101 protein-coding genes, 4 tRNA genes and 1 pseudogene (1 of these 106 running past the window's edge) are annotated in these 113,738 nt (G+C 61.0%); 53 read left to right on the top strand and 53 right to left on the bottom strand.

Going from position 1 to position 113,738, the window contains the following annotated elements:
- Together pap and F8N96_RS22935 are read left to right on the top strand one after the other, a co-directional pair.
- Positions 1-1,349, top strand: the 3' portion of a protein-coding gene (gene pap / locus F8N96_RS22940; protein ID WP_150799753.1) for a polyphosphate:AMP phosphotransferase. The gene continues 166 nt to the left of window position 1, outside the view; 1,349 of the gene's 1,515 nt are visible here — the last part of the coding sequence; its start codon lies off the left edge, out of view; it ends in the stop codon at positions 1,347-1,349.
- 102 nt (positions 1,350-1,451) lie between these two features.
- A complete protein-coding gene (locus F8N96_RS22935; protein WP_150799752.1) occupies positions 1,452-2,636 on the top strand; it encodes a thiolase family protein in 1,185 nt (394 codons plus the stop codon).
- A gap of 219 nt (positions 2,637-2,855) precedes the next feature.
- Here F8N96_RS22935 and F8N96_RS22930 read toward each other — a convergent pair whose 3' ends face one another.
- Complete coding sequence (locus F8N96_RS22930; RefSeq protein WP_150799751.1) at positions 2,856-3,050, bottom strand: DUF6316 family protein; 195 nt, start codon at positions 3,048-3,050, stop codon at positions 2,856-2,858.
- A 199-nt stretch (positions 3,051-3,249) separates the two neighbouring features.
- Between F8N96_RS22930 and F8N96_RS22925 the strand changes: the two genes are divergently transcribed.
- Positions 3,250-4,209, top strand: coding sequence for a DMT family transporter (locus F8N96_RS22925; protein ID WP_150799750.1), 960 nt, complete (start codon positions 3,250-3,252; stop codon positions 4,207-4,209).
- 123 nt (positions 4,210-4,332) lie between these two features.
- On the opposite strand, the gene F8N96_RS22920 is transcribed toward F8N96_RS22925, so the two are convergent.
- Entirely contained in the window at positions 4,333-5,727 is a 1,395-nt protein-coding gene (locus F8N96_RS22920; RefSeq protein WP_150799749.1) for a class II fumarate hydratase, read from the bottom strand.
- A gap of 192 nt (positions 5,728-5,919) precedes the next feature.
- Here F8N96_RS22920 and F8N96_RS22915 point away from each other — a divergent pair, with 192 nt between their 5' ends.
- The 8 genes from F8N96_RS22915 (at position 5,920) to F8N96_RS22880 (ending at position 13,840) form a co-directional block, all read left to right on the top strand.
- Entirely contained in the window at positions 5,920-6,441 is a 522-nt protein-coding gene (locus F8N96_RS22915; RefSeq protein WP_064676461.1) for a DUF2059 domain-containing protein, read from the top strand.
- 12 nt (positions 6,442-6,453) lie between these two features.
- On the top strand, positions 6,454-6,753 hold the full coding sequence (locus F8N96_RS22910; RefSeq protein ID WP_150799748.1) for a BolA family protein: 300 nt from the start codon (positions 6,454-6,456) through the stop codon (positions 6,751-6,753).
- 25 nt (positions 6,754-6,778) lie between these two features.
- Positions 6,779-6,964: a hypothetical protein gene (locus F8N96_RS35110; RefSeq protein WP_191630737.1), complete on the top strand. Its 186-nt coding sequence runs from the start codon at positions 6,779-6,781 to the stop codon at positions 6,962-6,964.
- The gene (locus tag F8N96_RS22900; RefSeq protein ID WP_150799747.1) at positions 6,961-7,902 is read left to right on the top strand and encodes a rhodanese-related sulfurtransferase; all 942 of its coding nucleotides are present in this window, start codon (positions 6,961-6,963) and stop codon (positions 7,900-7,902) included. The genes F8N96_RS35110 and F8N96_RS22900 overlap by 4 nt, the downstream gene beginning before the upstream one ends.
- A gap of 3 nt (positions 7,903-7,905) precedes the next feature.
- Positions 7,906-8,544 (top strand): DsbA family protein, encoded by a 639-nt coding sequence (locus F8N96_RS22895; protein ID WP_150799746.1) that lies wholly within the window; start codon positions 7,906-7,908, stop codon positions 8,542-8,544.
- The gene (locus F8N96_RS22890; RefSeq protein ID WP_150799745.1) at positions 8,537-10,354 is read left to right on the top strand and encodes an ABC transporter ATP-binding protein; all 1,818 of its coding nucleotides are present in this window, start codon (positions 8,537-8,539) and stop codon (positions 10,352-10,354) included. The genes F8N96_RS22895 and F8N96_RS22890 overlap by 8 nt, the downstream gene beginning before the upstream one ends.
- A 187-nt stretch (positions 10,355-10,541) precedes the next feature.
- Positions 10,542-13,001 (top strand): EAL domain-containing protein, encoded by a 2,460-nt coding sequence (locus tag F8N96_RS22885; protein WP_150799744.1) that lies wholly within the window; start codon positions 10,542-10,544, stop codon positions 12,999-13,001.
- A 77-nt stretch (positions 13,002-13,078) separates the two neighbouring features.
- Positions 13,079-13,840, top strand: coding sequence for a TenA family transcriptional regulator (locus F8N96_RS22880; RefSeq protein WP_412071822.1), 762 nt, complete (start codon positions 13,079-13,081; stop codon positions 13,838-13,840).
- Positions 13,841-13,923: 83 nt separating this feature from the next.
- Here the strand turns inward: F8N96_RS22880 and sugE are convergent, their stop codons facing one another.
- The 3 genes from sugE to rdgC form a co-directional block, all read right to left on the bottom strand.
- A complete protein-coding gene (gene sugE / locus F8N96_RS22875; protein WP_027922462.1) occupies positions 13,924-14,238 on the bottom strand; it encodes a quaternary ammonium compound efflux SMR transporter SugE in 315 nt (104 codons plus the stop codon).
- Positions 14,239-14,358: 120 nt separating this feature from the next.
- Positions 14,359-15,324, bottom strand: a complete 966-nt coding sequence (locus F8N96_RS22870) for a bile acid:sodium symporter family protein (protein ID WP_150799742.1) — start codon at positions 15,322-15,324, stop codon at positions 14,359-14,361.
- Between the two features lie 133 nt (positions 15,325-15,457).
- Positions 15,458-16,378, bottom strand: coding sequence for a recombination-associated protein RdgC (gene rdgC, locus F8N96_RS22865; RefSeq protein WP_150799741.1), 921 nt, complete (start codon positions 16,376-16,378; stop codon positions 15,458-15,460).
- A 161-nt stretch (positions 16,379-16,539) separates the two neighbouring features.
- Here rdgC and F8N96_RS22860 point away from each other — a divergent pair.
- From F8N96_RS22860 to F8N96_RS22820, 9 genes are all read left to right on the top strand, one after another.
- Positions 16,540-16,615, top strand: a tRNA-Val gene (locus tag F8N96_RS22860).
- 19 nt (positions 16,616-16,634) lie between these two features.
- A tRNA-Asp gene (locus F8N96_RS22855) sits at positions 16,635-16,711 on the top strand.
- A gap of 188 nt (positions 16,712-16,899) precedes the next feature.
- A tRNA-Val gene (locus F8N96_RS22850) sits at positions 16,900-16,975 on the top strand.
- 15 nt (positions 16,976-16,990) lie between these two features.
- A tRNA-Asp gene (locus F8N96_RS22845) sits at positions 16,991-17,067 on the top strand.
- A 359-nt stretch (positions 17,068-17,426) separates the two neighbouring features.
- On the top strand, positions 17,427-18,143 hold the full coding sequence (locus F8N96_RS22840; protein WP_150799740.1) for an FKBP-type peptidyl-prolyl cis-trans isomerase: 717 nt from the start codon (positions 17,427-17,429) through the stop codon (positions 18,141-18,143).
- A 293-nt stretch (positions 18,144-18,436) separates the two neighbouring features.
- Positions 18,437-18,892 carry a YkvA family protein gene (locus F8N96_RS22835; RefSeq protein ID WP_064676472.1) on the top strand — a complete coding sequence of 152 codons (456 nt, stop codon included), beginning with the start codon at positions 18,437-18,439 and terminating at the stop codon, positions 18,890-18,892.
- A 113-nt stretch (positions 18,893-19,005) separates the two neighbouring features.
- Positions 19,006-19,347 (top strand): helix-turn-helix domain-containing protein, encoded by a 342-nt coding sequence (locus F8N96_RS22830; RefSeq protein WP_150799739.1) that lies wholly within the window; start codon positions 19,006-19,008, stop codon positions 19,345-19,347.
- The gene (locus F8N96_RS22825) at positions 19,344-19,715 is read left to right on the top strand and encodes a hypothetical protein (protein ID WP_007945207.1); all 372 of its coding nucleotides are present in this window, start codon (positions 19,344-19,346) and stop codon (positions 19,713-19,715) included. The genes F8N96_RS22830 and F8N96_RS22825 overlap by 4 nt, the downstream gene beginning before the upstream one ends.
- Positions 19,716-20,123, top strand: a complete 408-nt coding sequence (locus tag F8N96_RS22820; RefSeq protein ID WP_150799738.1) for a sel1 repeat family protein — start codon at positions 19,716-19,718, stop codon at positions 20,121-20,123.
- 151 nt (positions 20,124-20,274) lie between these two features.
- Here F8N96_RS22820 and F8N96_RS22815 read toward each other — a convergent pair whose 3' ends face one another.
- Positions 20,275-22,356, bottom strand: coding sequence for a carboxy terminal-processing peptidase (locus F8N96_RS22815; RefSeq protein WP_191635382.1), 2,082 nt, complete (start codon positions 22,354-22,356; stop codon positions 20,275-20,277).
- Between the two features lie 138 nt (positions 22,357-22,494).
- On the opposite strand from F8N96_RS22815, the gene F8N96_RS22810 reads away from it, so the two are divergent.
- Entirely contained in the window at positions 22,495-23,457 is a 963-nt protein-coding gene (locus F8N96_RS22810) for a zinc-binding dehydrogenase (protein ID WP_150799736.1), read from the top strand.
- 131 nt (positions 23,458-23,588) lie between these two features.
- On the opposite strand, the gene F8N96_RS22805 is transcribed toward F8N96_RS22810, so the two are convergent.
- The 6 genes from F8N96_RS22805 to F8N96_RS22780 form a co-directional block, all read right to left on the bottom strand.
- A complete protein-coding gene (locus F8N96_RS22805; protein WP_150799735.1) occupies positions 23,589-24,242 on the bottom strand; it encodes an HAD family hydrolase in 654 nt (217 codons plus the stop codon).
- A gap of 34 nt (positions 24,243-24,276) precedes the next feature.
- Complete coding sequence (locus F8N96_RS22800; RefSeq protein ID WP_150799734.1) at positions 24,277-25,266, bottom strand: ABC transporter ATP-binding protein; 990 nt, start codon at positions 25,264-25,266, stop codon at positions 24,277-24,279.
- Positions 25,263-26,063, bottom strand: a complete 801-nt coding sequence (locus tag F8N96_RS22795; protein ID WP_150799733.1) for an ABC transporter permease — start codon at positions 26,061-26,063, stop codon at positions 25,263-25,265. The genes F8N96_RS22800 and F8N96_RS22795 overlap by 4 nt, the downstream gene beginning before the upstream one ends.
- Positions 26,050-26,886: an ABC transporter permease gene (locus F8N96_RS22790; protein WP_191635384.1), complete on the bottom strand. Its 837-nt coding sequence runs from the start codon at positions 26,884-26,886 to the stop codon at positions 26,050-26,052. Before F8N96_RS22790 ends, F8N96_RS22795 begins: the two co-directional genes overlap by 14 nt.
- A gap of 5 nt (positions 26,887-26,891) precedes the next feature.
- The gene (locus tag F8N96_RS22785) at positions 26,892-27,698 is read right to left on the bottom strand and encodes an alkaline phosphatase family protein (protein WP_150799731.1); all 807 of its coding nucleotides are present in this window, start codon (positions 27,696-27,698) and stop codon (positions 26,892-26,894) included.
- A gap of 128 nt (positions 27,699-27,826) precedes the next feature.
- Positions 27,827-28,894 carry an ABC transporter substrate-binding protein gene (locus F8N96_RS22780; protein WP_150799730.1) on the bottom strand — a complete coding sequence of 356 codons (1,068 nt, stop codon included), beginning with the start codon at positions 28,892-28,894 and terminating at the stop codon, positions 27,827-27,829.
- 361 nt (positions 28,895-29,255) lie between these two features.
- Here F8N96_RS22780 and F8N96_RS22775 point away from each other — a divergent pair, with 361 nt between their 5' ends.
- Positions 29,256-29,969: a UTRA domain-containing protein gene (locus F8N96_RS22775; protein ID WP_150799729.1), complete on the top strand. Its 714-nt coding sequence runs from the start codon at positions 29,256-29,258 to the stop codon at positions 29,967-29,969.
- A 32-nt stretch (positions 29,970-30,001) separates the two neighbouring features.
- Here F8N96_RS22775 and F8N96_RS22770 read toward each other — a convergent pair whose 3' ends face one another.
- Entirely contained in the window at positions 30,002-30,769 is a 768-nt protein-coding gene (locus F8N96_RS22770) for a DODA-type extradiol aromatic ring-opening family dioxygenase (RefSeq protein WP_150799728.1), read from the bottom strand.
- Positions 30,770-30,872: 103 nt separating this feature from the next.
- Here F8N96_RS22770 and F8N96_RS22765 point away from each other — a divergent pair, with 103 nt between their 5' ends.
- A complete protein-coding gene (locus F8N96_RS22765; RefSeq protein ID WP_150799727.1) occupies positions 30,873-31,529 on the top strand; it encodes a thiopurine S-methyltransferase in 657 nt (218 codons plus the stop codon).
- Positions 31,530-31,630: 101 nt separating this feature from the next.
- On the opposite strand, the gene htpX is transcribed toward F8N96_RS22765, so the two are convergent.
- Positions 31,631-32,518 (bottom strand): protease HtpX, encoded by an 888-nt coding sequence (gene htpX, locus F8N96_RS22760; RefSeq protein WP_064676487.1) that lies wholly within the window; start codon positions 32,516-32,518, stop codon positions 31,631-31,633.
- A gap of 317 nt (positions 32,519-32,835) precedes the next feature.
- A complete protein-coding gene (locus F8N96_RS22755; RefSeq protein ID WP_008030363.1) occupies positions 32,836-34,047 on the bottom strand; it encodes a pyridoxal phosphate-dependent aminotransferase in 1,212 nt (403 codons plus the stop codon).
- 226 nt (positions 34,048-34,273) lie between these two features.
- On the opposite strand from F8N96_RS22755, the gene msrB reads away from it, so the two are divergent.
- From msrB to F8N96_RS22740, 3 genes are all read left to right on the top strand, one after another.
- Positions 34,274-34,669 carry a peptide-methionine (R)-S-oxide reductase MsrB gene (msrB, locus tag F8N96_RS22750; RefSeq protein ID WP_150799726.1) on the top strand — a complete coding sequence of 132 codons (396 nt, stop codon included), beginning with the start codon at positions 34,274-34,276 and terminating at the stop codon, positions 34,667-34,669.
- A gap of 225 nt (positions 34,670-34,894) precedes the next feature.
- On the top strand, positions 34,895-35,380 hold the full coding sequence (locus F8N96_RS22745) for a glutathione peroxidase (protein ID WP_150799725.1): 486 nt from the start codon (positions 34,895-34,897) through the stop codon (positions 35,378-35,380).
- On the top strand, positions 35,377-35,838 hold the full coding sequence (locus F8N96_RS22740) for a MarR family winged helix-turn-helix transcriptional regulator (protein WP_150799724.1): 462 nt from the start codon (positions 35,377-35,379) through the stop codon (positions 35,836-35,838). The genes F8N96_RS22745 and F8N96_RS22740 overlap by 4 nt, the downstream gene beginning before the upstream one ends.
- Here the strand turns inward: F8N96_RS22740 and F8N96_RS22735 are convergent.
- On the bottom strand, positions 35,822-38,143 hold the full coding sequence (locus F8N96_RS22735; protein WP_150799723.1) for a response regulator: 2,322 nt from the start codon (positions 38,141-38,143) through the stop codon (positions 35,822-35,824). The two genes, F8N96_RS22740 and F8N96_RS22735, sit on opposite strands and share 17 nt — an antisense overlap.
- Positions 38,144-38,308: 165 nt before the next feature.
- Between F8N96_RS22735 and F8N96_RS22730 the strand changes: the two genes are divergently transcribed.
- Together F8N96_RS22730 and F8N96_RS22725 are read left to right on the top strand one after the other, a co-directional pair.
- The gene (locus F8N96_RS22730) at positions 38,309-39,199 is read left to right on the top strand and encodes an ATP-binding protein (RefSeq protein ID WP_150799722.1); all 891 of its coding nucleotides are present in this window, start codon (positions 38,309-38,311) and stop codon (positions 39,197-39,199) included.
- On the top strand, positions 39,196-39,678 hold the full coding sequence (locus F8N96_RS22725; protein WP_150799721.1) for a GAF domain-containing protein: 483 nt from the start codon (positions 39,196-39,198) through the stop codon (positions 39,676-39,678). The genes F8N96_RS22730 and F8N96_RS22725 overlap by 4 nt, the downstream gene beginning before the upstream one ends.
- Here the strand turns inward: F8N96_RS22725 and F8N96_RS22720 are convergent, their stop codons facing one another.
- The 8 genes from F8N96_RS22720 to F8N96_RS22685 all read right to left on the bottom strand — a co-directional run bounded on the left by F8N96_RS22720 (position 39,679) and on the right by F8N96_RS22685 (position 50,369).
- Positions 39,679-42,627, bottom strand: a complete 2,949-nt coding sequence (locus F8N96_RS22720; protein WP_150799720.1) for an HD domain-containing phosphohydrolase — start codon at positions 42,625-42,627, stop codon at positions 39,679-39,681.
- A 49-nt stretch (positions 42,628-42,676) separates the two neighbouring features.
- Positions 42,677-46,324, bottom strand: coding sequence for a transporter substrate-binding domain-containing protein (locus F8N96_RS22715; RefSeq protein WP_150799719.1), 3,648 nt, complete (start codon positions 46,322-46,324; stop codon positions 42,677-42,679).
- Between the two features lie 8 nt (positions 46,325-46,332).
- Complete coding sequence (locus tag F8N96_RS22710; RefSeq protein ID WP_150799718.1) at positions 46,333-46,959, bottom strand: response regulator transcription factor; 627 nt, start codon at positions 46,957-46,959, stop codon at positions 46,333-46,335.
- 230 nt (positions 46,960-47,189) lie between these two features.
- A complete protein-coding gene (locus F8N96_RS22705; RefSeq protein WP_150799717.1) occupies positions 47,190-47,606 on the bottom strand; it encodes a response regulator in 417 nt (138 codons plus the stop codon).
- 184 nt (positions 47,607-47,790) lie between these two features.
- Complete coding sequence (locus F8N96_RS22700; RefSeq protein ID WP_150799716.1) at positions 47,791-49,119, bottom strand: deoxyguanosinetriphosphate triphosphohydrolase; 1,329 nt, start codon at positions 49,117-49,119, stop codon at positions 47,791-47,793.
- A 202-nt stretch (positions 49,120-49,321) separates the two neighbouring features.
- Complete coding sequence (locus F8N96_RS22695) at positions 49,322-49,666, bottom strand: hypothetical protein (RefSeq protein WP_150799715.1); 345 nt, start codon at positions 49,664-49,666, stop codon at positions 49,322-49,324.
- On the bottom strand, positions 49,663-50,052 hold the full coding sequence (locus F8N96_RS22690; protein ID WP_150799714.1) for a phage holin family protein: 390 nt from the start codon (positions 50,050-50,052) through the stop codon (positions 49,663-49,665). Before F8N96_RS22690 ends, F8N96_RS22695 begins: the two co-directional genes overlap by 4 nt.
- A 2-nt stretch (positions 50,053-50,054) precedes the next feature.
- Entirely contained in the window at positions 50,055-50,369 is a 315-nt protein-coding gene (locus F8N96_RS22685) for a DUF883 family protein (protein WP_128871571.1), read from the bottom strand.
- A gap of 304 nt (positions 50,370-50,673) precedes the next feature.
- Between F8N96_RS22685 and F8N96_RS22680 the strand changes: the two genes are divergently transcribed.
- Positions 50,674-51,882, top strand: coding sequence for an ammonium transporter (locus F8N96_RS22680; protein WP_150799713.1), 1,209 nt, complete (start codon positions 50,674-50,676; stop codon positions 51,880-51,882).
- A gap of 1 nt (position 51,883) precedes the next feature.
- On the opposite strand, the gene F8N96_RS22675 is transcribed toward F8N96_RS22680, so the two are convergent.
- On the bottom strand, positions 51,884-53,596 hold the full coding sequence (locus tag F8N96_RS22675) for a cation:proton antiporter (protein WP_150799712.1): 1,713 nt from the start codon (positions 53,594-53,596) through the stop codon (positions 51,884-51,886).
- A gap of 209 nt (positions 53,597-53,805) precedes the next feature.
- Between F8N96_RS22675 and F8N96_RS22670 the strand changes: the two genes are divergently transcribed.
- The 3 genes from F8N96_RS22670 to F8N96_RS22660 all read left to right on the top strand — a co-directional run bounded on the left by F8N96_RS22670 (position 53,806) and on the right by F8N96_RS22660 (position 55,481).
- Complete coding sequence (locus F8N96_RS22670; RefSeq protein ID WP_150799711.1) at positions 53,806-54,042, top strand: glutaredoxin family protein; 237 nt, start codon at positions 53,806-53,808, stop codon at positions 54,040-54,042.
- A gap of 161 nt (positions 54,043-54,203) precedes the next feature.
- Positions 54,204-54,524, top strand: a complete 321-nt coding sequence (locus tag F8N96_RS22665) for a transcriptional regulator (protein WP_150767277.1) — start codon at positions 54,204-54,206, stop codon at positions 54,522-54,524.
- Between the two features lie 66 nt (positions 54,525-54,590).
- Positions 54,591-55,481, top strand: coding sequence for a pseudouridine synthase (locus F8N96_RS22660; RefSeq protein WP_150799710.1), 891 nt, complete (start codon positions 54,591-54,593; stop codon positions 55,479-55,481).
- Positions 55,482-55,564: 83 nt separating this feature from the next.
- Here F8N96_RS22660 and F8N96_RS22655 read toward each other — a convergent pair whose 3' ends face one another.
- Together F8N96_RS22655 and mobA are read right to left on the bottom strand one after the other, a co-directional pair.
- Positions 55,565-55,786 carry a YgdI/YgdR family lipoprotein gene (locus F8N96_RS22655; RefSeq protein ID WP_128871566.1) on the bottom strand — a complete coding sequence of 74 codons (222 nt, stop codon included), beginning with the start codon at positions 55,784-55,786 and terminating at the stop codon, positions 55,565-55,567.
- 78 nt (positions 55,787-55,864) lie between these two features.
- Complete coding sequence (gene mobA, locus F8N96_RS22650) at positions 55,865-56,467, bottom strand: molybdenum cofactor guanylyltransferase MobA (protein ID WP_150799709.1); 603 nt, start codon at positions 56,465-56,467, stop codon at positions 55,865-55,867.
- Positions 56,468-56,548: 81 nt separating this feature from the next.
- On the opposite strand from mobA, the gene moaB reads away from it, so the two are divergent.
- Both moaB and glp read left to right on the top strand, forming a co-directional pair.
- Positions 56,549-57,088, top strand: coding sequence for a molybdenum cofactor biosynthesis protein B (gene moaB / locus F8N96_RS22645; protein WP_150799708.1), 540 nt, complete (start codon positions 56,549-56,551; stop codon positions 57,086-57,088).
- Positions 57,072-58,298: a gephyrin-like molybdotransferase Glp gene (gene glp, locus F8N96_RS22640; protein ID WP_150799707.1), complete on the top strand. Its 1,227-nt coding sequence runs from the start codon at positions 57,072-57,074 to the stop codon at positions 58,296-58,298. Before moaB ends, glp begins: the two co-directional genes overlap by 17 nt.
- A gap of 108 nt (positions 58,299-58,406) precedes the next feature.
- Here glp and F8N96_RS22635 read toward each other — a convergent pair whose 3' ends face one another.
- Entirely contained in the window at positions 58,407-58,718 is a 312-nt protein-coding gene (locus tag F8N96_RS22635; protein ID WP_150799706.1) for a hypothetical protein, read from the bottom strand.
- Between the two features lie 226 nt (positions 58,719-58,944).
- Between F8N96_RS22635 and yegS the strand changes: the two genes are divergently transcribed.
- The 3 genes and pseudogenes from yegS to F8N96_RS22620 all read left to right on the top strand — a co-directional run bounded on the left by yegS (position 58,945) and on the right by F8N96_RS22620 (position 61,034).
- Positions 58,945-59,859 carry a lipid kinase YegS gene (gene yegS, locus F8N96_RS22630; protein ID WP_150799705.1) on the top strand — a complete coding sequence of 305 codons (915 nt, stop codon included), beginning with the start codon at positions 58,945-58,947 and terminating at the stop codon, positions 59,857-59,859.
- A 17-nt stretch (positions 59,860-59,876) separates the two neighbouring features.
- A pseudogene (locus F8N96_RS22625) lies at positions 59,877-60,062 on the top strand (chemotaxis protein CheV); the annotation flags it as partial.
- A 165-nt stretch (positions 60,063-60,227) separates the two neighbouring features.
- Positions 60,228-61,034 carry an MOSC domain-containing protein gene (locus tag F8N96_RS22620; RefSeq protein ID WP_150799704.1) on the top strand — a complete coding sequence of 269 codons (807 nt, stop codon included), beginning with the start codon at positions 60,228-60,230 and terminating at the stop codon, positions 61,032-61,034.
- Positions 61,035-61,103: 69 nt separating this feature from the next.
- Here F8N96_RS22620 and F8N96_RS22615 read toward each other — a convergent pair whose 3' ends face one another.
- The 7 genes from F8N96_RS22615 to F8N96_RS22580 all read right to left on the bottom strand — a co-directional run bounded on the left by F8N96_RS22615 (position 61,104) and on the right by F8N96_RS22580 (position 69,805).
- Positions 61,104-61,388, bottom strand: coding sequence for a pyrimidine/purine nucleoside phosphorylase (locus F8N96_RS22615; protein WP_150799703.1), 285 nt, complete (start codon positions 61,386-61,388; stop codon positions 61,104-61,106).
- Positions 61,389-61,449: 61 nt separating this feature from the next.
- Complete coding sequence (locus tag F8N96_RS22610; protein WP_150799702.1) at positions 61,450-61,998, bottom strand: exonuclease domain-containing protein; 549 nt, start codon at positions 61,996-61,998, stop codon at positions 61,450-61,452.
- Positions 61,999-62,069: 71 nt separating this feature from the next.
- The gene (locus F8N96_RS22605) at positions 62,070-64,031 is read right to left on the bottom strand and encodes an acetyl/propionyl/methylcrotonyl-CoA carboxylase subunit alpha (protein ID WP_150799701.1); all 1,962 of its coding nucleotides are present in this window, start codon (positions 64,029-64,031) and stop codon (positions 62,070-62,072) included.
- 117 nt (positions 64,032-64,148) lie between these two features.
- Entirely contained in the window at positions 64,149-64,949 is an 801-nt protein-coding gene (locus F8N96_RS22600; RefSeq protein ID WP_150799700.1) for an enoyl-CoA hydratase-related protein, read from the bottom strand.
- Complete coding sequence (gene atuD / locus F8N96_RS22595) at positions 64,946-66,103, bottom strand: citronellyl-CoA dehydrogenase (protein WP_150799699.1); 1,158 nt, start codon at positions 66,101-66,103, stop codon at positions 64,946-64,948. Before atuD ends, F8N96_RS22600 begins: the two co-directional genes overlap by 4 nt.
- A 160-nt stretch (positions 66,104-66,263) precedes the next feature.
- The gene (atuC, locus tag F8N96_RS22585) at positions 66,264-67,880 is read right to left on the bottom strand and encodes a geranyl-CoA carboxylase subunit beta (RefSeq protein ID WP_150799697.1); all 1,617 of its coding nucleotides are present in this window, start codon (positions 67,878-67,880) and stop codon (positions 66,264-66,266) included.
- 122 nt (positions 67,881-68,002) lie between these two features.
- Complete coding sequence (locus tag F8N96_RS22580) at positions 68,003-69,805, bottom strand: acyclic terpene utilization AtuA family protein (protein WP_150799696.1); 1,803 nt, start codon at positions 69,803-69,805, stop codon at positions 68,003-68,005.
- A 196-nt stretch (positions 69,806-70,001) separates the two neighbouring features.
- Between F8N96_RS22580 and F8N96_RS22575 the strand changes: the two genes are divergently transcribed.
- The 4 genes from F8N96_RS22575 to F8N96_RS22560 all read left to right on the top strand — a co-directional run bounded on the left by F8N96_RS22575 (position 70,002) and on the right by F8N96_RS22560 (position 73,630).
- Positions 70,002-70,628, top strand: coding sequence for a TetR/AcrR family transcriptional regulator (locus tag F8N96_RS22575; protein WP_150799695.1), 627 nt, complete (start codon positions 70,002-70,004; stop codon positions 70,626-70,628).
- Between the two features lie 91 nt (positions 70,629-70,719).
- Positions 70,720-71,514 (top strand): substrate-binding periplasmic protein, encoded by a 795-nt coding sequence (locus F8N96_RS22570; protein WP_191630735.1) that lies wholly within the window; start codon positions 70,720-70,722, stop codon positions 71,512-71,514.
- Between the two features lie 176 nt (positions 71,515-71,690).
- Complete coding sequence (locus F8N96_RS22565; RefSeq protein WP_150799693.1) at positions 71,691-72,533, top strand: sugar-binding protein; 843 nt, start codon at positions 71,691-71,693, stop codon at positions 72,531-72,533.
- 83 nt (positions 72,534-72,616) lie between these two features.
- A complete protein-coding gene (locus F8N96_RS22560; RefSeq protein WP_150799692.1) occupies positions 72,617-73,630 on the top strand; it encodes a GNAT family N-acetyltransferase in 1,014 nt (337 codons plus the stop codon).
- Positions 73,631-73,823: 193 nt separating this feature from the next.
- On the opposite strand, the gene F8N96_RS22555 is transcribed toward F8N96_RS22560, so the two are convergent.
- Positions 73,824-74,372 carry an RNA polymerase factor sigma-70 gene (locus tag F8N96_RS22555; RefSeq protein WP_010461205.1) on the bottom strand — a complete coding sequence of 183 codons (549 nt, stop codon included), beginning with the start codon at positions 74,370-74,372 and terminating at the stop codon, positions 73,824-73,826.
- A gap of 372 nt (positions 74,373-74,744) precedes the next feature.
- Here F8N96_RS22555 and F8N96_RS22550 point away from each other — a divergent pair, with 372 nt between their 5' ends.
- Positions 74,745-87,728, top strand: a complete 12,984-nt coding sequence (locus F8N96_RS22550; RefSeq protein ID WP_150799691.1) for a non-ribosomal peptide synthetase — start codon at positions 74,745-74,747, stop codon at positions 87,726-87,728.
- A 211-nt stretch (positions 87,729-87,939) separates the two neighbouring features.
- Positions 87,940-88,764, top strand: coding sequence for an alpha/beta fold hydrolase (locus F8N96_RS22545; protein WP_150799690.1), 825 nt, complete (start codon positions 87,940-87,942; stop codon positions 88,762-88,764).
- A gap of 113 nt (positions 88,765-88,877) precedes the next feature.
- Here the strand turns inward: F8N96_RS22545 and dsbG are convergent, their stop codons facing one another.
- The 3 genes from dsbG to dsbD are packed head-to-tail and all read right to left on the bottom strand — an operon-like array spanning position 88,878 to position 92,226.
- Positions 88,878-89,648: a thiol:disulfide interchange protein DsbG gene (gene dsbG, locus F8N96_RS22540; RefSeq protein WP_150799689.1), complete on the bottom strand. Its 771-nt coding sequence runs from the start codon at positions 89,646-89,648 to the stop codon at positions 88,878-88,880.
- A complete protein-coding gene (locus F8N96_RS22535; protein WP_150799688.1) occupies positions 89,624-90,490 on the bottom strand; it encodes a TlpA disulfide reductase family protein in 867 nt (288 codons plus the stop codon). Before F8N96_RS22535 ends, dsbG begins: the two co-directional genes overlap by 25 nt.
- Positions 90,490-92,226, bottom strand: a complete 1,737-nt coding sequence (gene dsbD / locus F8N96_RS22530; protein WP_150799687.1) for a protein-disulfide reductase DsbD — start codon at positions 92,224-92,226, stop codon at positions 90,490-90,492. Before dsbD ends, F8N96_RS22535 begins: the two co-directional genes overlap by 1 nt.
- Before the next feature lie 153 nt (positions 92,227-92,379).
- Here dsbD and F8N96_RS22525 point away from each other — a divergent pair, with 153 nt between their 5' ends.
- The 5 genes from F8N96_RS22525 (at position 92,380) to F8N96_RS22505 (ending at position 96,990) form a co-directional block, all read left to right on the top strand.
- Positions 92,380-93,060 carry a response regulator gene (locus F8N96_RS22525; RefSeq protein WP_150799686.1) on the top strand — a complete coding sequence of 227 codons (681 nt, stop codon included), beginning with the start codon at positions 92,380-92,382 and terminating at the stop codon, positions 93,058-93,060.
- On the top strand, positions 93,057-94,382 hold the full coding sequence (locus tag F8N96_RS22520) for an ATP-binding protein (RefSeq protein ID WP_150799685.1): 1,326 nt from the start codon (positions 93,057-93,059) through the stop codon (positions 94,380-94,382). Before F8N96_RS22525 ends, F8N96_RS22520 begins: the two co-directional genes overlap by 4 nt.
- A gap of 322 nt (positions 94,383-94,704) precedes the next feature.
- On the top strand, positions 94,705-95,226 hold the full coding sequence (locus F8N96_RS22515; RefSeq protein ID WP_150799684.1) for a GNAT family N-acetyltransferase: 522 nt from the start codon (positions 94,705-94,707) through the stop codon (positions 95,224-95,226).
- A 41-nt stretch (positions 95,227-95,267) separates the two neighbouring features.
- Entirely contained in the window at positions 95,268-96,680 is a 1,413-nt protein-coding gene (locus F8N96_RS22510; RefSeq protein WP_150799683.1) for an aspartate aminotransferase family protein, read from the top strand.
- Positions 96,681-96,762: 82 nt separating this feature from the next.
- Positions 96,763-96,990, top strand: coding sequence for an MbtH family protein (locus F8N96_RS22505; protein WP_150767258.1), 228 nt, complete (start codon positions 96,763-96,765; stop codon positions 96,988-96,990).
- Positions 96,991-97,204: 214 nt separating this feature from the next.
- On the opposite strand, the gene F8N96_RS22500 is transcribed toward F8N96_RS22505, so the two are convergent.
- The 10 genes from F8N96_RS22500 to F8N96_RS22455 all read right to left on the bottom strand — a co-directional run bounded on the left by F8N96_RS22500 (position 97,205) and on the right by F8N96_RS22455 (position 105,278).
- Positions 97,205-98,119 carry a metal ABC transporter substrate-binding protein gene (locus tag F8N96_RS22500; protein WP_150799682.1) on the bottom strand — a complete coding sequence of 305 codons (915 nt, stop codon included), beginning with the start codon at positions 98,117-98,119 and terminating at the stop codon, positions 97,205-97,207.
- Complete coding sequence (locus tag F8N96_RS22495) at positions 98,120-99,019, bottom strand: metal ABC transporter permease (RefSeq protein WP_064598224.1); 900 nt, start codon at positions 99,017-99,019, stop codon at positions 98,120-98,122. It abuts the gene before it with no gap.
- Positions 99,019-99,855 carry a metal ABC transporter ATP-binding protein gene (locus tag F8N96_RS22490; protein ID WP_150799681.1) on the bottom strand — a complete coding sequence of 279 codons (837 nt, stop codon included), beginning with the start codon at positions 99,853-99,855 and terminating at the stop codon, positions 99,019-99,021. The genes F8N96_RS22495 and F8N96_RS22490 overlap by 1 nt, the downstream gene beginning before the upstream one ends.
- Positions 99,852-100,778: a metal ABC transporter substrate-binding protein gene (locus tag F8N96_RS22485; RefSeq protein ID WP_150799680.1), complete on the bottom strand. Its 927-nt coding sequence runs from the start codon at positions 100,776-100,778 to the stop codon at positions 99,852-99,854. The genes F8N96_RS22490 and F8N96_RS22485 overlap by 4 nt, the downstream gene beginning before the upstream one ends.
- A gap of 35 nt (positions 100,779-100,813) precedes the next feature.
- On the bottom strand, positions 100,814-101,386 hold the full coding sequence (locus F8N96_RS22480) for a DUF6162 family protein (RefSeq protein ID WP_150799679.1): 573 nt from the start codon (positions 101,384-101,386) through the stop codon (positions 100,814-100,816).
- Positions 101,383-101,706, bottom strand: a complete 324-nt coding sequence (locus F8N96_RS22475) for a hypothetical protein (protein ID WP_150799678.1) — start codon at positions 101,704-101,706, stop codon at positions 101,383-101,385. Before F8N96_RS22475 ends, F8N96_RS22480 begins: the two co-directional genes overlap by 4 nt.
- Positions 101,703-102,245 (bottom strand): thiamine pyrophosphate-binding protein, encoded by a 543-nt coding sequence (locus F8N96_RS22470; protein ID WP_150767263.1) that lies wholly within the window; start codon positions 102,243-102,245, stop codon positions 101,703-101,705. The genes F8N96_RS22475 and F8N96_RS22470 overlap by 4 nt, the downstream gene beginning before the upstream one ends.
- Entirely contained in the window at positions 102,242-103,441 is a 1,200-nt protein-coding gene (locus tag F8N96_RS22465) for a PepSY-associated TM helix domain-containing protein (RefSeq protein WP_150799677.1), read from the bottom strand. Before F8N96_RS22465 ends, F8N96_RS22470 begins: the two co-directional genes overlap by 4 nt.
- Positions 103,442-103,700: 259 nt before the next feature.
- Complete coding sequence (locus F8N96_RS22460) at positions 103,701-104,576, bottom strand: alpha/beta fold hydrolase (protein ID WP_150799676.1); 876 nt, start codon at positions 104,574-104,576, stop codon at positions 103,701-103,703.
- A gap of 243 nt (positions 104,577-104,819) precedes the next feature.
- A complete protein-coding gene (locus F8N96_RS22455; protein ID WP_150799675.1) occupies positions 104,820-105,278 on the bottom strand; it encodes a VOC family protein in 459 nt (152 codons plus the stop codon).
- 282 nt (positions 105,279-105,560) lie between these two features.
- Between F8N96_RS22455 and F8N96_RS22450 the strand changes: the two genes are divergently transcribed.
- The 4 genes from F8N96_RS22450 (at position 105,561) to F8N96_RS22435 (ending at position 109,779) form a co-directional block, all read left to right on the top strand.
- Positions 105,561-105,830, top strand: a complete 270-nt coding sequence (locus F8N96_RS22450) for a DUF547 domain-containing protein (protein WP_150799674.1) — start codon at positions 105,561-105,563, stop codon at positions 105,828-105,830.
- 98 nt (positions 105,831-105,928) lie between these two features.
- Positions 105,929-106,543 (top strand): LysE family translocator, encoded by a 615-nt coding sequence (locus F8N96_RS22445; RefSeq protein ID WP_150767268.1) that lies wholly within the window; start codon positions 105,929-105,931, stop codon positions 106,541-106,543.
- Positions 106,544-106,746: 203 nt separating this feature from the next.
- Complete coding sequence (locus tag F8N96_RS22440) at positions 106,747-107,913, top strand: cysteine desulfurase family protein (protein ID WP_150799673.1); 1,167 nt, start codon at positions 106,747-106,749, stop codon at positions 107,911-107,913.
- A 57-nt stretch (positions 107,914-107,970) separates the two neighbouring features.
- Positions 107,971-109,779: an aminopeptidase P family protein gene (locus tag F8N96_RS22435; RefSeq protein ID WP_150799672.1), complete on the top strand. Its 1,809-nt coding sequence runs from the start codon at positions 107,971-107,973 to the stop codon at positions 109,777-109,779.
- Positions 109,780-109,824: 45 nt separating this feature from the next.
- Here F8N96_RS22435 and F8N96_RS22430 read toward each other — a convergent pair whose 3' ends face one another.
- Together F8N96_RS22430 and F8N96_RS22425 are read right to left on the bottom strand one after the other, a co-directional pair.
- Positions 109,825-110,421: a 2-hydroxychromene-2-carboxylate isomerase gene (locus F8N96_RS22430; protein WP_150799671.1), complete on the bottom strand. Its 597-nt coding sequence runs from the start codon at positions 110,419-110,421 to the stop codon at positions 109,825-109,827.
- 36 nt (positions 110,422-110,457) lie between these two features.
- Positions 110,458-111,186 carry an SDR family oxidoreductase gene (locus F8N96_RS22425; protein ID WP_150799670.1) on the bottom strand — a complete coding sequence of 243 codons (729 nt, stop codon included), beginning with the start codon at positions 111,184-111,186 and terminating at the stop codon, positions 110,458-110,460.
- A gap of 91 nt (positions 111,187-111,277) precedes the next feature.
- Between F8N96_RS22425 and F8N96_RS22420 the strand changes: the two genes are divergently transcribed.
- A complete protein-coding gene (locus tag F8N96_RS22420; protein WP_150799669.1) occupies positions 111,278-111,838 on the top strand; it encodes a TetR/AcrR family transcriptional regulator in 561 nt (186 codons plus the stop codon).
- A 9-nt stretch (positions 111,839-111,847) separates the two neighbouring features.
- On the opposite strand, the gene F8N96_RS22415 is transcribed toward F8N96_RS22420, so the two are convergent.
- Both F8N96_RS22415 and rhtA read right to left on the bottom strand, forming a co-directional pair.
- Positions 111,848-112,129 (bottom strand): hypothetical protein, encoded by a 282-nt coding sequence (locus tag F8N96_RS22415; RefSeq protein ID WP_128870961.1) that lies wholly within the window; start codon positions 112,127-112,129, stop codon positions 111,848-111,850.
- Positions 112,130-112,299: 170 nt separating this feature from the next.
- Positions 112,300-113,187 carry a threonine/homoserine exporter RhtA gene (gene rhtA / locus F8N96_RS22410; RefSeq protein WP_150799668.1) on the bottom strand — a complete coding sequence of 296 codons (888 nt, stop codon included), beginning with the start codon at positions 113,185-113,187 and terminating at the stop codon, positions 112,300-112,302.
- Positions 113,188-113,738 lie beyond the last annotated feature (551 nt).

Here is a 113,738-nt window from a genome sequence, read left to right as displayed (position 1 = left end):
AGACGGTCAAGCTGCTCAACGAATGGATGGACCCGCGCCTGATCGAGGTCCGTACCTTCGATCAACAGACCGACGAAGAGCTGGCGCGGCCACCGGCCTGGCGTTATTGGCGGATGCTCCCGGCCAAGGGCCGCATGGGGATCTTTTTCGGCAACTGGTACAGCCAGATGCTGCAAGACCGGGTCCATGGCGTGTTCAAGGATCCGCGGCTCGATCAAGGCATCAACGCCGCCGAGCGCCTGGAGAAGATGCTGTGCGACGAAGGCGCGCTGATCTTCAAGTTCTGGTTCCACCTCTCCAGGAAACAAATGCGCGCGCGGCTCAAGGCCTTGGCCGACGATCCCTTGCACAGTTGGCGCATCAGCCCGCTGGACTGGCAGCAGTCGCAGACCTACGACAAGTTCGTCAAGTACGGCGAACGCATCCTGCGGCGCACCAGCCGCGACTACGCACCATGGCATGTGATCGCCGGGATGGACCCGCGCTATCGCAGCCTGGCGGTGGGGATGATTCTGCTCGAGGGCCTGCAAGGCGCCCTGAAGCGCCCCCAAATTCACCCGGACAAAGTCAGCGCCGCGCCGTTGGTCAGCAGCGTCGACCAGATGAACCTGCTCGACAGCCTGGACTTGAGCCTGAATCTGGACAAGGACGATTACGAAGAACAGTTGATCACCGAGCAGGCGCGGCTCTCCGGGATGATGCGCGATAAACGCATGCGCCGTCACGCCTTGGTCGCCGTGTTTGAAGGCAATGACGCGGCGGGCAAGGGCGGGGCCATCCGCCGGGTCGCTGCGGCGCTGGACCCGCGCCAGTACAGCATCGTGCCGATCGCCGCGCCCACCGAAGAGGAGCGGGCGCATCCGTATATGTGGCGGTTCTGGCGTCATCTTCCGGCGCGGGGCAAGTTCACCGTGTTCGACCGCTCCTGGTATGGCCGGGTGCTGGTGGAGCGCATCGAAGGTTTTTGCAGCGCGGCGGACTGGCTGCGCGCCTACGGTGAAATCAACGACTTCGAAGAGCAGGTCGCCGATGCCGGAGTGATCGTGGTCAAGTTCTGGCTGGCCATCGACAAACAGACGCAGATGGAGCGATTCGAGGAGCGGGAACAGACGCCGTTCAAACGCTTCAAGATCACCGAAGATGACTGGCGCAATCGGGAAAAGTGGGACGACTATCGGACCGCAGTCGGCGACATGGTTGATCGCACCAGCACCGAGATCTCGCCCTGGACCCTGGTGGAGGCCAATGACAAGCGCTGGGCCCGGATCAAGGTGTTGCGCACCATCAACCAGGCACTGGAAGAAGCGTTCAGGAAATCCGACAAGAAGGCGAAAAAGAACAAGGGGTGAGTCAATGGTTGCGCATACGCAGGGTGAATGATTGTCGCGGTTGGTCATTTGGTGGGCTTATGCTCGGTCCACTCTAAACCGACAACAACAATGAGGTATGCCATGCGTGAAGTGGTGATCGTCGACAGCGTGCGGACTGGTCTGGCCAAGTCCTTTCGCGGCAAGTTCAACATGACCCGTCCGGACGATATGGCGGCGCATTGTGTCGACGCCTTATTGACTCGCACGGGTATCGACCCGGCCAGCGTCGAGGATTGCATCGTCGGTGCCGGCTCCAACGAAGGCGCCCAGGGCTACAACATCGGGCGCAATGTCGCCGTGCTCTCGGGTTTGGGCGTCGGCTGTGCCGGCATGACCCTCAACCGATTCTGCTCCTCAGGCTTGCAGGCGATCGCCATCGCCGCCAACCAGATCGCCTCGGGTTGCAGCGACATCATCGTCGCCGGCGGTGTCGAGTCCATCAGCCTGACCATGAAAAGCGTCAACACCGACCACCTGATCAACCCGCTGCTCAAGGCGCAAACGCCGGGCATCTACTTCCCCATGGGCCAGACCGCCGAAATCGTCGCCCGTCGTTACCAAGTCAGCCGCGAACACCAGGACCTGTACGCCCTGCAAAGCCAGCAACGCACCGCTCGGGCCCAGGCCGCCGGATTGTTCGACGATGAAATCGTGCCCATGGCGGTGAAGTATCGGGTTGAAGACAAGGCCACCGGTCAAGTGCAGCTTCTCGACGGCATCGTCGATCGCGACGACTGCAACCGCCCGGACACCACGCTGGAAAGCCTGGCCGGATTGAAACCGGTGTTTGCCGAAGACGGCTCGGTGACCGCCGGCAATTCTTCGCAACTGTCCGATGGCGCCTCCATGACCCTGGTGATGAGCCTGGAAAAAGCCCTGGAACTGGGACTGAAGCCGAAAGCCTTTTTCCGCGGCTTTGCCGTGGCCGGGTGTGAGCCGGATGAAATGGGCATCGGCCCGGTGTTCTCGGTGCCCAGGTTGCTCAAGGCGAAGGGCTTGCAGATAGCCGACATCGATCTGTGGGAGCTCAACGAGGCGTTCGCGTCCCAGTGCCTGCACAGCCGCAATCGGCTGGAGATCGATAACGAGAAGTACAACGTCAATGGCGGCTCGATCTCCATCGGCCACCCGTTCGGCATGACCGGTTCGCGGCAGGTGGGGCATCTGGTGCGCGAGCTGCAGCGGCGCGGTTTGCGTTACGGCATTGTCACCATGTGCGTGGGCGGGGGGATGGGGGCAACCGGGTTGTTTGAAGCGGTGCGTTAGATTCGAAAGATCCATTACCTGATCAACCGCTTTCGCGAGCAGGCTCGCTCCCACAGGGATCTGTTGTAAGCCAGAGATCCAATGGGGGATCAGGCTCTTCCATAAGGATATGAAGTGCGACCAGAGATCCAATGGGGGATCAGGCTCCCCCACAGGGATCTGGTGTGCGACAGAGATCCAATGTGGGAGCGAGCCTGCTCGCGAATGCAGGCGCCGCGGTTACTGGTTCATCCGCAACATCAGCATCCGCTCTATATAAGCCTGAATCTGTACCTCAGCCTTCTCCATGTCTTCAAACGGCCCCTCCAGGGTGTTTTTCCGGGTGCTGAAATACAACTCCCCGTTCACACGACACATCCGGTCACTGCGAAAGTGGGTGGCGGGGGCATTGTCCTCGGCGCGCATGCCGTACATGGCGATCTCCTGTAGGGGGGCGTTGGGGAGAGCTTATGCACGAACCCCTTGCCATGCCTTGCCAACCGATCGACGGCCTATCGCCCTTTGAATGTTGCGACCAGCACAGTTTCATTTGCGGCCAGTGGACAACTGTCCCTGTGTGCCGAGCGGCTCTGCGCCTAGAATGAGGTTCTCGCCAATTGGCATCGGGGTTTGCATGCACATTTCATCGGGTCGCTGGGTTTATGGTCTGTTCCTGGCCTTGTTGACCGCGTTGCTGTGGGGAATCCTGCCGATCAAGCTCAAGCAAGTGCTGCTGGTGATGGATCCGGTGACGGTGACCTGGTTTCGCCTGATGGTATCCGGCGGGTGCCTGTTCATCATCCTGGCGGCGACCCGGCGCCTGCCCAGTCGCAAAGTTCTCGGCCCGCGCGGTGGCTGGCTGGTGTTGATGGCGGTGCTCGGTCTGGTGGGCAACTACGTGTTGTACCTGATGGGGTTGAACCTGCTCAGCCCCGGCACTGCGCAACTGGTGGTGCAGATGGGCCCGATCATGTTGCTGATTGCCAGCCTGTTTGTGTTCAAGGAGCGGTTCAGCGTGGGGCAGGGGATTGGTCTGCTGGTGCTGCTGGTCGGATTCGGTCTGTTTTTCAACCAGCGGCTGGTCGAGTTGTTCACGTCCCTGACCGACTATACGGCCGGCGTCCTGTTGGTGCTGTTGGCCTCCACCGTCTGGACCTTCTATGCCCTGGGGCAGAAGCAGTTGCTGACGGTGTGGAATTCGTTCCAGGTGATGATGGTGATCTACCTGTTTTGCGGGTTGTTGCTGACGCCCTGGGTGCATCCGCTGGAGGCGCTGCAACTCAGTCCGTTGCAAGGCTGGCTGCTGCTGGCGTGTTGCATGAACACCCTGATCGCCTACGGCGCATTTGCCGAGGCGTTGGCGCATTGGGAAGCTTCGCGAGTGAGTGCCACCCTGGCGATCACGCCGTTGGTGACCTTTGCGGCGGTGGCGGTAGCGGCGTGGTTGTGGCCGGAGTATGTGCATGCCGAGACGATCAATGGTCTGGGGTATGGCGGGGCGGTGCTGGTGGTGCTGGGGTCGGCGCTGGTGGCGTTGGGGCCTTCGTTGATGGCGGGGCTAAGGGCCCGGCGGGTTCGGATGGCTGCAGGTTGATCATTCCCACGCTCTGCGTGGGAATGCAGCCCGGGACGCTCCGCGTCCCTGCCGAAGCGGACGCGGTGCGTCTATTGAAGCATTCCCACGCAGAGCGTGGGAATGATCGGGTTCGGTGGAGGCTCAGCCCTTGGCCCCGGCCTCCAGCATATTCTCCGGCCTCACCCACGCATCGAACTCTTCATCGGTCAGATACCCCAACTGCAACGCCGCTTCCCGCAAGGTCAGCCCTTCGCCGTACGCCTTCTTGGCAATCTCCGCCGATTTGTCATAACCGATATGCGGATTCAGCGCCGTCACCAGCATCAGTCCGCGTTCCAGATGTTCGGCCATTTTCGCCGCATCCGGCTCCAGGCCAGCGATGCAATGCTGCTGGAAGTTGCTGCAGCCATCCCCCAGCAGCCTGATCGATTGCAGCAGGTTGTGAATGATCACCGGTTTGAACACGTTCAGTTGCAGGTGACCCTGGCTCGCCGCAAAACCGATGGCGACGTCGTTGCCCATGACCTGGCAAGCCAGCATCGACAGCGCTTCGCACTGGGTCGGATTGACCTTGCCGGGCATGATCGAACTGCCCGGTTCATTGGCCGGCAGTTTCACCTCGGCAAAACCGGCACGCGGTCCGGAACCCAGCAGGCGCAGGTCGTTGGCGATTTTCATCAGGGAGACGGCGAGGGTTTTCAGCGCGCCCGACAGGGTAGTCAGTGGCTCATGGCCAGCCAGTGCGGCGAATTTGTTCGGTGCGGTGACGAACGGCAGGCCGGAGAGGGCGGCCAGTTCAGCGGCGATCGCTTCGCCAAATCCGTGGGGCGAGTTCAACCCTGTGCCGACGGCGGTGCCACCTTGTGCCAGTTCGCAGACGGCCGGCAGCGCGCTGCGGATCGCCCGTTCCGCGTAATCCAGTTGCGCGATGAACGCCGACAGTTCCTGGCCGAAGGTGATGGGGGTCGCGTCCATCATGTGGGTGCGGCCGGTCTTGACCAGCTTCATGTGCCGGGCGGATAACTCGGCCAACCCACCGGACAGTTCGCTGATCGCCGGCAGCAAATGCTGCTGCACGGCCTGGGCCGCGGCGATGTGCATCGCAGTGGGGAAGCAGTCGTTGGAGCTCTGTGAGCGGTTGACGTGATCGTTGGGGTGCACCGGGGTCTTGCCGCCGCGCGGGTTGCCGGCCAGTTCATTGGCACGGCCGGCGATCACTTCATTGACGTTCATGTTGCTCTGGGTGCCGCTGCCGGTCTGCCAGACCACCAGCGGGAACTGGTCGTCGTGGCTGCCGTCGAGCACTTCATCGGCGGCCTGTTCGATCAGCCGGGCGATGTCGGCGGGCAGATCACCGTTGCGGTCATTGACCCGCGCCGCGGCTTTCTTGATCAGCGCCAGCGCATGCAGCACCGCCAGCGGCATGCGTTCGTTGCCGATGGCGAAATTGATCAGCGAGCGTTGCGTCTGAGCGCCCCAGTAGGCTTCATCCGGGACTTCAACCTGGCCAAGGCTGTCGGTTTCGATACGGCTCATCATGCACACTCCTGTTGGTCTGATAGCGCAGTTTAGGCCGTGATCTATCGCTGTGGTTCCATCAGTCTGGAATTTGACCGTTCACCCCCTCTAAATCAGGCCCGACAAGGCTTGGGGTTGAGCCACACGGTTTTTTAGGCGCAGAATGGTCGCCCTTGGGGTTTTACCTCGCCTGCTAGAAAAGGAAACTCGATGACTCGTCTTCGTGCCATCTGTACCGCGGTTGCACTGGTTTGCGCCAGCGGCCCTGTTTTTGCCGATACCGCCAGCCACAACGCCAGTGCCGAGGCTTTCCTGACCCTGGCGCACGCTGACAAATTGGGCACTCCGGTGTACATGCAAGTGCAGCAAATGTTCGCTCAGCGCTTTGAACAGACCAAAGCCCCCGAGTCGAAAAAAGCCCTGCTGGAAACCTACCAGGCCAAAGCCAACGCCGCGCTGGACCAAGCCATTGGCTGGAACAAGCTGAAGCCGGACATGGTCAAGCTCTACACCACCAACTTCAGTGAATCCGAGCTCAAGGACCTGGTCGCGTTCTACAAGTCGCCACTGGGCAAGAAAGTCCTGGAAAAAATGCCGCAGCTGACCCAGCAATCGGCCCAGATGACCCAGGCCAAGCTGGAAAGCGCCGTGCCTGTGGTCAACAAGCTGCTGGCTGACATGACGGCCGAGCTGGAGCCTAAAGGCGCCGCTCCAGCCAAGAAAAAGCCGTAAGCGGAGTTGGGTATGACCATGCAACAACGCATCGAATCGACGCTGGGCCTGTTACAGCCCGAGCACCTGCAAGTGCTGGATGAAAGCCACATGCACAGCCGTGGGTTGCAGACCCACTTCAAGGCGGTGGTGGTCAGCGCGCAGTTCGAAGGGCTTAACCGCGTCAAGCGTCACCAGAAGGTCTACGGCACGCTCGGCGAGCTGATGGGCGAGTTCCATGCGTTGGCGTTGCATACCTACACGCCAGAGGAATGGGCCCGGATCGACGCGGCCCCGGCCTCGCCGACCTGTGCTGGCGGCAGCAAATCCTGATACACCCTCCCTGTAGGAGCCAGGCTTGCCGGCGAAGAACGATTATGCGGTACAGCAGTTGCACCGCAGCGCCTGGTTCGCCGGCAAGCCTGGCTCCTACAGCGATGACGTTATTTTTGCTAGAATCCGCAACGCGCCGCTCACCCGGCGCGTTTTTTTTCGCATCCGGTTCACCCCTTACGAGGGTAGCCACCTGGAGAATCACCCATGACACAACAGATTGTCGTGGCGGCACTGTATAAGTTCGTCACCCTGGAAGATTACGTCGCCCTGCGCGAGCCACTGCTGCAAGCGATGGTCGACAACGGCATCAAAGGCACGCTGCTGATCGCCGAAGAAGGCATCAACGGCACCGTGTCCGGCAGCCGCGAAGGCATTGACGGGCTGATGGCCTGGCTCAAGAACGACCCACGCATGGACGACATCGACCACAAAGAGTCGTACTGCGACGACCAGCCGTTCTATCGCACCAAAGTCAAACTCAAGAAAGAAATCGTCACCCTCGGCGTCGAAGGCGTGGACCCGAACAAAAAGGTCGGCACCTACGTCGATCCAGAGAACTGGAACGCCTTGATCAGCGATCCCGAAGTGCTGTTGATCGACACCCGCAACGACTACGAAGTCTCGATCGGCACGTTCGAAGGCGCCATCGACCCGAAGACCACCAGTTTTCGCGAATTCCCCGACTACATCAAAGCCCATTTCGACCCGGCCGTGCACAAGAAAGTCGCGATGTTCTGCACCGGCGGCATTCGTTGTGAAAAGGCTTCGAGCTATATGCTCAGCCAGGGCTTCGACGAGGTCTATCACCTCAAGGGCGGCATTCTGAAGTACCTGGAAGAGGTACCGCAGGAAGAAACCAAATGGCAGGGCGACTGCTTCGTGTTCGATAACCGCGTGACCGTACGCCATGACCTCAGCGAAGGCGACTACGATCAATGTCATGCCTGTCGCACACCGATCAGCGTCGACGACCGCGCATCCGAGCACTACGTGGCCGGCATCAGTTGCCCGCATTGCTGGGATAAGCTGAGCGAGAAGACCCGCCGCAGTGCCATCGACCGGCAAAAGCAGATCGAACTGGCCAAGGCGCGCAACCTGCCTCACCCGATCGGCTACAACTACAAGCAAACCCCTTCAGAGGCCTGAACCATGTCTGCGCAACGCCTGCTCTATGTGATGGACCCGATGTGTTCCTGGTGCTGGGGCTTTGCCCCGGTGGCCAACGCGCTGGTCGAGCAGGCGCGCGCAGCGGGGGTGGAGGTGCATCTGGTGGTCGGCGGTTTGCGCACCGGCAGTGGCTCCGCGCTGGAACCGACGACCCGGCGTTATATCCTGGAACACTGGCAGGCGGTGACTGAAGCCACCGGCCAGCCATTCAAGCAGGAAGGCGCATTGCCCGAGGGTTTTGTGTACGACACCGAGCCCGCGTGTCGGGCACTGGTGACGGCACGCAGCCTGGCGCCGGATTGCGCGTGGAAACTGCTCGGGCTGATTCAGCACGCGTTCTATGCGCAAGGGCGCGATGTCACCCATGCCAGCGTGCTGGTGGAACTGGCGGAGCAGGCCGGTCTGCCGCGCATCGAGTTTGCCGCCGCGTTCGACCGTGCGGATCAGCATGCTGCAACGGCGGCCGATTTCACCTGGGTCCAGGACCTGGGCATCGCCGGTTTCCCGACCTTGCTGGCCGAGCGTGATGGTCAGCTGGCGCTGTTGACCAACGGTTATCAGCCGCTGAGTGTGCTGTCCCCATTGCTCGGCCGCTGGCTGGAGCGCGCGGCCTGTGCATGACCTGCCCGATGACGCGCCAGTCCCCAAGCGCGTCGATCGACTGAGCTGGGCGGAAATCCGGCGGCTGGCCCTTCAGCATAAAAAGTCCCTGTGGATCGCCAACGGCGTGGCCGTGCTGGCGACCCTGTGCAGCGTGCCGATCCCCTTGCTGCTGCCGCTGCTGGTGGACGAAGTGTTGCTGGGCCATGGCGACAGCGCGCTGAAAATCATGAACCACGCGCTACCCGACGCCTGGCAGAAAGCCGCGGGCTACATAGGCTTGATGCTTTTCGTGACCTTGGGCCTGCGTTGCGCTGCACTGCTGTTCAACTTGGTGCAGGCGAAGCTGTTCGCGGCGCTGGCCAAGGACATCGTGTACCGCATTCGTGTACGCCTGATCGAACGACTCAAACGCATTTCGCTGGGTGAATACGAAAGCCTGGGCAGTGGCGCGGTGACCACGCACCTGGTCACCGACCTCGACACCCTGGATAAATTCGTCGGCGAAACCCTCAGCCGTTTCCTCGTGGCCATGCTGACCCTGGTCGGCACCGCGGGCATCCTGATGTGGATGCATTGGAAACTGGCGCTGTTGATCCTGCTGTTCAACCCGCTGGTGATCTACGCCACGGTGCAGTTGGGCAAGCGGGTCAAGCACCTGAAGAAACTCGAGAACGACAGTACCTCGCGGTTCACCCAGGCACTGACCGAAACCCTCGATTCGATCCAGGAAGTGCGCGCCGGCAACCGCCAGGGCTTTTTCCTCGGGCGCCTTGGCCAGCGGGCTCGTGAAGTGCGCGACTACGCGGTGAGCTCGCAGTGGAAAACCGATGCGTCGAACCGTGCCAGCGGCCTGTTGTTCCAGTTCGGCATCGATATTTTCCGTGCCGCCGCCATGCTCACCGTGCTGTTTTCCGACCTGTCCATCGGGCAGATGCTGACGGTGTTCAGCTACCTGTGGTTCATGATCGGCCCGGTGGAGCAACTGCTGAACCTGCAATACGCCTTTTACGCTGCCGGTGGCGCACTGTCGCGGATCAATGAGTTGCTGGCCCGGGCCGACGAGCCTGAATACCCGGGCGGTGTCGACCCGTTCAACGGTCGCGAAACGGTCGGTATCGAAGTCCAGGGATTGAGCTTCGGCTACGGTGACGAGCTGGTGCTGGATCAGATGAACCTGTCGATCGCCCCCGGCGAAAAGGTCGCGATTGTCGGCGCCAGCGGTGGCGGCAAAAGCACCCTGGTGCAGCTGTTGCTGGGCCTCTACACGCCGCTCGCCGGGACCATCCGCTTCGGCGGTTCGACCCAGCAGGAGATCGGCCTGGAAACCGTGCGGGAAAACGTCGCCGTGGTCCTGCAGCACCCGGCGCTGTTCAACGACACCGTGCGCGCCAACCTGACCATGGGCCGCGAACGCAGCGACGAGGCGTGCTGGCAGGCGCTGGACATTGCCCAGCTGCACGCCACGATTCGTGAATTGCCCAATGGCCTGGACAGTATTGTCGGCCGCTCCGGCGTGCGCTTGTCCGGCGGGCAGCGCCAACGCCTGGCGATTGCACGGATGGTGCTGGCCGAGCCCAAGGTGGTGATCCTCGACGAGGCCACCTCCGCCCTGGACGCGGCCACCGAATACAACCTGCACCAGGCAATGGCGCGGTTCCTGAGCAACCGCACCACCTTGATCATTGCGCATCGGTTGTCGGCCGTGAAGCAGGCGGACCGGGTGCTGGTGTTCGATGGCGGGCAAATTGCCGAGGACGGCGACCATCAGCAATTGATTGCCGATGGGGGGTTGTACGCCAAGCTTTATGGGCATTTGCAGCAACATTAGATCAGTGTCGCCGGACAATCAGGGCATTTTTCCCGCCGTCGTCACATCGCTCTGAAACTCGTCGCTGGAGTGCGGTTACTATGCTGCCCTTGGGTTGTGCCGCTTGCCTAGAATGAGAACCCATCCTAGTCTGGCTGTAGCGATTTCGTCCGGACGACGAACGGGCAGTGCTAATGCAAGGGACCTCATGAATCAGACACGGACTCTCGGAACGCCCCGGTTGTTGGGCATCGTCTGGCCTTTTATCGCTGTCGTGGTGTTTCAGGCGCTGCTGGGTGGCGTCAGCCTGTACATGCTTTCCGCGGTTCGCGGCTACGTTGCCGGTGAAAGCCTGTGGTCCAAGGGCCAGAAAGACGCCATCTACTACCTTAACCTCTACGCCGACAGTCGTGACGAGGCGATATTCCACAAGTACGAGAGCGCCATTGCCGTGCCTGAGGGAGGCCACGAGTTGCGTCTGGCGCTGGATCATCAGCCACCGGATATCGAAGCGGCGCGAGTGGCGATTCTCAAGGGTGGCAACCACCCGGATGACGTTTCCAGTGTGATCTGGCTGTACCTCAACTTCCGCCACTTCAGCTACCTGGAAAAAGCCATCGACCTCTGGCGAGTGGGGGACGCCTACCTGGTGCAACTCGACGACGTTGCGCAGCAGATGCACCGGCGCGTCATAGCCAATCAGGCCACGGATGCCGACATCAAGCGCTGGAAGGCGCAGATATTTGCCATCAATAATGGCGTGACGCCGGCGGCGAAAGCGTTCAGTGACGCCTTGGGCGAAGGCTCGCGGGTGATTCTGCGCCTGTTGCTGGCGATCAATCTCGCCACTGCCCTGGGCTTGATCGTCCTGGCGCTGATGCGCACCCACAAGCTGCTCAAGCAGCGCCATGCGTTCGCCGACGCACTGCAGCTGGAGAAAGACCGGGCGCAGATCACGCTGCAATCGATTGGCGATGGCGTGATCACCACGGATGTCGAAGGCGCGATCGCCTATATGAACCCGGCCGCCGAGGCGTTGACGCACTGGAAGGCCGAGCAGGCGACAGGTTTGCCCCTGGCGGCGCTGTTCAATCTGCTGGATGAGAACGCCCAGGCGGACGGTTTTACCTTGATCGAGCACATTTTGAGCGGACAGCTCAGCGGTGGCAGCGAACATTCCAAATTGATTCAACGCCTGGACGGCAGCACGGTGTCGGTCACCCTGGTCGGTGCGCCGATCCGCAATGCCGGCAAGGTCAGTGGCACCGTGCTGGTACTGCACGACATGACCCAGGAACGGCAATACATCGCCAATCTGTCCTGGCAGGCGACTCACGATGCCCTGACCGGGCTGGCCAACCGCCGCGAGTTCGAGCATCGCCTGGAGCAGGCGCTGCACAACCTGACGCGGCACTCAGGACGCCATGCGCTGATGTTCCTCGACCTGGATCAGTTCAAACTGGTGAACGATACCTGCGGTCACGCGGCCGGTGACGAGTTGCTGCGTCATATCTGTGCGTTGTTGCAGTCGGGCCTGCGCGAGGGCGATACCCTGGCCCGGTTGGGGGGCGACGAGTTTGGCATCCTGCTGGAAAACTGTGCCCCGCAAGCCGCGGAGAAAATTGCCGAGGTGTTGCGCCAGACCGTACAGAACCTGCATTTCGTCTGGAAAGGCCGGCCCTTCGTGACCACGGTGAGTATCGGCCTGGTGCATGTCACGCAGAGCCCGACCACCCTCGAAGCCTCTCTGCGCGCGGCGGACATGGCCTGCTACATGGCCAAGGAAAAGGGGCGCAATCGGGTTCAGGTCTATCATGCCGACGATTCGGAACTGTCCCTGCGCTTTGGCGAGATGGCCTGGGTGCAACGCTTGCACATGGCGCTGGAAGACAACCGCTTCTGTTTATACGCCCAGGAAATCGCGCCCCTCGGCCCTACGGATCAGGGCAGCGGGCATATCGAAATTTTGTTGCGCCTGCATGACGAAGCCGGGCGGATGATTTTGCCCGACAGTTTTATTCCGGCTGCCGAACGTTATGGGCTGATGACGTCTCTTGACCGCTGGGTCGTGGAGAACGTGTTCAAGATCATTGCCCAATGCAGGGCTGAAAAGCGCAACTGTCCATTGGCGATGTGTGCGATCAATCTGTCAGGCACCACGATCGGAGATGAGGCGTTCCTCGACTTCTTGCGTGAACAATTTGTTACGTATGCGATTCCGCCTGAAATGATTTGTTTTGAAATCACAGAGACGAGCGCCATTTCGAATCTTGGGAGTGCAATAAAATTTATCAATGAACTCAAGGGGTTAGGTTGCCACTTTTCGCTGGATGATTTTTGCGCCGGAATGTCTTCATTCGCGTATTTGAAACATTTGCCTGTAGACTTCCTGAAGATCGACGGAAGTTTCGTAAAGGATATGCTGGACGACCCGATTAACCGCGCCATGGTCGAAGTGATCAATCACATCGGTCATGTCATGGGTAAACGCACGATTGCCGAGTTTGTAGAGACACCCCAGATCGAGCAGGCATTGCTGGAGATCGGGGTGGATTACGCTCAAGGGTATGTGATTGAACGCCCGCATCCGTTTACCTGCGACAGTCTGCAACGTCGTCCTGCCCGGCCTCGGCCCTTGTTGTTCAAGGCGCCTGGCACGTTCCGCTGAAACTCTCGCTGGTCCTTACAATCACAATCAAAAGGAGCTCGACAGTGATCGACACATTCAACAGAACCGGACCACTCATGGAAGCTGCAAGTTATCCCGCCTGGGCTCAGCGCCTGATCCAGGATTGCAGCGAGAGCAAGCGCCGGGTTGTCGAACACGAACTGTACCAGCGTCTGCGTGATAACAAGCTCAGTGCAAAGACCATGCGCCACTACCTGATTGGTGGCTGGCCGGTGGTCGAACAGTTCGCTTTATACATGGCACAGAACCTGACCAAGACTCGCTTTGCCCGCCATCCAGGCGAAGACATGGCGCGTCGCTGGCTGATGCGTAATATTCGCGTGGAACTCAATCACGCTGATTACTGGGTGCACTGGAGCCGTGCCCACGGTGTCAGCCTGGAAGATCTGCAAGCGCAGCAGGTTGCCCCGGAACTGCATGCCCTGAGCCATTGGTGCTGGCATACCAGTTCCGCGGATTCACTGATCGTTGCCATTGCCGCCACCAACTACGCCATCGAAGGCGCGACCGGAGAGTGGTCGGCGCTGGTTTGTTCCAGTGGCGTTTATGCGGCATCGTTTCCCGAGGAAGATCGCAAGCGGGCCATGAAGTGGCTGAAGATGCATGCCCAGTATGACGATGCCCATCCGTGGGAAGCGCTGGAAATCATCTGCACGCTGGCGGGCATGAACCCAAGCAAGTCCCTGCAAATGGAGTTGCGTCAGGCCGTCTGCAAGAGCTACGACTACATGTTCCTGTTCCTGGAGCGCTGTATGCAGCTTGAGCATGCAGAGAGGGCCCCGGTGATGCGTGAGCGGATGGCGCTGGCGGAAAGCTGATCCGTTATTCGCTGCATTGAAAAAGCCCGCGCTCCTGTCCGTATCGGCAGGGGAGCGGGCTTTTTAGTGGCCGCTGTAAATGTCTAGGCGCTGACTTTCAGTCCCACCAGTCCGGCAATGATCAGCGCCACGCTGGCCAGCCGGAACAGCGCCATGGATTCGCCAAACAGAATGATCCCGGCGATCACGGTCCCGACGGCGCCCACGCCCGTCCAGATCGCATAGGCCGTGCCCAGCGGCAATTCCTTCATGGCAAGGCCCAGCAGCCCCAGGCTGATGGCCATGGCGGCAACGGTCAATGCGGTGGGGAGAGGGCGGCTGAAGCCGTCAGTGTACTTCAGGCCGACGGCCCAGCCGACTTCGAACAGGCCGGCGAAAAACAGAATGATCCAGGACATGAGAGACCTCCATCGATTGACGGGGTCGTCCCCAGATAAAATGACTCGATCGAGCCGCGAGGTCGTCCTCGCGTTGCGCAGAATAGTGCCCATTATTAACCTGGGGATCAAGTTTATGGATCAGTCAGTGGCTTCCTTGGCCGCTGTTGCCCTGTCTGCTTTCTCGCTCATCCGCCGGAAATACGTCGAGAGCAGCGCTCCGGAAATGTTGTGCCAGACGCTGAACAACGCGCTGGGCACTGCCGCCAGCGGGGAGAAGTGCGCGCTGGCCAGGGCGGCACCCAGTCCGGAGTTTTGCATGCCGACCTCCAGCGCCAGGGATTTACGCTGGGCCAGGGGCAACTTGAACAGCCGGCCGGTGAAGTAGCCCAGCAGGTAGCCGAAGCTGTTGTGCAGCATCACCACGGCCATGATCAACAGGCCGGACTCGGCGATTTTCGCCTGGCTGGCGGCGACCACCGCGGTGACGATGATCACGATGCTCACCACCGACACCAGCGGCAACACTTCCACCGCATGGCGAACCCGATCACCGAGCACACGCTGGGCGACCACGCCGAGCACGATCGGCAGCAGCACCACTTGCAGGATCGACCAGAACAGCTCCATGAACGACACCGGCAACCACGCCGAGGCCAACAGCCAGATCAATGCCGGGGTCAGCAGCGGCGCGAGGAGGGTGGTGACGGCGGCAATGGCGACCGACAGCGCCAGATCCCCGCGGGCCAGCCAGGTCATCACGTTCGACGAGGTACCGCTCGGGCAGCAACCGACCAGAATCACACCGACAGCGATTTCCGGCGGCAGGTGGAACACCTGGCAGAGCAACCACGCCACACCGGGCATGATCACGAAATGGGCAACCACGCCCAGGGCCACGCGCCACGGATGGCGGGCGACTTCGGCGAAGTCTTCGAGCTTCAGGGTCAGGCCCATGCCGAACATCACCAGCCCCAGCAGCGGGACGATTGCGCCTTTGAGGCCGATGAACCACGTCGGTTGCAGGAAGGCCACGACGGCGAAAATCAGTACCCAGTAAGCGAAGGTGTTGCCGACAAAACGACTCAATGCAGCCAGTGCGCGCATGGCCTGATCCTAGTTATGGGAGTTATGTTTCTGTAGGAGCTGGCTTGCCAGCGAAGGCGTCAGCATGCCTTGCGCATGACTTGAGGGCCTCTTCGCTGGCAAGCCAACTCCTACATGGGGTGCCGCGTTGTTTTTAGATCCCCTGCGGAGTCTCTTCCCCGCCCAGCGCTTCAACCAGCGCCGGCAGGAAGTCGCCGAAGGTCAGCATCATCAGGGTGAAGCTGGCATCCAGTTGGCCCAGGGCTTCTTCGCCACCGTCCTGTTCCGCCTGGTCTTGCAGCAGGTCTTCGAACTTCAGGCGCTTGACCACCATCTTGTCGTCGAGGACGAACGACAGTTTGTCTTGCCAGGCCAACGACAACTGGGTGACCACTTTGCCGGTGCTCAGGTGCAGCTGGATTTCTTCGCTGGTCAGGTCCTGGCGCTTGCAACGCACGATGCCACCGTCTTCATGGGTGTCACGCAGTTCGCACTCGTCCAGCACGAAGAAGTCGTCCGCGGCTTTCTGGGTGGTGACCCATTCCGTCATGGTCGCCGTCGGGGACATCTTCACGGTCAGTGGGCGCACCGGCAGCGTACCGATCACTTCACGCAGGGTGGACAGCAGGTCTTCGGCGCGTTTCGGGCTGGCCGAATTGACCAGGATCAGGCCCTGTTTCGGCGCGATGGCGGCGAAGGTCGACGAACGACGGATAAAGGCGCGCGGCAGGAAGGCCTGGATGATTTCATCCTTGATCTGGTCGCGTTCCTTCTTGTAGACCTTGCGCATTTGCTCGGCTTCGATTTCTTCGACCTTTTCCTTCACCGCGTCGCGCACGACGCTGCCCGGCAGAATGCGTTCTTCCTTGCGGGCGCTGATCAGCAGGAAGTCACCGCTGACGTGTACCAGCGGTGCATCTTCGCCCTTGCCGAACGGCGCGACGAAACCGTAGGTGGTCAACTCCTGGCTTGCACATGGACGCGCCAGTTTGGTGGCCAGTGCAGCTTCCAACGCCTCGGCATCAACAGGCAGATCTTGGGTCAGGCGATAGAGAAGCAGGTTTTTGAACCACATGGGGTGAGTCTCTCCTTATATACAAAGGGGGGCATTATTCTCTTCGCGGCGCCATAGGCCAACCCTTAGCTAAGCCTTTGGAAGGCCTGCAAAAATTATTTAAAAAAGTACTTGCCAGAGGTGGGGGTGCTCCGTAGAATGCGCGCCACACCGAACGTGAAGGGTGATTAGCTCAGCTGGGAGAGCGTCTGCCTTACAAGCAGAATGTCGGCGGTTCGATCCCGTCATCACCCACCATTCGCATTCAGTGTTACGCGCAGCGGTAGTTCAGTCGGTTAGAATACCGGCCTGTCACGCCGGGGGTCGCGGGTTCGAGTCCCGTCCGCTGCGCCATATTCGGTTACCTGGAACGCTGAACGCCAGGTCACCACGGAAAAGCCCGCTCACGCGGGTTTTTTTCTGTCTGAAGTTCCTGCAGGATGCATCGTTTCACGGGTTTTCAGATTTTTTTGAAAAATTTATCAATTAAATCAACACTTTATGAAAAACCGTGGCATAATGTGCCCCGCAACGAAGGTAAAGGGTGATTAGCTCAGCTGGGAGAGCGTCTGCCTTACAAGCAGAATGTCGGCGGTTCGATCCCGTCATCACCCACCACTTTCAACGCTACGCGCAGCGGTAGTTCAGTCGGTTAGAATACCGGCCTGTCACGCCGGGGGTCGCGGGTTCGAGTCCCGTCCGCTGCGCCATATTCGGTTATCTGGAATGCTGAACGCCAGATCGCCACACGGAAAGCCCGCCTAGTGCGGGCTTTTTGCTGTCTGGAGATTGGCTTTTGCCAGCGTCGCCACAAGACCCCTGTAGGAGCCGGCTTTGCCGGCGATGGCGGCCTCAAGCCATTCGCTGGCCGGATAGACGCCTTCGCCGGCAAGCCGGCTCCTACAGACGAAGATGACAGACTCTTCATCCTCCGATTCCAGAAATGCGTTGAAACACCTGAACTTATCAGCTATTTCCTGCTCTCATGCCGGTAGCCATTGGTCGTGGCCGCCTGATAAGCTCGCGGCTTTACTCGATTGCCCTTTAGGCGCATGAACAAGGAAATAGCATGAAACAGCATCGGTTGGCGGCGGCGGTGGCCCTGGTTGGCCTGGTACTAGCGGGTTGTGATTCGCAGACCAGCGTAGAGCTCAAAACCCCGGCGCAAAAAGCTTCCTACGGGATTGGCCTGAACATGGGCAAGAGCCTGGCTCAGGAAGGCATGGATGATCTGGACTCCAAAGCCGTTGCCCAGGGCATCGAAGATGCCGTTGGCAAGAAAGAACAGAAGCTGAAGGACGAAGAGCTGGTTGAAGCCTTTGCAGCACTGCAAAAGCGTGCTGAAGAACGTATGGCCAAGATGAGCGAAGAGTCGGCAGCCGCCGGCAAGAAGTTCCTCGAAGACAACGCCAAGAAAGCCGGTGTCACTACCACGGCTTCGGGCCTGCAGTACGAAGTGGTCAAGAAAGCCGATGGCGCACAGCCCAAGGCGACTGATGTAGTGACCGTTCACTACACCGGTACCCTGACCAACGGCACCGTTTTCGACAGCTCCGTCGAGCGTGGCAGCCCGATCGATCTGCCGGTCAGCGGTGTGATCCCGGGTTGGGTCGAAGGCCTGCAACTGATGCACGTTGGCGAGAAGTACAAACTGTACATTCCTAGCGAACTGGCTTACGGCGCCCAAAGCCCGAGCCCGGCGATTCCAGCCAACTCGGTGCTGGTGTTCGACCTGGAACTGCTGGCGATCAAGGATCCGGCAAAACAGGACGACGCTGCCCAGTAATCGGCGTCTGTTCCACCTGCAACGCCTCGCTCATGCGAGGCGTTGTTGCATCTGAGGTTCAGCAAGGGTAAACAATGCGAACGGATGCCGAACGCTGGAGTCATAGCCATTGAGGGCGCCGTGCTATTCGCGCCAGAGCGCCAAGTCAATGAAATCTTGGGTTTTTTTATGTGAGTAAAAAACGCCCGATCTGAGCTCAGCCCTTATGAAACGGGGCCTTCAGCCGCGAAATGCAGCTCTGTTCACAAGGTTATCCACAATTTGTGTGGATAACATTTCAGCGGGAGGAAAACATGAAAGCACCCTGGAATTTCGCTCGTTTTCTGCCACTCGCCGGACGTCTGCTCGCGCGTGGACGTTTGCCGACCTTGTTGTTCGCGGTTGCCAGCAAAGGTGCCACCCAAGGCAACCGGCTGGGCAAGCTCAAGGATGATCTGCGCTTGTTACAAGCGCTGTGCCTGGCCTATTGGCGAGGCGAGTACCGCGCCATCAGCCCGAAAGCGTTGATTTCGGTAGTCGCAGGCTTGATGTACTTCCTCAGTCCGGTGGATGCGATTCCCGACTTCATTCCAATGTTCGGCATGCTCGATGACATCGCCGTGCTGGCCTGGCTGATGAAAGTCCTCGACGACGAACTCAACGCCTTCCGCGCCTGGCGCAAACGCCAGCTGCCGGAGAAGCTCGCCATTGTCGAGCGCCTGCCCGATACCCCGGAGCAACTCAAGCTTCAGCACCCGAAAAAGCACTGAGCCCCTTCAAGACGTCCTTATATTCAAACCCCTCGCGACCTTAGCCGCTGTTAGGATTACACTTCTAGGGAAAAGTGCCGACTCGCTAAGTGTCGTTGTCCTACGGGGAAGTCATGGATATTCAGATAATCACACGCGAAGGCGAGCCCGAGTATGCGGTTCTGCCGTGGGCTCAGTATCAGGCTCTACTGAAAGCAGCAGGCATCAACCAGCAACTGCCGCAGGTCACTCCGGAGCGTCATGCGGCATCAGCCGACCCGATTCTTCCGGGTCTGGACCAACTACGCAGTTTGCGCGAAGGGAAGGGCATCGCCATTGAGGCGCTGGCCCGCACGGTAGGCATCAGCCCGTCTTATCTGGCCTTGATCGAAAGTGGCGAGCGTCAACCCGACGCTGCGATTCGCCGCAGCCTGGCCTGGGAATTGACGGTGCCAGGGTGGAGGGATGAATCGTGAGCGTACGCATCAGTCGTCACCATTGGGATGGATTACTCGGCGAGCTGGATCAGGCCCGTCGTCAGCGTCACCTTCTGACTTATCGCGCATTGCTGGAGCGTCTGCAGCTTCCGACGCCGGCCATGCAAACCCTGACAGCCGCCCTTGAACATCTGGCCGCGCTGGACGCCAAGGCCGAACAACCCCTGCGCAGTTCGCTGGTGATCAGCCAGGGTGCCAGTCGCCTGCCGCGCACCGGCTTCTTCGAATGTGTCGAACGCCTGGGGCGTTTTTCCGGGCCTTCCGATGGTGTCGCTGCTGCCTCCTGGCATGCTTCGGAAGTGGTGCGAGTGTTCGAGTACGAATACCCCGAGTCGGCGGAAGCCTGAATGTTTCTGCGACTCAAGGCGCGAGCCGGTTACTGGCTCGCCCGGCGCTTGTTTCACTGGTCATGGTTCGTCCGCCAGCCCCGTGGCTGGAGCTGGCTCGAGGGCCAGTTCGCACGCATGGCGAACCTGGGTGACGTTGGCGCCCAGAGCTTCTATGGACACATCCTGACCTTTCGCGGCGTTGGCCTTGGGGCGCGTGAGGAAGGCGTTCGCTTGTTGCGCCTGGCGGCGTTGGCGGGGGATGGCAAGGCGGCGTATCAGGTGGGCGTGATCAGCCTGGCGGGGACGGCGAGCAAGGCACCGGATCCGGTTGAAGCGGCGCGGTTCTGGGAGATGGCTGCCAAGGCGGGGCATCCGTTGGCAGAGATCAAACTCAAAGCGCTGGCGTCTCGTGGTTCTGCGGATTGATTCTACATTCGCTGCGGTAGAAGCGCTGGCACTCGGTTGTGGTGGCGATCTCTGGCAATAAAAAAAGGACCGGGTGCAAATTGCACTCGGTCCTTTCTTCACGACTTGATGAAGACGCTCCGGGGAGCGTCAGCATTAAGTTGCCATCATCTCAATGCTTGGCCACCGCCGTATTGAGTTTCAGGTAATCCAGCAGAATCCGCCCGGTCTCGCTCAGGTAGGCATCGTCTTCCGGCTTGGTCTTGTCCGGTTCGGCAGCGATCAGGTCTTCATCTTCTTTCTTCAGCTCTTTGAGCGGCTCTTCGCCCTTGGCCTTGCGACGCAGATTCTCCATCGCCAGCTGCTTGGCTTCGATATCGGCGTGCTGGGCACGACGGTCGGCTTCATTGAGGCTGACGGTTTTTTCCGCCATCAGTTTCTGCGCCAGGGCCAGCTTGTCGCGGATGAACACGAACTCGGCGTCCTTGGCCGTGCGCACGTCATGCTCGGACTGCAGCTGGGTGAGGTACGGCTTGAACGGGTCGAGCGCAGGCTTGATCGCCGGGCGGATGGTGTCCCACGGCATGGCTTCCGGCAGGGCGCTTTCGCCGATTTCCTTGGTGTCGATGATCGACGGGTAGTCGATGTCCGGCAGTACGCCCTGATGCTGGGTGCTCTGGCCGGAAACCCGGTAGAACTTGGCCAGGGTCAGTTTCAGTTCGCCATGGTTCAGCGGCTGAATGGTCTGCACGGTGCCTTTGCCGAAGGTCTGGCCGCCGATGATCAGAGCGCGGTGGTAGTCCTGCATGGCACCGGCAAAAATCTCCGAAGCCGAGGCCGACAAGCGGTTGACCAGCAGCGCCATCGGGCCTTTGTAGAACGCGCCCGGGTTTTCATCTTCAAGCACGTCGACCCGGCCATCGGCATTGCGCACGAGCACGGTCGGCCCTTTGTCGATGAACAGGCTGGTCAGCTCGGTGGCTTCCTGCAGGGAACCGCCGCCATTGTTGCGCAGGTCGATGACCACGCCGTCGACCTTGTCTTTCTGCAATTCGGTCAGCAGTTTCTTGACGTCGCGAGTGGTGCTCTTGTAGTCCGGATCACCGGCACGGAAGGCCTTGAAGTCCAGGTAGAACGCCGGGATCTCGATGACGCCGAGCTTGTAATCCTTGCCATCCTGCTTGAGGTTGAGGACCGACTTCTTCACTGCCTGGTCTTCAAGCTTCACCGCTTCGCGGGTGATCGGGACGATCTTGGTGGTCTGGTCGTTCGGTGCATTGCTGGCCGGAATCACTTCCAGGCGCACCACGGTGCCTTTCGGACCCCGGATCAGCTTGACCACTTCGTCCAGGCGCCAGCCGACCACGTCGACCATTTCCTTGTTGCCCTGGGCAACACCTATGATCTTGTCCGCCGGAGCAACCATTTTGGTCTTGTCGGCCGGGCCTGCCGGCACCAGGCGCACGACTTTCACCTGGTCGTTATCGCTCTGCAACACGGCGCCGATGCCCTCGAGGGACAGACTCATGTTGATGTCGAAGTTCTCCGCGTTATCCGGCGACAGATAGTTGGTGTGCGGGTCGTAGGACATGGCGAAGGTATTGATGTACGCCTGGAAGATGTCTTCGGCACGGGTCTGGTCCAGGCGCGCCAACTGGTTCTTGTAGCGCTTGGTCAGGGTTTCCTGGATCTGCTTGGAGTCCTTGCCGGCGATCTTCATCCGCAGGACTTCGTCCTTGACGCGTTTGCGCCACAGTTCGTCGAGGTCCGCGGTGGATTTGAGCCAAGGGGCATCCTTGCGATCGATCAGCAAGGTTTCCTTGGTGGTGAAGTCGATCTTTTCGACGCCTTTGTTCAGCTCGACAAGGGCAAAGTCCAGACGCGCCTTGACGCGGTCCAGGTAGCGCTTGTAGATGGTGAACCCGGCGTTCAGGTCGCCGCTTTTCAGGAAGTCGTCGAACTGGGTTTTCCACTTGTCGAATTCGGCAATGTCGCTGGCCATGAAATAGCTGCGCGACGGATCCAGCAGCTTGAGGTAGCTGTCGTAGATGATGACCGAGCGCGCATCATCGAGCGGCGGCTTGCTGTAGTGGTGGCGCTTGAGCAATTCGACGACGTTCAGACTGGCGATCACTTCGTCACGGTCAGGCTGAAGCTTGTCCCAGCTATTGGCTGCGAATGTATTGCTCGACATCGGCATCAGGCCGATACCAATAAACAGGGCTAGGGCGGTGCTGGGGAACAAATGCTTCATGCTGATTCGACGCGGGGACAATTGATAACGCATATTAGGCCGTCTTTGAAGTCGCCGGTTCCGTAAAGGCCGGTCGCATAATGCAAAAAGCCCGGCGCTACAGCTACGGGCTCAGTCCAGACTCACTATGGAGGCACTGTGAAAGCATTGCAAGGCGTGGAAGGTCGAGTGGAGTGGGTGGAAGAGCCCAGTCCTACGTGTGATGTAGGACAAGTCCGCATTCGTGTGGCGGCAGCGGGTCTCAATCGCGCCGATTTGTTACAGAAAGCGGGTCTTTACCCGCCACCGCCGGGAGCCAGTCAGGTACTGGGTCTTGAGTGTTCGGGGGTCATCAGCGAGGTCGGTCCGGGCTCCTCCTGGCAGGTCGGTGATCGGGTCTGCGCCTTGCTGGCCGGGGGCGGGATGGCCGAAGAGGTGGTTGTCGACGGACGGCATGTGTTGCCGGTTCCCGACGGAATGTCGCTGGCCGAGGCGGCAGCGCTACCCGAAGTGTACGCGACCGTTTGGCTGAATTTGTTTCAATTAGCTGCGCTCAAACCAGGTGAGAAAGTTCTTCTGCACGCGGGGGCAAGTGGAATCGGTTCAGCTGCCATTCAGCTGTGCAAGGCGTTTGGCAACCCATGCTGGGTCAGCGTCGGTTCCGCCGAGCGCCTGGCTTACTGCGAAGCGCTGGGCGCGCAGGGCGGCGTGGTGCGCAACGGCGATCTGCAGAGTTTGAATGATCTGGGGCCGTTCGATGTGATCCTCGATCCGGTGGGTGGCAATTACGCTGAGCTGAATCTGAAGCTGCTGGCTCGCGATGGCCGTTGGGTGCTGATCGGGTTGATGGGCGGCCGTGAGGCGAAGCTGGATCTGGCCCAGGTACTGGCCAAACGCGTGCAATTATTGGGTTCGACCCTGCGCAGTCGCGACGATCGGTTCAAGGCGGATTTGTTTAGTGACTTGAGCCAGCATGTCTGGCCGTTGTTTGCCGAAGGGCGGTTGAGTGCGCAACTGGCGAAGACGTTTGCAATCAAGGATGCCGAGGCGGCGTTTGCGGAGCTGGCGAGCAATAAGGTGGCGGGGAAGTTGGTGCTGATAATCGACGCTAGCCTCACGTGATCCTTTTGTAGGGGCGAGCTTGCTCCGGGCGGCGTTCCGACGATGGTCTCAAGGACAATGCGTTCATTCAGAAAAAACGCATTATCGTTAACGTCCATCGCGAGCAAGCTTGCTCCTACAGGGGGTGGCGGTTACTTCCAGAGATGGATCGGCCAGCCGGCTTTTTCGGCGTGTTCGAGCAACACCGGGTCCGGATTCACCACGTGTGGGAAGTCCACCTTTAGCAGCAGCGGCAAATCGTTACGTGAGTCGGAGTAGAAACTCGCTCCTTCCAGATTTTCTTCTTCCGCATCCAGCCATTCCAGCAGGCGCGTTATCTTGCCTTCGCGGTAGGTCAGCGTGCCAACGGTGTTGCCGCTATAAACGCCGTGCGTCACTTCCAGTTCGATGCCGAGAATTTCGTCGATGCCCAAGCGATCGGCGATCGGCCTGACCAGGTGCGTGCCGGAAGCGGAGATCACCAGGATTCGGTCTCCGGCCTTGCGATGAGCGGCGATGGCTTTGGTGGCATCGCTGAAGATGATCGGTTCGATGAAGTCTTCCACCCAAGGCCCGACCAGATGGTCGACTTCTTCCGGCGTGCGGCCGATCATCGGCTCGAGGCTGAAGGTCATGTACTCCTCCATCCGCAATTTGCCGTGGCTGTAGGCGTCCATCAGTTCGTTGTTGCGACGCATGAACGACTCGGGATCGACCCAGCCCAGGCGGCCCATTTGCTCGCTCCAGAGGGTGGCGCAGTCGCCGTGAATCAGGGTTTCATCCAGATCAAAAATTGCCAGGGCCATCAGTACGGTTCTCTCTTCAACATCAGCAAGGGCATCAGGCTACCTTACACAGGGCCGTCGGATCGATGGAAAGCGCCAGGCGCTGACCATCGGGATGCAGGTCGGCCGCCGAGCGATTCAGCACATCCACCACCAATTCCACGCCCCGGGCTTCGATACGGTAGCGAATCACATTGCCCAGCAGACTGTGGCTGCGGACCTGCGCGTCGAGTTCGCCATTGAGGCTCAGCTCGATGGCCTCCGGGCGAATCGCGATGCGATGGGTGATCGGCCGTTGCAGCAATTTCGAGGCGCTGTCGGCGTCCAGCAGGTTGTAGTTGCCGATAAAGCCGGCGGCAAAGACATCGACAGGCGCCGTGTAAAGCGTCTCGGCATCGCCGCTCTGTACGATCTTTCCCTGATTCATCAGGAAAATGCGGTCGGACATGGTCAGCGCTTCCTCCTGATCGTGTGTGACGAAGATCGTGGTCAGGCCGAGTTCGCGCTGGATCTGACGGATCTGTTCGCGCAGGTGCTTGCGAATTCGCGCGTCGAGCGCCGACAGCGGTTCGTCGAGCAGCAACAGGCGCGGACGGGTCACCAGGGAGCGGGCGAGGGCGACACGCTGGCATTGGCCGCCGGACAGTTGATGCGGATAACGGGCGGCAAAGTCGTTCAGCTCCACCAGTTTCAGCACTTCGGCGACGCGCTTGTGGCTGTCGTCGGCGTTGACCTTCTGCATGCGCAAACCGAAGGCGACGTTCTGTTGCACCGTCATGTTGGGGAATAGCGCGTAGCTCTGGAACACCATGCCGATCCCACGTTTCTGCGGGCTCAGCGGAACGAGGTTGTGATCGTCGAGCAGGATCTTGCCGCCGTCCACCGGCGTCAGCCCGGCGATGCAGCGCAACAGTGTGGACTTGCCGCAACCGGACGGGCCGAGGAGGGTGACGAATTCACCCTTGCTGATCTCACAGTTGATGTCGCTGAAGACCGTGGTGCCCAAATAGCTCTTTTGGAGGTGTTGGACGCTGACGTAGCTCATTCGCTTTTGTCCTTGTTCAAGATATTGGCCGCCCAGGTCAGAATCAGCACGAAGAAGAAGTAGGAAACCACCAGCGCGCTGGTGAAATGGCCGCTGCTGTTGCGCATGTTGTTGAGGTAGACCTGCAGGGTTTCGTAGCGGGTGCCGACGAGGATGTTGGCAAACACGAACTCGCCGAACAGGAACGAGAACGACAGCAGCAACGCCACCATCAAGCCCTTGCGCAGGTTTGGCAGCACCACCAGGAACGCCGCTTGAAAGGTGCTGGCCCCGAGCAGTTGGGCGGCGTCCATCAGGTCACGCAGGTTGATCGCCTGCAGGTTGTTGGTGATTGCCCGGTACATGAACGGCAGCGCCACGGTGAAGTAACAGCCAATCAGAATCCACGGCGTCCCGACCATTGCGAACGGTCCCGAACCGTAAAGCTGCAACAGGCCCACCGATGACACCACTGGCGGCACCGCGAAGGGCAGCAGTATCAGGATGTTCATCAGCGCATCGAGTTTCGGGAAGTGGTAATGCACCACAAACAGCAAGGGCAGAATCAGCACCACCGACAGCACCAGTGCACCCACGCACACCAGCAACGATTGTCCGAAGGCATGAAGAAAGCGTGGGTCGCTCCACAGTTGCACGTACCACTTGAAGGTAAAGCCGCTGGGTAAAATGGTCGCCGACCAGCTGCTGGAGATCGAGTAGATCAGCGTCCCGAGCAGGGGCAGCAATAGAATGGCGAACAGCAGGTACACCACCACCCGGTGGTAGATACCGGCAGGGCCCGGTTCAGCGCTGGACATGGTAGCTCCTCTTCAACAGCAGCTGATGCACGATGGTCACCAGGGTCATCAACGCCACCAGCACCACGGCCAGGGCACTGGCCAGGTTCGGGTCCAGGGAAATATCACCGGAGACCATCGCCGCGATGCGGATCGTCAGCACGTTGAAGTTGCCGGTGGTCAGCGCGTAGACCGTGGCATAGGCACCCAGGGCGTTGGCCAGCAGGATCACGAAAGTGCCCAGCAGCGCCGGCGTCAGCACGGGCAAGCCGATGTGCCGCCAGTACTGCCAGCCGTTGGCGCCGAGCAATTCGGCGGACTCGCGCCAGTCTTCGCGCAAGGCGTCGAACGCCGGGTAAAGCAGCAGCACGCCGAGAGGAATCTGGAAGTAGGTGTAGAGAATGATCAGCCCGGTTTTCGAGTACAGGTTGAAGTCCTGAATGATCCCGGCCTGCTTGAGCATAAGGGTGAAGCTGCCGTTGAAGCCCAGCAGGATGATGAACGCGAAGGCCAGGGGGACGCCGGAAAAGTTGCTGGTCATGTTGGCGAAGGCGTTGACGAAGTTGCGCAGTTTCGAGTCGACGCGGCGCAGGGAGTAGGCGCCAATTACGGCGATGATGATCCCGAACACGCTGGACCAGAAACTGATCTCGAGGCTGTACTGGATCGCCTGCAAATAGAACTTCGAGTTGAAGATCCTGATGAAGTTGGCCAGGCCCCAGCCGAACTCTTCCGATTCCAGGCTATTGATCATCACCCACGTCAGCGGGGCGATCTGGAACACGATGAAAAACAGCGTGAAAGGCACCAGGCACAGCGCCGCCAGCCATTTGCCGCGAGTCATGGCGTTCACTTGAGCAGCTCCCGGCACACAGGTTTGTCGTGCGTCACGCCGAGCAGTTCGCAGACGGTGCCGCAGATTTCAGTCTGTTTCGGTGCGGCATTGGCATTGAAGGTGAAGGCGTCGCCGAGAACGAACAGCGGCACTTCCCGTTCCTCGGGCAGCAGGCCGTTGTGGGAGCGATCGTTGTTCATGCCGTGGTCGGCGGTCACCAGAACCTGATATCCCGCATCGAGCCAGCCTTGCAGGTAGTCGGCGAGGATGATGTCCGCCGAGCGGGCGCTGTTGCGGTATTGCGCAGTGTCGAGGCCGTGCTTGTGCCCGGCGTCGTCGATGTTCATGGGGTGGACCAGGAGAAAATTTGGCGCATGCCGCAGGCGCAGGTTTTCTGCGTCGGCGAACAGGTGCGAGTCCGGGTAGTGATCGCTCCAGTAGAAATGGCCGTGCTGGATCGGCAGGTCCGGATCGTCGGTGTGACGATCCCGGGCCGCCACGAACGGCGAACGGTTATACAACTCGCTGACCCAGTGATAGGCCGCGGCGGCAGTGACAAGGCCGGCGTCGGTGGCGTAGTGATAGATGCTGCGCTGGCTGGACAGGCGCGAGACGTTGTTATGGACGATGCCGCTGTCGATCGGCGTGACGCCGGTCAGGATGCATTCATACAGCGGTCGGGACAGGGCCGGCAGTTCGCACTCCAGTTTATAGAGCGCCGCGCGTCCTGCGCCAACGTAAGCCTGCAGGTGCCCCATGGCGTGACGCGCGACTTCGTAATTGAGGCCGTCGAGCACGACAAGGATGACGTTGTGCTTCATAGGGGCGGAACTCCGTGGGTTCTCTCAAACCTGTAGGAGCCGGCTTGCTGGCGATTGGATCACCACGGTGCCCAGAGAGAAACCGAGGTGTCTGGATCGCCAGCAAGCCGGCTCCTACAGATCCAGCATTACTTCATTTCGACGATGACTTCTTCGTTCCACTTCTGCGGCAGGGCCTTGGAGGTTTTTTCCCACGCGTCCGCGTCCTTGATCGGCGTCACGCCTTTGTACTGCTCGTTCGGCAGCAGTTTGGCCTGAACCTCTTCCGGCAGTTTTATATGTTCGGCGCGGATCGGACGGGCATTGCCGCGCGCCAGGTTGATCTGGCCGGCATCGCTGAAGATGTATTCGCGCGCCAGCTTGGCGGCGTTCGGGTGCTTGGCGTACTTGTTGATGATGGTGGTGTAGCCGGAGATCACCGAGCCGTCGGATGGAATCAGCACGGTGTAGTCATCAGGATTGGCCATCTTGGCCTTGTAGCTCAGGCCGTTGAAGTCCCAGACCACGCCGACTTCGACTTCACCCTTCTCCATGCTGGCGATGACCGGGTCCGACATCGACAGACGACCTTGCTTGGCGATCTCGGCAAACATCAACAGGGCCGGCTGCAGGTTCTTCTCGTCGCCACCTTTGGCAATGGCCGCAGCCAGTACGCCGTTGGCGGCTTGGGCGGCAGTGCTCACGTCACCGATGGTCACCTTGTATTTGCCCTTCGTGAGGTCGGCCCATTTGGTCGGCGCCTCGGAGCCGTGCAGCAGCTTGTTATTGATGATGAAGGCAATGGTGCCGGTGTAAGCCAGCGCCCAATGGCCATCCTTATCCTTCGCCCAAGCCGGGATCTGCTCCCAGGTGCTTGGCTTGTAGGGTTGCGAAACGCCTTGCTTGACCGCGATCGGACCGAAGGCGGCACCGACGTCGCCGATGTCGGCAGTGGCATTGTCCTTTTCGGCTTTGAACTTGGCCAGTTCCTGGGCCGAGCTCATGTCGGTGTCGATATGTTTGAGGCCATAAAGCTTGGCCAGATCGTCCCAGGTGCCTTTCCAGTTCGCCCAGTTATCGGGCATGCCGACACTGTTGACTTCACCTTCCGCTTTCGCCGCGGCTTCCAGGGTTTTCAGGTCGGTGTCAGCGGCCATGGCAGCGGTGCACATGGCAATGGTCGAGCCTAACAGTGATGCCAGGAAAAGCTTTTTCATCCGAAGCTCCTTTGGGCGTTTTCAACGCTGCGATTGCGGTTGTGTTGGTCTAGGTCAGCAATACCTGAGCCAATCTAGGCGGCCGGGATGACATTTTGATGTCGAGCGCTGGCCTGCCCAGGTTTCCTGCGCTGGATACCTCAGGGTTGGAGATAAGCGTAGACCATGGCTAAAGACCTGAAATGAAAGGACTTGGCCATGTATTTGCAGGTGCAGGTGCAAATGCCTGGAGCAACCGTTCGGCAACTTTGTCATCTGTCAGTCATGTGCAGTGCCTAGGCTTGCACAGAGTTGATGGAGCCGGTTTGACGCGCGGTTCTGCCCTGAAGCAGCGCTGGTCTAGTCCAGATAGGTAACGTTGATGCGCATCGAGACAACCAAGGCGGTGACAGCGATCGGGCAGGTCCTGCAGGACCAGCTTGGCCATGGCCTGTTGGCGCCCGGGAGCAAGTTGCCGGCCGAGCGCAAGCTCAGTGAGTTGTTCGGTACCACCCGGATCACCGTGCGTGAGGCGTTGTTACAGCTGGAAGCCCAGGGTCAGATTTATCGGGAGGAGCGTCGTGGCTGGTTCGTATCGCCACCGCGCCTGGCGTACAACCTGATGCAGCGCAGTCACTTTCACGCCATGGTCAGCGCCCAGGGGCGAGTGCCGTCCACCGAGGTGATTTCGGCGCGGCTGCAGCCGGCATCGGCGGCGGTCTGTGCCTGGTTGCAACTGCCGGCGTTGTCGAGCGTGATCCAGATTTGCCGGGCGCGGCGCATTGATGAGCGGCTGGTGTTGTATGTCGAGCACTATTTGAATCCGCACTATTTTCCGGGGATTCTGCAGTTCGATTTGAATCAGTCGATGACCGAGCTGTATGCCCGGCATTACGATTTGCATTATGGGCGGGTGCGTTTCGAGATCGTGCCGACGGCGCTGTCGGTGGATGCGGCGGCGGCTCTACGGGTGTCGGTGGGCAGTCCGGGGCTGCGGATTGCCCGGGTCAATTACGATCAGCATCAACGGCTGATCGATTGTGACCTGGAGTTCTGGCGGCATGATGCAATTCATGTCGGAGTCGATGTGGTCTGAGCCTGACCGCCGCAGGTGGTGAGGTCCATGCGTCATCCGAAGCGATAAATATCCATGCCCAGGGCGCCCAGGGTGAATCCCGCGTGGCTCACGCTGAATGTGCCTCCGGCGCCGCGGGCAAAGTACAACGGCAACAAATGTTCATCACTCGGATGGTTGCGCGCGGCGTTCGGCGCTTGCCGACGATAATCGTGCAACGCGACTTCATCCTGGGCCTCGAGTTTCTCCACCATCCAGTCGCGAAATTCCCTGGCCCAGGGTTCGACGCTTTCCGGGCCGGCGTGCCAGTCCAGTTCGCGCAGGTTGTGGGTAATGCTGCCGGACCCGATCAGCAGCACGCCGTGTTCGCGTAAACCGGCCAGGGCTTGACCTACCCGGGTTTGCAGGGCCGGGCCACCGTGGGTGGGTAGCGAGACTTGCACGATAGGGATATCGGCTTGCGGATACATCAACGACAGGGGCACCCAGGCTCCATGGTCAAACGGTCGCTTGGGGTCGATGCGCGCGGGCAGGCCGGCGTTTTCCAGCCGCTCGACCACCTCTGTCGCCAGGTGCAGGTCACCGGGCGCCGGGTATTGCACCTCGAACAAGGCCTGTGGAAACCCGCCGAAGTCATGCCAGGTGTCGGGTTTTGGGTTGCCGCTGACCAGTAGTTCATTGCTTTCCCAATGCGCGGATACAATTACGATGGCCTTGGGTTTCGGCAATTCAGCGGCCAGGCGAGCCAGGGCGGGCCCGCTGGCGCCCGGTTCGAGTGCCAACATGGGCGAGCCATGGGATATGTACAGGCTGGGGAACATGAATGAGCTCCTGAGGGGTAAGATGGCATCATCTTCAGTCAGATCATTGATCTAAATCTAATATAAGTTTTAGGGTCTTTTGATCGAATTTTCGGGATTAATTATGCAGCCGGAGTTTTGGCACAAGCGATGGACGTCGAATCAGATCGGCTTTCACCTGCCGGAAGTGAATCCATATCTGCAACGGTACTGGCCGCAGCTGGGCCTGGAAGAGGGCTCGCGCGTACTGGTGCCGTTATGTGGGAAAAGCCTGGATCTGCTGTGGCTGGCAAAATGCGGTCACGAGGTGTTGGGCGTCGAATTGTCGGAAAAAGCGGTGGAAGACTTTTTCCACGAGCATCAATTTGATCCGGACGTCAGCGACCAAGGCCCCTTCACTGTCTATCGGGCGGGCTCGATCGAGATCTGGTGTGGTGATTTCTTCGCGTTGACGGCCGGCGATGTCGCTGATTGCAGTGCGTTGTACGACCGCGCTGCATTGATCGCCTTGCCGCCGACAATGCGCGAGCAGTACGCCGAGCATCTGAAGCGGATTCTTCCGAAGGATTCGCTGGGGCTGCTGATTACCCTGGACTACGACCAGGCGCAAATGGAAGGCCCGCCGTTTGCCGTGCTCGATGACGAAGTGCAGCGGTTTTTCGGGGGGGTGTGGTCGCTGAAGGTTCTGGAAGACCAGGATGTGCTGGGGGAGAGCTGGAAGTTTCTGGAGGCGGGGGTGACGCGGCTTGAGGAGCGGGTTTATCGGGTTTCCAGCCGATAGATTTGTGTTGTTTGTACCGACCCGAATGAACACTGCAAAAATCAGCAGACAAAAAAAGGCCCGCATTCACTGCGGGCCTTTTCTTTTAGTGCGAAGCCTGATCAGCCCCGACGACGCAATGCGTCAATGCGCTCTTCCAGCGGCGGATGGCTCATGAACATGCGGGCAAACCCTTGCTTGATGCCACCGTTGATGCCGAAGGCATTCAAGGTGTCCGGCATGTGCACCGGCAACCCCTGTTCCGCCCGCAGGCGTTGCAGAGCGCCGATCATTGCACTGGTGCCGGCCAGGCGTGCTCCGGCTTCGTCGGCACGAAATTCCCGTTTGCGCGAGAACCACATGACGATGGAGCTGGCCAGGATGCCCAGGACCAGTTCGGCAAAGATGGTCGCCACGTAGTAGGCGATGCCCTGGCCTTCTTCGTTCTTGAAGATCACTTTGTCGACAAAGTTGCCGATGATCCGTGCAAAGAACATCACGAAGGTGTTCACCACGCCCTGGATCAGCGCCAGGGTGACCATGTCGCCATTGGCCACGTGGCCGATTTCGTGGGCCAGCACGGCTTTGACTTCATCCGGCGAGAATCGCTCGAGCAAGCCCTGGCTGACCGCGACCAGCGCGTCGTTCTTGTTCCAGCCGGTGGCAAAGGCGTTCGCCTCGTAGGCCGGGAAAATCCCGACTTCCGGCATCTTGATCCCGGCTTCCCGGGACAGTTGCTCAACGGTTTGCAGCAGCCATTGCTCGTGACGTGTGCGCGGCTGGGTGATGATCTGGGTGCTGGTGCTCATCTTCGCCATCCACTTGGAGATGAACAGCGAGAACAGGGAACCGGCGAAACCAAAGACCGCACAGAAAATCAGCAGCTGATTGAGGTTGAGATCAACCCCGTTGGCCGCCATGAACCCGTTGAAGCCGAAAAGGCTCAGGGTGATGCTGGCAATCAGCACGACCGCCAGGTTAGTGGCCAAAAACAGCAGGATGCGCATCATGGTTGTAGAAATCTCCTCATGCTAAAGATGTAGCGTACTGCGGGGTATATAAGGTGCTGCACCGGGCTATTCAACCGGGTGACTATTTCAAACTGTGTCCTACAGCAAGAGTCTAGCTGGTTGAAGGACATTTCCGACGCTGATGGGGGGAGGTGTTTTTCAGCCAATTGACCTCGCAGGCCCCGTCGTTGTTAGGCGCGAGCAAGCAACCTGTCCTCTGTCAGCCGTGGGAGGCGTGATGGAAGACAGGGCGAAAAGATATGTTGCTGAATCAATCACCTTTCGACTTCGATACGCGCCGCAGGGTGACATCTCGCTTACTGGCGATAGGACTTGAGGAAATTGCCGATACGTCCAATGGCCATGTCCAGGTCATCCACCCGCGGCAGGGTCACGACTCGGAAATGGTCCGGCCATGGCCAGTTGAAGGCCGTGCCTTGCACCACCAGCAGTTTTTCGGAGAGCAGCAGGTCGAGCACGAATTTCTCGTCGTTGTGGATCGGGCAAACTTTCGGATCGATCCGCGGGAACGCATACAGTGCGCCCATCGGCTTGACGCAGCTCACGCCCGGAATGTCGTTGAGCAGTTCCCAGGTTCGGTTGCGCTGCTCCAGCAGACGACCTTGGGGCAGCACCAGGTCATTGATGCTCTGATACCCGCCGAGGGCGGTCTGGATCGCATGCTGGCTCGGCACGTTGGCGCACAGGCGCATGTTGGCCAGCATGTCGATGCCTTCGATGTAGCTCTGGGCGTGGTGTTTCGGGCCGGAAATGGCGATCCAGCCGGAGCGGAACCCGGCCACGCGGTAGGACTTGGACAGGCCGTTGAAGGTCAGGCACAGCAGGTCCGGCGCGAGCGAAGCGGTGCAGATGTGCACGGCATCGTCGTACAGGATCTTGTCGTAGATTTCGTCGGAGAACACCACCAGGTTGTGCTGACGGGCCAGTTCCAGCATACCCAGCAGGACTTCTTTCGAATACACGGCACCCGTCGGGTTGTTCGGGTTGATGATCACCAGCGCCTTGGTATTCGGGGTGATCTTGGCCTTGATGTCGGCCAGGTCCGGCCACCAGTTGGCCTGCTCGTCGCACAGGTAGTGCACGGGGTTGCCCCCCGACAGGCTCACCGCGGCGGTCCACAGCGGATAGTCAGGGGCCGGCACCAGCACTTCGTCGCCATTGTTGAGCAGGGCCTGCATCGACATCACGATCAGCTCGGAAACGCCGTTGCCCAGGTAGATGTCTTCGATGCCGACGCCTTCCACCTGCTTTTGCTGGTAGTACTGCATGACGGCCTTGCGTGCACTGAACAGGCCTTTGGAGTCGCTATAACCCTGGGCGGTCGGCAGGTTGCGGATCACGTCCTGGAGAATTTCATCCGGCGCTTCGAAACCAAAGGGCGCCGGGTTGCCGATGTTCAGCTTGAGGATGCGATGGCCTTCCTCTTCCAGGCGTTTGGCGTGCTTGAGCACTGGGCCGCGAATGTCGTAGCAGACGTTGGCGAGCTTGTTCGATTTGCTGACCTGCATGGCGATGTGTTCCCGAAAATGAACGATCCAGGCGGCGTGTGAACGACCGTGCTGGGAATCCTGCGTATTCACGCAGGCCTGACGCCTTGAGATGCAGCACCCATAAATCCGTTTGAATGCGCGTGGTCTGGCTGCCAGACTGGCGTTTGACGAGGCGCAATCATACGTGCCGCCCGATCCGTGGAAAAGGTACAGATCGGGCTTTTTCAGCCGCTGAGGTGTGACAATGGAAAAGTTGGAAAAAACCCTGGAAGAATGGAAGGCGATGCTCGATCCGGAGCAGTACAACGTTTGCCGCCTCAAGGGCACCGAACGTCCGTTTTCCGGCAAATACAATGACAGCAAGGTTGACGGTGTCTATCACTGCATTTGCTGCAACGAGCCGTTGTTCGACTCCAAGACCAAATTCGACTCTGGCTGTGGCTGGCCGAGTTTCTACGCGCCGATTGGCGACAGTGCCATGGTCGAGATCCGTGATGTCAGCCATGGCATGATTCGCACCGAGGTGGTTTGCGCCAAGTGCGATGCACACCTGGGGCATGTGTTCCCGGATGGTCCGCCGCCGACCGGGCTGCGGTATTGCATCAACTCGGTGTGCCTGGACCTGGTGCCGCGTACCTAACCTGGATTTTTGGTCGGTTCAGCGAGCCCTGTAGGAGCCGGCTTGCCGGCGAAGGCGTCTGCGTTGGCGATGCAAGGCTCGAGTCCGCCTTCGCTGCGGTGCGGCGATCCGACAAGCCAGCTCCTACAGTTCGTGTTGCACGGCGGAAGATCGATTTATTAAATTGCACACAATTCAATTGCTCGCTATGTTTGTCAGACCTGCCTTACCTTCAGAGTCAATATCATGAGCGACAGTCTGCTGAGCATTCCCTGCACCACCATCAAGGGCGAGCAAAAGACCCTGGCGGATTACGCCGGCAAAGCCGTATTGGTGGTCAATACCGCAAGCAAATGCGGCTTCACTCCGCAGTACAAAGGGCTGGAAGAGCTATGGCAAACCTACAAGGACCAAGGCCTGGTCGTGCTCGGCTTTCCCTGCAACCAGTTCGGCAATCAGGAACCGGGTAACGAAGGGGCAATCACCGAGTTCTGCGAATTGAACTACGGCGTCAGCTTCCCGCTGTTCGAAAAGATCGAAGTCAACGGCGCCGACGCCCATCCGCTGTTCGTGCAATTGAAAAAACGCGCACCGGGCGTACTGGGTTCCCAGGGCATCAAGTGGAACTTCACCAAGTTCCTGATCGGCAGGGACGGGCAGTTGGTCAAGCGCTTCGCGCCGGCGACCAAGCCGCAGGACCTGAGCGGCGAGATTGAAGCCCTGCTCAAATGAATACCTTGTCCGTCGATTCCCTGAAGCTCGACAGCCAGCTCTGCTTCAAGCTGTATGCCGCTTCCCGGGCGGTCATCCGCGCTTATAAGCCAATGCTCGATCAGCTCGGCCTGACCTACCCGCAATACCTGGCGATGCTGGTGTTGTGGGAGTGGCAGGAAGCGACCCCGGAGCAGCCGACGGTCAAGGCGTTGGGCGCACGCCTGGCGCTGGATTCCGGCACGTTGACGCCGCTGCTCAAGCGGCTTGAGCAGTTGCAGCTGGTGCAGCGTCAGCGTTCGGCGCGGGATGAGCGTGAAGTGCACCTGAGCCTGTCACCCGGCGGCGAGGCGTTGCGCGCCCGGGTGGGGCCGCTCAAGGCGCGTCTGTTGTGCGACAGCGGTGTCGATCTGGATCGCCTGAATGATCTGCGTGAGGGCCTCGATCATCTATTGGGCCAGATCAAGGCACTGTCGTAGTCGGCATCCACAAATCCAGCAGGGCGGCCAGCTCTTCGCGGCGGAAAGGTTTGGCCAGGTAGTCGCTCATGCCCGCTGCACGGCAGCGTTCGCGTTCTTCGGACATCGCATTGGCGGTCAGGGCGACAATGGGCAACTGTGGCCAGCGCCCGCTGCGCCGGATTTGCCGGCTGGCTTCGTAACCGTCCATCACCGGCATGTTGCAGTCCATCAGCACCAGATCGAACTCACTCTGATCGAGTTGATCCAGGGCCTCGCCACCGTGAGCGGCGACGACCACCTCGCAGCCGAGTTTGCCAAGCATGCCCTTGGCCACCAGTTGATTGACCGGATTGTCCTCCACCAGCAACACCCGTCCGCGTCGCAAGGCTGAGCGATGATCGAGCCGGGCATCGTTGATTGTGTTGAGGTCCGGCTGCAGCACCCGCCGCAGTGTCTGGTACAGCGCATTACGCGCCAGGGGGCGTGCCTGTTGCTGCAAGGGCGCCAGGGCGCTGGCTTCTTCGCTGGGCAAGAAGCTGCCATAGGCGGTCACCAGCAAAATCGGTGCAGGGCAGGTGGGCCGCAAGCCGAACAGGCATTCGGGGCAGTCGGTGATCACCACATCCGGGTCCAGTCCGATCAACGAGTCGTCGATCGACCGCTGCTGATACTCCAGGCCCCAACCCGGCAACAGGCTCTTGAGCAATTCCGCCAGACCGCTGCTGGCGGCGGTGATCGCGATAACCTTGCCCGGCAACTTTGCCGGCGTCAGGGCGCGGGTGTGGCACGGCAGCGGCAGGTCGGCGCAGAACTGGCTGCCGAAGCCGGCTTCGGAGCTGATTGTGAGGCGTCCTTGCATGGCTTCGCAGAGGTTGTAGGTCAGTGCCAGGCCCAGGCCGGTACCGCCGTATTGTCGGGTAATGCCGGAACCCGCCTGGGTGAAGGGCTGGAAGATCTTGACCTGGGCCTCCTGGGCGATACCGATGCCGGTGTCGCAGACCTCGATCCTGACGCCGTCCCCGAACGTGGACAGGCGCACATCGACCCGACCGAACCGGGTGAACTTGAGGGCGTTGGACAACAGGTTGCTGACGATCTGCCGGACCCGGGTCGGGTCACCGAGCACCAGCGCCGGAAAGTGCGGATCGATCAGGCAGGTCAGCTCGACGCTCGGTGCCGCGTTCTGCGACAGCAGGTTGGCGGTGTCTTCGATCAGCGCGCCGAGGTCGAACGGAATGTGCTCGAGTTCAAGCTGACCCGCGTCGAATTTCGACAAATCGAGAATATCGTTGAGCAATTCCACCAGCACTTTTCCCGAGTCATGGGCGATGGACAGCTGTTGCTGTTGCTCGGCATTGAGCGGGCCATCCAGTGAGAGCGCGATCATCCCCAGCAGTCCGTTGAGGGGGGTACGGATTTCGTGGCTCATGTTGGCCAGGAACGCCGAGCGCGCTTCGGCCATGTCCAGGGCGGTGCTGCGGGCGACTTCCAGTTCCTCGTTGGACTGGCTGAGCCGGGTGTTGATTGCCTTCAATTCCGCGGTCCGGGCCGAAACGATGTTTTCCAGTTGGCCGAGGTATTCGGTCAGACGGTTTTCGGCATTGCGCCGTTGCTGGATTTCGGTGGCGATGTTTTCGAATTGCTGGTTGGCAACTTTGACCAGCACGCCGATCTCATCGTGTTCATGACCGGCGGGGCACTCCAGCCACGTCGGTTCGACACTGCGCGGATTGCGGCCGCTGAGTTCACGGATCACCCGTACCAAGGGTTTGGTCAGCATCACATAGAACAGGGCAAGCAGGATGCCGGTCAGTAGCAGGCTACGGGTGAAGCCGTTGAGCAGGGTCACTTCTGCCCGACTCAGGAACCGGCTGCCGAAGGCATAGGTGTCGACGTCCAGGCGCAGGGTGCCGAGGGATTCGGACGGTAGATTATCCAGGTACAGGCGGTCTTCGAAGCGCCGGTTGGCGCCAAACAGAAAGTCGCTGATCACCCTGTAACCGCTTTGCGAGCCAGGGCGCTTGACTTTGGCCAACACCGTACCGTTGTTGTCGGTCAATTGCGCGCCGATGATGGCGGGCGAGCGCAACAGGCCCAGGGCCAGTTCCTGGGCGAGTTCGGCGTCGATGTTGTAGGCGATGCGCGAAGCGGTGTTATGGCTGATTTCCAGCAATGACAGGATTTCGCGGTTGATGGAGGCGTCTTCACTGGCATAATCGATGCTTATTTGCAGCAGGCTGAGCAGCGTGCCCAGAATGAAGCCGACCAGTACGGTCAGCCGGGCTTGCTTATAGGACAGTCGGTTAGTGAACTTGATATCCATGGGGTGTTGAACCACTTCCGTTTCCCTTCGCTGCTCAAGCATAGTCGATCATGCATGGATCCCGATGTTCCCGCGCAACCCTTGTTCAAGGGCTGAAAAGGCCATCGTACGCTGTGTTGGATCGCTGTAACGCATCATTACCGTGAACGTGCCCGAGGAGAAGACGTGGATTCCCGATTGAATGCTTTTCTTGAACGCGCCGATGCCGTGCTGGCCCGTATCGAACCGCTGTTGCCCGCACCCCGGCAAGCCATCGACTGGAGGCACTGCCTGGCTGCACGCTGGCAACGCGAAGGGCGCAGCGGGTTCCTGTTGCCGCTGCACGTCAGCCTCGACATGCGTTTGTCCGACCTGATCGGCGTCGATCGGCAAGTGGAGCAATTGGGGCGCAATACCCAACAGTTCCTCGACGGCATGCCGGCCAACCACGCCTTGCTCTGGGGCTCGCGCGGCACGGGCAAATCGTCCCTGGTGCGCGCCTTGCTGGCCGAACACGCCCAGGCGGGGCTGCGGCTGATCGAGATCGAACGCGATCACCTGGCGGACTTGCCACGCGTAGTCGAGCAGATTGGCAAATTGCCCCAGCGCTTCGTGCTGTTCTGCGATGACCTGTCGTTCGAGTCGGGTGAGGGCGATTATCGGGTACTCAAGAGCGTACTCGACGGTTCTCTCGAACAGGCGCCGGATAACGTGTTGCTCTACGCGACCTCCAATCGTCGCCACCTGGTGCCGGAAAAGGAAAGCGATAACGAAAACTGGAAAAGGGTCGACGGCGAACTGCATCCCAGCGAGGCGGTGGAAGACAAGATTGCCCTGTCGGACCGTTTTGGCCTGTGGCTGTCGTTCTATCCGTTCACCCAGGACCACTTCCTCAACGTCGTCGAGCACTGGATCGGCCAACTGGCCGACAAGGCCGGTCTCGAGTGGCAGCGTGATGCCGCACTGGACATCCTCGCCGTGCGCTGGGCCACGGGGCGGGGCAATCGCAACGGGCGATGCGCCTATCAATTCGCCCGCTATTGGGTCGGGCTCAAGCTGTTGGAGCACAAGGCATGATCGATTTGCAAAAGAGCGGCCAGGGCCTCGAAGGCTACGGCATGCTGTGGGCGCAGCTGGAGTCATTGCTGGCCGATGAACGGGATTTCATTGCCAACGCCGCGCAGTTTTCGGCGTTCCTGTACCACCAGCTCGATGATTTGAACTGGGCCGGCTTCTACCTCAATCGCGATGATGAGCTGGTGCTGGGGCCGTTTCAGGGGCAGATCGCCTGCGTGCGAATTGCCTTCGGTCGCGGCGTGTGCGGGACGGCGGCGGCGACCTTGCAAACCCAGTTGGTCGAAGACGTGCACGCGTTCCCGGGGCATATCGCCTGCGACAGCGCGTCCAATAGCGAGCTGGTCGTACCGCTGGTCAAAAACGGCCGATTGATCGGCGTACTGGACCTCGACAGCCCGAAGCTCGCGCGGTTTACCGCTGAAGATCAAGCCGGTATCGAACGACTGGCGGCGATTTTCCTGCGCCTGACCGACTGCTGATCATGGATTCAAGCCTGCCTTGACCCGCAGGCTTGAGGGATCCACCGCGTCGATCTGTCGTGGGTCGAGAAATTGCTCGGCGTATTGCAGGTAAACCCGCTCACTGATGAACAGCCCGAACAGCTCCGGATCGATGTGAGCATCGCGGCACATGGTCGCCATGATGGCCAGCGCTTCGCTCAAGGGCTTGGCCTTCTTGTAGGGGCGATCGGCGGCGGTCAGCGCTTCGAAAATATCGGCAATGGCCATCATCCGCGCCGGCAGGCTCATTTCTTCGCGCTTCAATCGTTTGGGGTAACCGGTGCCGTCCATTTTTTCGTGATGGCCGCCCGCGATCTCCGCGACGTTGCCGAGGTGCCCGGGGAAGGGCAAGTGGCTGAGCATCAGGATCGTCTGCACCATGTGATGATTGATGACGTAACGTTCCTCGCGGGTCAGGGTGCCGCGAGCAACGCTCAGGTTGTAGAGTTCGCCCCGGTTGTATTTGTAGCGGGGCACGTCAAGTTTGAAGCCCCAGGGATTGTCGTGCGGGATCAGTTCGGCTTCGGCGTGCTCGAACAGATGCTCGGGTTTGTCCGCCAGCAGCGGTTCGCTGACCGGCAGGGTTGGCGCGGGCGTTCGGGTCTGGCGCCGGTTCTCTTCCCAGGACACCCCCAGCCGGTCGTCCAGGGTTCGGGTCCAGGTGCGCCTGGCCAGCGTGCGCAGGCGCTGCAGGTCGGACTCGGCCATCGCCTCGCCGCCCAGGTTGCAGCGGGCGACGAAGGCGAAATCATCATCCAGCCCGGCCAGGGTGGCGTTGCGCAGTTCGGCCAGGTGTGGCGCGTCACCCCCCAGGGCCATGGCTTGCCAATAGTTGATCCAGGCATCGCGCTTGAGGACTTCGAAGCGAGTACGGATTTCGTGAATGCGGTCGTTCAGGGTTTCCAGTTTCGTGGCTTTATCGACCACGTACTCCGGCGTGGTGACTTTGCCGCAGTCGTGCAGCCAGGCGGCGATGTGCAGGGCTTCCCACTCGTCTTCGGTGGGTTGATAGCGGCTGAAGGCGGGTTCCTGGCTGGCCGCGGCGGCCTGGGCGAGCATCAGCGTCAGCACCGGGACTCGCTGGCAGTGCCCGCCGGTGTAGGGGCTTTTGGCATCGATGGCACCGGCCAATAGTTCAATGAACGAATTGAGCAGCTGTTTTTGTCGGGCTTGCAGGCGCTGGGTTTCGATACACACGGCGGCCGCGCCGGAAACCGCCTGGATAAACGCGATGCGGTCCGGGCGCAGGTTTTCCAGGTCGCCTGGCAGACCGCTATCGGCCAACAACAGGATCAGCAGGCCCACGGTTTCGTTTTGACGATTGTGCAGCCGGATGCCGATCAGATGAACCCGGGGACATTCCAACGCCAGCAGGACTTTCTGCAAATCGGCCGCCTGTTCGAAGACGAGGTGGGTGACGACGCTGTCGGCCTTCGACAGCTGTTGCAGCCAGGCCGGGCTCTGCTGATCCTGCAGTGCGCGGCCCTGGACATCGAATGACGCCAACGCCTGTGGCGCGCCATTGATCACCAGGCCATGGGGCTCCAGGCGATCGCCATCATTTTCCCGCAGATAAATGAGGCCGGCCTGGGCCTGGCCGATCTTCACGGTTTCAAACAGAACCCGTTCCAGCAAGGGGGTGAATCGGGTCTCGGCGCTCAGGCTGTCGGTGATCCGGAAAAAACTCGCCAGGGTGTCTTTCATGCGCGCCATCGACACGCTCAACTGGTCGATCTCGAGTACCGGCGAGCGACGGGAGGCGGGAAAGTTGAAGTCGAAACTGCGAATCGCGTCGGCCTCCTGCACCAGTGCGCGCAACGGCTTGACCAGCATTCTGGAGGTCAGCCAGCCCAGCGGCAGGCATAACAAGAGCGTGGCCAAGGTAATCAGCGCGCCTTGCCAGCGCATGCGGTAGGCATCGGCGAGCAACTCGTCTTCGGGCACCAGCAGCGCCAGTTGCAGGCCCTGGGGACCTCCCTCCTGGATGCGGCTGCGCGCAACGATCCATTGACGGCCGGCGGCCTGCAGCCGATTGCCAACGGGAGGACTGTCAAGCAGCGCCCCGAGGCTGGGGCTGAGGTCGGCGGCCTTGATGAGGCGGGCGGTCCGATCATCGATGATCAGTCGGCGGCTGTCGGGATAAGCGATGGCATTGCCCTTGGCATCGAACAGGACGATTTCGGTACCGGGGGTCACCACATGTTTGGCCAGGGTTGCCGAGAGCTCGGCCAGGGTCAGGTCGGCGCCCATGACAGCACGTTCGCCGCTGCGTCGGGCCAGGGTCGTGCCGACGTTTTGGGTGGAGAAAAAAACGTAGGGTTCGGTGGTGATCTGATCGCTGTCGCTGCGGGCGCTGGAGAACCAGGCGCGGGTTCGCGGATCGTAGGTTTCGTCGGGGTGCTCCTGACGACTGATAAGGTTCAGGTCCTGGTCGAAAAACAATGATTGGGAATGCATTTGACTGTCGCTGCCGTTGCGCTCGATGCTCCACACTTGATAAGCCGCCGTATCCGCAGCTTTCAGCCGGGTTTTCAGATCGGCGGTGCGCAGCGGACGGACCATGAAGAAATCGCCATTGTCGTAACCCAGATACAGCGAGGCCAGGTCTGGGTTGTCCTTGAGCGACTGGCTGAAGGGTTTGAGCAGCGCCAGCCGTTGCTCCAGGTCGGGCGCCGCCGCTGCCGGATTGTCCACCAGCAGGCTCAACAGATGACGAATCGGCTCATACGTGGCGTGAAGGTCAAGCCGGACGTCCTGCTCGATGCGGTTGAAGAGTTTCTCACTGCTGGAAAGAATGATCTGCGTGGTTTGCCGATAGTTGAAAATGCCCAGCACCACCCCGGTCAGCAACAGCAGGCAGGTGAACGTCACGCTGATATGGACGTGCAGGGGAAACCGGCGCGGATCCGGGCGCAGTGGGCTGGGCATTGCAGGTCTCTCCATGATGGTTGGCGCACTGCTCAGCGTCCAAGCATAGTTAAGCCTCTTTCATTCTGCTGTTGTCGTTTTGTCGAAGTTGCTGTTGCAGCGCCTGCTCCAATTCGAGCATGGCGCTCTCCATGGCTTTGCTGCATTCGGTGACTGTGGCGCGATGGAACACTTCATGGCAGGCGTTCTCCAGCGCCTCGCAGCTGTCGATCAAGCGGGTGGCCTGGACTATTCGGGCGGCGCCCTTGATTTTGTGGGCAATATCGAGAAATGACTGCCGATCCCCGGACCCGGACAACCCCAGCAACGCTTGTCGGTCCAGCTGGTTGCTGTTGAACAGTTCGGTCAACAGTCGCCGCTCCAGAACCGGGTTGCCTCCCGTCAACGGGTGCAACGCTTTCAGGCTGAAGGCCGGATCGCAAACGGTGGGCTCGATGCCTTCAACCCATTGGCTCAACGCTGTCAGCGTCAGGGGCTTGAACAGGCAGTCGTCCATGCCGGCCTGTTTGCAGCGCTGTATTTCTTCCGGCTGTGCGTTGGCGGTGAACCCCAGGACGGTGCAGGGTGGGCGTTGCGTGTGCTGTTCCTGCCGGCGAATGGCGCGGGCCAATTCGTAGCCATTCATGATCGGCATGTTGCAATCGACAATCACCAGGTCGAATGCCTGTGCTTGCCACGCCTCGAATCCTGCTGCGCCATCCGCTGCGACACTGAATCGATGCCCCAGAAACTCAAGCTGCTGGCACATCAGCAAGCGATTGGCCGGATGATCGTCGACCACCAGAACGTTCAGGGGGGACCTTGTGCAATGGATGGGCGCTTCAACAGCCTCAGGGAGCTGCTCGCATGGCAGCGTTGCCAGGCACAGCGACACCTGGACCCGGGTACCGACACCCGGCTGGCTGCTCAATTGCAGGCTGCCGCCCATCATTTCGCACAGGCTGCGACTGATCACCAGGCCCAGCCCTGCGCCACCCCTGCTTGACCGTTCACAGTGATCGGCTTGAGCGAAGGGTTCGAACAACCGTTGCCGATCCTGTTCGCTGATGCCGATGCCACTGTCCTGGACGTGCAACAACATCCGGACTCGCTCGGGTTCGTCGGTGGGTTGCAGGGTCACGCTGATTCTGACCTGACCGAGCTCTGTGAACTTGATGGCGTTGCTGACCAGGTTGGACAGCACCTGCTTGAAGCGCAACGGGTCCAATACGACATCGACCTGCGGATTGGCAGGGTGAAACTCCAATAGCAGTTCAAGATTTTTCTGACGCGCCAGCCCATCGAAAATCCGTATCACCGAGGTCACGATCTCACCGGGATTGACGCGTTCCGGGCTCAGGCTCAGGCGGCCGGACTCGATCCGCGCGATATCGAGAATGTCCCCGATCAGTTCGAGCAGGTCCTTTGCCGAGTTGTAGGCCACATCGATCGCCGGACGGTCCGGGTGCTGGTGATCGATACGCTTGAGCGTCAGTTCGAGCATGCCGATGACCGCGTTCATCGGCGTGCGAATCTCATGGCTCATGGTCGCCAGGAACGTGCTTTTGGCCCGGTTGGCCTCATCGGCCCGTTCTTTCGCACAGCGCAACTCATCGAACAGTTGCCGCCGCTCGCTGATGTCGATCCAGCCGCCAATGATGCCCCGCACCTCACCGCTGGAATCGCGGTAAGGGATAATCCAGTGGTAGATCGTCAGTCGGCGACCACCGATATGCAGCGGCCGGTCGAGAATCAGCGGTATGCCCTCGGCCACGACGCGCTGGTAGTCGGCCTGGTATTCCCGCGCTTCGAAGGCGTTGCTCATGGTGCCCTGCATGACGCTTTTGCCGATGACCTCTTCACGTTTCGCGCAGAAGGCTTCCAGGTAACTGTCGTTGCAGCTTTGCAGCAGCCCTTGGCGATCGCGCACATAGATGGGATGCGGGGTGCCGTTGACCAGCGATCGCATGAATTCGTATTGGTCGTTCAACGCACGCTCGGCCGCCTGGCGCTGCTTTATCTGTCGACGCATGTAAGCGTTCCAGGCAACGGAAATCAGCAGCAGTACGCCGGCGCCGATGACGATCTGAAAAAACAGCCGGTGATAGTTGCGCCAGGGGTTTTGCGAGGTCGCCGAATAGCCACGCCAGCGACTGTTGATGATGCCCAGTTCTTCCGGCGAGATGCTCAGCAGCGCCTTGTCGAGGATGGCGTTCAGCTCGTGGGCGTCCCGTCCGGTCGCCAGGGAAAAGGCGGCCTGCCGGGTTCCGAGGGTGCTGCTGATTCGCAGCGTGTGTTCGAAAATCCGCGATGACAGGAAGTAGTTGGCAACCACCAGTGAGCTCACCGCACCCTGTACCTTGCCTTCGGCCAGCAGTTCCGCGGCGCTGAAGGTGTCCGGGGTTTCAATCAACTTGATCTGCGGGAACTCGCGGCGCAAGTCATCCACCATGGGATTGCCTTGAGCGATCGCCAGGCGTTTGTTGTGCAATTGAGCAAGGCTGGTCGGGCTATTGGCGGATTTGCGGGTCAGCAGGACGTAGGAGTTTTGCAGATACGGGCGGGTGAAACTCAGGCTTGCTTCACGTTGGGCGCTGGGGAGCAGGGCGGCGATCAGCTCGGCTTGTCGGGTGTTGACCTGCTCGATCATCTCGCCATCGCTGCGGCTGCGCCGGATGTCGAAACGCAAGCCGGTACGCAGCCTGATCAGTTCGAGCAGGTCTGCGGTAATGCCGCGAAAGTTGCCGTCGTTGTCGAAAAACGTCAGCGGCGCAAACGCTTCATTGACTACCACCCGCACGACCGGGTGTTGCGTCAGCCAGCGTTCTTCGTTGTCACTGAGCTGCAGCTTTTGATCGGTGAGCAGAATGTCGCTACCAGCGCTCCAGCGCTTGGCAATGCTTTCTCGCGCGCCGCTGGGGACAGCCTTGAGCATCGCATTGATAATCCCCAGCAGTTCGGGGTTGTTCCGGTTCACGGCAAAGCTGAAACCCTGGGCTTCGTGTTTGCCGAAATTGGCCATGCGGATGTTGTTCAGGTAGCCCTTGTTGATCATGTAGTGGGTTGAAATGGTATCGCCGAGGAAGACGTCAGCCTGATCGAAAGCCACGGCATTGATCGCGTTCTGGTAGGACGGATAGGACGTGATGATCGCCTTGGGATAGACCGCCCTGACTTCCTCCAACGGCAAATAGTGATACAGCATGCTCAGCCGCAGACCGGCGAGACCTTCGCTCAGGGACCTGCTTTCGTCTTCGCGGGTCACCAGCACCGGCTGATCCACGGCGTAGGGTTCGGACAGCACGATGTCCAGGGCATTGTGAGCTTCAAAGCCATTGGCGGTGCCGAGCAGGTCGACCTCGCCGTTTTCGAGTGCCTCGATCGCCGCCCCCCGGGACTCGAAGCGCCGGACCTTGATGGTCAAACCGGTGGACTGGCCCAGGATGCCGGCATAGTCGGCGGTGTAGCCTTCATACTCGTGACCGCTGACAGTCAGGTCGAAGGGCGGATAATCCGGGGCCGAAGTGCCGAGAATCAGTTCACCCTTGTTCTTGATCCATTGGCGTTGGGATTGATCCAGTTGCATCTCCAGGTGCCCGGCCGATGAACGACTGAGCAGGGTGAGATTGTTGCTGGCGGTCTGTGCAGCGGGCAGCGAGGTGCTCAGGCTTAAACCAGCGGCCATGAGTATCAGGCAGTCCTTTATGCGGCTGGGCATCCTGCTTCTCACACTAACGCGTTACGTTTTGCCATCTCGATGAGTTCAACCAGGGATTTGGCCCTGAGTTTTTGCATGAGTCGTTTTTTATAGGTGCTGACCGTCTTGTTGCTCAGAAACATGCCTTTGGCAATTTCCTTGTTGCTGCGGCCTTGGGCAAAAAGTTGCAACACCATCAGTTCACGATCGTTGACGGCCTTGAACAACTCCAGGTCGGCATAATGCGCATCATCGCCACGAACAGGACTCAGGGCTTCACTTGGATAATAGTTGTAACCTGAAAATACCGCCTTGATGGCACTGACCAGTTCACTGAGCTCTTCCTGTTTGCACACATAGCCGGAGGCGCCGGATTGCATGCAGCGAATACCGAAAAGTTTCGGGCATTGTGCCGTGAGTACCAGTGTTTTTATCGGCGTACACATTTGGTTGATACGAGTAAGAACTTCCAGTCCGTCGAGTTTGGGAATGCTGATATCGAGAATGACCAGGTCAGGCATGCATTCGCGAATCATCTGCATGGCATCGACCCCATTATCCGATTCGCCGACGACTTTGAAGTCTGCATGTTCTAGCAGCATTCGGAGGGCAAGGCGGATGACAGGGTGATCGTCGACGATAAAAACGGAGTTCATAATCAAATCCCATACGAGCGCGAATAAAGCACGCACCTTAGCTCAGATAGTTGAGGTGACGCATGAACTGACGGACCTGCTGCAGCAATCTAGGAATATTCCTACGAGCGAAAAAGAATAGGACTACGTATCAACTGGATTTTTTGTGGAGAAGGTGACAGTGGTGGGTGTTTAGGCGAGATGTTTGAATGTTTGTTTCGGAAGTTTCAAATTGTGTTTTGGACCGGGTTCTAGTGTCTGGGATTAAACTTTTTTCCTGGTGAGGCCAAGGTCAACAAGTTTAGAAATTCGGATTGTTTCAACGGCTTGACCAGGCAACCCAACAGGGGCAGCTGATGTTCGTTGGCCCGTTGTTTTAATCCGTCCAGTTCAACGGCTGTCAGGCTGCTTAGCAGTATGGCTTGCCTGATCATTCCCCGATGACTGGCGTATTCGATCAACTCGAGGCCTGGAAGGTCGGGCAGGCATTGATCGCATAAAAGAATATCGAAGGGTTGCGCCGCCCTGAACATATGGAGCATCGCGCCTTCGGCACTGTCGGCGGGGGTCAATTGAGTGAAGCCGTAACTCTCGAGCAGGTACTGGGTCGCCCTGAGCTGGAAAGGGTGATCCTCTACCAGCAGGATGCGCAGATCGTCTTCGAACATGGGATTACTCACGCTTCATCTGTCGAGTACAGTGGAGTGTGATTATTGAGCGAGAAGCCCACACAGACGATCAGTGCACTTACCACGAGCTGTAGGGGGATTCAGCGAGCGTTGAATGTACTTGGCTTTTCAAGCGTTGATCGGCCATTTCAACTGTCGAAATGGCCAGATCAGCCGGTTGCTGTCAATGGTTGGAACGACCGGTCATTTCCAATGCCATGTCACTGGCATAGCTGTCGGTCATGCCCGCGATGAAATCGATCATGCGCAGGAACGAAGTGTGCAAGGGACCTTGAGGATCGGGCGCATTGTTGCCCAACAGGTCGAGGATGCGCCGGCTCTTGAAGGAGGGCGTGCGACCGTCATGCTGTTCCAGTGCCGCGCCGCAGAAGGCATTGAGCAGGATTTCCAGGGTGGTGTAGGCGCCGATTTCGTGCAAGGTCTTGCGCTTGTCCTGGAAGATCTTTTTGCGTGCCATGTCCTTCGCGTTCAACACGCATTGCTTGGCGGGGCCATGCATGTGCTCCACCAGATCGCCGGGCAGCAGACCCGCCAGCAACGCGTCCTGTTGCTCGACAAAGGCACGGGCCGCGGCATTGGTCAGGTGTTCGATGGCTTTGCCGCGCAGGATCGCCAGTTTGCGCCGGCGCGAATCCCGCGGACCGAGCTGGCGATAGGTTTCCGGCAAATCGTCACCTACCAGGTCCAGCAGCAGCGATTCGACTTCGGCATACTCCAGCAACTCCATCTCCAGGCCATCTTCCAGGTCGATGAGCGCATAGCAGATGTCATCGGCGGCCTCCATCAGGTACACCAGCGGGTGGCGCGCCCAGCGCTGGTCCTCCAGTTGCGGCAGGCCGAGCTTGTGGGCGATCTGCTCCAGCAGCGGCAGTTCACTCTGATAGCAGCCGAACTTGTGCTTCTTGTAGCCCAGTGAGTCCGCGTGTTTTGCCGTCCATGGATACTTAAGATAAGTCCCCAGGGTGGCGTAGGTCAGCCGGGTGCCGCCGTCGAACTGGTGATATTCCAGCTGCGTGAGTACCCGGAAGCCTTGGGCATTGCCTTCGAAATTGAGGAAGTCATCGCGTTCGACTTCGCTCATGGCGTCCAGCCAGCCACGGCCGGCGGCTTGCTGGAACCAGTGCCTGATGGCGTCTTCGCCGGAGTGGCCGAAGGGTGGATTGCCGATGTCGTGGGCCAGGCAGGCCGATTGCACGACCATCCCCAGGTCACTGGGTTCGCACCAGTCGGGCAGGGCACTGCGGATGGTTTCACCGACGCGCATGCCCAGCGAGCGGCCGACGCAACTGACTTCCAGCGAATGGGTCAGGCGCGTGTGGATGTGATCGTTGCTGGAGACTGGATGAACCTGCGTCTTGCGCCCGAGGCGGCGAAACGCTCCCGAAAAAATGATGCGGTCGTGGTCTTTGTGGAATGGGCTGCGGCCGAGTTCTTCCGGGCTGTGCAGTGGCTTTCCGAGGCGTTCGCGAGTAAGCAGGGTTTGCCAATCCAAGGCGGGTGCTCTCTGTCAGGTGACTGAATCCCTAGCTTCCGGGTTCGCGCGATGGCCTGCAAGGGGAAAACACGCACACACCTGCAGGCGCATGGCGTGCCGGCGATGACGGCATGTCTGGCACTGCAGCCGTCACCGGGATCACCCCTTCGATAAAGAGGCTCATCCCGGTGACATTACCAGCATGCAGCCAGTTTGTGGCCTAGTGGTGATTGCGCGAGGAGCCTTGCATGACCAGCTTGATCAACGGACCCAGCGTGGTCCCCAGCCGAACCAGGCGGGTGAGGCCACTGGCCCCGCCGCTCCTGGCGCCCTTGCCGGTCAGAAAACCCAGCAAGGTCACGGCCGCCACGCCCCATAGCGGTGCATGTTTGATGCCGAAACCATCCTGCAGGTTTTGCGTCATCCCGCGCACGCGCGCCAGGGGTTGCAGCAATTGCGCGGATTCGTGGCGGATTTCCTGGCGATGCATTTCCATCCGCAGGCGGATCAATGCCTTGCGCATTTCCGTGCGCGAGTTGTTATGAGGCAATGCAGGCAAGCTCATGGCAGCAGGCGCTCCCGATCATTGGCCAATTCTTCCAGCGTGTTGTGAAAGGGCGAGGACTCATCGAAAATCGCCGCTCTCAACCGCATGCCGCAGAAGACGCACGCGAGGGTATAAAACACGCAGAGCGCGATGATGGCCGGCAGGCGATAGGTGTCCCAGAACAGGATCAACACCATCGTCGACAAGCCGACCAGCAACAGCAAGGCAAACACCAGCGCCAGGCCGGCGAACAGCAACAGGCTGACCGTGCGGGCTTTTTGTTCCTGCAATTCAATGCCGAACAGTTCGACATGGCTGTGCAGCAGTCCAAGAAAAGCGGCACCCAGGCGCCGCGGTGAGGAGCTTGGGCCCGTCGCGGACGAGCCGGATTCGCCGATAGCCATAATCAGCGCCGAGTGGCCAGCAGGCCAATCAGGAAGCCCACGCCCGCCGCGATCCCGACCGATTGCCATGGGTTGGCCTGAACATAGTCTTCAGTCGCGGTGACGGCGGCCTTGCCGCGTTCGCGCAGGGAATCTTCGGTCAGTTTCAGGGTTTCCCGGGCACGCAGCAGGCTGTCGTGGATTTGCGAACGCAATTCATCAGCCTGATCCCCGGCCAGCGTCGCCGTGTGTTCCAGCAACCGCTCGGTGTCGCTGACCAGTGTTTGAAAGTCATTCATCAGAATTTCTTGAGCAGTCTTTGCCTTGATGCTGGCCATGGGTGGATCTCCGTAGGTGGCGTCTGTTGCGTTCGAGTATGAGCCTTGGCTGAAGGTTCAGTACAAATGACTGGTACAACTTTTGCTATGTCATGGTGCGTGCGCCTGCGCCGTTGCGCTGTTGCCGGGCATGATTCGAGCGAAACCTTATCTCAAATAACGAAACCTCGCGCAAAGGCTTCAGCCTTGTGCGCCAAAGTGGCTCATCGGATCCCCGTACCGATCCGCAAAGGTTGCAACTTGGTGCATGAATTGTCTGTGCGAACTGCTTTGGTGCTTTTTTAGCCTTCAGGTCTGCCAATCCATGGAAAATCTGCAAAGCGCTGTGGACAGTCTGATCCATAGCTCCAATACCTTGTTCATTCTCGGCGGCGCGGTCATGGTACTGGCCATGCACGCCGGTTTTGCCTTTCTGGAAGTCGGCACGGTCCGCCAGAAGAATCAGGTCAACGCCCTGTCGAAGATCCTCAGCGACTTCGCGATTTCGACCCTGGCCTATTTCTTTATAGGCTATTGGATTTCCTATGGGGTCAGCTTCATGCAACCGGCGGCGGTGATCAATGCCGATCATGGCTACGGGTTGGTGAAGTTTTTCTTTCTGCTGACGTTTGCCGCGGCGATCCCGGCGATCATTTCCGGCGGGATCGCCGAGCGAGCCCGGTTTGTCCCGCAGTTGTGCGCGACGGCCTTGATCGTGGCGTTCATTTATCCGTTTTTCGAAGGCATGATCTGGAACGGCAACTTTGGCGTGCAAGCCTGGTTGCTGGAACGCTTTGGCGCCAGCTTCCATGATTTTGCAGGTTCGGTGGTGGTCCACGCCATGGGGGGCTGGCTGGCACTGGCGGCTGTGTTGTTGCTCGGGCCACGCAATGGTCGTTATCGCGACGGCAAACTGGTCGCGTTCGCCCCCTCGAGCATTCCTTTCCTGGCGTTGGGTTCGTGGATCCTGATCGTCGGCTGGTTCGGTTTCAACGTGATGAGTGCGCAAACCCTGCAAGGTCTCAGCGGCCTGGTGGCGGTAAATTCGCTGATGGCCATGGTCGGTGGCACCGTGGCCGCGCTGATCGTCGGGCGCAATGACCCGGGCTTTCTGCATAACGGCCCGCTGGCCGGGTTGGTGGCGATCTGCGCCGGCTCCGACCTGATGCACCCGGTGGGTGCGCTGGTGACCGGTGCCGTTGCCGGTGCGCTGTTTGTCGGTTGCTTTACCGCCGCCCAAGGCAAATGGAAGATCGACGATGTCCTGGGGGTGTGGCCATTGCATGGCTTGTGCGGCGTCTGGGGCGGAATCGCCTGCGGCATCTTCGGCCAGGAGACATTGGGTGGCCTGGGCGGGGTCAGCCTGATCAGCCAATTGATCGGTACTGCGCTGGGCGTGGTGGTGGCGCTGGTCGGCGGCTTTGCCGTGTATGGCGTGATCAAGGCGTTCCATGGCCTGCGCCTGAGTCAGGAAGAAGAGTATTACGGCGCGGACTTGTCGGTGCACAAGATCGGCGCTGTCAGCCAGGACTGAGTCAATGCTCTTCATCGTCGGCGCCGGGATAAAAGCCGTGCAACAGGCGATAGCGGTCGTGCCGGATCTGGTCGGCGCGCTCCTGCACCTGATGGGCGGGTAACCCCAGCATGATCAGCGCGTGGGAGGCGAGCATCAGGCTTGACTCCAGCAGTTCCGGCACCACTTCGCTGGCGCCGGATGCCTTCAGCTCGGCCAGTTGACTGTCGTCGCGGGTGCGCACCAGGATCGGCACGGCCGCGTTGAGTCGCCGCGCTTCCTTGAGGATCAGTAAGGCGATGTCGGTCTGATCCACGGCGATCACCAGCAGCCTGGCGCGCTCCAGCCCGATCGCGACCAGCAGTTCACCGCGGCGTGAGTCGCCATAATGCACACAGGTTTCACCCACGGCGGCTTCCTGGACACGCACCGGATCAGTGTCCAGTGCGACATAGGGTTGCTGCGCATTGCTTAGCGCGCGTCCGATCGACTGGCCGACACGACCATAGCCACAGATCACCACATGGTGATGCAAGTCGGCGGTGAGTGCGCTGATTTCCTCGAGTTTCGCTTCTTCGTTGGGCTTGCGGTGCAGGTGTATTGCGATGCGGGGTGCGGCGCGCAACAGCAAGGGCGTCAACAGCATCGAGCAGAAAGTGGCGGCAAGCAGCAGGCCGCCAAAATCGGCGGGCATCAGTTTGTTTTGCTGCATCAGCGCCATCAGCGCAAAGCAGAACTCGCCACCCTGGGCCAACGCCAGGCCGCTGCGCCAGGCGGTTTCGCCATCGCTGCCACGCCATTTGACCAGGAGCGCAACGACGCTGCCCTTGAGCAGCAGCAACCCCAGGGTCAGGCCGAGAATCAGCAGGCCATGGCTGGCGAACAACCGCAAATCGATAAGCATGCCGATACTGACGAAGAACACGCCGAGCAGGATGTCGCGGAAAGGGCGAATGTCGGCTTCGATCTGGTGCCGGTAGTGGCTTTCGCCCAACAGCATGCCGGCCAGGAATGCACCCAGGGCCGGTGAGAGGCCGAGCAGGTGGGTCAACCAGGCCGTCAGCAGCACGATCACCAGCGCCAGCAGCACGAACAACTCGGCGGAGCGGGCCGCCGCTACTTCATGGAATAGCCGTGGCAGTATCCAGCGACTGGCCAGCAGCAGACCGACGAACAGCACCACGGTCTTGCCCAGCGTCAGTGGCAGCGCCCAGTACCAGGCCTGGTCACTGCTGCCGGCGAACACCGGCACCATCGTCAGCAGCAACACCGCCACCACATCCTGGAACAGCAGCACGGCGATGGCATTCTGGCCGTGGCTGCTGAAAATTTCGCCGAGACTGCCCAGCTCCTTGCTGACGATGGCGGTGGAGGACAACGACAAGCCGGCACCGAGCAACAGCGCAGGCAAGGTCGAGATGCCGAGCAGTATCAGAATGCCACCCAGCAACATCGCGGTGCCCAGCACTTGCAGGCTGCCGAGGCCAAACACCACTTGGCGCAACGCGAGCATTTTCGTCAGGGAAAACTCCAGCCCCAGGGAGAACAGCAGGAAAACCACCCCCAGTTCGGCGAGGTCCGGCAAGTCTTCGCTTTCATTGACCCAATTGAATGCGGACGGCCCGATCACCAGCCCCACGCACAGGTAGCCCAGCACCGGCGGCAAGCGCAGGCGCTGGAACAGTGCAATCACCACCAGGGAGGCGGCGAAGATGATCAACAGGTTGGCGAACACAAAACTCTCCGCATTCAGGTCTGGCTACTCAAGCGTAGAGGCAAAAAGGCCATGAGCATCGCGCAAGTTCCACCGCGCACGAATGATTTGAGTCAGCAGTTTGCCGAAATCTTCTGAAATCCACCGTTGCTCAGACGCTTGGCTCATTGCCTCGACTGCTTTTGCTCGCCGGCCTAGAATAAACGCCTACTTAGTCGGGTCTTGTCGTCATGCCTCCTGAATGTCAGCTGTTCGGCACCATAGGGTGCCATCTGTGTGAAGTGGCCGAAGCCATGCTGATGGAATTTGTCGAGCGCGGTCTGCTGGTGGAACTGGTGGATATCGCTGACGACGAAACCTGGTTCGAAGATTACAGTTTGCGTATTCCTGTATTGCGGCGCCGTGATAACGGCGCTGAACTCTTCTGGCCTTTCGATTCCGAGCAGGTCGTGGCGTTCCTGGGGTGATCGGACGCTATCGGTGGCGGCCCACCCGTCGCCGTTCTCGTTCCTCCCTTGGCGAAAAGCAGGTTAATCGGCTACTGTATGTGCATACAGCTATTCCGATTGCCTGCCATGCGTCCCTCCTGAGGGATTGGCAGGCGATCCCCGAAGTGAGAGGGATGAACTTGGTCAATGTCGAACAATTGAAGAACAGCGTGAACCGGATGTCGGCGGACGTGGTGCGCGAGGCCGTCACCGAATTGCGTCTGGATGGCCTGGTCACCGAAGGCAAAACCCCCTTCAATAAACTGCATTTCAACACCTGTTTCGCCGAAATCGAAGCCTTGTTCCAGCGCGCGGGCTATCACAGGCAGCTGGATGTCGTGGGTTATCAGGGCTTGTTGTATGCCCTGTACGATCCGGGTCGCTGGGAGGCAGTCGACGTGCTGCGCTGGCTCAAGGAGTTCACCGACGCGGCAGCGCAGACCCGGTCCATGCCGGCTTGAGGACACTAGGCTCTATCCGGCTGCTGTAGGATAATGCCGCCCTGTATCGAGGGTCAGAACGTTCGTATGTCCATTTCATCTTTTACTGCAGCACACACCCAGGCCAGCACGCTCTCCCTGCCGCCGGGGCCATGGCAGACCGTGCTTGATTGCCTGTGTGAACACTTCAGCGCCATTGGCCGTGAACAATGGCTGGACAGAATCGCCCGCGGGCGGGTCCTCGATGGGCATGGCGCCCCGATTGCCCTTGATCTGCCTTATAAGGAAGGTCTGCGGATCCACTATTTTCGAGAGGTGCCGGACGAAAAGCCGATCCCGGTGGTCGAGTCGATCCTGTACGCGGACGAGCATCTGGTGGTGGCGGACAAACCGCATTTCCTGCCGGTGACGCCGGCCGGCGAATATGTGGAGCAGACCCTGCTGCGACGGTTGATTCGCCGCCTGGATAACCCGCACCTGGTGCCCTTGCACCGCATCGACCGGCACACGGCGGGGCTGGTGCTGTTTTCAGCCAACCCGCGGAGCCGGTCGGCGTACCAGTCGTTGTTTCCTGCGCGGCAGATCGAAAAGCGCTACGAGGCGATTGCCGGGGCATTGCCTGACCTCTGCTTTCCACTGGTGCACAAGAGCCGGCTCATCGATGGCGAGCCTTTCTTCCGCATGCAGGAAGGTCCGGGTGCCAGCAATACCGAAACGGCCGTCGAGGTCCGGGAGAAGAACGGTGATCTGTGGCGGTATGCGCTGTACCCGGTGACGGGCAAGAAGCATCAATTGCGCGTGCACATGACCGCCCTGGGCGCGAGTATCTGCAATGACCCCTTCTATCCTCAGGTGCTCAAGGGCGTCGTGGATGACTATGCCAATCCCTTGAAGCTGCTGGCCCAGGGGCTGCGCTTTGTCGATCCGGTGGACGGTCAGGAAAGAAGCTTCGAAAGCGCGATCACGCTGCAGTGGTAAGCAGCGCTTCCTGGGAACGAAAAGTGGCCACGAAAAAGCCCGCATAAAGCGGGCTTTTCAGTATCCGGTCGTCAGCGCAAGAATTACAACTCCTTGACGGTACGCACCTGGTCCTTGTTCACGCGATTATGCTTGCCATCCAGTTGTTCGAATTCGTAGAAACCTGATTCGTCATCGTATTTTGGTGCGTCGACGGCCTGGATTTCGCGACCGTCATTCAAGGTGATCACTGTTGGCGAGGCGCAACCGGCAAGGGTGGCGAGGCCCAGTGCGAGCATGAAAGTGGCAAGGGTCCGTTGAGTCATGAGTGTGTCTCCGAATTTGAATTCTTTTGGTTACTGAGCTTGAGACGTATACAAACAGTGCAAGTTCCGTCGGTGGTGTCAGTCTGACACAACGTTAGGGGTACTTAACAGTTCCGGGGTATTGAGGTTTGCCAGGCGAGGGTCATTGTCGGGACATTGCAGTGCATGGGCCCCCAGCTTGCGCATGAGGCGACCCGGGCTACGTTCACCGTCGTGCCAGGCTCTCTCAAAAGCGTCGGACAGTGCCACGGGGATGATGCACAGCAAGGGCTCCCAATGTTCGCCCTGGCGCAGCATCAAGGGTTTGTCCGGATGCCGGCTGGCGGTTTCGCGCATGCTCTGGAGCAACGCGGCATCGATGCGCGGGACGTCACAAGGCAATATCATCAGCTGCGCATGCCTGGCGGCCTTCAGGCCAGCCCGGATGCCGGCCAAAGGCCCCGGAAAATCCCCTTCGTCGTCATGGACCAGCCGGTCGGCGTAGGGGGCATACCGCTCCGGGTTCCTGTTGCAGGAGATGATCAGGTCATCGCTCAATGCGCGGGTCTTGCGGTGCAGATGAGCAATCAGTGGTTCACCGTGCCATTGCAGCAACCCTTTATCCTGACCGCCCATGCGTTGGCCGCGCCCACCCGCCAGGAGCAGTATGGAGCAGGGCGGCAAATCCATCATCGAAGTCATGGGAGGTCTCCATGGGGGCGGTGAAAAAATGAGGCGCTGTGATATAACACCGGGCTGTTTCTCCTACAACTGGACGAGCCTATGAAAGCCAAGGCTGATGTACCTTTTGCACCGCTCAACATCGCGGTGCTGACGGTCAGCGATACCCGTACCCTGGAAACCGACACGTCAGGCCAGCTTTTCGTCGACCGCCTGATTGCCGCCGGTCACAACCTGGCGGCCCGGGTATTGCTCAAAGATGACCTCTACAAAATTCGTGCGCAAGTCGCCAACTGGATTGCCGACGACGTCGTGCAGGTCGTGCTGATCACCGGTGGCACCGGTTTTACCGGACGCGACAGCACCCCTGAAGCCGTGAGCTGCCTGCTGGACAAGCAGGTCGACGGCTTTGGTGAATTGTTCCGGCAGATATCGGTGGCCGATATCGGCACCTCGACCGTGCAGTCCCGGGCCCTGGCCGGCCTGGCCAATGGCACGCTGGTCTGCTGCCTGCCCGGTTCGACCAATGCCGTACGCACCGGTTGGGACGGCATTCTTTCCGAGCAGCTGGATTCGCGGCACCGCCCGTGCAATTTCGTGCCTCATCTGAAACAGGCGGCGCCCTGTGAATCCCGTGGGTAAGCCAGGCAAGACCGGCAGCCTGATGGCGGTCGAAGTGGCGCTGGCCCGCTTGCTCGAAATGGCCGAAGCTTCGCCGATTCGCGAGCGTGAACGCTTGCCGTTGGCGCAGGTAGAGGGCCGCGTACTGGCCGATGACCTGGTGTCGACGCTTGACCTGCCGCCATGGCCCAACAGTGCCATGGACGGTTATGCCTTGCGCGTGGCTGACTGGACGGGAGAGCCGATGCCGGTCAGTCAGAAAGTTTTCGCAGGCAAGGCCCCGGGCCCTTTGAAACCGGGCACTTGTGCACGAATCTTCACCGGTGCCCCGGTTCCCGCCGGTGCCGATTGCGTCGAGATGCAGGAAAACGCCGAGGTCCAGGCGGATGAGCGAGTGCGTTTCATCCAACCCATGGCCCCGGGACAAAACATCCGTCCGCAAGGCCAGGAAACCACCGTCGGTGAACTGATTCTGCCCGCCGGCACGCGCCTGGGACCGATCGAGCAGGGGCTGGCGGCATCGCTGGGTTGTGCAGAGCTGGAGGTGATTCGCAAGATTCGCGTTGCAGTCTTGTCTACCGGGGATGAGTTGCTTGAACCGGGTCAGGCGCTGGGCCCGGGACAGATCTACAACAGCAATCGAGTATTGCTTTGCAGCTGGTTGCAACGCCTGGGTTGTGAAGTGATTGATGCCGGTATTCTTGCGGACGACCTGGCGACCACCCGCGCCCGCCTGGGCGAGTTGAAGGATGTCGACCTGATCCTCTCGACCGGCGGCGTTTCGGTTGGTGAAGCCGATTTTCTCGGGATCGCTTTGCGCGAAGAGGGCGAGCTGACCTTGTGGAAGCTGGCCATCAAGCCAGGCAAACCGTTGACCTTCGGGCATTTTCGCGGCGTCCCGGTGATCGGCTTGCCCGGCAACCCGGCGTCGACCCTGGTGACCTTTGCCCTGTTGGCAAGGCCCTATCTGATGCGTCGTCTGGGGGTGAAGGCAGTCGAGCCCCTGAAGTTTCAGGTTCCCGCGGGATTTGACTGGCCCAAAGCCGGCAATCGGCGCGAGTACTTGCGTGGACGGCTGGAGAACGGGCGGGCCATCATTTACAGGAATCAGAGTTCCGGGGTGCTGCGCAGCGCCGCCTGGGCGGATGGCCTGGTTGAAGTGCTGGAAGACCGCACGCTGGTCGAGGGGGACTGGGTCAGCTTCATTCCATTGAGTGAAGTCCTGGGCTGAGATCCGGGTGCGGCTAACCCGGCATCCATGCCGGGTTGCCCCCTGCGTCCGCCGCATTTTTTGCGGGTTGACCTCAACCCCGGCGGCTTTTGCGTTCATGACGAATCCTTATCGACCCAGAAGAAGCGTCACGAGCTGATCGAAACGGCTGTTGCCGATCCACACCAGAAGCCCGAGGACCACGGCTGTTCCGCCAGTTGAATAGACCAGCCGGTGCTTGATGGATCTGACGTTGTCACGCATTTCATCCATGTCTCTGCGCATGTATTTGAGGTGCGCCTGCAATTCAGTGACGCGCGGGTCCATGGCGATGCCGCCGGTGGGTGCCTGGCTGTTTTTTAATTCAGCCTGATGACTGGAGCGTTTCTCTGCGAGTGGTGTGACCGGAATGAGCGGTGGCCTGATGTCATGGTTTTGCATGGCACGTCCCTGTTTGTTTCTACTGATGACTGATAAATGCAGTCGCCACGTTGTACCAATTACGACAGGCTGGTCAATTAAGCTGATTCCTAACGTTTTGTAAGAAAATTCCTTGTTTCAGGGCGCAAAACTGCTCGATTCGAATTAATTCAATTCCCATCGACTTTTCTGAAGGGCGGTGAGGTCAATATCTCCCGTACGAATTCAATTCATGGGAGTGAGCACAATGAGCGAACGCAGGGCGCTATTGATTCTTCATGGCAAGCAAGCGCTCAACGAGTCGGTTCGCGCCGCCGTCGAGGGTAAGCGCCAACAGGGTTGGGAACTGGCCGTTCGACTGACCTGGGAAGCCGGGGACGCACAACGGCTGGTAGAGGAGGCGTTGACGGCAGGCTACAGGCACATCATCGCCGGCGGCGGGGATGGCACTTTGCGTGATATTGCCGAGGCCATGGCCGCACACCCGACGCAGGCCAGCCTGGTATTGATGCCTTTGGGGACGGCCAATGATTTTGCCCGCGCCGCCGGTGTGCCACTGGAGCCTGATCAGGCACTGGATCTTTTGGACACTGCGCCGAGCGCCATCGATCTGGGCGAAGTGGGCGGTCAGGTCTTCCTGAATATGGCCACGGGCGGCTTTGGCAGCCAGGTGACGGCCAATACCTCGGAAGACCTGAAAAAAATCCTCGGCGGGGCGGCTTATCTATTCACCGGGTTGTCTCGCTTCAGTGAGTTGCATGCGGCCTACGGCGAGTTGCAGGGCCCTGATTTCCAATGGAGTGGCGAGCTCCTGGCATTGGGTATCGGCAATGGCCGGCAGGCTGGCGGTGGGCATGTGCTGTGCCCGGATGCACTGGCAGACGATGGCCTGCTGGATATCAGCATCCTGCCTGCGCCGCAGGAGCTGGTGGGCACCTTGAAAACCCTGTTGGCTGACGGTTTCGGTATCGACAACATGTTTGTGCGCGCCCGTTTGCCATGGGTCGAGATCAAGGTCGCGGAAGGTCTTTATATCAACCTGGATGGCGAACCTCTGGAAGGCGACAGTCTGCGGTTCTCTGCGCGGGCGGCGGCACTGCGCGTGCACCTGCCGGAAAACTCGCCGCTGCTCGGCGGTACTCGAACGACTGAGGGTCGATAAAGCCTGATCGTAACCAGCACCGCCTGACCACCGAAATCCGTAACGACCCGCGTCTGCGTGGCCTGTATGTGGTGCTGCACACCTCCTTGTCCGGCAGTTTCAACGACTCGATGGTCAGGAAAGTCGGCTGCGACAATTTCCTCTCCAAATTCCAGCCGGACAAACTGGTCGATGTGGTGCGCCAGCGCCTGATGCTCGTGTAGGAGCGAGCTTGTTCGCGATGGACGTGAACGATAACGCATTCATCCTGGATGAACGTGTTGTTCTTAAGTCCATCGCGAGCAAGCTCGCTCCTACAGGGTTTTTGGCCTTTGATTCGGCGCTGGAGCTCGTATAGGGTGGCGTTTTTACTTTCCGGGGAGTTGGCCATGCTGCGTCTGAGCGCGCTTTATCGTTATCCGCTGAAATCCGGCAAGGGCGAGATCCTGCAGCAGGCCAGCCTGGACCAGCTGGGGCTGGAAGGGGATCGACGCTGGATGTTGGTGGACGAGGCCAGCGGGCGGTTCCTGAGCCAGCGCGCAGTGGGGCAGATGAGCCAGCTGTCGGCATTGTGGAATGCCGAAGGCGGCTTGACCCTGAGTGCGCCGGGCCGCTCACCGATTGATATCGCCTTGCCAGGCAGTGACGCGCAACTGCGGGGCGTGACCATCTTTCACGACAATTTGCGGGTCCCCGATGCCGGTGATGAGGCAGGGGCCTGGGTCAGTGAGTTCATTGGCAAGCCGACTCGCCTGGTGCAAATACCGCTCGATCGCGCGCGGATCACCCAGGCGGGCTACGGCAGGGATGACGATCGGGTGGCGTTCGCCGATGGCTTCCCGCTGTTGCTGATCGGGCAGGCGTCCCTTGAGGATCTGTCGCAAAAAGTCGGGCAAAAGCTGGAGATGCTGCGTTTTCGACCGAACCTGGTGATCGAGGGCACGCACGCATACGCCGAGGATGGCTGGAAGCGTATCCGTATCGGCGATGTCGAGTTTCGCGTGGTCAAGCCTTGTTCGCGCTGCATCCTGACCACCGTCGACCCGCAAACCGGTCTACGCAGCGGCGATCGTGAACCTCTGGCCACCTTGCAGAAATACCGAGCCCAGGAAGAGGGGGCGATGTTCGGCCAGAATCTGGTCAATGATGGCGACGGCCAGCTCGAAGTCGGCATGCCGGTGACGATCCTGGAGTAAACGCGACAATGAAAATGCCCGTGTCCTGGGACACGGGCATTTTTTTTTGCGCTGTTGAATCCGGGCGGTTTAGCCGCGGTATTCGCACAGGTAAGCGGTGTCGGCAGCCACTTTCAGCTGGAACTTGCTGTTGGCGGGCACGTTGAACTGGCTGCCCGCGGCGAAGGTTTCCCAGTCGCTGCTATCGGGCAGTTTGACGGTCAGGGCGCCGGTCACCACGTGCATGATCTCACGCTGGCTGGTGCCGAATTCGTACTCGCCTGGCGCCATGACGCCGATGGTCGCCGGGCCTTCTGCAGTGCCAAAGGCGATCGACTTGACGGTGCCGTCGAAGTACTCGTTGACTTTAAACATGGGCGATTCCTCGAAAAGGGCTGAAAAGGGCTGGCCAGTATGCACAAGGCCCTTGGCGCCGTCACGCGCCAGAGGGGAGCACCAGGGGTAACAGGCGTGCCGTATTGCGCGCGTCTTCCAGCGCCCGGTGTTGTTGCCCGGTGAACTGCATGCCCGCCAGTTGCAGGGCGCCATTGAGCCCCAGCGGGCGTTCCAGCCGACGGGCCTTGGCAAAGCGCTGCTTGAGGTTCATGTGCGGCACCCGGCTCAGGGCGCTGTCGAGCTGCAGGCGCTGCCATTCCTGAAGCAGTTGCTGGCGGTCGTAGTCGCCCCAACTGACCCAGCCTTCCAGCCGCGCGTGATGCTGGCCGAGCCAGCGCTCGAACGACGCCCAGACTTCGCCGAGCGGCTCGGCACCGTCGACGTTGGCCTGGGTGATGTGCGTCAGCTCCCGGCAAAACGGCGTCAGCAAGGGCCGCCGCAAGGGCCGCACGAAGCGCTGGAATGCATCCAGTTCTCGTCCCTTGCGATCCACCAGCGTGGCGCCGATTTCGATGATTTCCATTTCCGTAACTGGCCAGCCACCCTCATCGGTGGTGGCTTCCAGATCAATGACCAGCCAGTGAGGCATCGCAGGGTTCCTGGTATCCGCGTCCTGATAGCGCTTGAGCGTAGCCAAACCCGGCGGATCCGCCTAGCGGCTTATTCGACCTCCAACAATATCTGACGATTTTTCACCTGGTCGCCGACCCTGACCTGCAAGCGTTTGAGCACGCCGTCGATGGCTGACTTGAGGGGATGCTCCATTTTCATGGCCTCCAGCACCACCAACAACTGGCCTTTACAGACCGGGCTGCCTTCGGCGACCAGCACATCGACAATCGCCCCGTCCATCGGCGCCTTGAGCGTGCCGGAGCTGACGCTGGCCTGAGTGCCGACCAGGGCCTGCGTCCGATCCACCAGTCGCAGGCTGCCAGGCCGGGTGAACAACCAGAGTTGTGTGGGTTCGAGACGGTAGGCATGACGCTGGCGGATGCCGTCGATCTCCAGGGTGGCCCAGCGTCCGTCGCACTGGATAACCTTCAATTCGAGGGTGCGGGTGGCCATTTGAATCCGGTAGGGCGCGCCAGGCACTGCGTGCAATTGCACCGGCCAATCCTGATCTTCCAGGCCGATGCGATAGTGCAACGGCGCGCTGGCGTTGTTGCGCCAACCGGCCAGCGGCGCGAGGTGCGTCTGCGCCGATGCCTGATAAAACAGGGCCGTTGCGATCGCCAGTTCTTCGGCGGCGGGTACCGGGGGGCGCAGGCAGTCATGGTCGGAAAAATACCTGGGGATGAAGCCGGTATCAAACTCGCCGCTGACGAACCGCGGGTGTTGCAGCACGCTGGCGAGCAAGCGCTGATTGCTCTGTACGCCCAGCAACACGCTGTCCTGCACGGCGCGCAACAACTTGCGCCGGGCTTCTTCGCGGGTGGCGCCGTGGGCAATGAGCTTGCCCAGCAGCGGGTCGTAGAAGGGGCTGATGCCTTGGCCTTCGATCAGGCCGTGGTCGATTCGCACACCGTCTTGCAGGGCGGGCTCCCAGGTTGCGATGCGCCCGGTCTGTGGCAGAAAACCCTGGGCCGGGTCTTCGGCATACAAGCGCACTTCAATGGCATGGCCGTTGAGTTGCAACTGCTCCTGACGCAGCGGCAGGGGCAGCCCTGCGGCGACCTGTAGCTGCCAGGCCACCAGGTCGAGCCCGGTGATCGATTCGGTCACCGGGTGTTCCACTTGCAACCGGGTGTTCATCTCCAGGAAGTAAAAATGGCCGCTGGCATCCAGCAGGAATTCCACGGTGCCAGCGCCGACGTAACTCACCGCGCGCCCCGCCTTGAGCGCCGCTTCACCCATGGCCTGGCGCAGTTCGGTGGTCATCACCGGGCAGGGCGCTTCCTCGATGACTTTCTGATGGCGACGCTGGATCGAACAGTCGCGCTCGCCGAGGTGGATCAGGTTGCCGTGCCGGTCGCCGAATAGCTGAACCTCGACGTGCCGGGGATCGATCAACGCTTGTTCGAGGATCAGCTCGTCACTGCCGAACCCGTGCAGCGCTTCGGAGCGCGCGCTACGGATCTGCGCCAGCAAGTCAGCGGCGCCCTGGACCAGGCGCATGCCGCGCCCGCCACCGCCGGCACTGGCCTTGATCATCAGCGGGTAGCCGATACGCCCGGCTTCGCGACTCAGGGTCGCGTCGTCCTGTTCGGCGCCCTGATAGCCTTTGATGCAGGGCACGCCGGCGGCAAGCATGGCGAGTTTCGACAGGCGTTTGCTGCCCATCAGCTCGATGGCGTCGGGGCTGGGGCCGATGAAGGTGATGCCGGCGTGTTGGCAGGCGAGGGCGAAGCCGGCGTTTTCCGAGAGGAAACCGTAGCCGGGGTGGATCGCGTCGGCCCCGGTGCGCCGGGCGGCGTCGAGGATTGCCGGGATGTTCAGGTAGGACTGCTGCACCGGGGCCGGGCCGATGTTCACGGCTTGGTCGGCGATCTGCACGTGCAGGGCATCGGCGTCGGCATCGCTGAAAACGGCGACGGTGCGATAGCCCAGGGCTTGGGAGGTGCGCTGGATGCGGCAGGCGATTTCACCGCGGTTGGCGATGAGGATTTTGCTGAATCCGGGCATGGTTTGGTCCCTTGGTTTTGCGGTGAATGTGACGGCCTCTTCGCTGGCAAGCCAGCTCCTACAGGGGTTTTGTGAACGACACAGAACCGTGTAGGAGCTGGCTTGCCAGCGAAGCTTTTAAGAGGGCGCCCACCCCGGCTTACGCTTCTGCACGAAGGCCTGGGTCCCCTCGACTCCTTCAGCCCCGGTCACCGCTTCGCTGAACCACCCGGCCGCTTCATCGAGCAATGCATCCGCCGGCTGCCCCGCACTCGCCAGCAACAGCTGTTTAGTCCGCGCATTGGCCTGCGGCGCGCAGCACAACACATGGGCCAGCACCTCATCGAGACGCTCGGCCAGGGCTTGCGCGTCATGTTCGACAAAATGCACCAGGCCGATCCGCTTGGCCTGGGTGCCATCGAAGCGCGCCGCCGTCAGGGCGAGTCGACGGGCCTGGGTCAGGCCGATGCGCTGGACCACGAACGGCGCGATCTGCGCGGGCAGCAAACCGAGGCTGGTTTCCGGCAGGCCGAATTGCGCCTGATGATCGGCCAGCGCGACATCGCTGACGCAGGCCAGGCCCAAGCCACCGCCAAGTACGGCACCTTGCAAGACGGTGATCACCACTTGTGGGGTGTGTTGCACTGCCTGCAGCAGCGTGCCGAACGCGCGGTTCAACTCGCGGCAGGCGCTCAGGCCTTGAGCCTGGGCGTTGGCCATGTCCTTGAGGTCGCCGCCGGCACAGAAATGCCCGCCAGCACCACCGATCACCAGGGCCCGCACTGCGCGGTCATCGTGCACGGCCGCCAGCACCGCGCGCAGTTCGGCGACCATCTGCAGGCTCATGGCATTGCGGCTTTCGGGGCGGTTGAGGGTGATGTGCAGGACGCCGTTGTGCAGTTCCAGCAGCAGGGTCTGGCAAACCGGCAAGGTGCTCATTGTTTTTTCCCCGGCAGGATGCCCATGAGTTTGCAGATGATCCCCAGCATGATCTCGTCGGCCCCGCCGCCGATCGACACCAGCCGCACATCGCGGTAAGCCCGGGCCACCGGGTTGTCCCACATGAAGCCCATGCCGCCCCAGTATTGCAGGCAACTGTCGCTGACTTCGCGGCCCAGGCGACCGGCCTTGAGTTTGGCCATCGACGCCAGGCGGGTGACGTCCTGGCCTTTGATGTATTGCTCGGTGGCCTGATAGACCAAGGCTCGCAGGCATTCGATTTCGGTTTGCAGTTCGGCCAGGCGGAAGTGAATCACCTGGTTGTCGATCAGCGCATTGCCGAAGGTCTTGCGCTCCTTGCAGTACTCGATGGTGCTGTCGATGCAGTATTCCAGGCCTTTGATCATGTTGGCCGCGCCGAACAGGCGTTCCTCCTGGAACTGCAGCATCTGCATCATGAAGCCCGCGCCTTCGTGGCCGATGCGGTAACGTTGCGGCACGCGCACGTTGTCGAAAAACACCTGGGCGGTTTCCGAACTGCGCATGCCGAGTTTGTCCAGGTGCGTGCCGAGGCTGATCCCGGGGCTGTTCATCGGCACCATGATCAGCGATTTGTTGAGGTGCGGTTTATCGTCCGAGGTGTTGGCCAGCAGGCACATGAAGTCGGCGCTCGGCGAATTGGTGATCCACATCTTGCTGCCGTTGATCACGTAATCATCGCCGTCCTTGCGGGCGCTGGTTTTCAATCCCGCCACATCGGAACCGGCGCCGACTTCGGAGACGCCGATGCAACCGACCTGCTCGCCGATGATCGCCGGGCGCAGGAATTCTTCGCGCAGTTCATCGGAGCCGAAACGGGCCAGTGCCGGGGTGCACATGTCGGTCTGCACCCCGATGGACATCGGGATGCCGCCGCAATGAATGGTGCCGAATTCTTCGGCGGCGACGATCGAATAACTGTAGTCGAGCCCCATGCCGCCGAATTTTTCCGGTTTGGAGATCCCCAGCAGGCCGAGCTCGCCGGCCTTGCGGAAAACCTCGTGGATGGGAAAGCGCCCGGCCTTTTCCCATTCTTCGACGTGAGGGTTGATCTCGTGGTCGACGAATTGGCGGACGGTACGGCGCAGTGCTTCGTGTTCCTGGGTGAAGATCATTTTTTATTGTTCTCCTGTGATCCATGATCGTTCCCACGCTCTGCGTGGTAACGGCTCTAGGGACGCTCTGCGTCCGCCCTTGGGACGCGGAGCGTCCTGGGCTGCATTCCCACGCAGAGCGTGGGAACGATCAGCGTGGGAACGATCAGCGTGGAAACGATCAGAACCTCGCTACGCCAAAACTGTTGGCTTGCAGTGATCGCACTTCGGCTTCATGACAAATATCCAGCAAGTACCCGAGCAAGGTCCGGGTATCCCGCGGGTCGATCAGCCCGTCGTCCCACAGACTGGCACTGCCATACAGCGCGGTCGACTGGCTGTCGAGCTTTTGCGCGGTGACCTTTTCCAGCATGTCGAGCATGGTCGGGTCGGGCACCAGGCCGTCCTTGAGCTGTTTGGCTTCGGTGACGATCCGCAACACCTTGCCGGCCTGGGCGCCCCCCATGACCGCCGTGCGGCTGTTGGGCCAGGCGAAGATGAAGCGCGGGTCGAGGCCGCGGCCGCACATCGCATAGTTGCCGGCGCCATAGGAGCCGCCGACAACGATGGTCAGTTTCGGCACCCGGGCATTGGCCACCGCCTGGATCATTTTGGCGCCGTGCTTGATCACGCCTTGCTGTTCCGCTTCGGTGCCGACCATGAACCCGGTGGTGTTGTGGAAAAACAGCAGCGGCGTCTGGCTCTGGTCGCAGAGCTGAATGAACTGCGCCGCCTTGCTCGCACCCTTGGGCGTGATCGGGCCGTTGTTGCCGATGAAGCCACAGGCGCGGCCCTGGATCTGCAGATGACCGCAGACGGTTTGCTGATCGAACTCGCCCTTGAATTCAAGGAAGTTCGAGCCGTCGGCAATCCGCGCGATGATTTCGCGCACGTCATAAGGCTTCTTCGGATCATCGGGAATCAACCCGAGCAACTCATCAATGGGGTAAAGCGGTTCTTCCCACTGTCGCGCAGGGATCGCAGGCAGCCGCGCATTCCACGGCAACAACCTGACAATCTCCCGCACCTGGCGCACGCCATCGGCATCGTTCTCGGCCAGGTATTCGGCGGTGCCGGCGATTTGCGCGTGCATTTGGGCGCCACCCAACTCTTCATCGCTGGCCACTTCGCCAGTGGCCGCCTTGAGCAGCGGCGGGCCGGCCAGGAACAGCTTGGCTTTACCGCGCACCACCACCACGTAATCCGATAACCCTGGTTGATAGGCACCGCCCGCAGTGGCCGAACCGTGAACCAGGGTGATCTGCGGCAGGCCCATGGCCGACATCCGCGCCTGATTGGCAAAGCTGCGTGCGCCTTCGATGAAAATGTCCGCCGCGTAATTGAGGTTGGCGCCGCCGCTTTCGGCGAGCGTGATCACCGGCAGTTTGTTTTCCATGGCGATCTGTTGCAGGCGCAGGGATTTTTTCAAGCCGCTGGGGGAAATGGTCCCGCCCTTGATCGCACTGTTGTTCGCCACCACCAGCACCCGCACCCCGGACACATGACCGATCCCGGCGATCAGGCCGCCACCGGCCGAGCTGCCATCCTTGTCGTCGTGCAACTTGTAGCCGGCCAGGCTCGCCAGTTCGAGGAAGGGGGCGCCGGGGTCGAGCAGCAGGTTGAGGCGCTCGCGGGGCAGCAGTTGGCCGCGCTTCTCGAACCTGGCTTTGGCTTCTGCAGCCTTGTCCAGCAGGTTCTGTTCGAGTTGGCGGACGTGCTCGATGCCCACCAGCATCGCCGAACGATTGCGGGCGAACGGGGCGCTGGAGGGGTCCACTTGCGACTGGATCACCGGCATGGCTTATTCCCTGTCCTTGAGCACATCGGGCCGTGCTTGCGGGTCAGTGCGCTGACCGGATGGTATTGGCCGGCAAACAGATCGGCTTTGAAAATCGAATCGTAGGCCACGGCGGCTGCCCTCTAGTTGACCTGGTCGGCGATGTGCTGCGGCACCGGAATCTGGATGTCCAGCAGTTGTTGGGCGAAGGCCTTGCCTTGCGGATCGATGCGCAGGCTGGCCACACCGCCACCGCCCAGGGCATTTTCCAGCAGGAAGTTAAGGCTGTGGGTGGCGGGCAAGTACCAGCGCTCGACTCGCCCGTGGACCGGGTCGAGGACATGGCTCATCCAGTCGACGATGACTTCCGGGGTCAAGGCTTCGGCGATCCATGGCAGGTAGTCGGGGTCGCGCGCCATGACCCCGATATTGCTGTGATTGCCCTTGTCGCCGGAGCGCGCCACCGCGAGCTTGATCAGGGCGACGCTGGCGTCGGCCAGGCCCATGGGTTTGGGTGGGTCCAGGGGAATGGGCAACTGCGCGGTGTCAAGCTTGTCGACGGCGGGCAGGGCACACGGATGGCGCTGGCCGGCGAAGTCGATCTGCAGGGGGCAGGCGCTTTTGTCGATGAGGAACGAGAACAGCCGGATCAGCGGATACACAGTCGGCCGCCCGCCGACGATCCCGGTCAGCCCCGGCGCCATGCCGGTGGCGGCCTGGGCGATTTCCCTGGAGAACAGGGTCAGTGCCTGTTTGTCCGGATGGCGTACGGCGAGCTTGATCACCACTTCGCGGCTGTCCTGGCGCTGGCCATGGGGACCATAGGTGGCCTCGCTGCCCAGCAACTCGATGTTGACCTCAGTGTAAGGTGCCCAGCCGCGCTGGCTGAACATTTGCGCGGTCTTGTCGATGATCGCTGCGCTGACCCGCCGCGCCTTGTCGACCGCATCGATTCCGGCGATCAGGCAACTGGCGGTGCAACGAAAGCCGTCCGGGTACGTGGCACTGACCTTGTATTGACCGGTCGGCGGCAAGCCCTTGGCGCCGTGCACCTGAACCGCGTTCTTGCCTTGTTGCACCAGTTTGACCTGAGTGAAATCACAGACCACGTCCGGCAGCAGATAGGCCTGCGGGTCGCCGATTTCATACAGCAGCTGCTCACCGACGGTCAGTGGCGTGACCAGGCCGCCGGAGCCTTCGGGTTTGCTGACGATGAACTGGCTGTCGGCGCTGACTTCAACGATGGGAAAGCCGATGTGTTCGTAGTCGGGCACATCGCGCCAATCGGTAAAGTTGCCGCCGGTGCACTGGGCGCCGCATTCGATGAGGTGGCCAGCCAGCGCCGCCTGGGCGAGTTTGTCGTAGTCGTGCCAGGACCAGCCGAATTCGTGCACCAGCGCGGCGCTGACCACGGCGCTGTCGACCACGCGCCCGGTAATCACGATGTCCGCGCCCAGGCGCAGGGCCTCGACGATGCCCGGTGCGCCCAGGTAGGCGTTGGTCGAGACGCACATCGGCGGCAGCGGCGCGCCGCTGAACATTTCCAGCAGGCCAAGGCCAATCAGCTGTTTGAACTGCGGTTGCAGGTCGTCACCCAGCAGCACGGCTATTTTCAGCGCCACCCCGGCCTGGTCACAGGCTGCCTGCAGGGCAGCGGCGCAAGCGTGTGGGTTGATCCCGCCGGCATTGCTGATGACGCGAATGCTCTGTTCGGCGAGCTGCGCGAGCAGCGGGCTGAGGACTTCGATGAAGTCGCTGGCGTAGCCGGCCCGGGGGTCTTTCATTCGCGCGCCGGCCATGATCGACATCGTGATCTCGGCCAGGTAGTCGAACACCAGATAATCCAGGCGCCCGCCTGCCACCAGTTGCGCGGCGGCGGTCGAGGTGTCGCCCCAGAAGGCGCTGGCGCAACCGATGCGAAGTGTTTTGGAGCCCGTCAACGCCATAGCCACCTCCGACAGAAGAATATCGAGACTACCAAGCAAGCGCTTGGTTTGTAAACGGCTGAACTATCTTCTGCCCGAGCGCTTGCTTGGTCGCCCCCGCCAGCTTAAATTGCCCGCGCAACCCCACGAAATTGCAGGAGCAAGCTCGCTCCTACATGAGCGGCGAATTGGATTGATCGACTGTAGGAGAGAATGGGTGGACGAGCAAAAAGCCCTGAGGGTGATGCGCGAATTGGTCGACAACGGCCAATTGACCGACCCGGACAGCGCCCGCGGCAAACTGCTGCAAGTGGCGGCCCATCTGTTTCGCAACAAAGGCTACGAGCGCACCACCGTGCGCGATCTGGCCGGAGCCGTCGGCATCCAGTCCGGCAGTATTTTTCATCACTTCAAAAGCAAGGACGAGATCCTGCGGGCGGTGATGGAGGAGACCATTCGCTATAACACGGCGTTAATGCGCGCGGAACTGGCCGAGGCCACCAGCGTGCGCGAGCGGGTGCTGGCGCTGATTCGGTGCGAATTGCAATCGATCATGGGCGGCAGCGGCGAGGCCATGGCGGTGCTGGTGTATGAATGGCGTTCGCTCTCCGAAGCAGGGCAGACGCGGGTGCTGGCCCTGCGCGACATCTACGAAGACCTGTGGCTGCAGGTGCTCGGGGAGGCCAAGGACGCCGGGTTTATCCGCGGCGACGTGTCCATTACCCGGCGGTTCCTGACCGGTGCACTGTCCTGGACCACCACCTGGTTTCGCGACGGCGGCAGCCTGAGCCTCGATCAATTGGCCGACGAAGCCTTGATTCTGGTGCTGGCAGAGAAACCCTAGTGTTGTCCGAAATACGACTAGACTGGTGAAGTGGCTGAAACCGCCTGGCTTGAATGCATTGAAGCGTATTTTCAGGGGAGTGGGTTGTTTGATGTCTTCGCCAATTCGGACGGCCTCGGTGCTTTCGCTCGCAGCGCTTTTGTCGATAGGGGCAGTACCGTCCCAGGCTGCACAGCTGGTGCGGATCGGCGCCGCGCATTTCCCGCCCTACACGGTTCGCCCGGAAACCGGTGCCGACACCGGCTTGTTGCCGCAATTGGTCGAGGCACTCAATGCCTTGCAGAGCGACTATCGATTTGTCCTGGTGCCGACTTCGATTCCCCGGCGCTTCGGTGACTTCAAGCAAGCCCGGGTGGACATGGCGATCTTCGAGAACCCGGACTGGGGCTGGAAGGACATTCCCCACACCACCGTCGACATGGGGCTGGAAGACGCCGAGATTTTTGTCGCGCAACGCGAGCCCGATCGCCAGCAAAGCTATTTTGCCTCGCTCGCCGGCAAACGCCTGGCGCTGTTCAGCGGCTATCACTATGAGTTTTCCAATTTCAATGCCGACCCGAAATTTCTCGCGCAGAACTACAACGCCACACTGACCTACTCCCATGACAGCAACCTGTTGATGGTGCTGCGCGGGCGAGCGGACATTGCCCTGGTGACGCGCTCTTACCTGAGCGACTACCTGCTGCGCAACGAGCAGGTTGCCAATCAGTTGCTGGTGTCGGAGCGGGTCGATCAGATTTATCACCACTACGCCATCCTCCGCCCGACGGCGCCCATCAGTGGCGTTGCATTTGGCAAGTTGCTGCAAGACTTGCGCGAGAACGGCCAGATGCTGAAGATTTTCGATCCGTACAGGATTGCCGTGGTACCGGTGCTCAATGATTGACCGGTCGCGATTTACCTGTTGAATAACATAGCGCCCCACCATTCGTCGGGCAGCGGGTTTTAGGGTGCCCGCACTGTCAAATATGACAGTAGACGCTCGTTGTGACCCACGGTTAGATGACTTTCCGGTGCCAGACCCGTTGACGGGTCTGACCTTCATCAGAAAGGACGTCTGCCATGTCAAATCGTCAACTGAATGCTGTTCCGCGCCTTCCAAGCCCTGAGGTTGCTGAAGCTGTCGCCAAAATATTGACCCTGCAAAAGCCCGATGGGGCCTCCGGTATCACCGTTAAGGTGGCACGTTGGCGGTCTATTGCGCAGGGTCAACCCACCACTTTGCATGTCTCCGGGAAAAATTTCGACGGCTCGACAATGATGCTGCTTGTCGTTGACGCCGAGCCTGTTACACAGGCAGAAACTGTGGCTGGCTGGTCTCGAAGTATCAATTGGGAGCTACTGCAAGGGTTGGAACACGGCAGTCACCTCACGTTTGTTTTTCAGGCCGTGATTGACGAAAACGAATGTGCTTGCCCGACGTTATTTCCACCGCTGAGTCTTGAGATCCAGGAGCCTTACGAAGATCGAACGACGTTCAGTGAGGGAGATGGTACCGATAACTGGAATGGCTGGATGAGGGGAGAGGCGAGTTCCGATCCTCGAGACCTCGTGGTCAGCAGGGATCAGGATGGCTACTCTTTATTTAACAAAACGTACACCATGGATTCCGCCGGGGTTGTGTTGAAAAAGAACTTTCAGAACCTGGAGGTGGGACGAACCTACGAATTCGCGTTAAACGTGCGCCGTTGGCTGGGTCAGCATGAAGCGCCAGTTCTGTCCCTCAATACCGGAATACAAGTCGTTTCGCCGCCGACGCAGATTACATCTATATATTCCTTTGTAGTGCTCAAAGGCACGTTTACAGCCTGCTCATCGCAGATGGAATTGCAGATTGTCAGCCACGTCGCCACTGGCCTCGGTAATGATTACATCATTCGCGAAATCTGGGTCAAGTCACCCTGAGTTCTGTTGCGAGCTGCGTTAAATTTTCAGGGCTGGCTCACGTTATCTCACGTAACTGTCGACGATTAACGTGAGCCCGACCCATGTCCATTCCGAATGACCTGACTGCCCTGGCGTTGCCCACCGGCAGCCGTCTTGTAGCTGATGAAACCGAAAACCGGCTGAGCCTCGACCTGGATGGAGAGCCGCTGATCAGCTTGCGTCTGGCCCGTGAACCCGAATTGCTGGTGCAGCTGGAGCAAGACTTCGACCACCCCGATGGCGATGCACTGCACACAGCCTGTTATTGGCTGTTTGCCCGCGATCCTGCCTGTCAGCGTCTGACCTGGCAGCTGGATGAAGTCCCTGTCGATGCCTTGCGCAACGGCTTGCTGGTCGCCACCGAAACCGCGGGCCAGTATCGCTGCGAACGCACGCTGTTCTGGCAGTTGCCGCAACCCTGGCTCGGTCAGTCCCTGGCCGGCAGCTATCCGCAGCACATGGTCATCAGTGGCGGCAAACGTCATCCGTTGCGACGGGTAAAACCGCAGGGTGAAGTTTATCGACGTTTCGATGCACGCCTGGGCGCGTGGATTTCCCTGCGCACGCTGGACATCGACCATGACCTTGAACGGTTCAATCGTTGGCAGAACAGTGCGCGGGTCGCGAGTTTCTGGCAGGAGCAGGGCAGTCTCGAGCAGCATCGCGAATACCTGGGCAAGCTCGAGGCCGACCCCCACACCCTGACCCTGATCGGCTGTTTCGATGATCAGCCGTTTGCCTATTTCGAGGCCTATTGGGCCAAGGAAGATCGCATCGCACCTTTCTATGAAGCGCACGATTACGACCGGGGTATTCACATGCTGGTCGGTGAAGAGCATCACCGCGGCCCGCACAAGGTGGCGAGCTGGTTATCGGCGCTGGTGCATTACCTGTTTCTCGATGATCCCCGTACCCGGCGAGTGGTTGCCGAGCCTCGGGCCGACAACGGCAAGATGATCGGGTATATGCAGGGCCAGCGTTTTCATTGTGAGAAAGAGTTTGATTTTCCGCATAAGCGTGCGGCGTTGATGGTGTTGGGGCGGGAGCGGTTTTTTGAGCGGTGTGAGTTGGCTTGAAGTGTAAGGCTCAAGATCCGTTGTAGTCTTGAGTCCGCTTTCGCGAGCAAGCTCGGCCCCTGTAGGAGCTGGCTTGCCAGCGAAGGCGGTGGATCAGGCAACATCTTTCTTGGCTGGAAGGACGCCTTCGCTGGCAAGCCAGCTCCTACAGGAGCCCGCCTGCTCGCGAAGGGAGCGACACAAATTTTAGATCCTAGCGCCGGGCAAAGGTATCCACTCGGTTCCCCGACACCTTGCGGCAGTGCACCAAAGCATCGCGAATCATGAAGTTCACCAGGGTCGGCGAAACCCCGAGTTCCTTGGCGATGTCCTTCTGCGGCACGCCATGCAGGCGGTACATCTCGAACGCGTAACGGGTGCGGCTGGGCAACTCCGTCAGCGCGTCGGCAATGTTTTCCAGGGTCGAGAAATTGATGTGCGAGGTTTCCGGCGACGCGCCTTGAATCACCACGTTCAGGCCTTCTTCTTCAGGCCCTGAATATTTCTGTTCCAGTGCCTGTTTACGGTAGTGATCGATCGCCAGGTTACGCACGATCTGGAACAGGTAGCTGAGTTGAGCCTTGAACGAGGACGTGATCTGCGGCGCCGACTGCAGGCGGAAGAACGCATCCTGCACCACGTCTTCAGCGCGCGAGCGGCACCCAGTGATACGGGCTGCAATCTTGACCAGAATCAGTCGATTGTCGACGAATGCCTGAAGTAGCGGTGAATCGCATCGGCTTGTGGACACTTGTTCCGTCATGGAAATCACCCTGCTGCAAATAGGTTAGTGGGACGCCTGGAAGACCGGTGCCGTCCTACACATCGAGCGACAAATTATGTTGAATGATAATGATTGTCAATTGAGAAAGAGAATTAATGCTCTGCAAAGGTGCAAACTGAGAACTGCGACACGCTGACGCACCGCAGCGGGGCTGGCGATCCGGCCAGTCGACTAATTATTTGCGAACGTCATCCGTTCCCATTGGTGAATAGCACAGCGCAATCCTCATAACCCTGTAGGAGCGAGCTCGCTCGCGAAGGTCGTTAACGATGACGATGGGTCCCCCCGCGGCGTTCTCCGGTCTTTCGCGAGCAAGCTCGCTCCTGCAGCCGAATTCAGGCAGGAAACCCCATGACCGACGCGTTCGAACTCCCCAGCACCCTGGTCCAAGCCCTTCAGCGCCGCGCGGCCCTGACGCCGGACCGGGTGGCCTTGCGTTTTCTCGCCGAAACCGAGGATCAGGCTGGGGTGCTCAGTTATCGCGAACTGGATCGGCGGGCACGCCTCATTGCCGGCGCGTTGCAGGCCGAGGCCGAGTTTGGCGATCGCGCGGTGCTGCTGTTCCCCAGTGGTCCGGATTACGTCGCGGCGTTCTTCGGCTGTCTGTACGCAGGTGTCATCGCGGTGCCGGCCTATCCACCGGAATCGACCCGTCGTCATCATCAGGAACGTCTGCTGTCGATCATCAGCGATGCCGAACCGCGTCTGTTGCTGACCAGCGCCGGCCTGCGGGATTCGTTGTTGCACATCGAAGGCGCGCCGCCGTTGTTGTGCGTCGATACCCTCGACAGCGCCCTGGCCGAGCGTTGGGTCGCGCCGGACCTGCAGGCCCACCACATTGCCTTCTTGCAATACACCTCCGGCTCCACCGCCTTGCCTAAAGGGGTGCAGGTCAGCCACGGCAACCTGGTGGCGAACGAATTGCTGATTCGCCACGGCTTCGGCATCGATCTGAACCCCGACGACGTGATCGTCAGCTGGTTGCCGCTGTACCACGACATGGGCTTGATCGGCGGCCTGTTGCAGCCCATCTTCAGCGGCGTGCCGTGCATCCTGATGTCGCCGGCCTACTTCCTCGGCCGGCCGTTGCGCTGGCTGGAAGCGATCAGCGAGTACGGCGGCACCATCAGCGGCGGGCCGGATTTTGCCTATCGGCTGTGCAGCGAGCGGGTCAGCGAATCGGCCCTGGCGCGCCTCGACCTGAGCGGCTGGCGCGTGGCGTATTCCGGCTCCGAACCGATTCGCCTCGACACCCTGGAGCGCTTTGCCGAGAAGTTCGCGGCGTGCGGTTTTACCCCGGACAGTTTCATGGCGTCCTATGGCCTGGCCGAAGCCACGCTGTTCGTCGCCGGCAGCCCTCGCGGCCAGGGTATCGGCAACCTGCGGGTGGATGACTGGGCGCTGGCGCAACATCGTGCCGAGCCGGGGGAGGGCAGCGCGATCATGAGCTGCGGCATTGGCCAACCGGATCACGGGATACTGATCGTCGATCCCTCGACACTCGACGAACTGGCGGACAACGCCGTCGGCGAAGTCTGGGCTAGCGGCCCGAGCATCGCCCACGGCTACTGGCGCAACCCCGAAGCGTCCGCCAAGACCTTCGTCCAGCACACCGGCCGTACCTGGTTGCGCACCGGCGACCTGGGCTTCATGCGCAACGGCGAGCTGTTCATCACCGGGCGCCTGAAAGACCTGCTGATCGTGCGCGGGCACAACCTCTATCCGCAGGACATCGAACAGACCATCGAGCGCGAAGTGGAAGTGGTGCGCAAGGGGCGCGTCGCCGCCTTCGCCGTGAACATCGACGGGCAGGAAGGCATCGGCATCGCGGCGGAAATCAGCCGCAGCGTGCAAAAAATCCTCGCGCCCGACGCGCTGATCAAAGCCATCCGTCAAGCGGTGGCCGAGGCGTACCAGCAAGCGCCTGGCGTAGTGGTGCTGCTCAACCCGGGCGCGTTGCCCAAGACCTCCAGCGGTAAATTGCAACGCTCGGCGTGCCGCGATCGTCTGGCGGACGGCAGCCTCGACAGTTATGCGCTGTTCCCGACGGTGGGCAGCGAGCATGAGGCGCAAACCGAATCGAGCTCCGGGCTGCAAACCCTGATCGGCCAGATCTGGTGCGAGCAATTGCAGGTCAGACAGGTCAATGCCGACGATCACTTTTTCCTGTTGGGCGGCAACTCCATCGCCGCCACGCAAGTGGTCGCGCGTCTGCGCGAAGAACTTGGCCTGGAGCTGAACCTGCGCCTGTTGTTCGAAGCGCCAACCCTCGGTGCGTTTACCGCTGCAGTGGTTAAACGGCAACAGGACGGTGGCCTGGCCCAAGGCTCGATCACCCTACTGTCGCGCAGCGAAGCCATCCCCCAATCCCTGGCGCAAAACCGTCTGTGGATCACCTGGCAACTGGATCCGCAAAGCAGCGCCTATAACATTCCCGGTGCCTTGCGCCTGCGCGGCGAGCTGGATCAAGACGCGTTGCGCGCCAGTTTCCAGCAACTGATCGAACGTCACGAATCCTTGCGCACTCGCTTCTTCGAACGTGACGGCGTGGCCCTGCAACAGGTCGATTCCGTCGCCGAATTCAACCTGCAATTGATCGATATCAGCCACCTGCCAGCGATCGAGCGTGAAGCTCGCGCGCGGCAAATCCGTGAGGACGAAGCCCGAACCCAATTCGACCTGGAGAAAGGTCCGCTGTTGTGGGTGACGCTGGTGCGCCTCGATGATGAGGATCACCAGCTGCTGGTGACGCTGCACCACATCATCGCCGATGGCTGGTCGCTGAACGTGCTGATCGACGAGTTTTCGCGCCTGTACGCTGCCGCTTCCCAGGGACAAACGGCAACGCTTGCGGCATTGCCCACGCAATACGCCGACTATGGCAGCTGGCAGCGCCAATGGCTGGCGCAAGGGGAGGGCGAGCGGCAACTGGCCTACTGGAAAACACAGCTGGGCGATGAGCATCCGACACTGACGCTGGCCACCGACCACCCGCGCTCGGCGCAACACCGCCACAGTGCCGCCCGTCATTCGATAAAGCTTGGCGCAACGCTGAGCGATGCCATTCGCCAGACCGCCCAGGCCCATGAATCGACGACCTTCATGCTGTTGCTCACCGCCTTCCAGAGCCTGCTGCACCGCTACAGCGGCCAGCGCGACATCCGCATCGGTGTGCCCAATGCCAACCGTCCGCGCCTGGAAACCCAGGGCCTGATCGGCTTTTTCATCAACACCCAGGTGCTGCGCGCCGAGGTCGATCCGCGGCTGCCATTCGTGAATCTGCTGGCGCAGGTCCGCCAGGCCGCGTTGGGTGCTCAAGCACATCAGGACCTGCCGTTCGAACAACTGCTCGAAGCCTTCCCGCAGGCTCGCGAACAAGGCTTGTTCCAGGTCATGTTCAACCACCAGCAACGGGACCTCGGCGCCTTAAAGCGTCTGCCGGGGCTGCTTGCCGAAGAACTGCCATGGCACAGCCGCGAAGCCAAGTTCGATCTGCAACTGCACAGCGAGGAAGACCGCAACGGTCGTCTGAGCCTGTCCTTCGACTACGCCAGCGAACTGTTCGACGCCGCCACCATCGAGCGGCTGGCCGAGCATTTCAGCAACCTGCTGCGGGCGGTGTGCGCACAGCCGCAAACCGCCATTGCCGATCTGCCATTACTGACGTCGAGTGAGCTCGATCAGCAAGCAAGCTGGAGCGCGGCACCCTGCAAGCCGGCCAGCCAATGGTTGCCAGAGATGCTCCACGAACAGGCGCGCCTGACGCCGGAACGCGTCGCGTTGATGTGGGACGGCGGCCAACTCGACTTCGCCGAACTGCACAGTCAGGCCAACCGTCTGGCCCATTACCTGCGCGACAAAGGCGTTGGCCCGGATGTCTGCGTGGCCATCGCCGCCGAGCGTTCGCCGCAGTTGCTGGTCGGCCTGCTGGCGATTATCAAGGCGGGTGGCGCCTATGTGCCGCTGGACCCGGACTACCCGGCCGAACGCCTGGCCTACATGCTCCACGACAGCGGCGTCGAATTGCTGCTGACCCAGACTGGACTGCTCGACCGTTTGCCGGCTGCCGACGGCGTCAGCGTGATCGCCATGGACGCCTTGCATCTGGATGGCTGGCCGAGCCATGCGCCGGGCCTGCATTTGCACGGCGACAACCTTGCCTATGTGATTTACACCTCCGGTTCCACCGGTCAGCCCAAGGGCGTCGGCAACACTCACGCCGCCCTCGCCGAACGCCTGCAATGGATGCAGGACACCTATCGCCTGAACGACACCGACGTGTTGATGCAAAAGGCACCGATCAGCTTCGACGTGTCGGTGTGGGAATGCTTCTGGCCGCTGATCACCGGCAGTCGGTTGCTGCTCGCCGGCCCCGGTGAACACCGCGATCCGCACCGCATTGCGCAACTCGTTCAAACCTACGGCGTGACCACGCTGCACTTCGTGCCGCCGTTGCTGGCGCTGTTCATCGACGAACCGCTGACCGCCGGCTGTGCCAGCCTGCGGCGTGTGTTCTGCGGCGGTGAAGCCTTGCCTGCCGAGTTGCGCAATCGGGTACTGGAACAATTGCCGGTGGTGCAATTGCACAACCGCTATGGCCCGACGGAAACAGCGATCAACGTCACTCACTGGCAGTGCACCACCGCCGATGGCGAGCGTTCGCCGATCGGGCGTCCGCTGGGCAACGTGGTGTGCCGCGTGCTGGACGGTGATCTCAATCCGGTTCCGGTCGGCGTACCGGGTGAATTGTGCATCAGCGGCATCGGCCTGGCGCGAGGCTATCTGGGTCGTCCAGGCCTGACCGCCGAACGCTTCGTCGTCGATCCGCTGGGCGAGCAGGGTGCGCGTCTGTATCGCACCGGCGACCGTGTCCGCTGGGCTGCCGATGGCGTGATCGACTACCTCGGTCGCCTCGATCAGCAGGTCAAGTTGCGCGGCTTCCGGGTTGAACCGGAAGAAATCGAAGCACGGCTGCTGATCCAGGCGGGCGTTGCACAAGCCGTGGTGCTGGTGCGTGAAACGGCGGCCGGCGGACAGTTGATCGGTTACTACACCGTCTCGCAAACCAGCGAAACTGAAGAGGCGCAAACCGCGCGCCTGAAAACCGCACTGGCCGCCGAGTTACCCGAATACATGGTCCCGGCGCAGCTGATGCGTCTGGACCAGATGCCCCTCGGCCCGAGCGGCAAGCTCGACCGTCGCGCCTTGCCGGAACCCCAGTGGCAAGGCGGCGAACATGTCGCGCCGGTCACCGCGCTGGAACAGAAAGTCGCCGCTATTTGGCGCGAAGTTCTTGGCCTCGCGAAAATCGGTCTGCGCGACGATTTCTTCGCCCTCGGCGGCCACTCGCTGCTGGCCACGCAAATCATTTCCCGCACCCGTCAGGCCTGCGACGTCGAGTTGCCGCTGCGCGCATTGTTCGAGAACAGCGAACTGGGGGCATTTGCCGAACAGGTTCAATTGATCCAGGCCAGCGGCAAGACCAACCGGCAGCCGCCGATCGAGACAGTCGATCGCAGCTTGGCGGTGCCGTTGTCCTATTCCCAGCAACGCATGTGGTTCCTCTGGCAGATGGAACCGGACAGCCCAGCCTACAACGTCGGCGGCATGGCGCGGTTGCGCGGGGTGCTCGACGTCGGGCGTTTTGAAGCGGCGTTGCAGGCGCTGATCATGCGCCACGAAACTTTGCGCACGACCTTCCCGAGCGTCGATGGCGTGGCCCGGCAACAGGTTCATGCAGAAACCGGCTTGCGCATGGACTGGAAAGATTTCTCTGCGCTGGATGCCGACAGCCGTGAACAGCGAGTCCAGCAACTGGCCGACGGCGAAGCCCACACGCCATTCGACCTGGAAACCGGACCGCTGCTGCGCGCCTGCCTGGTCAAGACCGCCGGGCAGGAACACTACCTGGTGCTGACCCTGCACCACATCGTCACCGAAGGCTGGGCGATGGACATTTTCGCCCGGGAACTGAGCGCGCTGTACGAAGCCTTTGTCGAGGACCGCGAGTCGCCGCTGGCACCGCTGCCGGTGCAGTACCTGGATTACAGCGTGTGGCAGCGCCAGTGGCTGGAGTCCGGCGAACGCCAGCGCCAGCTCGACTACTGGACCGCACAACTGGGCCGCGAACATCCGCTGCTGGAATTGCCCGCTGACCGTCCGCGGCCGCCGGTGCAAAGCCATCAGGGCGAACTGTTTCGTTTCGACCTCAGCGATGAGCTTGCCGCCCGGGTTCGCGCCTTCAATGCACACCACGGCCTGACCCTGTTCATGACCATGACTGCCGCGCTGGCCGTGCTGCTGTACCGCTACAGCGGCCAGACCGACCTGCGCATCGGCGCCCCTGTCGCCAACCGGATCCGTCCGGAAAGCGAAGGGTTGATCGGTGCGTTCCTCAACACCCAGGTGCTGCGTTGCCAGCTCGACGGCCAGATGTCCGTCGGCGAGTTGTTCGAGCAGGTTCGCCACACCGTGATCGAGGGCCAGTCCCATCAGGACCTGCCATTCGACCATCTGGTCGAGGCCTTGCAGCCACCGCGCAGCGCTGCCTACAACCCGCTGTTCCAGGTGATGTGCAACGTGCAGCGCTGGGAGTTTCAACAGAGCCGCACCCTCGCCGGCATGACCGTCGAGTACCTGGCCAACGATGCGAGGGCGACCAAGTTCGACCTCAACCTGGAAGTCACCGACCTCGATCATCGCCTGGGTTGCTGCCTGACCTACAGCACCGACCTGTTCGACGAACCGCGCATTGCGCGCATGGCCGCGCATTGGCGCAACGTGCTCGAAGCGCTGCTGGCCGATCCGCAACAGCGCCTCAGTGAGCTGCCGTTGCTGGAGGCGAGCGAACAGCAACAGCTGCTCGACAGCCTCGGCGTCGCGCCGGGCGAGCATCGCCTGGATCAGTGCATCCATCACCTGTTCAGCGAGCAGGCGCTGCTGCGCAAGGATGCCCCGGCACTGACCTTTGCCGGACACACCCTGAGCTACGCCGAACTCGACAGCCGCGCCAATCGCCTGGCCTGGATGCTCCGCGAACGCGGGGTTGGCCCGCAGGTCCGCGTGGGCCTGGCACTTGAGCGTTCGCTGGAGATGGTCATCGGCCTGCTGGCAATCCTCAAGGCAGGCGGCGCCTACGTGCCGCTGGACCCGGAATACCCGCTGGATCGCCTGCACTACATGATCGAAGACAGCGGCATCGGTCTGCTGCTCAGCGATGCGGCGATGTTCGACGCACTGGGTGAGTTGCCTTCCACTGTCGTCCGCTGGTGCCTGGACGAAGACTCTGCCGAGCTGATCAACTATCCGGCCAGCGAGCTGCCGTTTATCAGCCTGCCGCAACATCAGGCCTACCTGATCTACACCTCCGGCTCCACCGGCAAGCCCAAAGGCGTGGTGGTATCCCACGGCGAAATCGCCATGCACTGCCGCGCCGTGATCGAACGTTTCGGCATGCGCCCGGACGATTGCGAGTTGCACTTTTATTCGATCAATTTCGACGCCGCCACCGAACGTTTGCTCGTGCCGTTGTTGAGCGGCGCCCAGGTCGTCCTGCGTGCCCAAGGCCAGTGGGACGCGGAAGAAATCTGCGGTCTGATCCGCCGTCACCACATCAACATCCTCGGCTTCACCCCGAGCTACGGCAGCCAGTTGGCGCAATGGCTGGCGACTCGAAACGAGACGCTCCCGGTGCGCATGTGCATCACCGGCGGCGAAGCCCTGACCGGCGAACACCTGCAGCGAATCCGCGCGGCGTTCAAGCCGAGCCTGTTCTTCAACGCCTACGGCCCGACCGAAACCGTGGTCATGCCGCTGGCCAGCCTGGCGCCGGAACAGTTGGCAGAAGGCCTGGGCAGCGTACCGATCGGCAGTGTGATCGGCGCTCGTGTGGCCTATATTCTCGATGCCGACCTGGCGTTGGTCCCGCAAGGCGCGACGGGTGAGTTGTATGTCGGCGGCGCCGGTCTGGCCCAGGGTTATCACCAGCGTCCGGGGATGACAGCCGAGCGTTTTGTCGCCGACCCATTCGCCGCCGATGGCGGGCGTCTGTACCGCACCGGCGACCTCGTGCGTCAGCGCGCCGATGGGCTGGTGGAGTACCTGGGACGTATTGACCATCAAGTGAAAATTCGCGGGTTCCGCATCGAATTGGGGGAAATCGAAACCCGACTGCTGGAGCACGAATCGGTCCGTGAAGCGGTGGTGTTGGCGCTCGATGCATCGAGTGGCAAGCAACTGATCGGCTACGTTGTCACCGAGTTCGCCGAACAGGATGAAAGGCAACAAGCCGAACTGCGTGAATCCCTCAAGGCTCACCTCAAGTCGCAACTGCCGGATTACATGGTGCCCACGCACCTGATCCTGCTGGCTCAGTGGCCGCTGACCGCCAACGGCAAACTCGACCGCCGCGCACTGCCGGCACCGGATCCGGAACTGAACCGCCAGCAATACGTGGCACCGGGCAGCGAGCTCGAACTGACCCTGGCCGACATCTGGTGCGAAGTGCTGAACGTCGAACAGGTCGGTCTCAACGACAACTTCTTCGAACTGGGCGGCGACTCGATTCTGTCGATCCAGGTGGTCAGCCGGGCGCGGCAGCAGGGCATTAACTTCAGCCCGCGGGACCTGTTCCAGCATCAGACCGTGCAGACCCTGGCGGCTGTGGCGACCCATGCCGAACAACTCAGCGCCGAACAAGGCCTGATCACCGGCGAGTCGCGGTTGACGCCGATCCAGCACTGGTTTTTCGACACCAGGATCCCGCAGCGCCAACACTGGAACCAGGCGTTGCTGCTGGAACCGACAGCGCCCCTGGAACCCCATCGCCTTGAAGCGGCACTGCTGGCGGTGATCGAACAGCACGACGCCTTGCGTTTGCGTTTCGCTGAACATGCAGGCCAATGGCAGGCCGAGCACCAAGCGGTTTCCGAGGCGCCGGTGCTGTGGCAAGTGCGCGTTTCGTCCATGGACAAATGCGCGGCACTCTTCGCCGATGCCCAGCGCAGCCTCGACCTTGAGGAAGGGCCGCTGGTGCGCGCGCTGCTGGTCGATGGTCCTGAGGCGCAACAGCGGCTGTTCATCGCCATTCACCACCTGGTGGTTGACGGGGTTTCGTGGCGGGTGTTGCTGGACGATTTGCAAACGGTGTATCGCCAACTGGACGCTCGACAGTCCGTCCAACTGCCGGCAAAAACCAGTGCGTTCAAGGACTGGGCGGCACGTTTGCAAGCCTATGCCGGCAGCGAATCCCTGCGCGAAGAACTGCGCTGGTGGCGGTCGCAACTGGCCGGTCCGGCTGCTGACTTGCCGTGCGAACGTCCCGAGGGCGGTCGGCAGAATCGCCATGCACACACTGTCAGCGTCCGCCTCGACAGCGAGCATACCCGCCAATTGCTGCAGCAGGCACCGGCCGCCTACCGCACCCAGGTCAACGACCTGTTGCTGACCGCGTTGGCCCGCGTGTTGTGCCGCTGGAGCGGGCATGAATCAGCATTGATTCAACTCGAAGGCCACGGCCGCGAAACCCTGTTCGATGAGATCGACCTGACCCGCACCGTCGGCTGGTTCACCAGTGCGTATCCGCTGCGCCTGATGCCGATGCAAGAGCAGGGCGCCTCGATCAAGGCGATCAAGGAACAACTGCGTGCGGTGCCACACAAAGGTCTGGGGTATGGCGTGTTGCGCTACCTGGCCGATGAGCCGTGCCGCCAGTCCATGGCTGCACTGCCGGTGGCGCCGATCACCTTCAACTACCTCGGCCAGTTCGACCAGAGCTTTGGCAACGATGCGTTGTTCCGTCCGCTGGATGAACCGGTCGGCGCCGCACACGATCCGAAAGCGCCGCTGCCCAACGAGCTGAGCGTCGACAGTCAGGTGTACGGCGGTGAGCTGGTGCTGCGCTGGACCTACAGCGTCGAACGCCATGATCGGCAAACCATCACCGACCTGGCGGACGCTTACCTTGGCGAATTGCAAAGTCTGATCGAGCATTGCCTGCAGGACGGCGCGGGCGGCCTGACGCCGTCGGACTTCCCGCTGGCCAGGCTGACCCAGCCGCAACTCGATGCGTTGCCGGTGCCGGCCTCGGTCATTGAAGACGTCTACCCGCTGACGCCGATGCAGGAAGGCATGCTGCTGCACACCTTGCTGGAACCGGGCACCGGCCTCTACTACATGCAGGATCGCTACCGCATCAACAGCGAGCTCGACCCGCAGCGTTTCGCCCAGGCCTGGCAAGCGGTGATCGCCCGTCACGAAGCCCTGCGTGCGTCGTTCTGCTGGAACGTCGGCGAAGACATGCTGCAAGTGATCCACAAACCGGGCAGCACGCCGATCGAGTACCTGGACTGGAGCGCTATCGCCGAAGCCGAACAGGAGCCGAAGTTGCAGGCGCTGCTCAAAAGCGAGCGCGAGGCCGGGTTCGATCTGCTCAACCAGGCACCCTTCCATCTGCGTCTGATCCGGGTCGGCGCGGCGCGCTACTGGTTCATGATGAGCAACCACCACATCCTGATCGATGCCTGGTGCCGTTCGCTGCTGATGAACGATTTTTTCGAGATCTACAGCGCCCTTGGCGAAGGCCGGGAAGCGCAGCTGGCCGTGCCACCGCGCTATCGCGACTACATCGGCTGGCTGCAACGCCAGAGCCTGGCCGAGGCTCGGCAGTGGTGGAAGCACAACCTGCAAGGCTTCGAACGCACCACCCCGATTCCGAGTGACCGGCCGTTCCTGCGCGAACACGCCGGTGACAGCGGCGGCATGCTCGTCGGCGACCGCTATACCCGCCTCGATGCCCGTGATGGCGCCCGACTGCGCGAACTGGCCCAGGCGCATCAGCTGACCATCAACACCTTCGCCCAGGCGGCGTGGGCCCTGGTATTGCGACGTCTGAGCGGTGATCGCGACGTGCTGTTCGGCGTCACCGTGGCCGGGCGCCCGGTGGACATGCCGCAGATGCAGCGTACCGTCGGCCTGTTCATCAACAGCATCGCGCTGCGGGTGAAGATGCCGGAAGACGACCAGCGCTGCAGCGTGCGCCAGTGGTTGAGCAGCTTGCTCGACAGCAACATGCAGCTGCGCGAGTACGAGTACCTGCCACTGGTGAACATTCAGGAAAACAGCGAACTGCCCAAGGGCCAGCCGTTGTTCGACAGCCTGTTCGTGTTCGAAAACGCCCCGGTGGAAGTCTCGGTGCTGGACCGTGCGCAAAGCCTCAATGCGACCTCGGATTCGGGCCGCACCCACACCAACTTCCCGTTGACCGCAGTGTGCTATCCGGGCGATGACTTGGGCTTGCACCTGTCCTACGACCAGCGTTATTTCGACGAGTCGACCGTCGAGCGCATGCTCGGCGAGTTCAAGCGTTTGCTGTTGGCACTGGTCGAAGGCTTCCATGGCGACATGGCCGATCTGCCGCTGTTGGGGGCCGAGGAACAGGACTTCCTGATCCATGGCTGCAACCAGAGCGAGCACGATTACCCGCTGGAGCAGAGTTACGTCGAGTTGTTCGAAGCGCAGGTCGCCCGGCATCCGCAGCGGATGGCCGCCAGTTGCCTGGATCGGCAGCACAGTTACCTCGAGCTGAACCAGCGCAGCAACCGCCTCGGCCATGCACTGGTCGCGGCCGGCGTCGGGCTGGATCAACCGGTGGCGTTGCTGGCGGAACGCAACCTCGATCTGCTGGGCATGATCATCGGCAGCTTCAAGGCCGGCGCCGGTTACTTGCCGCTGGACCCGGGACTGCCGAGTCAGCGTTTGAGCCGGATCATCGACCTGAGCCGTACGCCGTTGCTGGTCTGCACTCAAGCTTGCCACGAGCAGGCCATGGCATTGCTCGATGAGTTCGGGTGCGCCAATCGTCCGAAGTTGCTGGTCTGGGAAGAGGTGCAAGCGAGCGATGTTTCGGTGGTGAATCCTGGCATCTACAGCGGCCCGGACAATCTCGCCTATGTGATCTACACCTCGGGTTCCACCGGCTTGCCGAAAGGGGTGATGGTCGAGCAGCGCGGCATGCTCAACAACCAGCTGAGCAAGGTACCGTACCTGAACCTGAGCGAAGCCGACGTGATCGCCCAGACCGCCTCGCAAAGCTTCGACATTTCGGTCTGGCAGTTCCTTGCCGCGCCATTGTTCGGTGCGCGGGTGGACATCGTGCCGAACACCATCGCCCATGACCCGCAAGGTTTGCTGGCCCATGTGCAGAGCCAGGGCATCACCGTGCTGGAAAGCGTGCCGTCGCTGATCCAGGGCATGCTCGCCCAGGAACGCATGAGCCCGGGCGGTCTGCGCTGGATGCTGCCAACCGGCGAAGCGATGCCGCCGGAACTGGCGCACCAATGGCTGCTGCGCTACCCGGACATCGCACTGGTGAATGCCTATGGCCCGGCGGAGTGCTCGGATGACGTGGCCTTCTTCCGTGTGGACCTGGCGTCGACGCGCGGCAGTTATTTGCCGATCGGTACGCCGACCGACAACAACCGTTTGTACCTGCTCGATGGCGCGCTGGAATTGGTGCCCTGGGGGGCGGTGGGCGAGTTGTGCGTCGCAGGCACCGGGGTGGGTCGCGGTTATGTCGGCGATCCGTTGCGCACCGCGCAGGTGTTTGTGCCAAATCCGTTTGGTGCGCCGGGCGGTCGCCTGTATCGCACCGGGGACCTGGCCCGTCGTCGCAGTGACGGCGTGCTGGAATACGTCGGGCGCATCGACCACCAGGTGAAGATTCGCGGTTACCGCATCGAGCTGGGTGAAATCGAAGCCCGTTTGCACGAGCAACCGGAGGTCCGTGAAGCGGCGGTCGGCGTGCAGGAGGGCAGCAACGGCAAGCATCTGGTGGGGTACCTGGTAGCGGCCGAGACGACGCTGAATCCGAGCGAACGCCTGGAGCGCATCAAGCAACGCCTGCGCGCCGAGCTGCCGGAATACATGGTGCCGCTGCATTGGCTGTGGCTCGAGCGGATGCCGCTCAACGCCAACGGCAAACTCGATCGCAAAGCCTTGCCGGCACTGGAGATCGGCCAGTTGCAGAGCCAGGACTACCAGGCGCCGCGTAATGCGCTGGAGCAGACGTTGGCTGATATCTGGGCCGAAGTGCTCAAGGTCGAGAAGGTCGGCATTCGCGACAACTTCTTCGAATTGGGTGGGCATTCGCTGCTGGCGACGCAGATTGCTTCGCGGGTGCAGAAAACCTTGCAACGCGATGTGCCGTTGCGCGCGATGTTCGAGTGCAGCACGGTGGAGGAATTGGCCGAGCATATCGATGGGTTGGCGGCGAGTGACATCACCGAGGAGAAGGTGGATCGGTTGAATGATCTGATGGCGGAGTTGGAGGGGCTTTGATTCTTTAGCGACTGCAGAGGCCCCATCGCGAGCAGGCTCGCTCCCACATTTGGACCGCGTACTCTCGGAACATACGGTCCAATGTGGGAGCGAGCCTGCTCGCGAAGGGGCCGGCACATTTTGCGCATATTTGCGCGTTGACTGCCGTTTCCACCCAGCTCAGGCTGCCCCTGCTCTTTAAGTGAATCCCATTTCACCAAGGAAACAGTCAATGCCCTTCGTCACAATAGATGGACAACCGCTGCACTACATCGATCAAGGCACTGGCCCGGCAGTGCTGCTGGCCGGCAGCTATCTGTGGGACCAGGCCATGTGGGCGCCGCAGATTGCCACCCTGTCGCCACACTACCGGGTGATCGCCCCGGACCTGTGGGGCCATGGCCAGTCCGGGCCGCTACCGCAAACGACCACTTCACTGGATGACATCGCTCGTCAGGGACTGGCCTTGCTCGATCATCTGGACATCGAACGCGTCACGCTGGTGGGGCTTTCGGTCGGTGGCATGTGGGGCGCGCGCCTGGCCTTGTCGGCACCCCGGCGAATCAACGGCCTGGTGCTGATGGACACCTATCTAGGTGATGAGCCCGTGCCGACTCGCGATTATTATTTCTCATTGTTAAAGCAGATCGAAGAAGCCGGCGTGATCACGCTACAGCTGCTGGATATCATTGTGCCGATTTTCTTCCATCCTGATATCGACCGGGAGTCGGCGCTTTATCAGGATTTCCGTGCGTCGTTGGCGGCGCTGCCGTCGGAGCGTCTGCGCCAAAGCATCGTGCCGATGGGGCGGATCACGTTTGGCCGGGACGATCTGCTGCCGCGTCTGGACGAGCTGGACGCTGAGACCACGCTGCTGATGTGTGGGGATCAGGATCAACCACGGCCACCGGCGGAAACCCGGGAAATGGCCGAGTTGATCGGATGCCCGTACGTGCTGGTGCCGGAGGCGGGGCATATCTCCAATCTGGAGAATCAGCAGTTCGTCACAGATGAACTGCTGACGTTTTTGGCCCAGAGCAATTCAGCGGAGCATTGAAAAAAAATCGCAGCCCCCTGTAGGAGCGAGCTTGCTCGCGAAAAACGCAAGGACAACGCGTGCATCCTGAAAGAACGCGTTATCGTTGGCGACCATCGCGAGCAAGCTCGCTCCTACTTGGGCCCGAGAATCTTCACCAATTTGTCCGGCGAAGGCGCGCCTTGCTGCTGTTGCAGTTCACCTTTGTCATCCATATAAAAAATCGCCGGGGTCGCGGACAACTCCAGCTCTTCCATCATCTGCATGTTCGCTGCAAGCTTCGCCTGAATCGCCGGCGGCACTTCTTTCAAGGCCTTGAGCGAGCTGCCCTTGCCGGCACCTTCATGGTCTTGCAAGGCTTTCTGCGGGTCCTTGGCAGCCAGCAGCGCCGCCGATTTGCCTGGGCTGTCTTCACGGATGATGCCGACCATGATGTGGCGCAGTTGCACCTTGCCGGACTTCACCCACGGCCGCGCCTGTTCCCAGAACATATTGCAGTAAGGGCAGTTCGGGTCGCTGAACATATAGACGACCCGCGGTGCGTCTTTTTTGCCGTCAGCGATCCAGTGGCTGGTTTCCAGTTTGGCCCAGACTTCTTTCGCCATCGGTGCATAAACCAGCTTCTGCAATGGCGCGCTGCTCAGGTCATTGCCCTCGGCGTCATACAGATTGCCCAGCAGAACATGCTTGCCATCCGGGGTCAGGTACAGGGCCAGGCCCCGGTTCTGGTACTGCGCCGCATAGCCGCGCAAACCGTCGGGGGCATCGAATTGGCCGACGATTTTCGCACCCTTGGCTTCGATCTTCCTGATCGCTTCGGGCAGTTCTTCGGCAGCCTGCACCGACGGCAGGTGCAGCAGGGTGGCGCCCAGGGTCAGCGTTAACAGGTGGCGGAGGCGGGGCATGGCAATTTCCTTGAAGAAGTGGCTGGTGCGGCAGGATTAGAGGTGTCGAAGTTTTCCAGGGCGCGGGCCAGGCTGGCGTCCGACAGCTCTCCCAGATGGCTGCCCAGCCAACGACCTTCGGGGCTATAGAACAGCGTAGTCGGCAATGCCATGGAGCCGACGGCCTGGCCCAATCGGCCGCTGCCATCGAACAGCACGTTGGACAGGCTCAGGCCCTGGGTTTCCAGATAGGTGCTGACACTTTGCATGCTTTCGGCCTGGTTGACGAACAGGAAGGTCAGGTCCGGGCGCTGTTGCTGGGCTTCTTCCAGCACCGGCATTTCCCGGCGACAGGGCGGGCACCAGGTGGCCCAGAGATTGATGACCAGCGGGCCGCCCTTGTAGTCGGCCAGTTGCACGGTTTCACCCGCGGCATTGCGCAGGGCGATATCCGGCAGGCGCGTGCCTTGCTCGTAAATTGTCAGGGAGAACGTCGCCAGCAGCCAGAATGCCAAGCCGCTGGCCACGCCAAATCCCAGGGGACGGCGCAAGCCGGGGCGACGCCAGCCTCGATACAAGGCCGCGAGCAGCAACACGATCACGCCCGGCCAGGCCAGGAAACCGCCGTCGCGCAGGTCGATCATCTGCCACGGATCGTCCCGATAATGGGGCCAGTAATGGGCGACAAACCCCACTCGCGCCGCCAGCATGCCGAGCAGGAACAGACTGAACAGCGCCGACTCGGGATTCTCGCCACCGCGCTTGGCCACCCGCCAGCCGACAAAGGTCGCCAGCGCCAAGGCGCTGATCAGCAGCAGGTGATTAAGCGCAATGGCAAAGGTGCCGAGGGTAAAAGTCAGCATTAACGAGCGTCTCGGGTGGTGGTCCAACGTTGCAGGAAGGTGTCGGCATCGACCTCGCCGGTGATGCGCTGGCTGCGGCGCTCGATGCCGTCGGCGCCGATCCACAACAGGCTCGGTGGCCCCGGCACTTTGTACCGGGCGAGCAGTTCGCGGCTGGCGGCATTGTCGGCCGTGACGTCCAGCCGTAGCAAGCGCACATCACTCAAGGCTTGCAGCACATGGGCTTTGCCGAACACCTGTTTTTCCATGACCTTGCACGACACACACCAGTCGGCGTAGTAGTCCAGCAGCACCCATTGGCCTTGTGCCTGTGCCGCATCGAGCTCCCGTTGCAGGGCGGCGGGGTCCTTGACCGTGGTGAAGGCGTCGTGACCGACAGGGCTTGTGGCGCTGCCCGGGTTTGTCGCGCTATAGACCTGCAACGGTTTGAACGGATCATCGCTGCCGCCGGCGGCACCGATCATCAGCAGGCTGCCCCATACGCCGAGCAATAGCGAACTGGCACCGAACAGGTGAGCGACGCGCCCGAACCCATCCGACTGTTTCCAGGCACTGTAGGCGGCGATCAACAACAATGCACCCCACAGCCCGACCCACAGGGATTCGGCCAGCACCGGACGCAGCATCAGCAGCGCGGTGGCGAGGAACAGGAAGCCGAACACGCCTTTGAGCAGGTTCATCCACGCGCCGGGTTTAGGCAGGAAGCGATTGCCCACCGTCACCAGCAACAGCAGCGGTACGCCGATGCCGATGCCCATGGCGAACAGAATCAGCCCGCCATGCAACGCATTGCCGCTTTGCGCGATGTAGAGCAGGGCGCCGGCCAACGGAGCGGTCATGCAGGGGCCCACCAGCAGGCCGGAGACGGCCCCCAGGACACCCGCGCCGATGAGGCTGCCACCGCGCTGGTTGCGAGAGACATTTTCCAGGCGATCGCGCACCGCTACCGGCAATTGCAACTCGAAGAAGCCGAACATCGGCAACGCCAGCAGCACAAACACCGCGGCGAAGGTGCCCAGCAACCAGGGATTCTGCAGCAATGCCTGCAGATTGGCCCCAAGCAGCGCTGCCAGCACACCCATCGCCGCATACACCAGCGCCATGCAGATCACATAGCTGCTGGCCAAGGCAAACCCTCGTCGGGGCGTGGCGCCACTGCCGACAATCAAACCGGCGAGAATCGGCAGCATGGGCAGGGTGCAAGGGGTGAAGGCCAGCAGCAACCCAAGGCCGAAGAACACCAGCAGGCTCCAGCCCAGTGCCCGCTGTTGCAGGCCGCTGGCCAAGGCTTGATCAGGTGCTTCGCCGACGGCCGATGCCGCAGCGTTTGCACCCAGATCCACCACCTGGGTTTGCGGCGGATAACACAGGCCGGCATCGGCACAACCCTGGAAGCCCACCTTGATCTGGCCCGTGGCGCCCGCCGGAATTTTCAACTCCAGGCCCTGGCGATAGACCTGCTGCTCGCCAAAGAACTCGTCGCTATGAGATTCGCCTTCGGGCAGCGCAGGTTTGAACGCCGGGTCCAACCCGTCGAATTTCAGGCGTTGCTGATAGAGGTAGTAATTGTCGGCGATCTGCCAATAGAGCTGGGTTTCACCGGTCTCGAGACGTTCAGAGGTGAAAACGAACGCTTTGTCGACGGGAAGAAAGTCCGGCTTGGTCGCGAACGGATCAGTCCCTGCCTGGGCCAGGCCCGAGATCAAGAGCGCAAAAAATAGAAACAGTCGAAGCATGGGTAGGCCTTGTCCCTGTGCAAGTGATGTGCACAGTGACGAATGGCGATTAACCGATGATTAACCGCGATGGTCTTGTCGCCGTGGCACTTGCGGCATAATGTCCGCTTAATCGGGCGCCGGCCTAATCACCTTTTATCCACAGGTTTGAGCATGCACGTACTGGTTTGCGAAGACGATGAGCTGATCGCCAGCGGCATTGTCGCCGGCTTGACCGCACAGGGCCTGACGGTGGAGCACGTGGCTACCGCCTCGGCGGCCCGGGCGATGCTGAAGGTCGCCGAATTTGATGTGATGGTGCTCGACCTCGGCCTGCCCGATGAGGACGGGCTGAAGCTGTTGCAGCAGTTGCGTCACAGTGGTCTCGAAATTCCAGTGCTGATCCTCACCGCCCGGGACTCGGTCACCGACCGTGTCGACGGTTTGCAGGCCGGTGCCGACGATTACCTGCTCAAGCCGTTCGACCTGCGTGAACTCGCGGCGCGCCTGCACACTTTGTTGCGCCGTGTGGCCGGGCGCAGCGTCAACCTGATCGAGCATGGTGCGCTGACGTACGATCCCAGCAGTCGCGAAACCAGGCTCGGCGGGCAGCCGGTGGACCTGTCGCGTCGTGAACAGTCACTGCTGCAAGCCTTGTTGCATAATCGTGGACGGGTGCTGTCCACCGAACAACTGAAGGACAGCGTCTACGGCTTCAACGACGAACTGGAAAGCAACGCCCTCAATGTTCATATCCATCATCTCAGGCGTAAGCTGGGTAACGGCATTGTAGAGACCGTGCGCGGCCTGGGTTACCGCCTGGGGCCGGCGGACGGCGGAGATCAATCGAAGTGATGAGCCTGCGTTTGCGCCTGAGCCTCACCCTGGGCGCCGCTTTTGCGCTGATCTGGGCCCTGGCGGCGGCCTGGATGCTCAGCGACCTGCGTAATCAAATGATGTTTTCCCTCGACCAGCGGCTGGTGGCGTCGGCGCGCATGGTCGCCGGTCTGATGGAGCAATTGCCGGCGTTGCCGAGCAAGGGCGAGGGCACTCACTTCAGCGCCGAACAGCTGACTATCCCCGGTGGCATGGCGTGTCAGGTCAGCTCGTTGCGCGGCGAAATCCTCGCCCGTAGCCACACCGACCCGCAACAAACCCTGGAAGCCGAGAAGATGGGCTTCCACGATCAGATGATCGACGGCGCGCCGTGGCGCAGTTTCACCCTGGCCCGCGGCGATCTGCGCATCACCACGGCCGACCGTCAGATCGAGCGCGAAGCCCTGAACATGTCGATCCTGCTGGCCGCCTCGGTGCCGGTAGGCGTGGCGTTGCTTGGTTGCCTGTGCCTGCTGTGGCTGGGCATCGGCCAGGGACTGGCACCGCTCAATCGCATGCGCGATGCCTTGAAACGGCGCAGCGCCGACTCCCTGGAGCCGTTGCAGATCCAGCCGTTGCCCAGTGAACTGCAACCCTTGCTCGATACCCAGAACCAGCTGTTGCAGCGGATCGGCAAGACCATCGAGCGCGAGCGCCGCCTGACCGGTGACGCGGCCCACGAGTTGCGCAGCCCGCTGACAGCGATCAAGACCCACCTGCAAGTGGCGCGCATGACCGAAGGCGCGGCCCGGGATCAGTCCCTGGCCCGGGCCGAAGAGGGCGCCGATCGCCTGCATCGGACCCTTGAGCAATTGCTGCTGCTGGCGCGGGTCGAGGGCAGTCTGTCGTTCGACGATGGTGCGCAATGCAGCGCCGAGCAAGTGGCTAAACTGGCGATTCAGGACGCCGCCAGTGGTGATCGCCAGCGAATCAGATTCCAGGTACCGTCGAAAATCTCTCATGCCCCGGTGCAAATGCCGGCGGTATTGTCCATCGCGGCCCTGCGCAACCTGCTGGACAACGCCCTGCGTCACACCCCCAACGACGGGCCGGTGGAGCTGAGTCTGGAAACCACCGGCGATCGCGTGCAGTTTGTGGTGCGCGACCATGGGCCGGGCATTGCCGACGATGATCTGCAACACCTGACCCAGCGTTTCTGGCGCAACGGCCAGAGCACCGGTTGCGGCTTGGGACTGGCGATCGTCCAGGCGATCGTACAGCGCTGCGGTTGTACCCTGCATTTCGACAGCCGACCGGATGGGTTGCGGGTCAAGTTGACCATGCCGCTGCAGCCCACCTGACCAACACCACAACCCCCCTGTAGGAGCTGGCTTGCCAGCGAAGAGGCCATCACCGGCGACATCAATGGTCCCTGACACACCGCCAATTGTGCCATCGACACAATCCCCTGCAGTAGCTGGCTTGTCGGATCCCGGCACCGCAGCGAAAAGGCCATCACCCGCACCATCAACGGCGCCTGACACACCGCCTTCGCCGGCAAGCCGGCTCCTACAAGGGATCTGTGTCGCTCATCAAATGTAACTCCTCTCCATTGGCATTCGAGCCCCCTCCGGCGCTATCGTCTCCGCCAGCTTTGACTCAATGGATTGAGGTAACAGCGCCATGGATGCATCGATACACATCTGCAAGGCAACCGCCGCCGACGCCGGCATCATCAGCCGCATCGTCGAGCGCTCCATCCGCGTCGGTTGCGCGCTCGATCACCGCAACCATCCGCAAACCGTTGCCACCTGGACCCATAGCAAGACCATCGAACACATCCAGCCCTGGCTCAGCGACCCGCGGTTATACCTCAATATCGCCCTGCTGCAAGACAAGCCCGTCGGCGTTGCCATGGCCTCGATCAGCGGCAGGATCGCCTTCTGCTATGTACAGCCGGAATGGTTTCGACGGGGGGCCGGGCAAGCGCTGGTACAGGACCTTGAAGGCTGGCTGGCCAATCAGGGCTGGTGCCAGGCGCGACTCAACAGCACCCGCACCGGCGAAGCGTTTTACCGACATCTGGGCTACCGGCCTTGCGCCCAATCGTTCCTGGTCGCGGGCCTGCAAGCGATTCCCATGCACAAAGGCTTGTCGCCCCCTTTACGCAAAGCTGATCAGAGGGCTAAATCCCCGCGACCCTGATGCGTTTCCACAACAGGAAAACCTTTATTAGGGGTCGAGAGATGTCAGTCGCTACCAGCCTTGTGCAAGATCAGCCGGCCCGGATCGCTCCGGCGCCGACCGAGGTGCTTTATCAGTTCAACGAATCGCCGTTGCTGGCCCGCCAGAGCCAGCAGGAATCGAATGCCCGCAGCTACCCGCGCCGCATTCCCCTGGCACTCAAGCGCGCCAGGGGCATCTACGTCGAGGACGTCGAAGGTCGAACGTTTATCGACTGCCTGGCCGGCGCTGGCACGCTGGCGCTGGGGCATAACCACCCGGTAGTGATCGAAGCGATCCAGCAAGTGCTGAGCGATGAGTTGCCATTACACACCCTCGACCTGACCACCCCGGTCAAGGATCGGTTTGTCCAGGATCTGTTCGGCCTGCTGCCACCTGCCTTGGCCACTGAAGCGAAAATCCAGTTCTGCGGTCCCACCGGCACCGACGCGGTAGAAGCGGCGCTGAAACTGGTGCGCACCGCCACGGGCCGCAGCACCGTGCTGTCGTTTCAGGGCGGTTACCACGGCATGAGCCAGGGCGCGCTGAGCCTGATGGGCAGCCTGGGGCCGAAAAAACCCTTGGGCGCCTTGCTGAGCAGCGGCGTGCAGTTTATGCCGTACCCCTATGATTACCGCTGCCCGTTCGGTCTCGGCGGTGCGCAAGGGGTGCAGGTGAACCTCAATTACCTGGAAAACCTGCTCAATGACCCGGAAGCCGGCGTGCAGTTGCCGGCGGCGGTGATCGTCGAAGTGGTGCAGGGCGAGGGCGGGGTGATCCCGGCCGATCTCGACTGGTTGCGTGGCTTGCGCCGCATCACCGAGAAGGCTGGCGTGGCGCTGATCGTCGATGAGATCCAGAGCGGATTCGCCCGCACCGGCAAGATGTTCGCCTTCGAGCATGCCGGGATCATTCCGGATGTGGTGGTGCTGTCCAAAGCCATCGGCGGCAGCCTGCCGCTGGCGGTGGTGGTCTATCGCGACTGGCTCGACACCTGGCTTCCGGGTGCCCATGCCGGGACCTTCCGCGGCAACCAGATGGCGATGGCGGCGGGCTCCGCGGTGATGCGTTACCTGACCGAACACCGAGTCTGCGAGCATGCCACCGCCATGGGCGAACGCTTGAGCGAACACCTGCGCATCCTGCAGCGGGACTTCCCGCAATTGGGGGACATCCGCGGTCGTGGCTTGATGCTTGGCGTAGAACTGGTCGACCCGACCGGCGCACCGGATGCCCAGGGGCACCCGCCGATCTTTGCTCGCCTGGCGCCGCTGGTGCAGCGCGAATGCCTCAAGCGCGGGCTGATCCTCGAACTGGGCGGCCGTCACGGCGGCGTGGTGCGCTTCCTGCCGCCGCTGGTGATTACCGCTGCGGAAATCGATCGGGTCGCCGAGATTTTCGGCCGGGCCATGGCTGCAGCGACCGCCGGCCTGTAAATTTTCCGGCCCCTCGAACGTTCCTTCTACAGACCGGCTGCGCACGCAGTGCAGCCCACCCCTACAGCGATGGAGACACACCATGACGTCAGTATTCGACCGCGAGGACATCCTCTTTCAGGTCGTGGTCAACCACGAAGAGCAATACTCGATCTGGCCCGATTACAAGGCCGTGCCGCAAGGCTGGCGCACCGTGGGTAAAAGCGGTCTGAAAAAGGAATGCCTGGCGTACATCGAAGAGACCTGGACCGACATGCGTCCGCTGAGCCTGCGGCAGAAGATGGAAGAGCAGGCGACTGTGGCTCACTGAGTCGGCATGCAAAAAAAACCCGCTGGTCCGGTAAGGTCAGCGGGCTTTTTTTTGGTCTGAGAGCCGCGGTGCCTGACCATCTCCCGTCCCGCAGAGGTACTCCGATCAACGTGCAGGCGCTGGCTTGTCGGATCGCCGCACCGCAGCGAAAACGGCTTCAAGACATGCATCGCACATGAAGACGCCTTCGCCGGCAAGCCGGCTCCTACAGATGCTATCCCCCGCTCAATCCTTTGATGAGCAAATCCACATTCCCCTCCAGCTCCGCCACCGGGTCCGCCGCATCCACGCTCAACACCACCAACCGACTCCCAGCCTCGGCAATCACCGCTTTCACCGCCTCTGAAGGCTGTCGATGATGCAACACCACCGCCACATCATTGTCTTTCAGCGTAGCGCCCAATGCCTTGAGCGCTTCAGGTGTCCACTCGGCATCCGGTCGCGCATCGACGCCGATCAGCTCAAGATTGAGCCCGCCAATCAGGTAGCCGAAGTGGTCGCTCAAGCTCATCACACTGAGGTTGTCGGCACTGGCCAGACGCGACTCATTATCGGCGCTGAACTTGAGCAAGCGCTGTTTCAGCGCCGCCAGGTTGGCCTCGATCTGCGGCTTGGCCTCCGGCGCCAGGCGCACCAGATCCGCCGCCATCACGTCTGCCATCCGCCCCATGTTGTTACTGGAAAACCACGGCTGACTGTTCAACCCGTCGACCTTGTTGTCCGGCTGCACGGCGATGCCGGGCAGGGCGCCGTCCACCGGGCGGGCGGCATCGACTTCGACGATACGGATATTGCTGCGCCGGGAGATCGGGTACAGCGGATCATCCGCCCACAGCGACCGCAGACCGATGACCGCATCGGCATCGCTCGCCAGTTTGGCCAGCGCCGGCGCGCCACGTCCGGTGAAGTAGGCGGTCTGACGGCTGCCAGGCAGGTTCGCCGGCGCCGCCCGTTCAAGGCTGATGTCAGTGCCCTTGAGCAAGACTTCGCCCAGACCGTAAGTGATCGGCAAGGACGCCAGCACGCGCAACGGTTTGGCGCCGTCCGCCGCATTGGCTGTATGGACCAGCCCGCACAGGGGCAATGTGAAGACCACTGCCAGGCTCAATTGACGCAGAGAAAAAGACATTTATCCAAGGTTCCCTTTCAGACTTGGGACGACGCCACGGGCAATGGCGGCCAGGGCGAAGGCGATACCGGCCACCAGAATGATCGCGGCACCGGACGGGATAGGCAGGTCGAAGACAATCGGTGCGAGAATCCCGCACAGGGTGCTGACCGTGGCGATCAGTACCGAGCACCAGAAGAAGCCCTTCAACGACTGGCTCAGCAAGCGTGCCGCGGCCGCCGGAATCACCAGCAGGGCGCCGACCAGAATCGCGCCGATGACTTTAACCGCGGCCACGGTGATCAGGGTCACCAGAATCACGAACAGATAATCCAGGGTCTTCACCGCCACACCGCGCACCGCCGCCAGTTGCGGGTTGAAACTGGCGAGCATGATGCGGTTGTACAGCGGCAGGGCCAGCGCCATCACCAGCGAACCGACAATGGCCAGTACCAGCAGGTCATTGCCGTTGACCGTCAACACCGAGCCGAACAAGACGTTTTCCAGAATGTGCACGTTGATCTTGCCGGCAAGGATCAGCAGCAGGCTCGCACCCAATGCCAGGGATACCGAGAGAAACACGCCGATCAAGGTATCCGGCGCCAGGCCGGTGCGGTTGCGCAGGTAGTTGAGCAGGATGCCGAACAACAGGCAGTAGCCGAACAGGCTGCCGTAAGGTCCGGTGTAGGGTTCCCCGAGCAGGATGCCGATGGCCACGCCGGTCAATGCCGCGTGACCCACCGCTTCGGAGAAAAACGCGAAGCGCTTGACCACCACCAGCGTGCCCAGGCCGCCCAGCACCGGGCCGATCAGCAAGCCGGCGAGCAGGGCGTTGACCACGAATCCGTAGGCCAGCGCCTCGGGCAGATAACCCGAGGAGGCCCAACCCTGGACCGTCAAGCGAAAGGCTTCGTAACTCATCAGGCAGCGCTCCGTGGATGGGTCGAGAACAGGGTCAGCAGGCGTTCCGGCGTCAGGGCCTGTTGCGGAGTAGCATCGAACAGTACCCGGCGATTGAGTCCGGTGACGCGATCGGCCAGGCGCCCGACCGCTTCCAGGTCATGCTCGATCCACAGCACGGTGATGCCGCTCTGGCGCCAGTCGCCGAGCAACCGTTCGAACACCCGGATGCCCGCCTCATCGAGGGCCGACATCGGCTCATCCAGCACCAGCAATTGCGGCGCCGGGATCAGACCCTGAGCCAACAGCACGCGCTGGCGTTCGCCGCCGGACAAGGCGCCCATGCGTCGTTTGCGCTTGTCCTGCATGCCGACCCGCTCCAGTGCTTCACCGATCGCGGCCGCGTAATGCTTACTCAAACCGAGGAACGCCGGGCGCCGCTGGCACATCGCGGCCATGAAATCGTCGACGGTCATCGGCAGGCCGCGGTCGAATTCCAATGCTTGCGGCACATAGCCGATGGTCCCGGGCGTACCCGGCCAGTGCAGGCTCAGGCGACCCTGATGCGGCATCTGCCCGAGCAGGGTCTTGATCAGCGAGCTTTTGCCGCCCCCGTTGGGACCGACCAGCGCATGCACGCTGCCGGGCCGGACCTGGAAAGTCACCTGGTCGAGGATCGTCGTGCGGCCCAGCGTCAGGCTGACCTCCGCGAAATCAAGCGTCGGCCCGGAAACTTGTGGGAGCGAGCCTGCTCGCGATTGCGGTATCTCATTTAGCGATGATGTTGACTGACTGGACGCCTTCGCGAGCAGGCTCGCTCCCACAGGGGATTCGCTGAGTGTTTCTTTCGCCGTCATGCGCCGGACTCCTGGATCGCCCGGACCACGGTATTGAGGTTGCCGGTCATTTCCTTTTCGTACTTGTCAGCCGTGTACTCGCCATAGGAAATGTGCGACAGCGGATAGAGCTTCACCCCGGATTCACGCTGGATGGTCTCGACGTAAGTAGACGGGAAATCCATCTCCGAGAAGATCACTTTCACGTCCAGCTCACGCAATTGGTCGATGGTCTTTTTCAGCTGGCTCGGGCTTGGCTCGATGCCATGGGCCGGCTCGACCACGGCGGTCACTTCGAGGCCGAATTCGCGCAGCAGGTAGTCATACGCCGCATGCACTGTTGCCACCCGCAGTTCGGCGTTTGGCGCCTGGGTCAGTTTGGCCAGGGCGTCGGCGCGCATCTGCCGCAGGCGTTTGCCGTAGGCGCGGGCGTTCTGGGTGTAGGTCTTGGCGTTGGCCGGATCGAGCTTGCCCAGTTCCCGGGCGATGTTGTTGACCTGGGCAATCGAGGCGCTGATCGACAGGAAGGTGTGCGGGTTCACGACCTTGCCGGCACCGCGGGCGGCGACGCCGGTGGCGGCCAGCAAGGGGACGTTTTCATTGGCTTCGATCACCGGGACGTTCGGCGTTTCGCTGGCGGCAATCATGCGGTCGGCGAAGTCGTCATGGCCGACGCCATTGAGCACGACCACGTCCAGGCCGCTGATGCGCTTGATGTCTTCGGCACGGGGCTCGTAGGCATGCGGGTTGAAACCGGCCGGGATCAGCGGCACGACTTCGGCCTTGTCGCCGACGATGTTGGCCACATAGCTGTAATAAGGGTGCAGGGTGATGCCGATGCGCAGGCGCTTGGCCTCGTCGGCACTGGCCAGGGGTGACAGCAGGCAGGCGAGCAGGCCAACCAGCAGCAGGCGCAGCAATGAGCGTTGAGATGAACTAGGCATGGGAAAGCGGTCTTCTCTCGGGTGAAGGCGAGGGTTCAGTGCCGGTGCTGGCGGGTCACGCCGGCATCGAATTGCGCGACGATCGGCTGCCAGCCGGCGCTTTCGAGCGCGGCGTCGGAGAGGTCAGTCGGGGCAGCGAGGGTTTTGCCGGGGTTGAGCCAGATGTCCGGCGCATCATCGTCAGCGCTCAGGCGCATCAGAAACGAGCCGGCCACCGTGGGTGCCTGGCTCTGACCGAAGTAAGCCCTGGCCTCGAGCAATTGCCAGGCATGGCCGCCACGGCTGACGGAGCTGGCGTCCCTTGCAAACGGGGCGAAGCCTTCGTCGGCTAGGACTTCAGGCGTCGGCAGGGTTTGCTGTTCCTGGCGCAGCAGGTGAATTTCGTCCAGCGTCACCCGCAGGTCGGCGTAGATGCCTTGCTCGGAGGCGCTCAGGTCGCGACGGGCATCCAGTTGATGGCTGTTGACGTTGCTCACTGCCTGGGATTCATGGCGCCAGGCGACCACCGAGCCGGCCACCGCCAGGATCATCAGGCACAACAGCAGCACATAAAGGGTTTCATGGCCGGCTCCGGCCGGGCGGACGACGTGGGTGGTTGGGGTGCTCATGGGGCCTCGATGTCCGCTTGGTCGATCTCGACGACGTGACCGGGACCGGCGTCGAACAGCACGTAGAACTCGGCGCCGGGCTTCTTGAAGGTCAGGGTCGAATCGGCACCGAGCTTGCCCGGCACCAGGATGGTTTCGTCGTAGCCGATCACATCCAGGGTTACGCCCGGCGCGCCGCTGCCATCGGAAAAGCCGCCGGTGCACCGGATCTGCTCGGCATCGATGGCCTTGCACTCGCACATCGGGTTGTGGGCCAGGGCGCTGGCGCTGAAACCGGCGCAAAGCACCAGCAACGCGGCGCTCAGAGGACGGATGATCATGGTTTGCCTCCTTGTTGGTTCAGCCAGGCGAGAGTAGCCGGGGAGGCCTGGCTCAGCGGGATGGATGCCTGGTGCATAGTGCCGTCCCAGCCTTCCATGGTGATCCACAGCTCGGCGTCGGCCTTGGTTTTCTCGGGGATCGGCAGCATCGCCCCCATGCGGTACGGCGTGCCGAAGAAAATCACCCCGGCGGCGCGCAGGCTGCGTGGCTTGCCGATACGCAGGTAAGTCGCCTTGACCTGATCGCGGCAGCTGTCGCACAGCGCCGCGTTGAAGTTCTTCATATAGCCGGCCGGGCCATCGAGCCTTGGCGCTTCATTGCGCAGCTCGGCGAGGCGCAGGCTCCAGGGCCCGACCTGAACCTCACCGACTTCCCGCTCGCCCAGGCCCGTATCACCGCGAAACAGTGCGGCATCGGCGAAGTACTTGGGCATGAACCCCAGTGGCACCAGCAACAGCAGGACGTTGATGTGGAAACGCCATTTGTGCCAGAAACGGCTCAATTTCGAGCCTGGTTTTTCTGCGGCGAACAGGCTCATTGGCTGACCTCCGTGGTTTCACGGCTGGTGGCCGCAGCGGTCTGTTTGCGTGGGGCTTTGTTGCCGCGCTTGAGGGCATTGGCCGTGGCCAGGGCGGTGCGTTTGGTCCAGATCAACAGGCCGCTGAGCACCATCATGCTCAGGATCAGGCCGAAGAAGAACCAGATCAGCTTGATCCAGAGGCCACCGAAATCGCCGGTGTGCAGCGGCCGCATGGATTCGGTGACCAGTTCCAGGCCCGAGCGGTCCGACAGCAGGCGGGTCGCGCCGACGTCGCCGGTGTACGGGTTGATCTCCGCGGTCTGGAACATCAGCGGGTACCAACTGCGCCCTCCCACCGACAGGTAGCTGTAGGCATTGGCGGGCAGGCTGACGAAACTGTCTTCCAGCCCTGGAATGCTGGCCTTGGCCTGCGCAATCGCGGCCTCCAGGCTGATCATCGGCGCCGGCGCGCCATCGGCGGTCATCGGCACGCTTTCGCGCGGGACCACCAACGCCACCGGCGCGGTGGAAATCGAAATCTGGTTATCGAACATGAAGGCTTCGATCAGGAACCAGGTGCTGGTGACGGAAATCACCGCGATGAACCAGATCGACCAGATGCCGCTGAGGCGGTGAAAGTCGCCCCAGAAGATCCGGGCGCCTTGACGAATGCGCAGGGTCGGTCGCAGAAAGCCCTTCCAGAAACGCTTGTAGACCACCAGCCCGGTGACCAGGGACGCGAGCAACGGCAGGCTGAGGAACGACACCAGGTACCAGCCCCAGCTGTAACCGTTGGTGAACGGCACCAGCCACCAGCCATGCAGGGCGCGGGTAAAGGCCTTGAAATTGAACTGCGGGGCCGTGCCCTGGATCATGCCGGTGTACGGGTTGACGTACACCGTCACCGAACGACCGTCGGGGTAGCTGACCTCCACGTCGAGGGCGAAGTGTGCTTCGTCAGGCCGACTGATGGACTCGACCAGGGTGTTGGGTTCGGCCTTCTTGATGGCGGCGATGATCTGGTCATAGCTGAGCAGCGGCGCATCGTCCGAAGGCTGGCTGGCGCGCATCTGCGGGTTGGCCAGCCAGACGATTTCCTGGCTGACCACCGCCAGGGTGCCGGTCACGCAGACAATCAGCACGAAAAACCAGATGGGCAGGGCCAGCCAGCTATGCACCAGAAACCAGAGTTTTGAGCGGGATTTCTTCGACATGATTAAAGGTCTTGTTTCGATGAGAGGGCCTCTGCTGCGGGCTTCCCAGCGTTGAGGTCCATGGAAGGTCCGGCCGTGGCTTTTGCCTACGCGGCCCGACTGCATCTATATAAGACGAATGAGCATCGGAAATCCCGAAGGGGGATATGAAAGAAAATGTTTCGTGTTTCGCGAAAACCGGTTTTCTTTGGACAGGACACCCCCGCGCCGGTCGATGAGGGCCAGTGCGGGGAAGATTCAGCTCAGAGAAGTCTCGAGGTCAGAGCAGGAAACCCAGCACTTCGGTGAGCAGCAATTCAGGGGCTTCTTCAGCGATGTAATGGCCGGCGGGCAGCGCCTTGCCACGGACATCGGTGGCCACCTGTTGCCATTCCTTGAGCGGTTCGAAACAGCGCCCGACCGTACCTTCGGCGCCCCACAGCACCAGCAATGGCAGATCCAGGTGATGACTGGCGTCGATGTCTGCGCGGTCATGCTCCAGGTCGATGCTGGCACTGGCGCGGTAGTCCTCGCAGATACCGCGGGCGGCGCCCGGCAGTGTCAGGCAGCGCAGGTATTCGCCAAAGGCCTCGGCGGTGAAGGGCTTGAGCCCGGCGCTGCGACTGCCCATTACGCTGCGCAGATAGGCTTCGGGGTCGGCTTCGATCAGGGTTTCCGGCAATGGCGCGGGGCGGATCAGGAAGAACCAGTGCCAGTAGGCGCGGGCGAAGGCTTCGTTGGTTTGTGCATACATCGCCAGGGTGGGTGCGATGTCGAGCAGCACCATGCGGTGCACGGCGGCGGGATGATCCAGCGCCAGGCGATGGGCCACCCGGGCGCCACGGTCGTGGGCCAGTACCGAGAACCGCTCGAAGCCAAGGGACTTCATCAGCTCCACACTGTCCCTGGCCATTTCGCGCTTGCAATAGTGGCTGTGCCGGTCGTCGGCCGGTGGTTTGCTGCTGTCGCCATAACCGCGCAGGTCGGCGGCGACCACCGTGAAGTGCTCGGCCAGTTGTTCGGCGACCTTGTGCCAGATGACGTGGGTCTGCAGGTGACCGTGCAACAGCAGCAGGCCCGGCCCGCTGCCGCCGATGCGGCAGGCAATGTCCACACCGTTGACGTGGCGCTGGTCTTTGAGGAATCCGGCAAACATGGGGTGACTCCTTATTGTAGTGGCCTGCATCCTGAAATTGTCGGCGCGCAAGGACAAGTCGCAAAGTGTGGTGCGATTGTTCATGAAGTGTGTTCAAGGAGGCCGGCGGTGACGGGTCGGGCCTCTTCGCGAGCAGGCTCGCTCCCACAGTTGATCTTGGGCGTTCACATATAAGTGAGTTCACAGAAGATCCATGTGGGAGCGAGCCTGCTCGCGAAGAGGCCCGACACGTCACCGAAGATTTCAACCCTGTTGAAACATCTCCCTGGCCCGCTGCTCAATCTGCTCCTGAGTCAGGTCCTCCTTGTGCGTAGCCAGGAACCACAAATGCCCATAGGGATCCTTCAAGGTCCCGGAGCGGTCGCCATAAAACTGGTCCTTGACCTCGGACACCACCGTGCCGCCTGCTGCAATCGCCTGTTTAAAGGACTTGTCCACATCGTTCACGTACAGGTGCAGCCCAACGGAGGGCGATGTGTCCGGGTTACTCAACGGCCCTTGATCGCAAGGCGTGCCCAGCATGATCGGGCAATCGCCGATGCGCAGTTCAGCGTGGCCGATGCCGCCATCCGGCATGGACAGGCGCATGACTTCGGTGGCGCCAAAGGCTTTCTTGTAGAACTCGATGGCTTCAGCCGCTTTCTGTATGCCCAGATACGGGGTGACGCTGTGATAACCCTCTGGAATAGGTTTGACGCTCATGACGGATCTCCCTTTTTGTTGTGAGTTGACGAGGTTTTGTCGGTCTGCGGCCGAAAGTGTAGGCGCTGCCGCAGGCTGCGATCTCTTGATTTTGATCTCTGACAGCCATCAAGTTCACAAAAAAATCGCAACCTGCGGTAACCATGCGTCTGCTCCTATGAGCTCCCGCTGCAACGTTAGCCAAATCCAATACCCACTATCGAGAGCGTTGATTTCTGTCCATCCAATGGCGCGAGTAGCCTGTGTTCATTGCCTCGAACCCGGATGTCAGGACGCCAGACCATGAAACACCTACTCGCCACTTTCCTGCTGCTTGCCGCTTCCGTCCTTGCCGGATGTGCCAGCCACGGTTCCCCGGAACTGCGGCCCTACACCGCTGAAGAAAGCAAGGAACTGGCGCTGGAGGCATTGAATCGTCGTGGCTTGTCCTTCGATGAATACCACGCCAGAAAAGCTGAACTGCTGGGCGAGCCGCAGCAGTCGTTCAGCTTCGACAAACAAGCCGAAATGAACGCCGAACGTGCCGTGCAACTTCACGGTCGCCCGAGCTGAGCGACTGTACTGCTCGAAGTTTCACCCAACTGTCCATGGGTTTCGCGCAAGGTGTGCGATAGGGTCAATACCTGACTGCCCCTGATGGACTGCCACCGATGACGCTCTCGCTCGATCTGCTGCTGGGTTTCGCCCTGTTTGCCCTGGTGACCTCGATCACCCCGGGCCCGAACAACACCATGTTGCTGGCATCGGGAGTGAACTTCGGTTTTAACCGGACTATCCCCCATATGCTGGGCATCACCTGCGGTTTCTTCGTGTTAGTCGTGGCCGTGGGTTTCGGCCTGGGCGCGGTGTTTCAAACCTATCCATTGCTTTACACCGTGCTGCGTTACATCGGTGCCGCGTATTTGCTGTACCTGGCGTGGAAAATCGCGCATTCAGGCCCGGTCTCGGATGCCGGGCAGAGCGACGCCAAGCCGATCAGCTACCTGGGGGCGGCGGCGTTTCAGTGGGTCAACCCCAAGGCCTGGATCATGGCGATCGGTGCCATCAGCACTTACACGCCCCTGCAGGGCTATTTCACCAACGTGATCGTGATTGCCGCGGTCTTTGCCCTGATCAACTTGCCGAGCGTCGGTGTCTGGGCCGCTTGCGGCACGCTGTTGCGCAACGTGCTGAAGGATCGCCGCTGGTTGCGCCTGTTCAATTGGGGCATGGCCGCGTTGCTGGTGGCTTCGCTCTATCCGATATTGCTCGAAAGCTTTAGCTGAGCATTGCTTCAACCGGTTGCCCTATGCCTGTTAAGCTCGACTTCAGGAGCGTTCCTACGCACTTTTAAATGAAGTTGTTCTTCTTTAACGGCCTCCGATCAGGTATTTCTAAGGTTCCGGACGATCGGCGCAGCTCACGAGGTTGCGCCTCGACCGTTCGGTAACGAGCTTCCCGATCCCGGAACACGCTCTGCGAGTCATTTATGAATAAACGTCCACTGTATTTCGACTACGCCGCCACCACGCCGGTGGATGAGCGGGTCATCCAGGTCATGATCGAATGTCTGGGTTTCAACGGCAATTTCGGCAACCCGGCCTCCAGCGCCCATGCGTTCGGCCAGCAGGCCCGGCAATCGGTCGAGCAGGCGCGGCGTCAGGTGGCGGAGCTGGTCGGTGCCCAGGCGGAGCAGATCGTCTGGACCTCCGGCGCCACCGAATCGAACAATCTTGCGCTCAAGGGCGTGGCCCAGGCCCGCGGCGTTGGCGGCGGCCATATCATCACCAGCCAGATCGAACACAAGGCTATCCTCGATACGGCGAAACAATTGCAGGACGCCGGTGTTGCAGTGACGTATCTGGTGCCTGACGCCGAAGGCCTGATTACCCCGCAAGCCGTCAGCGAAGCACTGCGCGAGGACACCTTCCTGGTCTCGCTGATGCTGGTCAACAATGAGTTGGGCACCGTCAATGACATCCCCGCCATTGGCCAGGTCGTGCGCGATCGCGATGCGTTGTTCCATGTCGACGCGGCTCAGGGTGCGGGTAAAGTGGCGATCGACCTGGCCGAATGGCCGGTGGACCTGATGTCGTTTTCCGCCCACAAGATTTATGGCCCCAAAGGCATCGGTGCGTTGTACGTCGGCCCGCGCGCGCAGCAGCGCCTGCAGGCGCAGATCCACGGTGGCGGCCACGAAGGTGGTTTGCGCTCCGGAACGCTGGCGACCCACCAGATTGCTGCCATGGGCTTGGCCTTCGCGTTGGCGGGGCAATTGTTCGATGAAGAAAAAGCCATGGTCGAGCGTCTGCGCGAACGTCTGCTCGAGCCGCTGCTGGGCATTCCCGGTATCCGCCTCAATGGCAGCCCGACCCGGCGCATTCCCCATACCCTGAGCCTGACCTTCAACGAAGGCGAGTTCAGCTCTGCGACGTTGAGCGCCTCGATCGCCTTTTCCGCGACCTCGGCCTGTAACTCCGCGAGCAATGCGCCCTCCCATGTACTGCTGGCCCTGGGACACGACGCCCGCTCGGCGAGCCGCACCATCCGCTTGAGCCTTGGACGTTTCACCACCGAGCAGGACATCGATCAAGCGGTACACCTGATCAAATCGGCCTGCGCCAGTGCTCCGGCATTCTGGGCGACAGGGCCATAAAGCGCCGGCTTGGATCGGCACTCGACAATAATGATGAAGTGGTTAGCAGGAGACACGATGAGTACGCAGCCTTCGATCAATGGATCGGTGCCCGAGCGCCTGGCGCACACCCGCGAACTGATGAGCCGGGAGGGGATTCACGCTCTGCTGGTGCCGTCGGCCGACCCGCACCTGTCGGAATACCTGCCGGGTTATTGGCAAGGGCGGCAGTGGTTGTCGGGCTTCCATGGCTCGGTCGGTACGCTGATCGTGACCAGGGACTTTGCCGGCGTCTGGGCTGACAGTCGTTACTGGGAACAAGCGACCAAGGAACTCCAGGGCAGCGGCATCGAACTGGTCAAGCTGCAGCCGGGTCAACCCGGCCCGCTGGACTGGCTGGCCGAGCAAACCCCTGAAGGCGGCGTCGTCGCGGTGGATGGTGCCGTGATGGCCGTGGCCTCGGCGCGTACCTTGGGTGGCAAGCTCGAAGAGCGCGGCGCCCGCCTGCGTACCGACATCGACCTGCTGAGCGAAGTCTGGCGCGACCGCCCGAACCTGCCGAACGAGCCGATCTATCAACACTTGCCGCCGCAGGCGACTGTCAGCCGCGGCGAGAAGCTCGCCAAGGTGCGCGAAGTATTGAAGGCGCGCGGTGCCGACTGGCATTTCATCGCCACCCTCGATGACATCGCCTGGCTGTTCAACCTGCGCGGCGGCGATGTGTCGTTCAACCCGGTGTTCGTCTCTTTCGCCTTGATCAACCAGCAGCAAGCCACCTTGTTCGTCGCCTTGAGCAAGGTCGATAGCGAACTGCGCGCAGTCCTCGAACAGGACGGCGTGACCCTTCGCGATTACAGCGAAGTGGCCGACGCCTTGCGTGCCGTCCCGAGCGGCGCCAGCCTGCAAGTCGATCCGGCGCGGGTGACGGCGGGTCTGCTGGAAAACCTGGACAGCGGCGTGAAATTGGTCGAGGGCCTGAACCCGACGACATTGGCCAAGTCGCAAAAAAGCCTGGCCGATGCCGAGCACATTCGCCAGGCCATGGAGCAGGACGGCGCGGCGTTGTGCGAATTCTTCGCCTGGCTGGAGTCGGCATGGGGCCGTGAGCGCATTACCGAACTGACCATCGACGAACACCTGACGGCCGCGCGTACCCGACGCCCGGGTTATGTGTCCCTGAGCTTCAACACCATTGCCGCATTCAACGCCAATGGCGCGATGCCGCACTACCACGCCACCGAAGAAGAGCACGCGGTGATCGAGGGCGACGGTCTGCTGCTGATCGATTCCGGCGGCCAATACCTGGGCGGCACCACCGACATCACGCGGATGGTCCCGGTCGGCACGCCGACGGATGAGCAGAAACGCGATTGCACGCGGGTACTCAAAGGAGTGATTGCCTTGTCCCGGGCACAATTCCCGAAAGGCATTCTGTCGCCATTGCTGGATGCCATCGCCCGTGCGCCGATCTGGGCCGACAGCGTCGACTACGGTCACGGCACCGGTCATGGCGTCGGCTACTTCCTCAACGTGCACGAAGGACCGCAGGTCATCGCCTATCAGGCGGCAGCCGCGCCGCAAACGGCCATGCAGCCAGGCATGATCACCTCCATCGAACCGGGCACTTACCGTCCGGGCCGCTGGGGCGTACGGATCGAGAACCTGGTATTGAATTGCGAGGCGGGCAAGAGCGAATTTGGTGAGTTCCTGAAGTTCGAGACCCTGACCCTGTGCCCGATCGACACTCGCTGCCTGGAACCGTCGCTGCTGACCGAAGATGAAAAGCAGTGGTTCAACGCTTACCACGCCGAGGTGCGCGAACGCCTGAGCCCCTTGCTCGACGGTACAGCCCTGGAGTGGTTGAACACCCGGACCGCGGCTATTTGATGGGCGTGAGTTCAGGGCGCTGTTGCCAGCGCCTGAACTCATTGTCTAGACCTGACTCAGGGCCTCAAGCACGAACTCCAGCCGATCCTGGCCAAAGAACAACTCATCACCGACAAACATGCTCGGTGCGCCGAACACACCCCGTTGCACCGCTTTCTCGGTGTTGTCCTTGAGTGCGTTTTTGACTTGCTCATCGCCGGTCAGGGCCAGCACTTCATCCGGATCGAAGCCGTTCCGGGTCAGCACCGACGCGACCGTCGCCAGATCATCGAGGCTGCGGCCTTCAGCCCAGAGGGCGTGGAACAGGCAGTCGATGAAAGCCTGAAAGCGTTCCGGATGGCGCAACTGCATGCCCGTGACGGCGCGCATGAGCATCAGGGTATTGATGGGAAAGTGCGGGTTGAACTTCAGTGGCACGCCGTAGCGCCGGGCATAGCGTTCCAGATCCTGAAACATATAGCGGCCCTTGGCCGGGATGGTGGCCGGGGAGGCGTTACCGGTGGCTTTGAAGACGCCACCCAGCAGGATCGGAATGTAGATCAGGCGACTGTCGGTCTGCGCGCAGATTTTCGGCAGCTGGGTATAGGCCAGGTAGGTCGCGGGGCTACCGAGGTCGAAAAAGAACTCCAGGGTTTTGCTCATGGTCGATGTGCTCTGCTTATTGTTGTAGGGGAGGGCTTACCAACGCTCATTCCAAGGGCGCAAGTCCAGTTCGAAGGTCCAGGCGTCCCGGGGCTGGCTGTGCAGGTACCAATAGTTCTCGGCGATATGCTCGGGGTTGAGGATGCCATCCTGCGCCTTGGTCGCGTATTTCTCCGGAAAGCTGTCACGGATGAAGTCCGTATCGATGGCGCCGTCGACGACGACATGGGCGACGTGAATATTCATCGGGCCCAGTTCCCGGGCCATGCTTTGGGCCAGCGCGCGAATCCCGTGTTTGGCGCCGGCAAAGGCCGCAAACCCCGCCGCACCGCGCAAGCCGGCGGTGGCGCCGGTGAACAGGATGGTGCCGCGTTGACGCTTGGCCATGCGCTTGGCCACTTCACGGCCATTGAGAAACCCTGAGAAGCAGGCCATTTCCCAGATCTTGAAATACTTGCGGGCGGTTTCTTCGAGAATGCTGCACGGCACATTGGCGCCGATGTTGAAGACGAACGCTTCAATCGGCCCGATCTCGGTTTCGATCTGTTCGACCAGCGCAATCACCTCTTCTTCCTTGCGCGCGTCGCAGGCGAATCCGTGGGCTTGTGCGCCACTGGCCTGGAGGGCCTCCACCAGTGGCTGGAGTTTGTCCGCGCTGCGCCGAGTGACACAGGCCACAAAGCCTTCCCGGGCAAAACGCTTGGCGATGGCGCCGCCAGTGGCATCCCCTGCGCCGACCACCAGTACGACCTTCTGATTGTTCATGGTAGATCCCTTTGATAAACGATCGTTAACTAAACGAACGTTATGCTACGATTCGGCAGGCGTCAAGGCGATCAACTCTGAGGGCAAGGCAATGCGTTACTCGGCCAGTCACAAGCAGGAAACCAAAGAGAAGCTGCTGCAAAGCAGTGCGGTGTCGGCCAAGCAATCCGGTTTTGCAACGGTAGGTGTCGACGGCTTGATGAAAGCGATCGGCTTGAGCGGCGGGGCTTTTTACAGCCACTTTTCGTCCAAGGATGAACTGTTCGCGTCCATCGTCGAGCGCGAGTTAAGCCAAAGCCTGGCTCGGCTGGGGGCTGAACAGGATCGGGGCAAGCTTGAACGTTGCCTGAAGCATTACCTGACCATGGCCCATGTCGAGCATCCGGGCTCCGGCTGTGCGTTACCGGCCCTGGGCGCGGAGATTGCCCGTTCGGACATTACGATTCGCCAGCAGGCGGAGCATTGGATTTGTCAGTTGCAGGAGAGTTGGGCGCAGGTCCTGGGGAGTGACAGCCTGGCCTGGGCGATACTGTCGCAATGCATCGGTGCGCTGGTCGTGGCGCGCATGCTGGCCACTCCAGAGCTGCAGCGCAGGGTGCTGATGTCCAGTCATGAAGAGATTGGCCGCCAGATCGCAGGCCCGCGAACCTGACCAGGCGGCCTATTTGCAGATGACGATCATGCTGCGGCTGGTGTAGCCGGCAGGATTGAGACCAAATGGATAGTCGCCGGGTTCTTCCACCGAGTCCCCCGACTTGGCGATGACCTTGTAACCTTTGGGTGCACACGAATTGGCAGCGCTGGTGTAACACTTGTCCCAGGATGACGACAGCCCGGAACAGTTGATATGCAGCCCTTTCTTGCCATGTTTGATTGTGGGTTTCGACGTCGCCGCGCAGCCCGCAACCGCCAGTACGGCGATCAGTATCAAAATTCGTTTCATTACTGTCCTTATAGCGTCCCGGATCTTGATGCCCGGGTCTGGCCGTATTCGCTTTCGCTGCAAGCGTGTCCGATGTCCCTTTCGTTAAAAATCCATGCCTGGCACCGGATTACGGGGCTAAACATGGCCTAATTGCGCGGTAAATACCAGACCCTCGTTAAATGCTGATATCAATCCGCCGCGACGGCGGGCTTGACGGCGTTGCCCATGGTCATGGTCGCACCGACGGACGCCAAAATGATGCACAGGATAGCCATCCATTGTGACAGCGAGAGGTATTCCTGGAGGAACAGCAGGCCGGACAATGCGCCGAACGCAGGTTCAATGCTCATCAACGTGCCAAAGGTCCGGGCCGGCATGCGGGTGAGGGCGACCATCTCCAATGTGTAGGGCACTGCGGTGGACAGCAGGGCGACACCAATGGCGATGGGGATCAGCGACGGAGTCAGCAGGGCGGCGCCCGCGTGGACGATGCCGATCGGGGCGACGAACAATGCGGCAATCATCACCCCCAGTGCAGCGGTCTGCACGCCATTGTCGGCACCGGCTTTTTGCCCGAACAGGATATACAGCGCCCAGCAGACGCCCGCCCCCAAGGCATATCCGGCACCTGCCAGGTCAATACTGGCGGAGGTGGCTCCAGTCGGTATCAATAGCATCAGGCCGACGGCAGCCAGGGCGATCCACACAAAATCAATGGCCCGTCGTGAGGCATAGATGGCAACCGCCAGGGGACCAGTGAACTCCAGTGCCACCGCGATGCCCAGGGGCACGGTGCGCAAGGACATATAGAAGAGCAGGTTCATGCCGCCCAACGCCATGCCGTAGACGATGACGGTGCGCAGGGATTTCGCCGTGAGCGTCGCCCGCCATGGTCGCAGTATCAACAGCATGATCACGCTGGCGAAAACCAGGCGCAGGGCCGTGGTCCCTTGAGCGCCCACAACGGGAAACATGCTTTTGGCCAGGGAGGCTCCGGACTGGATCGATGCCATGGCTATTAATAGCAGGCCAACCGAGAACAGGGTCGAGGCAAGGCTGCGGGGGTGGTCATTCATGCGTGGCATCGTCCGAAGAGGAAAGCGAGAGTGTAGTTGGGCAATATACTGCGCATTCGTTGCAGGCGCGTCTATATATAAGCGGCGTTTTTGACGATCTTGATAGAAAAGCGTAATCAGGGGTTGACGGCAGATTCTGGAAGTCTATAATTCGCCCCACTTCCGGCGCAGTCGAAACGGAAAACTCCTTGGTAAACAAAGAGTTACGCAGTTTTCGGCAGCGGGTTGCTTCAGTTCATCGAAGCCCAGAAGGAGTTGAGAGAGCGGTGTTGTTTGGCTCTTTTGACGGTTCGATCTTCTCGGTCGAAAGCGGAGAAAAAGAGGTGTTGACAGCAGCGACTAACGCTGTAGAATTCGCCTCCCGCTGACGAGAGATCGGAAGCGCAAGTGGTTGAAGTTGCAAAGGAAACTTTGAAAGCTTCTAAAAATAACCGCTTGACAGCAGCAGAGGAAAGCGTAGAATGCGCGCCTCGGTTGAGACGAAAGATCTTAACCAACCGCTCTTTAACAACTGAATCAAGCAATTCGTGTGGGTGCTTGTGGAGTCAGAC

Source organism: Pseudomonas fluorescens, assembly GCF_902497855.1.
GTDB lineage: Bacteria > Pseudomonadota > Gammaproteobacteria > Pseudomonadales > Pseudomonadaceae > Aquipseudomonas > Aquipseudomonas fluorescens_BI.
Note: the sequence above shows the minus strand (reverse complement) of the source record. Positions and strands in the feature narration are given on the sequence as shown.

Excerpts from the sequence above, each read along its gene's own strand:
- F8N96_RS22935 (WP_150799752.1), top strand. The coding sequence starts at position 1,452 with ATGCGTGAAGTGGTGATCGTCGACAGCGTGCGGACTGGTCTGGCCAAG.
- F8N96_RS22930 (WP_150799751.1), bottom strand. The coding sequence starts at position 3,050 with ATGTACGGCATGCGCGCCGAGGACAATGCCCCCGCCACCCACTTTCGC.
- F8N96_RS22925 (WP_150799750.1), top strand. The coding sequence starts at position 3,250 with ATGCACATTTCATCGGGTCGCTGGGTTTATGGTCTGTTCCTGGCCTTG.
- F8N96_RS22920 (WP_150799749.1), bottom strand. The coding sequence starts at position 5,727 with ATGAGCCGTATCGAAACCGACAGCCTTGGCCAGGTTGAAGTCCCGGAT.
- F8N96_RS22915 (WP_064676461.1), top strand. The coding sequence starts at position 5,920 with ATGACTCGTCTTCGTGCCATCTGTACCGCGGTTGCACTGGTTTGCGCC.
- F8N96_RS22910 (WP_150799748.1), top strand. The coding sequence starts at position 6,454 with ATGACCATGCAACAACGCATCGAATCGACGCTGGGCCTGTTACAGCCC.
- F8N96_RS22900 (WP_150799747.1), top strand. The coding sequence starts at position 6,961 with ATGACACAACAGATTGTCGTGGCGGCACTGTATAAGTTCGTCACCCTG.
- F8N96_RS22895 (WP_150799746.1), top strand. The coding sequence starts at position 7,906 with ATGTCTGCGCAACGCCTGCTCTATGTGATGGACCCGATGTGTTCCTGG.
- F8N96_RS22885 (WP_150799744.1), top strand. The coding sequence starts at position 10,542 with ATGAATCAGACACGGACTCTCGGAACGCCCCGGTTGTTGGGCATCGTC.
- F8N96_RS22880 (WP_412071822.1), top strand. The coding sequence starts at position 13,079 with ATGGAAGCTGCAAGTTATCCCGCCTGGGCTCAGCGCCTGATCCAGGAT.
- sugE (WP_027922462.1), bottom strand. The coding sequence starts at position 14,238 with ATGTCCTGGATCATTCTGTTTTTCGCCGGCCTGTTCGAAGTCGGCTGG.
- F8N96_RS22870 (WP_150799742.1), bottom strand. The coding sequence starts at position 15,324 with ATGCGCGCACTGGCTGCATTGAGTCGTTTTGTCGGCAACACCTTCGCT.
- rdgC (WP_150799741.1), bottom strand. The coding sequence starts at position 16,378 with ATGTGGTTCAAAAACCTGCTTCTCTATCGCCTGACCCAAGATCTGCCT.
- F8N96_RS22840 (WP_150799740.1), top strand. The coding sequence starts at position 17,427 with ATGAAACAGCATCGGTTGGCGGCGGCGGTGGCCCTGGTTGGCCTGGTA.
- F8N96_RS22835 (WP_064676472.1), top strand. The coding sequence starts at position 18,437 with ATGAAAGCACCCTGGAATTTCGCTCGTTTTCTGCCACTCGCCGGACGT.
- F8N96_RS22830 (WP_150799739.1), top strand. The coding sequence starts at position 19,006 with ATGGATATTCAGATAATCACACGCGAAGGCGAGCCCGAGTATGCGGTT.
- F8N96_RS22820 (WP_150799738.1), top strand. The coding sequence starts at position 19,716 with ATGTTTCTGCGACTCAAGGCGCGAGCCGGTTACTGGCTCGCCCGGCGC.
- F8N96_RS22815 (WP_191635382.1), bottom strand. The coding sequence starts at position 22,356 with ATGAAGCATTTGTTCCCCAGCACCGCCCTAGCCCTGTTTATTGGTATC.
- F8N96_RS22805 (WP_150799735.1), bottom strand. The coding sequence starts at position 24,242 with ATGGCCCTGGCAATTTTTGATCTGGATGAAACCCTGATTCACGGCGAC.
- F8N96_RS22800 (WP_150799734.1), bottom strand. The coding sequence starts at position 25,266 with ATGAGCTACGTCAGCGTCCAACACCTCCAAAAGAGCTATTTGGGCACC.
- F8N96_RS22795 (WP_150799733.1), bottom strand. The coding sequence starts at position 26,063 with ATGTCCAGCGCTGAACCGGGCCCTGCCGGTATCTACCACCGGGTGGTG.
- F8N96_RS22790 (WP_191635384.1), bottom strand. The coding sequence starts at position 26,886 with ATGACTCGCGGCAAATGGCTGGCGGCGCTGTGCCTGGTGCCTTTCACG.
- F8N96_RS22785 (WP_150799731.1), bottom strand. The coding sequence starts at position 27,698 with ATGAAGCACAACGTCATCCTTGTCGTGCTCGACGGCCTCAATTACGAA.
- F8N96_RS22780 (WP_150799730.1), bottom strand. The coding sequence starts at position 28,894 with ATGAAAAAGCTTTTCCTGGCATCACTGTTAGGCTCGACCATTGCCATG.
- F8N96_RS22775 (WP_150799729.1), top strand. The coding sequence starts at position 29,256 with ATGCGCATCGAGACAACCAAGGCGGTGACAGCGATCGGGCAGGTCCTG.
- F8N96_RS22770 (WP_150799728.1), bottom strand. The coding sequence starts at position 30,769 with ATGTTCCCCAGCCTGTACATATCCCATGGCTCGCCCATGTTGGCACTC.
- F8N96_RS22765 (WP_150799727.1), top strand. The coding sequence starts at position 30,873 with ATGCAGCCGGAGTTTTGGCACAAGCGATGGACGTCGAATCAGATCGGC.
- htpX (WP_064676487.1), bottom strand. The coding sequence starts at position 32,518 with ATGATGCGCATCCTGCTGTTTTTGGCCACTAACCTGGCGGTCGTGCTG.
- F8N96_RS22755 (WP_008030363.1), bottom strand. The coding sequence starts at position 34,047 with ATGCAGGTCAGCAAATCGAACAAGCTCGCCAACGTCTGCTACGACATT.
- msrB (WP_150799726.1), top strand. The coding sequence starts at position 34,274 with ATGGAAAAGTTGGAAAAAACCCTGGAAGAATGGAAGGCGATGCTCGAT.
- F8N96_RS22745 (WP_150799725.1), top strand. The coding sequence starts at position 34,895 with ATGAGCGACAGTCTGCTGAGCATTCCCTGCACCACCATCAAGGGCGAG.
- F8N96_RS22740 (WP_150799724.1), top strand. The coding sequence starts at position 35,377 with ATGAATACCTTGTCCGTCGATTCCCTGAAGCTCGACAGCCAGCTCTGC.
- F8N96_RS22735 (WP_150799723.1), bottom strand. The coding sequence starts at position 38,143 with ATGGATATCAAGTTCACTAACCGACTGTCCTATAAGCAAGCCCGGCTG.
- F8N96_RS22725 (WP_150799721.1), top strand. The coding sequence starts at position 39,196 with ATGATCGATTTGCAAAAGAGCGGCCAGGGCCTCGAAGGCTACGGCATG.
- F8N96_RS22720 (WP_150799720.1), bottom strand. The coding sequence starts at position 42,627 with ATGCCCAGCCCACTGCGCCCGGATCCGCGCCGGTTTCCCCTGCACGTC.
- F8N96_RS22715 (WP_150799719.1), bottom strand. The coding sequence starts at position 46,324 with ATGCCCAGCCGCATAAAGGACTGCCTGATACTCATGGCCGCTGGTTTA.
- F8N96_RS22710 (WP_150799718.1), bottom strand. The coding sequence starts at position 46,959 with ATGAACTCCGTTTTTATCGTCGACGATCACCCTGTCATCCGCCTTGCC.
- F8N96_RS22705 (WP_150799717.1), bottom strand. The coding sequence starts at position 47,606 with ATGTTCGAAGACGATCTGCGCATCCTGCTGGTAGAGGATCACCCTTTC.
- F8N96_RS22695 (WP_150799715.1), bottom strand. The coding sequence starts at position 49,666 with ATGAGCTTGCCTGCATTGCCTCATAACAACTCGCGCACGGAAATGCGC.
- F8N96_RS22690 (WP_150799714.1), bottom strand. The coding sequence starts at position 50,052 with ATGGCTATCGGCGAATCCGGCTCGTCCGCGACGGGCCCAAGCTCCTCA.
- F8N96_RS22685 (WP_128871571.1), bottom strand. The coding sequence starts at position 50,369 with ATGGCCAGCATCAAGGCAAAGACTGCTCAAGAAATTCTGATGAATGAC.
- F8N96_RS22680 (WP_150799713.1), top strand. The coding sequence starts at position 50,674 with ATGGAAAATCTGCAAAGCGCTGTGGACAGTCTGATCCATAGCTCCAAT.
- F8N96_RS22670 (WP_150799711.1), top strand. The coding sequence starts at position 53,806 with ATGCCTCCTGAATGTCAGCTGTTCGGCACCATAGGGTGCCATCTGTGT.
- F8N96_RS22660 (WP_150799710.1), top strand. The coding sequence starts at position 54,591 with ATGTCCATTTCATCTTTTACTGCAGCACACACCCAGGCCAGCACGCTC.
- F8N96_RS22655 (WP_128871566.1), bottom strand. The coding sequence starts at position 55,786 with ATGACTCAACGGACCCTTGCCACTTTCATGCTCGCACTGGGCCTCGCC.
- mobA (WP_150799709.1), bottom strand. The coding sequence starts at position 56,467 with ATGACTTCGATGATGGATTTGCCGCCCTGCTCCATACTGCTCCTGGCG.
- moaB (WP_150799708.1), top strand. The coding sequence starts at position 56,549 with ATGAAAGCCAAGGCTGATGTACCTTTTGCACCGCTCAACATCGCGGTG.
- F8N96_RS22635 (WP_150799706.1), bottom strand. The coding sequence starts at position 58,718 with ATGCAAAACCATGACATCAGGCCACCGCTCATTCCGGTCACACCACTC.
- yegS (WP_150799705.1), top strand. The coding sequence starts at position 58,945 with ATGAGCGAACGCAGGGCGCTATTGATTCTTCATGGCAAGCAAGCGCTC.
- F8N96_RS22620 (WP_150799704.1), top strand. The coding sequence starts at position 60,228 with ATGCTGCGTCTGAGCGCGCTTTATCGTTATCCGCTGAAATCCGGCAAG.
- F8N96_RS22615 (WP_150799703.1), bottom strand. The coding sequence starts at position 61,388 with ATGTTTAAAGTCAACGAGTACTTCGACGGCACCGTCAAGTCGATCGCC.
- F8N96_RS22610 (WP_150799702.1), bottom strand. The coding sequence starts at position 61,998 with ATGCCTCACTGGCTGGTCATTGATCTGGAAGCCACCACCGATGAGGGT.
- F8N96_RS22605 (WP_150799701.1), bottom strand. The coding sequence starts at position 64,031 with ATGCCCGGATTCAGCAAAATCCTCATCGCCAACCGCGGTGAAATCGCC.
- F8N96_RS22600 (WP_150799700.1), bottom strand. The coding sequence starts at position 64,949 with ATGAGCACCTTGCCGGTTTGCCAGACCCTGCTGCTGGAACTGCACAAC.
- atuD (WP_150799699.1), bottom strand. The coding sequence starts at position 66,103 with ATGATCTTCACCCAGGAACACGAAGCACTGCGCCGTACCGTCCGCCAA.
- atuC (WP_150799697.1), bottom strand. The coding sequence starts at position 67,880 with ATGCCGGTGATCCAGTCGCAAGTGGACCCCTCCAGCGCCCCGTTCGCC.
- F8N96_RS22580 (WP_150799696.1), bottom strand. The coding sequence starts at position 69,805 with ATGGCGTTGACGGGCTCCAAAACACTTCGCATCGGTTGCGCCAGCGCC.
- F8N96_RS22570 (WP_191630735.1), top strand. The coding sequence starts at position 70,720 with ATGTCTTCGCCAATTCGGACGGCCTCGGTGCTTTCGCTCGCAGCGCTT.
- F8N96_RS22565 (WP_150799693.1), top strand. The coding sequence starts at position 71,691 with ATGTCAAATCGTCAACTGAATGCTGTTCCGCGCCTTCCAAGCCCTGAG.
- F8N96_RS22560 (WP_150799692.1), top strand. The coding sequence starts at position 72,617 with ATGTCCATTCCGAATGACCTGACTGCCCTGGCGTTGCCCACCGGCAGC.
- F8N96_RS22555 (WP_010461205.1), bottom strand. The coding sequence starts at position 74,372 with ATGACGGAACAAGTGTCCACAAGCCGATGCGATTCACCGCTACTTCAG.
- F8N96_RS22550 (WP_150799691.1), top strand. The coding sequence starts at position 74,745 with ATGACCGACGCGTTCGAACTCCCCAGCACCCTGGTCCAAGCCCTTCAG.
- F8N96_RS22545 (WP_150799690.1), top strand. The coding sequence starts at position 87,940 with ATGCCCTTCGTCACAATAGATGGACAACCGCTGCACTACATCGATCAA.
- dsbG (WP_150799689.1), bottom strand. The coding sequence starts at position 89,648 with ATGCCCCGCCTCCGCCACCTGTTAACGCTGACCCTGGGCGCCACCCTG.
- F8N96_RS22535 (WP_150799688.1), bottom strand. The coding sequence starts at position 90,490 with ATGCTGACTTTTACCCTCGGCACCTTTGCCATTGCGCTTAATCACCTG.
- dsbD (WP_150799687.1), bottom strand. The coding sequence starts at position 92,226 with ATGCTTCGACTGTTTCTATTTTTTGCGCTCTTGATCTCGGGCCTGGCC.
- F8N96_RS22525 (WP_150799686.1), top strand. The coding sequence starts at position 92,380 with ATGCACGTACTGGTTTGCGAAGACGATGAGCTGATCGCCAGCGGCATT.
- F8N96_RS22515 (WP_150799684.1), top strand. The coding sequence starts at position 94,705 with ATGGATGCATCGATACACATCTGCAAGGCAACCGCCGCCGACGCCGGC.
- F8N96_RS22510 (WP_150799683.1), top strand. The coding sequence starts at position 95,268 with ATGTCAGTCGCTACCAGCCTTGTGCAAGATCAGCCGGCCCGGATCGCT.
- F8N96_RS22505 (WP_150767258.1), top strand. The coding sequence starts at position 96,763 with ATGACGTCAGTATTCGACCGCGAGGACATCCTCTTTCAGGTCGTGGTC.
- F8N96_RS22500 (WP_150799682.1), bottom strand. The coding sequence starts at position 98,119 with ATGTCTTTTTCTCTGCGTCAATTGAGCCTGGCAGTGGTCTTCACATTG.
- F8N96_RS22495 (WP_064598224.1), bottom strand. The coding sequence starts at position 99,019 with ATGAGTTACGAAGCCTTTCGCTTGACGGTCCAGGGTTGGGCCTCCTCG.
- F8N96_RS22490 (WP_150799681.1), bottom strand. The coding sequence starts at position 99,855 with ATGACGGCGAAAGAAACACTCAGCGAATCCCCTGTGGGAGCGAGCCTG.
- F8N96_RS22485 (WP_150799680.1), bottom strand. The coding sequence starts at position 100,778 with ATGCCTAGTTCATCTCAACGCTCATTGCTGCGCCTGCTGCTGGTTGGC.
- F8N96_RS22480 (WP_150799679.1), bottom strand. The coding sequence starts at position 101,386 with ATGAGCACCCCAACCACCCACGTCGTCCGCCCGGCCGGAGCCGGCCAT.
- F8N96_RS22475 (WP_150799678.1), bottom strand. The coding sequence starts at position 101,706 with ATGATCATCCGTCCTCTGAGCGCCGCGTTGCTGGTGCTTTGCGCCGGT.
- F8N96_RS22470 (WP_150767263.1), bottom strand. The coding sequence starts at position 102,245 with ATGAGCCTGTTCGCCGCAGAAAAACCAGGCTCGAAATTGAGCCGTTTC.
- F8N96_RS22465 (WP_150799677.1), bottom strand. The coding sequence starts at position 103,441 with ATGTCGAAGAAATCCCGCTCAAAACTCTGGTTTCTGGTGCATAGCTGG.
- F8N96_RS22460 (WP_150799676.1), bottom strand. The coding sequence starts at position 104,576 with ATGTTTGCCGGATTCCTCAAAGACCAGCGCCACGTCAACGGTGTGGAC.
- F8N96_RS22455 (WP_150799675.1), bottom strand. The coding sequence starts at position 105,278 with ATGAGCGTCAAACCTATTCCAGAGGGTTATCACAGCGTCACCCCGTAT.
- F8N96_RS22450 (WP_150799674.1), top strand. The coding sequence starts at position 105,561 with ATGAAACACCTACTCGCCACTTTCCTGCTGCTTGCCGCTTCCGTCCTT.
- F8N96_RS22445 (WP_150767268.1), top strand. The coding sequence starts at position 105,929 with ATGACGCTCTCGCTCGATCTGCTGCTGGGTTTCGCCCTGTTTGCCCTG.
- F8N96_RS22440 (WP_150799673.1), top strand. The coding sequence starts at position 106,747 with ATGAATAAACGTCCACTGTATTTCGACTACGCCGCCACCACGCCGGTG.
- F8N96_RS22435 (WP_150799672.1), top strand. The coding sequence starts at position 107,971 with ATGAGTACGCAGCCTTCGATCAATGGATCGGTGCCCGAGCGCCTGGCG.
- F8N96_RS22430 (WP_150799671.1), bottom strand. The coding sequence starts at position 110,421 with ATGAGCAAAACCCTGGAGTTCTTTTTCGACCTCGGTAGCCCCGCGACC.
- F8N96_RS22425 (WP_150799670.1), bottom strand. The coding sequence starts at position 111,186 with ATGAACAATCAGAAGGTCGTACTGGTGGTCGGCGCAGGGGATGCCACT.
- F8N96_RS22420 (WP_150799669.1), top strand. The coding sequence starts at position 111,278 with ATGCGTTACTCGGCCAGTCACAAGCAGGAAACCAAAGAGAAGCTGCTG.
- F8N96_RS22415 (WP_128870961.1), bottom strand. The coding sequence starts at position 112,129 with ATGAAACGAATTTTGATACTGATCGCCGTACTGGCGGTTGCGGGCTGC.
- rhtA (WP_150799668.1), bottom strand. The coding sequence starts at position 113,187 with ATGAATGACCACCCCCGCAGCCTTGCCTCGACCCTGTTCTCGGTTGGC.